The organism is Collinsella sp. wc0529 (assembly GCF_046116875.1).
In the GTDB taxonomy this organism is placed as follows: Bacteria; Actinomycetota; Coriobacteriia; order Coriobacteriales; family Coriobacteriaceae; genus Collinsella.
Map to the genome: position 1 here is coordinate 57,672 of NZ_JBJXBO010000001.1, position 115,343 is coordinate 173,014.

The window sequence follows — 115,343 nt, forward strand, 5'->3', positions numbered from 1 at the left end:
TATTCGTCGTAGTTTGCAGCGCCCTCGGCTTTCAGAAACTCGGAAAAGCTCATGGGGCGCATCTCCATGAACTCGACCTTTCCCACCGGAAAAGCGCTGGTCTCACGGGACAAGCGAACGCCCAACAAAGACCCTGCGCATGCGACGTGATACTCGGGGGCCTCGTCACAGAAGTATTTAAGGGCGCCGACTGCAGAAGGACAATCCTGAATCTCATCAATAATAAGCAGCGTTTCGCCGGGCTCGATAGGCTGTCCAAGTGCCAGGGAAAGATTTGAGATGATCCGTCGAGGATCGCGCGTACCTTCGAAAAACTGAGCGTACTCGCTCTGTACCCCAGGTGACGGCTCCTCGAGCGTCAGATACACAAAATTGATGTACGAGGTTCGGCCGAACTCCTTAAGCGCCCACGTCTTTCCAACCTGGCGCGCCCCCTTAAGGATAAGCGGCTTACGATATTCTGACGCTTTCCAAGCGTTAAGCTTGGCAATGATATCTCGCTGCATGACCGAACCTCCCGCAAAGAAACTTCCGTAAACGTGATATTTCCCACATTTTACCCTAGGTAAAACGTGACATTTATCACATTTACGGAAGTTTTAAGCTCATTTCGCCACACTTTCATCACATTCAAAAGGCGGAGGCGCATTTTGCAACTCCGCCACCATCTTTCCTATCAGCCCGCCTGACCCGAACGGCCGAGTCGTTGCAGAACCTGGGAGCCCCGGCAGGGCGGGTGCTTGCTCAAAATGAGTTCCGCACGCAAAGAAGGCCACTTAATGTGGCCTTCGTCTTGCGCAGGACTGTTTGAAATTTTGAGGAAGCACCCGCCCTGCCGGGGCTCCCGGGTTCCCGTTTACGAGAGCGACGTTCTCAGCAACTCGTTGAAGAGCTTCGGGTTGCCCTTACCGCGGCTCGCCTTCATGCACTGGCCCACCAAAAAGCCGATGACCTTCTGGTTTCCGTCACGATACTGCTGCGCCTGCTCGGCACAGTTTGTCAGCACCTCGTCCACGATCGGCTGCAGCGCGTCGGCATCGCTTACCTGACGCATACCACGCTCGTCGACGATCTTGTTGGGATCGTCGCCGGTCTGGGCCATGGCCTCAAAGACCTCGTGCGCCTGGTTGGAGCTGATGGCATCGGTCGCCAGCAGCCTGGCAAGAGCCGCCACCTGAGCCGGCGCGATGCCGGACTCGGCGAGCGACACGCCCGCGCCCTTAAGGTAGGCGATCATCTCGTTGACCAGCAGATTTGCGACCGTCTGGGCCTCCTTGCCAGCCATACCGGCAGCGGCGGCCTCAAAGAACTCGGCAAACTCGGGGTCGCCGGCAATCTGCTCGGCATCGGCCGCCTTAATTCCAAAGTCGGCCTCAAAACGGGCGCGCTTGGCATCGGGCAGCTCGGGAATCTCGCCACGGCAGCGGTCGATGAATTCGTCGTCCAGGTCGAACGGCGCCAGGTCGGGATCGGGGAACAGGCGGTAGTCGTCGGCCGTCTCCTTGACGCGCATGACCACGGTGCGCTTGCGGCTGGGCTCCCAGTGGCGGGTCTCCTGGTAGATGATGCCGCCCTCCTCGAGCACCTCGGCCTGACGGCAGATCTCGTAGGCAAGGCCGTCGTGCAGGCTCTTAAACGAGTTGAGGTTCTTGAGCTCGGTCTTGGTGCCCAGCTTGGTCTCGCCGCGGCGGCGCAGCGACACGTTGCCGTCGCAGCGCATGGAGCCCTTCTCCATGGAGCAGTCGGAAATGCCCAGCGTCACAAAGATGCGACGGAGCTTCTCCATAAACAGGCGAGCCTCCTCGGGCGTGCGCAGGTCGGGCTCGGTAACGAGCTCGATGAGCGGCGTGCCGCAACGGTTGTAGTCGACGAGCGACTCGGCCGCGGCGGTAATGCGGCCCTCGGCGCCGCCCACGTGCACCATCTTGGCGGCATCCTCCTCCATGTGGATGCGCAGGATGCGAATGGGCACCGTATAGGAACCGTCCTCGCGACGCTCGGGCATCTGCAGGTTGGACGCATCGTAGCTGGCCAGGTGGCCGGCACGCTGATTGCCTTCGCGCATGGTCGACGTCATGGACGTGGACAGGCCCTCGGCGTTGGCCGAAGCGCTCGCCAGGCTCTGGGCCTCGGCCTCGCCAAACGCGCAGTCGGGGCGCTCGGCGGCACCGCGACCGGTCACGTCCAGATCCAGGTGACCGTACATGGCAAAGGCGACCGGGCCCTGCGTGGTCTGAAAGTTCTTGGCCATATCGGGATAGAAGTAGTGCTTGCGGTAGAACATCGAGTGGCGCTGAATCTCGCAGTTGGTGGCGAGACCGGCCTTGACGATGCTCTCGATGGCGCGCTTGTTGGGCACCGGCAGGGCGCCGGGCAGGCCCAGGCACACCGGGCACACGTTGGCGTTGGGCTCGTCATCGTGGCTGAGCTTGCAGTTGCAGAACATCTTGGTATCGAGTGCGGTGAGCTCGGTATGGATCTCCAGGCCGATCACGGCCTCCCAATCCTGCAGGACCTCGGAAAGCTCCTTCATTACAGCTCGCCTCCCTTCCCGGCAAAATCGGGCGCGACGGAAAGCGCGGGCGCACCCGTAGCGGCATCGGCAAAGCCGCGCTCCAGGGCGCGGGCAAACGTGAGCAGCTGACGGTCCTTAAAGGCCGGACCCACCAGCTGGGCAGAAACGGGCAGCTGAGTATCCTCGCCCAGGCCCAGCGGCACCGAGATACCACCGTTGCCGCAGATGTTGAGCGAGATGGTGTACAGGTCCGAAAGGTACATCTGCGTGGGGTCGCTGATCTCGCCAAACTTAAAGGCCGTGCGCGGCGAGGCGGGCATGAGGATGGTGTCCACCTTGGCATACGCGGCGTCGTAGTCCTGCGTGATGAGCGTGCGGGCCTTTTGCGCAGCGTAGTAGTACTTGTCGTACACGCCCGAGCTCAGCAGGTAAGCGCCGAGCATCTGACGGCGCTTGGCCTCGGCGCCAAAGCCATGGGCACGCGAAAGCGAGCTCTGGTCGGACAGGTTGGCGCAGCCCTCCTCCTGGTAGCCGTAGCGAATGCCGTCGAAACGGGCCAGGTTGGAGAACGCCTCGGCCGGGCCGATGACGTAGTAGGCGGCGATGGCGGCGTCCAGGTGCGGCAGGTCGACCTCGACCAGCTCGGCGCCCTGGTTCTGCAGCTCCTGGGCGGCGCGCTGAACAGCGACCTTGACCTCGGGCGTCAGGCCCTCGGCCTCCATAAACGCGGGGATGATGCCCACGCGCTTGCCCTCGATACTGTCGTTGAGATGCTCGGCAAAGTCGACGGCGCAATCCTGGCTGGTGCAGTCGTACGGATCGTGGCCCGCGCCGGTAAGCGCGTTCATGGCCAGCGCGACATCCTCGACCGTGCGGCCAAAGGGGCCCACCTGATCGAGCGACGAGCCAAAGGCAACCACGCCGTAACGGCTCACGGCGCCATACGTGGGCTTAAAGCCCACCACGCCGCACAGCGACGCCGGCTGGCGAATGGAGCCGCCGGTGTCCGAGCCCAACGAGAGCGCGACCTCGCCCGCGGCGACGGCAGCAGCGGAGCCACCCGAGGAGCCGCCGGGCACGCGCTCGGTATCCCAGGGGTTGTTGGTGCGGTGGAACGCCGAGCTCTCGGTGGAGCTGCCAAAGGCAAACTCGTCCATATTTGCCTTGCCCATGGGCAGGCAGCCGGCGTCGAGCATGCGCTGAACGCAGGTGGCGGTGTAGACGCTCTGGTAGTTCTCGAGCATACGGGAAGCGCAGGTGGTGCGCGTACCCACGAGGTTCATGTTGTCCTTAATGGCCAGCGGCACGCCCGCGAGCGGGGGCAGCGGCTTGCCTGCGGCACGGTCGGCATCCACGCGCGCAGCGGCCTCGAGCGCGAGCTCGGGCGCCACCTGTAGGAATGCCTGGACCCCGCCCTCGCGCGCCTCGATGGCGGCAAGGGAGGCCTGGGCCACCTCGGTAGCGGTAAAGTCGCCGGCGGCAACGCCCGCGGCGATCTGGGCGGCGGTAAGGGAATCGAAGCTCTGCGCCATTACTCGCTCTCCCCCTCTCCCAAAATGGACGGCACGCGGAAGTAGCGATCGCGCGCACTGCCGGCGTTTTCGAGCGCAACGTCGAGCGGCAGGTCGCGCTCGGGCTCGCGCAGATCATCGCCCATCACGTTGGACAGGCTTCCGATGGGATGGAACGTGGGCTCCACGTCGGGCAAGTCATATTGCAAGACGGGCTCGAGCATCTGGACGGCGTCGTTCAGGTAGGACGTCATCTGGGTGAGCTCGTCATCGGTCAGTGCGATCTTTGCGTACTCGGCAATGCCGCGCACGTCTTTCTCGCTGAGTGCCATAGGCGCTCCCTTCCGCATAACAGATAAACCGCTCTAGTATACAAGGCAACGCCGCTTGGAGCAGGCGCTTTACCCAAATGCAGCGAAAACGTAACGAGGGCGGCGGGACAGCAGGCGGCGGGCTGTCGGTTCTGCAGCGAAACCGCACCGTCCATAGCGAAAACCGTCTCGCCCACAGCGGAAACCATCACAACATTCGACGCTTTTCGCCAAAATCGCGATTTTCATCGAATGTTGTGATGATTTGAAAGCCCCGGCCACCACAAAGGTGCCTGTCCCCATTGTGGTGGTTCTGAACGATGCCTTATGCCGAGGCCTTGACCTTGCGGCGCTTGCGGACCGCGTGGATCACGATGTCCAGCAGCAACAGCACAATGGCTACGACCACGATGAGCACGGCAAACTCGCGCTTGCCCCAGTGGCGGCCGGCCAGCGACTTTTGCTTGTCGACGTCCTTCTTGTTGTACTTGGTGCGCACGCAGTGCACCAGCAGGCGATGGTCGTTCACGCCGTAGGGCGTGCAGGTAACGAGCGTCACCTTGTCGGCGCCGGGCTCGATGGTCAGCGACTCCATCTCCTCGGGCAGCACCACCTCGGAGTCCACCATCTTGTAGGCGAGCGTCTTGTTCATGGTGTGCAGCAGCACCAGGTCGCCGGACTCCAGCGAATGGATGTCGTCGAACATGCTCAGGTTGCGCATGCCCGAGTGCGCGGTGAGCACGCAATGCGTCGAGGTGCCGCCCACCGGCAGGCTCGTGCCCTCCAGGTGGCCAACGCCCGCCATAAGGACTTCCTCGCTCGTGCCGTGGTAGATGGGCATGCTCACGTCGATGGAGGGAATCTCGACCCAGCTCATCATGGGGTCGCGATCAAAGATGAGCTGCTGGGCATAGGGCTCAATCTGGTCGGCGGGAAGCTCGGTGGCCTCGCCCGCCAGCTGCTCGTTAAAGGAGCGCGCCTGGAGCAGGATGCGCTCGCGCTCCTCGGCAGACAGCGCGTCCACGGTGCTGGACACGGTGCTGATCTGGTTGAACACGCCCGAGGCCTCGAGCCGGTCCAAGATCCACGGCCAGGTCATAAGGCCCACGCCAATAAGGATGATGACGATGGTGATGAGCCGGTCGGCCCAGCGCGGCAGTCGCTTGCGGCGGCGCTTGGGTTTTGGTTGAGGTTTGGGCTGGGGGTTTGAGCCGCCGTTGTCCGCGGCGTTATTGCTCTTCATATGTTTGGCGCCCTGCACCATCGCCGGTCACTCCTCTACAACTCAAGTTGTCTAAACAAATAATAGCCGATTAGCGTGCTTCCGCGCCGGACAACGCAGCTTGGCAGCATTGCGCAGTGCGAGTATGGGCCCGCATTTGAGTTTTCAAAATGTCCCGAATCGGCTGAGCGATTCGGGATACAATGTCAATAGAAAACGACGCACCCCGCGTAAGTGTACGAGAGCGCGGGCGGCCTAGTTTTCAGCTTTTGTTAAATGCCCGGGATCCGACCCCCGGGCATTCTTATTTGCGCTTTCGACGCAAATGCCGTCCACCGTCCGCACCGCGCGTGCGCCTACGGACCTTAAACCGAACCTCATACGAGTCAAGAAACGCGATGACGAACGAGCCCACCGCCGCGAGGGCGGCGAGCGCGTTAAGGAATTTCAGCATATGGTGACCTCCGATCGAGTCGTCGGCCGCCCACGCACGGGATGCGTCGCAAGGGTATTTTACTGCGAGTGTATGCACCCACGCCTGGTAAACGCGATTTTGACAAACATTTGTTCGATAGTTACAAACACGGTTCCCCGTCCAGAGGAGCTTGGCCGCATTGTCCGCGTTTGCCCGACGTGTTTGCGTTTTCAAAATGTCCCGAATCGGCGGGGCGATTCGGGATACAATAACTACAGGAAACGACGCACCCCGCGTAAGTACTTAGGAGCGCGGGCGACCAGTTTCCGACGTTGTTAAATGCCCGGGCTCCGAACCCCGGGCATTCTTATTTGCGCTTGTTGCGGCGCAAATGTCTTCTACCGTCCGCACCGCGCGTGCGCCTACGGACCTTAAACCGAACCTCATACGAGTCTAGAAACGCGATGACGAACGTGCCCACCGCCGCGAGGGCGGCGAGCGCGTTAAGGAATTTCAGCATTTGGGGACCTCCGATCGAGTCGTCGGCCGCCCGCGCACGGAATGCGTCGCAAGGATATTTTACTGCGAGTGTATGCACCCACAGCTGGTAAACGCAATAATTGCAAACATCTGTTCGATATTCATACGCTTGATTCATCGGGCGATGGAGGCTGGCTGCGTTATCCAAAAAAACGGGGCAGACTCCAGTGCGGAATCTGCCCCGAAAAGAGCATGGCAAAGCAAGACCGTGGATGGACGAGAAAAGTGTCCGCAAGTCTCATGGCCATCACATCCCACCTGCCAAAGGGATGGGTGAGCGAGCGTTACTCCTGCTCGGACTCCTCAGCCTGCTTACGGCTGCGGATGAGGTGCGCCACGCCGATGCACAGCACCGCGCCACCAGCGATCCAAGTGAAGGTCACGCCGTTAAGACCGGTCAGCGGGAGGCCGGAGCCCTTCTTGTTCTGGACGGTAAGAGTGACGGTGCCGCTATCAAAGGAGGGGGTGGCGACGAGGTCAGAGCCATTCTTGGATGTGGTCACCTGCAGCGCATTCGCGCCCTCGTTCTGATCAAGACCCGTGGCAGTAATGGTGAACGTGAAATCGGACAGGGTGTTATAGCCGTCGAGCGTATGGGTCTCCTTGACCGTATAGGTGCCAGCATCGAGGCCCTTGACGCTGATTTCGCCCTTATCATCAGTCGTAAACTCATAAGCAGTATCGCCAAAAGAGCCGTCCTCTTGGACATACTGGATGCCAGTACCCTCGTCGGCACCGGTCGCCTGGATGGTGAACTTTACGCCCGAGAGCTTAACGTCGGAATCAGCAGAGTCTTCCTTGACGAGCTTGAGTGCATAGGTGTAGTCGCGCACGGTGTCGGGCACGGATTCGCCCTTGCCATCATGGCCGGGGTTGTTGGAGTAGATGAGCTTGACGGTATTCTCATTGCCCTCGCCACCGACAACGACCTTTTTAGCCTTGGCGGGATCAAGTTTGGCGGTGTAGGTCACAACGATCTTGGAATTCGGCGTGACGGTTGCGCCCGAACTCTTAAGATCATCGAACGTGACAGTCAGAAGGTTATTGCCGTTCTCCTGGTCGTAGGAAACAGCGTACTTGTCAGGATCAATCTTAGCCCCATCGACCTTAACCTCAACAGAAGCCTGATTGGCAGTCAGGCCGGCAGAGAGCTCGTCATGGAACTGATAGTAATACGTATCGAATGTATCGACGTTCTTAGCGACGGTACCGGTAAGCTGGTACTCAACATTCTGGCCCATCTGGGAGTCAGCCTTGTCGGCCCAATTGCTGTTGGACTTGTCGTCCATGACCTTCTTCTCGACCGTGGGGATGTCCGTCTTCTCGGCAACCTCCACAGCACTGCCGCCCACGACGGCGAAAATCGGCGAGGTACCGGTCTGCTTCTTATCGGCGTAATTGTCCTTGGCTCCAATCGATGCGGCGTCGGTCATGAACAGGTAATACCCCTTGTTCGTGGCGGTAAAGGCGGCGCCGGCATCAAAAGCCTCACCGGTCGGGGGCACGGCTTTTTCGACAGCCAGGGCAATCTTATTGAGAAGATTATCCTTCTCCACGACCGTGGTAGCAGTGGTATCCGCAATCGTCTTGGAAAGGTAGTCGGCAACCTCCTGCGCGGTCGAGGCATCGGAGATGCCCGGCACGCTCTCGCCCTTAAGGACCCCCAGGACGGCATCCTCCGCTTCATCGCTCGCCCAGCTGACATTGGACACGACCTTCTTTCCGTCCTTGTCCAAGACATCGGCCTTAAAGATCTGATACGCCTTGAACTTGGTGGCTCCGTTGTTCGCGTTCTGCGTGATGGTGATGGTGTTGTCGCCCTCCGCAGCAAACGCCATGGTCACCGGGGCCATCACACCGCCGAAGCTCAACGCCGCCGTGAGGCCGGCGGTTACTGCCAGGCGTGCGATGTTCTTGCTCAAGCTCATCTTCTTTTCCTCCGTTTTCCGGTTGGTTCTCATTTGATCGGTCATCATCTGTCTGTGTCTTAGCATCTACTTCGCTACGTCTCGCCCCGCTCTCTGTGGGGCTGCCAGCTACTCTTTATGGCTGCCACCTCCCCGCTTGACCAGGAGCGCGACCACGATGAGCGCGACTCCGGCGACCGCTGCGGCGGCCGCGGCGTACATTGCCATATCGCCAGTCGAGGGCATAAAGCCTCCGGTGGTAATGCTAGGGGGTGTGCCGGTGGGCGTGTTGATGAGCGACGCCTCCAGGCTGCCCGTCGACCCGTCCGCGCTGTCGGCGCGCAGGGGCGACTCGGCCGTGATGGTGAGCTTGGGCTTGGCGGCGGCCACCTGGTCGACGTCCAGGCCCTCGGCCTTGACCGTCACGGAGCGCGTGCCCTCGAAGGCGGCGTAGCCCTTGGGCGCCTTGATCTCGCGGACCTCCAGCTTGCCCGAGTCCACGCCCGAGACGGTCACGCGGCCGTCCTCGCCCGTGGTGACGGTGGCCTTGCCCTCCGCATCCCACGTGCCGTCGGCCGCCAGCGTGCGACCGCGGTCGTCGGCGATGCTCAGGACCGCCCCGGCAAGCGGCTTGTCGCCGTCGCTGCCGCGCTTGGTGAGCGCGAGATCCCAGGTGTAGGCGCACGCATCGTCGCTCGGCGTGCGGGTGAAGCCGGCGTCGCCGGACTGGTCGGCAAAGGGAGAGCGCGGGTAGCGCAGGTAGACCTCGTTGGGGTTGCCCTTCGCGATGCCGTGGTTGCATGCGCTGGTGAGCGGCGCATTGTACACGGCGACCACGCGGGCGCCCGCGGTAAAGGCGTCGGCCCCGCCGAGCGCGGCGATGAGGTCGCCGGTGCGCACGGTGAAGGTTTTGCCGTCGGCCGCTACCTTGGTGGCGCACTGGGCCGTGATATCGGTCCAGCCCTTCGCGGGCTCGGTGCCGGCGCGGCCGTCCCTGCCGGCCGAGACGGCGTCAAAGCCTCCGTCCGCACCCGCCGCCACGTACACGCGCATGCTCGCGGCCACCTTGGAGGGGTCGAGCCCCGCGCTCATGGTGTCGACGAACCGCACCGTATAGGTGTCGTAGGCCGCGAGGCCCGCCGGGACCGTGGCCGAGAGGCGCCAGTACAGGTCGTCGGCGACCGTGGCGTCGGCAGCCTTCTGCCAGGCGTCGGTGCTGTCCTCCAGCACATGCTTGGCGACCTTGGGGGTCGCCGCCTTGAGCTTGACGGTAACGGCGCCGCCGCCCACCAGGGCCATGATCGGCGCGGTGCCGGCTTCGCCCTGGGCGAAGGCATTGTCGTCGGCGACGATGAGCCAGTAGCCGCAGGACAGTTCGGCCGCTGTGCCCGCCTTAAGGGCCACGGGCACGGCGCCAGAGCTCTGGAGGGAACGAGCGAGCTGTGCGCTCAGCGCGCTCGTAAGGTGGGAATCGGTGTTGAGCCACTCGGCAGCTTCCTGCGCGGTGGTCTGGGATTTGGGCATGCCAGCGCTGTGCAGCACGGGCAGCGCGGCGTCGCGCACGGCGTCGCTTGCCCAGGCGAGGTCGGTAGCGATCTTGGCGTCGCTGTCGCCGTCGACGACGTTGGCGCTAAAGATCTGGTAGGCATCGTAGCTGCGCGCCACGGTGCCGCTCACCGTGATGGAACCGGTCGAGGTCGGCGCGGCCTGCGCGGAAGCGGGGAACACAACCGCGCAGGTGCCGATCAGGAGGGCAAGCAGCGCAAACAAGATCGGGAAGGAGCAAACTTTCTTATTCACGACGCTCACCTCCCTTCGCATTCGCCTTGCGACGAATGTGCATCCAGGCCGCAGCAGCGCAAAGCACCGCCGCGCCGGCAAGGTACGTCAGAGTGACGCCCGACATACCAGAAAGGGGCAAAGAGGTGGAGTAGGTGTTAGTGAAGGTGGGGTCATCGGTCTTGCGTTCGCCGTTGGCGTCGACCTCGTAGTAGGTCGGCGTGCAGGTCAGATGTCCTTTGTCGTCATCCGTTGCCGTCACCACAACCTTGAAGGTCTTGGTGTCGTTGACGTAGCCTTCGTGCTTGGTGCCATCCTTCTCGTCGGCGTCGCATTCACAGATGTAGTAGGTGACTGTTGCTTTGCCACCAGCGAGATCTTTGATACCAAGCGGGCCAATCGTCTGATTCTCAAACGTCACCGTTGCCTCATTGCCCGTCCCCTTACTAGTGTATTTGGTATCGAGCACCTGCTTGTTGCCACTGGCATCCTTGGTATACAGCTCGAACTTAAACTTCTTCATCTCGCCGCCGTCGACCTTCTTGGTCACCTGAGGTGTCCAAGTGCCTGAGGTCTGGTAGGGCGCAAGTTCGTTCGTAAACGCAGGGCTGGAGTTGTTGCCGATTGTTACGGTCGAAACGACGTCGGTGGCCGAATCCTCAGTCCAGCTATAGAAGTCAGCGCCACAGTTAATGAAGTCCGCCGCGCCCTCCTTTTTTACGGATACTGTGGAAGCGTCCTTATTAACTGCATAACGATTAATATGGATTCCCAAGAGGTCGGTCCAGTTAACTGGTGTCGTACCAACCTTTATATGTATTTTGTAAATGGCCTTATCAAAGGTCGTACCTTCCTCTTTGATAGGGACTTCAACAAGGTAGAGGTCGTAATCGCCCGACTGGTAGTTCGCGCCCGTGTCGATGAGAATCTCTCCGTTTTCATTGACAGGAACCACCGGTTTCGCCTCACATCCGTTTTCGTTAAGTGTGCCGTCATTATTCCAGTATGGTGCCTTGTTTGGATCGGCAGGTGCGCCCAACAGCTTAAACTGATAGTTGTGACCCGAAAGACCTTGCTCTTTGCCGTCCTTCATAAGGACTTTATTTGCCTTGACTTTGATTGCAGGATACACGTTCAGAGCCTTGACCTCGCCAACGACAAGATCGCCGTTGGTCATGATGCCGCCACCGTGGGTGTAGGAGTAGTTACCGCTGATGATGGTCGTAGCCTCTGCCTGCGCCTTATCCTTGGCATAGGGTGTCGGATTAGCCTTAAGGCCGAACATGTACTTAGCCTCGGCACCGCCGTTTGGGTCGATGGTAACCGGATTTCCGTCGCAAGTGCCCTGCCAGCCAGCCGATTCGCCGCCCAGCATCTTGCCAAGAACGACAGCGATTGTCTTATCCGCGCCATTCTTATTACGGACCAAGAAGAAATCCTCATGGCCGGAATTTTGGAAGAAATGAGTAACGTAATTTACTTCATCGCGGTCTTCAGTTTTGTTGTCGCCGCCAGCGGAATAATGATATGCTGGATGTTTATGTTCATTTTGATCAACGTCTGGCAGCTTTTTGCCATCTTGATCAACGTTATCTGTGTTGTCATAAATAGCAGCGCCATTTGAGTGCGAAACGATTGTCTCGCCCGTAGGACAAGCACCAACGCCACCGCCCCAGCCACCGGCGCGATTATTAGTGATCAGCGTCTTGAAAATATTGAGCCTGCCGCCCTTCTGAACAAAGACACCGCCACCGCCCCAGTCGCCGCCACGTTTGCCGCCACTCTCACAATCTACGCCCGTCATAGTCTTGTTATTCGTGATATAAATCTTGCTATTGGGGGTAGCTTCAATTTTCGCCTGCATACCAGGGCTGTTGCCGCCAGCGATACGCAAACCGCCGCCCTCGCCGTTAAGAGATTCGTTGCCCGCAATCGTGCCACCTGTCATGGTAAACTGAATCTTTTTGTCCCAGAAACCGGCATAAATACCGCCGCCTGCTTCTTTGGAGTAGTTAGCTGTAACGGAGCCGCCCTCCATGGTTAGTGTGCCGCCGTCAACAGATGCAATGCCACCGCCGCCAAGCAGGCCCTTGTTATAAATGTTCGAGTCGTTGATATACGAATCAACACTGTTGTTTGTGATGTTGGCCGAACCACTGATGTTAACGTTGGCGCCTTTGGTAAAGACACCGCCGCCATAGCCATTGTTGGGACTCCCGCCTTCGTTATAGACGTTGCCATACGTGGCGTTGCCCGAAATGACTCCACCAGAAAGATTCAGCTTGGCGCCCAGGTTAGCATAGATGCCGCCGCCAGAAGCAGCCTTGTTTGCAGCGATTACGCCGCCGGTCATGTTAAGCGAGGCATTTGCGCCCGTCACGCACAGGCCACCGCCCCATCCGCCATTGTCACAGTTACCACCCGCGATATATCCGCCTGAGATGTTAACGGTGCCTGAAGCTTTGATTACCTGACCGTATTGTTTTAAACTTGCGGCAGTGGTGATCATGCCACCCTTGAGATTGAGCACGCAGCCCTCATTAACGTTAATAACGTTTTCAACAGAACCATTATCTGATGCAGCATCAATCGCACCGAAGCCAGTCAGGACATGCTTGGTTGTAGTTTCGGTAGTACCGAACCCGTTTTCCGTTGGCTCACTCACGGTCTCGAAGTAAGTAAGACTCTTAGGAGTGCCCTTATTAGAGCCGCTTCCCCTTTCCCACTCTATACTCGCAGGCTGACCCGCCGACGTATTGGCCGTATCGACCGGACTTGGTGCATCTTTTGTTGTTTGGCCTAAATCCTCGATAGTAAGCGTGGCGTTGTTCTGAACCACGATGAACGACCCCACCGAACCGGGACCGTGATAGAGCATGTTGCCGTTAAGATCGATGGTGGTGTTTGCGGTGATGGTGATCTGGCTATCTGACCAGGATTTACCACTCAAACGATACTTGCCGCCACCAACGAATGCATTAGCAACATTACCTTCTACCTTTTTATAGTCTTCGGTACTGACGGGAGCGATAGCGTTTTCGTCGCTATTTTCATTATCGGAAGGCTGTGCGTCGAAAGGTTGCTCGGCACCCTTGACTTCCGCGCCATCAGCAGTCGAGTCTGCTGCGACGGTGTCCTCGCTCGCATCATTCCCGGCATCGTCACTATCCTGCTTTTCGGTATCCCCGTTGTTGGTGTTTTCTACATCAGTAGACTCACTTGAAGAATCCCCCGTCACAGTTTCTTCGGTAGAAACCGTCTGGGCATCGTTGGCAATAGCCTGCGAGATCGGGGGCATGACGAGCGACAGTACCAGGCTCAACACGGAGGCTCCGCACAAAACGCCTGCCAGTACACGGCGCGTCGCTTTTTTACTCTGCTTAGTTTTTTCTGAATTCGCTTTCATCGATGTCTCCTCCCCAAGAGACCGCGATCTTGCTCTTTCACTATCAAACGTATCTGCGCAACCTGCAATTGCACACGCTTATAGTACATATTGTAACGATTGTTTAAACATCCGAGCAACAAAACCGATAATTTTGTAGCAAGTTCTCAATTCCCTTGACATTTACTCAGATTTACCTTCGTTTATTCGCTATCTATTTTTTGTTTCTGCTGGTAATTTAGTTGCCTATTATTTTTTAATGGCATTAGATTTATTTGCACAACATTTTGCTCAAGAGCGAACATCCTGTGAACGGTCGAAAATCGACCGTGAACGGTAGGTCATTAACCGGGAGGAATAGCCTACCAAACTGATGAGAAAGATCTTTAACCCATCGGTGGTTAGAAGCATAATGTTCAGACAACCATATCTGAATTTTCGCGCAGATTATAGGCATCAATTCGCCCAAATCGCCTGAGGCCACCACAAAGGTGCCTGTCCCCATTGCGGGGGTTCTCCCCCGGCGCTACAGCAGATGTTCCTCGATAAAGATCGCGATGCCGTCTTCGTCGTTGCTCGCGGTTACAAAATCGGCGGCGGAGCGGGTGGCGTCGCTGCCATTTGCCATGGCCACGCCCACGCCGGCGTCAGCCACCATGCAGGTGTCGTTGTCCGCATCGCCAAACACGCAGATGTCCCGGAGCTCCATGTCGTTGAGCTCCGCCACGCGCACAAGGCCGCGCGTCTTGGACACGCGCGGATCCATAAACTCGTAGAGCCGTTGCGTGGTTTGCAGAGCCGCCGCCTTAACAGTGTCATCGGAAAACGTCGACGCCCGCTCAATCACCTGCGGCATCACCTCGGGCGCCATGGTAAACATCACCTTGGGCTGCGGCTCGCGCAACAACTCGGCAAAATCGACCACCTGGTAGGGCACGCCGTCGACACGCGACAGGTGCTCGACGCACGCGTTGCTCTCGGGCACGTAGAACACGCCGTCTCGGGGGCAGACGGGCGTTGCCGGAAGGTCCGCCATGTGCTTGCAGATGCGCGCGATGGTCTCGCCCGGCAGCGGATAGCTCAGCTCGTTGATGTCGTGCGCGCGGTCGATGACCTCGGCGCCACCGCAGCCCACCATCACGTCCACCAGGCCTTCGATGCCCCAGAGCTCGTACATGGCCTCGGTCGCGTGGGCGTCGCGCCCGGTGCACAGGCCAAAGAGCACGCCGCGCTCGCGCAGGGCGCGGATCGCCGCCACGGTGCGCGGGGACACCGCGTGTTGGCTCGTGAGCAGCGTGCCGTCGATATCGCAGAACACGGCTTTGATGTGACTGAAGGTGGTGTCCATGGGGGCCTTTCTGGGTTGTACGGCGGTGTGGGGCGTATTCGTGAACGGCGTACATGGTATACCAAGGCGCAGGCCGTTGGGACCCGATCACCACAAAGGTGCCTGCCCCCTTGTGGTGGCCGAACCCGAAGGGTGGCCTGGCCCGAGACGCAAAGCATCACAACATTCGACGTTTTTCGGCAAAATCGCGATTTTCATCGAATGTTGTGATGGTTTTTACTGCTTTGCGGCACGGTCCAAGTGCCAGTGGCCAAACAGCAGCAACGCCGCAGGAACTGCCGTCACGACCATGCCCGCACCAACGAGCGTCTGTTGCACGCCAAATGTCGCCGCCAGCCACGGGGCAATCGCCAGCGGGGCCACGCCGGCGAACATGTTGCCAAAGCCCATGACCGAGTTGACGCGGCCGAGCTGCTCGAGCGGAGCCGTCGTTTGCACGATGGTGTTGTGGAGCGGATTGACGACACCCCAGGCAACGCCCAGGGCAATCTGGCCGACAAGGGCTACGCCCACGTACGGCGTCCCCACATAGAGCAAACTTCCCAGGCCCACGGACATGAGCGCCACGAGCAGCGTTTTAAGGTTGACCAGGTGCGGCGGCAAGCGGAGCACGGCCACGGCGCCCAGCACCGCGCCCACACCACTGGCCGACGAGAGCCAGCCCATCCATTCGACACCGACGTGCAGGACATCGCGGTAGAAGAACGACTCCAGCGGGTCGAAGGCACCGTAGCCAAAGTTTGAAAGGAAAATAATGCAGAACAGCAGGGCGAGAACGCTATTGGTAAAGACCGTCTTGATGCTGGTCGCGAAGGTGACGCGGGAGGACGTGCTGGGATTGGAGCTTCGTCCCGCACGCTCCCCTTCCTCTGCCGAATCGGCATCCGCATGCCCGGCGACATGGCTGGTCTGCGGCCTAAAGCCCCAACCGGCAATAAGCGCCAGTACGGTAAAGATCATCATGAGCACGAACACCGCACGCGACGACGCAGCAGCTGCGACAAAGCCGCCCAGCGTGGGGCCAACGATGATACTCACGTTTGAGAACATGGCGATGGCGGAGTTGATGTCTTTGAGCTCGACGGGATCATCGGTGAGATATGCCGGATAGGACGTGGCGATGGGCTGGGCAAACCCCATCACGAAGCCCAGGAGCACCGCGCCGAGCAGGACGATGCCGGTCGCGCTGCCAAAAACGAGGATCGCCGCGCCGGTTGCCAGCGTGCCCACGATGCTCAGCAAGAAATGACGGCGCGGGCCCCAGGCGTCGAGCGCCGCGCCACCCGCAAAGGATCCCAAGATCACGAATACGTTCATAAAAAGGACGGCCAGCGATGTCGCCACGACCGAGGCATCGTCTGCATAGGTGAGCGTTCCGATGACACCGATAAAATAACTAGTCTGAAAGCCGGTATATATGAGGAAGCGCATTGCCACCAGGTGCTTAGCCTGCGCGGACAGCGATGATTGAGGCTTTGAGAAAAGAGAGGCGAGCATGGAGACTCCTTGTTTCATACGAATGCGGACGGCGGGCATTCGCCACCGTCTGTCAAATCAATCTATCCGCATGAAACATTAAGGACGCATCAAGCCCCTTCTCTCCGTTTTTCGCCCGTCATGAACTACTTGGTAGATTGTAAGGCATGTCCCACACATCTACTAAAGCAAAATCCACCACAAAGGTGCCTGGCCCCTTTGTGGTGGAAATGACGTTTGCCCAGATAGAACCTGCCAAAATAAACCTGTCCCTTTTTGGCAGGTTTTAGGCCAGATGGTCTTGGATCAGGTCGCAGATGGCTCGGGCGTCGTTGATGTTGATGGCTCGGGTCGCAAAGCCGGCGTCGAAGGCCTGACGCGCCAGGGCTTCGTTGCAGGCAAGGGCCAGCGTGCGACCGTCGACCAGGTCGAGCGAGCTCTTGCCGCGCAGACGGTCGACACCGGAGCGCGCGACGACGATGTTGTCGAAGCCCTCGGTCTTGTAGCCCTCGATGATCACCACGTCGACATCGTTGTAACGCGACAGCAGCTCGCGCGCGGGCATCTCGTCCTCCTCACGCGTGTCGGCGTACTCCGCCCAGCGCGTGGCGCAGATGAGGCCCACGTGCTTGGATCCGGCCTGGTGATGGCGCCACGTATCCTTAGCGGGCACATCGATATCAAAGCCGTGGTGCCCGTGATGCTTGAGCGAACCCACGCGCAGGCCGCGGCGGGTGAGCTCGGCAATGACCTTCTCGACGAGCGTGGTCTTGCCCGAGTTTTGGTAGCCGATAAACGCGATCGCGGGGACAGCCGGAGTAGGAGCTACGGGCGCGACGGCGACGGGCGCGCTTGTGAGTGTGGCACCGTCAGCGGCCACGGCCTCAACAGCAGCGGCCTGACGCTCGGCACGATCCCACACGCCCGAGCGGCCGCCCTCCTTGTGCAGCAGGCGCACGTCGACGATCTCCATGCCGCGATCGACGGCCTTGCACATGTCGTAGATGGTCAGACACGCGGCACTCGCGCCGGTCAGGGCCTCCATCTCGATACCCGTCTTGCCCGTCACGCCGGCCGTAACCAGTACGTGAAAGCCAACCTGCCCGTCCGCGCGCGCCGGCGCCCAGCCCTCGGGCACGTCCTCGGCCGGCGTCCCCGCCGCAGCGATGGGCGCAATGTCGCACTTGCTCTTGGTAATGAGCAGCGGATGGCACATGGGGATGATGTCGCTCGTGCGCTTGATGGCCATGATGCCCGCCACGCGCGCGCAGGCAAGCACGTCGCCCTTTTTGGCGCGGTCCTGCAGCACCATGGCCTGCGTCTCGGGATGCATGAGGATGGTGCCCTCGGCGATGGCAATGCGATGGGTCTCGGCCTTGTCGGACACGTCGACCATGCGCACCTCGCCCCTGGCGTCCACGTGCGTCAGCTCGTCGCGACGGGCGTCACGGGCGGGCTCGGTGGCAGCGCCGGCAGTCGGCTGCGTGCCTGCAACAGCATCGGTGGCCGCAGCCGTGACTTTGTGGGCAGACATCGCGGCCCTGCGAGCGGCCTTGGTGGCATCGGCGTACCTGCTCTTGGCCATATGATCATCCTCCGATTTGGGACATAAATCGTTGCGTGCCCTCAATTATCGCGTGTTCCTGCGGTTTGTGGGCCACGGCATCGCGCCAAATCGAAAGTACCTGCATATCATCACCACGGCGCAGCGCCTCACGCACCGAACACTCGGCATCGCTGAACAGGCACGGACGCACGTTGCCATCGGCCGTCAGGCGCAGACGGTTGCAATTCGCACAAAAATGGTTGGACATGGCGCTAATAAAGCCGACCGTTCCCGCCGCGCCCGGAAAGTGCCAATAGCGCGCAGGGCCCGCGCCGGCAGGAGCGTCGTTGATGTCGAGCGGCTCGAGCTCGCCCAGTCCCGCCGCGGCGGCCCCGGCATTGATGCGCGCCCGCAGCTCGTCGCTCGGCACGGTATCGCTCGCGTCCCACAGCTCGGGGTTGAGCGCGGGCGCATGCGGGTCCACAGCGCAATGCGAGCTCGTGTGTTCGTCGCCAATGGGCATGTATTCGATAAAGCGCAGATGAATGGGGCGGTCGAACGTGAGCCGCGCGAGGGCCGCCACATCTTGGTTGAGCCGACGTACAACAACGCAGTTGACCTTAACGGGCTCAAAGCCCCAAGCCAGCGCCGCATCGATGCCAGCCATGGTCTGCTCGAGCCGACCCAGGCGCGTGATCTTTCCAAAGAGCGTAGGGTCGAGCGTGTCGAGCGAAATGTTGACGCGGTTAAGCCCGGCATCTTTGAGCTGCGGCGCCAGCTTGGGCAGCAGGGCGCCATTGGTGGTGAGCGAGATGTCCTCGATCTGCGGAATCGCACGGATGTCACGAATAAGCGGGATGATACGGCGGCTGACCAGCGGCTCGCCGCCCGTCAGGCGCACGCGGCGAATGCCCTCCCCCGCCACCAAGCGCACAAAGCGGGCGATTTCCTCGGCGCTGAGCAGCTCGCCGTGTGCACGGGGTGCCACGCCATCGGCCGGCATGCAGTAAATGCAGCGGAAATTGCACTTGTCGGTAACGGCAATGCGCAGGTAGTTGATATCGCGGCCAAAACCGTCATGTTGCACGTGCCCGTCCACGCAGCCCTCCCCTCACGCGGCGTTCTATTCTTCGGAAAACATAATACCCCACGAGAGAATCATGCCGACACCCGTACGACAGGACAGGTCGCTTCGAGCAAGACCGGCTTCCCAAGCCCATCCTCTGCACAAACCATCACAACATTCGATGCTTTTCCCGATTTTGGCAAAAAACGTCGAATGTTGTGATGGTCTGCCTGCCCGCAGCGCCCCGTAGAAGGACCAAAGCGCCCCTAAAGGCCGCCGTCCCAGTGCCGAATCACGAATTCTCGCAGGTCGTTTTGCCGCTTCTGGAACACCTCGCTTCGGTCGCACTTAAGACCCATAGCAAGCGCGATGGCGTTCATCGCCCGGTGCAATTGCAGCTGGTGGGCAAACTGAGTCCCGGTGAGGACGATCATCCTAAAGCCCAGCGCGCTCAGCACGGTCATACGCTCCGCATCCGACGCGCTGCGCTGTTTATCAAGATGGTCCGAGCCGTTGTATTCAATCCCCGTACCGTTCGCAGGCGCATATACGTCGATCTCGAAATACCCGGCCTTTGCGAGATACTTGAACTCGTTGGGAACATCGACCCGATGGTTGAGCTCAACCTTGGCGTATCCCAATCCTCCCTGAGAACGTTTTGCCACGACCATGATTGCGGTGGCCGTCTCCATGGGCGACCGCGCGCCATCGTGCACGCGCCTGAGCACGGCAGCCGCGCGTATAGCCCCCTGACGAGATCGATTCTCATTGCAATAGGCAATCAAATCGGCAACGGTATACCTCTGCCCCATCTCGATATAATCGCCTGTCGACAGATGATTCAAATGGTATCGAGCGCAGATTTCATAGCCATATTCCAGCTGCTCGAGCTCGCTCATCCACGAACCCGCCTGGACAAAGCACATGGCCTCATCAACCACCAGAAGGCCCTCCGCCACCTCGATAAGATGGCCTGGAGGTATCGGCGCCCCAAACACGTGGCACCTAAATCCAGCCGGCGTCGAGCGCTCAAAATCGAAGTTGACGAGCGTGTCGATATGATCGAGCTCTTCTCGTGGAATACCAAGCGAAACCAGATAGTCGGTAACGATCCCAGCTGCCGTTGAAGCCCTCAGACCCTTGGCATCGAGTCCCAATTTGGGCAGGCCCGCAGTCGGCTCCGCCTCGTTAGCAAGCGAGTCCTCATCGTATAGGCTGCTTGCTCGCGAGAGCGGCTCGGACGGACGCGCCACGTTGTGGTACAGCCAGGCAGTCTTATGGGACAGGACGATCGGCAGGTCCATGAGCCCTCCAATGGAGTCGGATAACCAACCTTATTCCCCGGCCCACGGGTCCGCACACCTTCGTGCGCAAGAAAGCGATTCCACCCGGTCGAGTGGCAGAAAAACCATCACAACATTCGATGCTTTTCCCGTTTTTGGCGAAAAGTGTCGAATGTTGTGATGGTTTGAGTCGAGGTGAGGAGCATGGAGGGGTCAAAGCATCGTGCTCGAACGGGTTAATCCAACTCTTTTAAGCCATGCGCCAGCTGCCAGTACTCGCCGTGCTGGGCGAGCAGCTCTTCGTGCGTGCCGCGCTCGATGATGCGGCCGTGTTCGAGGACCATGATGGCGTCGGCGTCGCGGACGGTGGACAGGCGGTGCGCGATCATAAACGTGGTGCGACCGCGCATGATGCGGTCCATACCGCGCTCGATGAGCTTTTCGGTACGCGTGTCAATGGAGCTCGTGGCCTCGTCCAGGATGAGCACCGGCGGATCGGCGACGGCCACGCGCGCGATGGCGAGCAGCTGACGCTGACCCTGCGACAGGTTGGCGCCATCGGCGGTCACGAGCGTGTCATAGCCCTGAGGCAGGCGGCGGATAAACGAATCAGCGCAGGCGGCCTCGGCAGCGGCGCGCACCTCCTCGTCGGTCGCGTCGAGCTTGCCAAAGCGGATGTTCTGCGCAATGGTGCCGCTAAACAGGTGCGTGTCCTGCAGCACAATGCCGAGCGACCCGCGCAGGCTGGCCTTGGCAATGTGCTTGACGTCGATGCCGTCGTACGTGATCTCGCCGTCATCGACCTCGTAGAAGCGGTTGATGAGGTTGGTAATGGTCGTCTTGCCGGCGCCCGTGGAGCCCACAAACGCAATCTTTTGCCCCGGCTTGGCAAACAGGTTGAGGTCCGTGAGCACACGGGCGCCCGGCACGTAGGAAAAGTCCACGGCATGGAAGCGCACGTCGCCGGCAAGCGGGACCAAGCCGCACGTGAGCTCGGTGCCGTCGGCGGCCACCGCGCGGTCCGACTCATCAACGGCTGCCACGTCATGCAGGTGCCCGTAGACGCCCACGCCCTGGCCCTCGGGAATCTTCCACGCCCATGCGGCGTCGCCCGTCTGCACCAGCTCCACGCAGCCCTCGTCCACCTCGGGCTTAAGGTCCATAGCCGCAAACAGGCGCTCGGCACCGGCCAACGCATTGAGCAAGAAGTTGCCCAGCTGCGTAAACTGGTTGATGGGCATGGCGGCCTGGCGCACAAAGACCAGGTAGCTCGCGAGCGCACCTACGTCGGCGAGCCCCTTGATGCAGAGCATGCCGCCCGCCACGGCGACGATGGCATAGTTGACGTAGCCAATCACGACGGTCATGGGCACCATGGAGTTGGCATAGCTCACGGCGGCGGTACCGGTGCGGCGAAGCTCGTCGTTGCGGCAGGTGAAGCCGGCGACATTCGCTGCCTCACGGTTAAAGACCTTGATGACCTTTTGGCCCGAGACCATCTCTTCGATATATCCGTCCAGGTCGCCAAGCGATGCCTGCTGGGCAGCAAAGAAACGCTTAGAGCGCGCGCCTGAGTAGCGCGCATACAGCACAATGGCCGCATCGCACACGAGTGTGATAATCGTGAGCTGCCAGTTAAGGATGATGAGCATAGCCGTGGTGCCCACAACCTGAATGGCGGCCTGAATCACGTTGGCAAAGCTGTTGTTGAGCGCCTCGGAGACGGTGTCGACGTCGTTGGTGAAAAAACTCATGATGTCGCCCGAGCGCGTGCTGTCAAAATAACTGAGCGGCAGCGTCTGGATGTGCGCGAACAGGTCGCGGCGAATATCGGACACCACGTGTTGGGCCGCGCGCACCATAATCTGCGAGTAGCCCAGGGCCGAGAGCACGCCCGCAGCGTAGATGATCGCCGTCAGGATGACCTGCTTGGCGAGCAGTTCCTCCCCGCCCGTGGCCAAACCGTTAACGATGGGGCGCACCATGTAAGTGCCGGCGAGGCTCGCGATGGCGGCAACGGAGGCGAGCACGCCCACCGCGAGCAACGAGAACTTGGCATGCCCCATGTAGGAGAGCAAGCGGCGTACAGTGCGCTTGAGGTCGGCCGGGCGTGCTTGGGCTGCGGTCTTAGGCATGGCGCTCACCCCCTTCCAAGGGTGATCCGCATACGACGGAGGAAAACGGATCATTCGCGCAACCATCGTCGCTGCCGTCGCCGGCGTCCGCGTTCCTCGCAAACTCCATCTGCGAGGCATAAATCTCCTGGTATATGTTGTCGCCCGCTAGCAGTTCCTCGTGCGTGCCCACGCCGTGGACACGACCGTCGTCCAATACCACAATGCGATCGGCATCCATGACACTCGCGATGCGCTGGGCGATGATGAGCACGGTCGTATCGGAAATCCGGGCGATGTGCTCGCGAATCTTAGCGTCGGTCGCCATATCGACCGCGCTGGTGGAGTCATCAAAAATGAGCACGCGCGGATGCTTGAGCAGCGTGCGCGCGATGCACAGACGTTGCTTCTGGCCACCCGAGACACCGGCGCCGCCTTGGCCCAACTCGCCGTCCAGCCCGCCGATGCGATCAAGGAACTCGTCCACGCACGCCGCGCGGCAAGCCGCGAGGAGCTCATCGTCCGACGCCTGCGGATTGCCCCACTGCAGGTTCTCGCGCACGGTGCCCGTGAACAGCACATTCTTTTGCAGCACAATGCCCACGGCGTCGCGTAGGGTCGCGAGGTCGTAGTCACGCACGTCACGTCCGCCCACAAGCACGGCACCCTCGGTAGCGTCGTACAGGCGCGCAATCAGCTGCACAAGCGAGCTCTTGCCCGATCCCGTACCGCCGAGGATGCCCACCGTCAAGCCGCTCTCGATGCGAAGGTCGATATGCTCGAGCACATCCTCGTCTGCATCCGCGCGGTATTTAAAGGAAACGTCGCGAAACTCGATACTGCCGTCCGCTGGTGCCGCAATCGCGAGGTCTCCCGCGGGGTTGGCGATAAAGGGTTCCTCATCGAGCACCTCGGCGATACGGCCCACACTCGTAAGAGCGCGCGTGAGCAGCAAAAACACGTTAGAAATCATCATGAGCGAATTCATGATCAGCAGCACGTAGCTCATAAAGCCCGTGAGAGAGCCTACACCCAACTTGCCGGCGAGAATCATGCGGCCGCCAATCCACAGGATGGAGAGCGCAGCCACGTACATCGACAGCTGAAACACCGGCAGGTTGAGCACCGCGCTGCCAAAGGTCTTTGTCGCAGTGCGCGCGAGCTCGGTATTGACGGTGTCGAACTTGGCCTCCTCGTGCTCGGTACGAACGTAGGCCTTGACGGCACGCACGGCGGTGAGGTCCTCCTGTACCACGCCGTTGAGGTGGTCCATCGAGGTCTGGAGTTGGCGGTAGAGCGGGCTCACGCGATAGGTGATGACGCCCAGTACGATTGCCAGCACAGGCAAGATGATCGCAAAGACGGTGGCGAGCGGGCGCGACAGCATCAGCGCGTAGATAAGGCCGACGATAAGCGTCACCGGGCCGCGCACCATAGGGCGAAAGCCGTTGCCCACAGCATTTTGGATAACGGTGATGTCCGTGGTCATGCGGGTGACGAGCGAGCTGGCGTCGTAGTTGTCCAGGTTGCCAAAGGCGAGCGTTTGAATCTTTTTGTACTCGGCCTCGCGCAGGTTGGCGCCTAGGCCCGAGGCAACGCGGGCGGACGTGCGGGCATAACCCAAGCCCAGTACCAGCGAAAGCGCAGCGCACACCAACATGTACGCACCCTGTAGCAGCATGTAGTTGATATCACCCGCAGGCACGCCCACATCGATGATGTTGGCCATGATGACCGGGATAAACAGCTCGAGCACCGTCTCGACCGACACAAAGAACACGCCGAGGATGGCATCGCGACGGTATGTCCCTAGATAGGAAAACAGTATTTTGAGATTGCGCACGCAGGTTCAACCCCCATCAAACGTTGTTCGCAAACGCACGTATTATTGCGCGCCGAATAATGGTGTCAAGTATTCCGAAATCGTTTTCTGCAAGGTTAGCGCCGGCGGCGAGTTCTCGTGACGTGTGTCCATATTCACTCGGAATAATGGTGCGCGCGACTTATTTCGCCCCACTGCCAACATAAACCTTGACTCTACAATCGTTGTAGGGTTTTCACTACACTGGTAGCTAAACGAACCCAGCCAGAAAGCCCCGCCCATGGAACACGACCTCACACGCGGCAATGTCCTTAAGACCATCGCGGTCTTTGCCCTGCCTTATATGCTCTCGTACTTTTTGCAGATGCTCTACGGCATGGCCGACCTGTACATGATGGGGCAGTTTAGCGGCGCTGCCGGCATCACCGCCGTGGGCAATGGCGCGCAGACGCTCTATATCATTACCGTGACGCTCGTGGGCCTGGCCATGGGAACGACGGTCATCGTCGGCCACGCCGTGGGCTCGCGCCGCTTCGATCGCGCCGAGACCGCCATCGGCAACACCATCACGCTGTTTATGGGCGTCTCGGTGGTACTGGCCGCTGTCCTGCTCGCACTGTGCCCGCAAATCGTGGCACTCATTGGCACGCCAGCCGAGGCGGTCGAAGGAACCGCCGCCTACCTGCGTATCTGCTTCATGGGCATTCCCTTTATCGCCGCGTACAACATCCTCTCGGCCATCTTTCGCGGGCTGGGAGATTCGCGTTCGCCTATGTACGTGATCGGCGTGGCATGCATCATCAACATCGCGCTCGATTATCTGTTTATCGGGCACATGGGGCTCGGCCCCGTGGGCGCGGCGCTCGGCACGGTAACCGCCCAGACGGCCAGCGTCGCCCTCGCACTCGTGTGGCTCAAGAGCCGCCGCACGAACATCCACGTTAAGCGCAGCGACCTGCGCCCCCAGCCCGAGGTGCTCGGCAGCATTCTTAAGATCGGCGTGCCCGTGGCCGTGCAGGACGGCTGCATCCAGGTGGCGTTTATGTTCATCACCGTCATTGCCAACCACCGAGGGCTCGTCGACGCCGCCGCCGTGGGCCTGGTCGAGAAGATGATCAGCTTTTTGTTCATTGTGCCGAGTTCCATGGGTGCCACCGTCAGCGCGCTCACGGCGCAAAACGCCGGCGCGGGCAAGGGCGACCGCGCATGTCAGGTGCTTAAAGACGCCATGACGATCTCGGTGGTGTACGGCTGCCTGATCACGGTGCTGATGTGGCTGGTGGCGCCGGCGTTTATCGGCTTTTTTGCCAAGGACTCTGCGGTGGTCGCGGCCGGCACCGGCTATATGCGCAGCTATATTTTCGACGCGATTTTTGCCGGCATCCACATTTGCTTTAGCGGCTTTTTCGCTGCGTATGGCAAGAGCTACATCGGCTTTGCGCACAACGTGCTGGCCGTGGCGCTCATTCGCGTGCCGGGCGCGTGGCTGCTGTCGAACGCCTATTCCGACACGCTGTTTCCCATGGGCATCGCTTCGCCGTGCGGGTCGATTCTGTCGGCAGTCATCTGTGTTGTCGCGTTTACCGTGCTCAACCGACGCGGGGCTTTTGACAAGTTGGCAGCGTAGCGGGGCAACGCGAAATCGCCCTTATCGACGACATCATCAGCGACGACCCCACAACCTACGTGACGCAGATCACGGTGCCGGTTGCCCCGTCCAAATAAGAACTGCCCAGAAAACGTTCGGCTGAAGGCAGAATCTTGACGTTATAGGCCATATTTTGCCTCAAGGTCATCGAGAGCCTCAAAGGCATCACGCGCCATGCCAGCAGCACGCTCCCGCTCGGCCACAGCTATACGAGCCATCAGACGAGCCTTAGCCTGTTCCTGAACCATGAAGTCATAGTCTTCAGACCGAAGTACAACAAATTTGCTATAGCCGTTTTTTGTAACAGTCACTGGACCAGGAGCCTCCCAACAAGCTCGCCAAACGCCGGGGACAGTCCCCGGTGTGGCGGTTTTACTCCTCCGGAATCGGAAACGCACGGATGAACTCTGCAGGCGAGAAGGTCTTGATGGTCGAGCGCACAAAAGCGGCGCGGTCACGCGTGATAATAAAGTCCACGCCGGCACGCTCGGCCATCGCACGGATACAGCCGTCCTCAAAGTCCGGCTCATCGGAATAGGCGGAGGCAAAACAAGCCTCTTGGTCGAGAGACTCTACCGAGTAGCTCTTAAGGCAGTCGCGCACTACCTCGCGCCCGCGCGCCTCGCCGGCCTGTTTGGTGAGAATGTAATACGCGTCCTTGAGAGAGCAGGCCGAAACAACGCCTTCGATAAGCCCCACGTCGACGAGCCCCTTGATCGTTTGCGCCGCTGCGTGCTCCGGCCGGCCCGGAAGCACGCAATCGAGCAGAAAATTGGTATCGAGAAATGCTCTCATAGGTAGCGCTCCCTCGCGACGCGCTTTTCATCTTCAACCGTCATCGTATCGAGCGGCGTTCCTTTTGGCATTTTGGCTACGATATCGAGATACTCCTGGTAGTCCTCATTCTCCGCGAGCATCTCACGGATCTCCTTCCAGGTGATCTTGGGATGCCACATCGTACCCACGTCGCGCTTGGGCTTGTCCGAGCCGCACGTCGGCTTTGCACCCCCGCGCTCCTGGGCAGCGTCATATTCCACTGCAACCGGGCTTTGATAGTCGAGCGGCACGATCTTGAACAACGGCTTGCTCCGCTTGAAGACCACAACCTCCTCGCCCTCATTGGCAACCTTTTCGGCCACCTGCGTAAGGTTTTGGCGCAGTTCCGAAAACGCGACGGTAACCATAACTGCTCCTCTCAACATATATCTTCACTGCTAAGTATACACGTTAATGTTAATGTTAAAGTGTATAAAACTCATCACAATGGGGCAGCCCCGTTGTGGAACCTCACTGCGGGGCCCCTTTGCTTTGTATGAATCTTCTATCGCTCCGGAACGACACCGCTTCGCAGGGTCACCCTCAGCAACCTACATGACGCAGATCATGCTGCCCGCCACCACGCCCAAATAAAAACCTCCCGGAAAGTATCAACCTTTCCGGGAGGTTTTCTAATTTGATTATCGATGTCCTAAGCCTGGGGCACCTCACCAGTAGCCAAGATCTGCTCGAGTGCATCCTCGTCCAACACGGGTACGCCTAGCTGCTCGGCTTTGGTGAGCTTGGAGCCCGCCTTGGGACCGGCAACCAGATAGCTCGTCTTCTTTGACACACTGCCCGAAACCTTGGCGCCGAGCACCTTGAGCGCCGCGCCCGCCTCGTCGCGCGTGCGGTTGACGAGCGTGCCGGTGAGCACGAAGGTCAGACCCGCGAGTGGCTGTGCATCGGCGAGCTCGCCCGCCACGCCAGCGTCAGCTGCAGCTTGCGCGTGTGCGGCGCCCAAATCGACCTCGAGCGACAGACCCGCCTGGCGCAGGCGTTCCAGCACGGCGAGATTCTCGGGCACGGCCAGGAACTGCTTGACGCTCGCCGCAATCTTGGGACCGATGCCCTCGCACTCGGCAATATCCTCTTCGCTCGCCAAGATAAGCTTGTCGATCGACAGGAATCGCTCGGCGATGACCTCGCCCACACTCTTGCCCACATGGCGGATGCCCAGGGCAAATAGCACGCGACCAAGCGGCTGGCTCTTGGACTTGTTGAGCTCGGCGATGATTTTCTCGGCCGTCTTGAGGCCCACCGGGATAGGGTCGCCCTTCTTGACGCCCTTTTTGCTGTTGGAGCTGGCATAGGTACGCCCCGTGTCTAGCCCGGCGATATCGTCGGCCGTGAGCTGGTAGAAGTCGGCGACGTCGTGGATCAGGCCGGCGGCGATCATCTTGTCGACGATCTCGTCACCCAGGCCGTCAACGTCCATGCAGCCGCGGCTCACCCAGTGGAGCAGACGCTCCTTGAGCTGCGCCGGGCAGTCGATGGACACGCAACGGTAGGCAACCTCGCCGTCCTCGTGGACCACGGGACTGCCGCACACGGGACAGACCTCGGGCATGTGCCAGTCGACCGAATCGGCCGGGCGCTTGTCGAGCACCGGGCCTACGACCTCCGGGATTACGTCGCCTGCCTTGTGCACGATGATGGTGTCGCCCTCGCGCACGTTTTTGCGGCGGATCTCGTCGATGTTGTGCAGCGTGGCGCGCGCGATGGTAGAGCCGGCGACCGTCACCGGGTCGAACTCGGCGACCGGCGTGAGTACACCGGTGCGGCCCACCTGGATGCGAATTTCGCGCAAGACGGTCTGCTTTTCCTCGGGCGGGAACTTAAAGGCAATGGCCCAGCGCGGCGCACGGGCGGTAAAGCCCAGGTCGAGCTGCTGCTGAAAGCTATCGACCTTTACGACCACGCCGTCGATGTCGTAGTCCAGGTCGCCGCGGTGCTCGAGCGCCTGGGCACAGAACTCGTGGACCTCGGCCGGCGTGGCGCAACGAGCCACGTTGGGGTTGACGCTAAAGCCGGCGCTACGCAACCAATCGAGGAACTCGCGCTGGCTGTGGACGTGCAGCGGGTCGGTATCGGCGATGGCGTAGATAAAGGTGGCCAGATCGCGGCGCGCCGTGACCTTGGGGTCTTTTTGGCGCAGGCTGCCGGCGGCGGCGTTGCGCGGGTTGGCGAAGGGGTCGCGGCCCTCGGCATCGGCCTCGTCGTTCAGGCGCACAAAGCTGCCCTTGGGCATGTAGACCTCGCCGCGCACCTCAATGGTGCGCTCGCGGTCGGCGCCCATGTGGACAAGCGCTGGCTCGGACAGGTGCATGGGCACATCCTTGATGGTGCGCACGTTGAGCGACACGTCCTCGCCCGTGGTGCCATCGCCACGTGTGGCCGCACGTACGAAGGTGCCGTTTTGGTAGGTAAGGGCCACGCCCAGGCCGTCGATCTTGAGCTCGCAGGTATAGGTGACGCTACCGGCGCCGAGCGCATCCTCGGTGCGTTGGAGCCACGCGTCGAGCTCATCCAGGTCCATGGCATCGTCCATGGAATACATGCGTGCCATGTGCGTGACCGGCGTAAACTGCTCGCTCACGTAGCCACCTACGCGCTGAGTATAGCTGTCGGGCGTCACCAGGTCGGGGTAGGTCGCCTCGATTTCCTGCAGCTCAACGAGCATTTTGTCAAAGGCGGCGTCCGTGATCTCGGGCGCATCGAGCATGTAGTAGCGATAGGCGTGGTAATCGAGCTCGTGGCGCAACTCGGCCGCACGCGCTGCCGCCTGGGCACGGGCGTCGACCGGTGCGGTGGCATCCGCGCTCGCGGGCGTTTCGGTATCGATGTCCACACCGTCACCAAACAGGCTCGATTGCTCCATAGCGGCACTCCTTCGCTCGATTTCAAACGGATACTAGAGTACCACCGGTCGCAATGAGGCCGAATAGCGGTCTCGAACCGCACCGAATCGGCAGCCGCCAGACTGGAGTGGACAGTTAGTTCAGATACGTATAAATCCTAGAGCTGAATCAGGCACGAACACCCCTGTTTCAACTAATTTGGGCTCCTCGAGACCATGTAAACGTCCCGCTCTCCCTTCCAAACACCCATTCGAGCCCCATCCCAATCAAAAATTGCTCAAAACGCATCCCAAGCTGCCCCAGATTTATACGTATCTGAACTAACTGTCCAGACCATTCCGGACCAGGCCTCTTGTCAGCCCCAAGCGATCCGTTTTCCTCCGTCCCCAACGGATCAATAAGAAAAGAGGGGCTGTCCCACACTTGGCGGGACAGCCCCTCTGGCTTCGGCATATGCGAAACGGCTCGCTAGTAGCCCTGGCCGTAGCCCTGGCCCTGACCCTGCTGGCCCAGCAGCTCCTCCAGGTACTGGCGCAGCTGCTCGTCGGTAATACCGCCGTTGCCGGTGTCGGTCGAGCTGTCGTCCTGCTGCTGGTTCTGCAACTCCTCATCGGAGCCCAGCTCGACCGTGACCTTCTTCTCGTCCTTGCCGCGCATAAGCGTGATCTCGACCTTCTCGCCCACCTCGTGGCTGCGCAGTGCGATGATCAGGCCATCGGCGCTCGTGATCTCGTCGTCGCCCAGCTTGGTGATGACGTCGCCCTCCTGAATTCCGGCCTTAGCAGCAGGACCATCCTCAACGACGCTCGCCACATACGCGCCGCTATCGGTGCTCAGCTTGTTGGTGCGGGCGTTAAGCGCATTGACGCTCGAAAGTGTGGCGCCCAGATACGGATGAACCGGCGTCTTGCCGCCGATGATCTGGTCGGCAATGTTCTTGGCGTAGTTAACGGGAATAGCAAAGCCCACGCCCGAGCTGGAGCCCGAATAGCTCTCGATGAGCGAGTTGATGCCCACCAGCTCACCATTGTCGTTAACGAGCGCGCCACCCGAGTTGCCCGGGTTGATGGCGGCATCGGTCTGGATCATGTTGGCATAGATAGTGTTACCGTTGGTAGAGCTCATGGCCGTGGAGCGATACAGTGCCGACACAATGCCCGTGGAGACAGACTGCTCGTTGCCGAACGGCGAGCCGATGGCCATGACCCACTCGCCCACGTTGAGCTTGGAGGAATCACCGATCTCGATCGGCGTGAGCTTGGAGGCGTCGGCATCCTTGAGCTTGATGACGGCCAGGTCGCTCGAGGCGTCGTTGCCCACGAACTCGGCCTCGTAGGTGGTGCCGTCGTCCATGGTCACCACGTACTGGTCGTAGCCGTCGACCACGTGGTTGTTGGTGAGGATGTGGCCCTCGGTATCGAGCACCACGCCCGAGCCGACGCTGCCCGAGCTGTCCGACTCGTCGGCAGACTGCGAAAGCGAGCCATTCTGGCTACCGCTCGAAGTGGCGGTAATGGAAACCACGGAGGGCAGGGCCTTAGCAGAAACGGCCTCGGCCAGCGTGGTATCCTCGGAGTCAATGGTGATCTTTTGCGTCGACGAACCCGAAGCACCCGCCGTCACGGCATTCTTTCCGCCGCCAATGTTGAGCGTGCCACTCATAATGAGCGCGATGACCAGCAGGGCGCCGCAGGCACAGCCGGCGAGCGCCGTAATAAAGATCGGCAGCTTTTTGGTCTTGGTCTTGACCACTGTGTGCTTGTTTACAACCTGCTGGCCGCCCAGCGGCTGGCCGGTCTGCGTGTCGTAAGCCTGCACGTAGGGAATGTTGCTGCCGGCAGGCGTCGACTCCACCTGCACACGCGGCTGCTGCTGGGTCTCGCCGGCGTTGCCCGCATCCTGGGGACGCTGGGAATCGTACTCGCTCATGGCTGCGATCCTTTCGTCAAATAACCAAAGGCCCGCCAAACATGTGGCGGGCCATCATTGTTCACGTTGAGTTGTACCCCAATATGCGGGCGCAAGTGTATGAGAACGCAATCTTTTAGGAAGGCTTAAGTTCTGCCGCAGACCCGAAAGGAATCCGTGCCTGCGTCAAAACCACCACAAAAGTGCCTGTCCCCTTTGTGGTGGAAATCTAGTCCTTAAACAGATAGCCCACGCCGCGGACGGTGGTGATGTGCGCCGCGATCTGCGGACCCACCTTGGAGCGGATGCGTCGAATGTGCACGTCGACGGTGCGCGTGCCGCCGCAGTACTCAAAGCCCCATACGCGGTGCAGCAGCACCTCGCGGCTGTAGGCGCGGTTGGGGTGCGTCGCCAAAAAGCTCAGCAGCGAGTACTCCATCAGCGTCAGGTCGATGGGCTCGTTATCGAGCGTCACCTGGTAGGTGGCCAAGTTGATCTCGAGGTTATCGATGTTGAGTACATCGTCGGCGGCGACGGTCTCCTCCTCGCCCATCAGGCGCTGCGCACGAGCCTTAAGCTCGTTGGGCGTCGCCGTGGGGCATACAAAGTCGGCATGCGCGTGATTGGGCAGGCGCAGGGTGCCGAGCGCCTCGTCGTCAACGATCACCAGCATGGGGACGCCGCCGCGGTCGTCGAGCCACTTGGCAATCTGATCGATGCGGTCGCTGCGGATGCCGTCGGAGTCGAGAATCAGCAGGTCAAAGTCGTGCGCCGCAGTCGGCGAATCGGGGGTTGCCAGGCTCACCTCGACACCCAGGGTGGTCGTCAAGCTGCAGGCAAACTCGTGGAAGCGCGTCGTACGCGCCATGAACAGGGCACTCTTTTCGGACATATCGGCCTCCAAAGAAATGAGCTCAATCGTACTGGAACAAGCCAGCGCGATTAGGAGTTCGCCAGGTAGTGTTTGATCTCCCACTCGGTGATCGTAGACTCAAACTTATGCCACTCGTCGCGCTTCTTTTTGAGGAAGAAGCTGTGGATGTGCTCGCCGAGGGCATCCTTCATAAACTGCGAGTCCTCAAACACGTCGAGCGCCTCTTTGAGCGAGCGCGGCAGCGGCGTGTAGCCGGCCTCGACCATCTGACGGTCGGTGAGCTTGAGCGTCTCGGCCGTTGCCTCGGGCGGGAGTTCCAGCTTGCGCTCGATGCCGTCCAGACCAGCCGCCAGCGTGACGGCGTTGACCAGATACGGGTTGGCCATGGGATCGGGACTGCGCAGCTCGATGCGCGTGGACAGCTGCTTGCCGGGCTTGTAGACCGGGATGCGGACCATACTCGCGCGGTTGCGCAAGCCCCACGTGGCGTACTGCGGCACGGAGTCGCCACCCGTGGTGATGCGCTTGTACGAGTTGACCGTGGGGTTGGTGATGGCGCTGATCTCGCGCGCGTGCGCCAGAATGCCGGCCATGTAGTGCTTGGCGACGTCGGAGAGATGGTACTTCTCGTCGTCCTCTCCCCAAAAGACGTTGTTGCCGTCGTGGTCGAACAGCGACTGGCACAGGAACATAGCGCTGCCATCCTCGCCCGCCAGCGGCTTGGGCATAAAGGAGGCGTGGCAACCGCTCTCGTAGGCCTGCTGTTTAATGATGAGTTTGGCCGTGGTGATGGCGTCAGACATGCTCAGGGCCTCGGCGTGGCGCAGGCTCATGCCGTGCTGCGAGCGACCGGCGGCGTGGAAGGTGTACTCCACCGGCACGGACATCTTCTCGAGCGTGAGGACCGTGTTGCGGCGCAGGTCGCGAGCGGCATCGCTCACCGAAAGATCGAAGTAGCCCACGTTGTCGAGCGGCTCGGGGGTGTGCTCGTCGGGGAAGTAGTAATACTCCAGCTCGGCGCCCACGTTGAGCAGGTAGCCAGCCTTCTCGGCCTTGCGGAACATGCGGCGCAGGGCATCGCGCGGATCGCCGGCGAAGGGCTTGCGGTCGGGGGTGCACACATCGCAGAACACGCGGGCGACGCCGTTGTGGCTCGGGCGCCACGGCAGAATCTGGAAGGTCGAAGCATCGGGGAATGCGAGCATGTCGGCTTCCTCGGGCGTAGCAAAGCCCTCGATGGCCGAGCCGTCAAAGCCAATACCCTCCTCAAAAGCGACCTCGAGGTCCTCGGGGCTAATGGCAAAGTTCTTGAGGCGGCCGAGAATGTCGACAAACCACAGACGCACAAAGCGGATGTCACGCTGCTCTACGGAGCGGAGTACGTAATCGATGTTCTGCTGGTTCATGTCGCTCCCCTTTCTTTCGGGCGGGTTTCGACTGGTCTATATCGCAGATACTATCGCAGAAAAATGTTTCCGCAGGGTTAAAGCGTATCAAGCGCTCAAAAAACGTGTGCGAACAGGCAGTTGCGAACGAGCGGCTAGCGTTCAGATTCGGAGACAATTTGTCTACAGGCTCGTTCCAGCGTAGGGAACTCCATCGTCACTGCATCCCAAACAACCGAGCGGTCGACATTGCCGTAATCATGCGCAAGATAATTTCTCATGCCGATAATTCCACGCCATTCGATTTCGGGATGAAGCCGCTGCGAGCGTTCCGACAATTTGCCCGCTTCTTCCGTTACCCTAAGCGCACACATCAAAAGGGAGTCCGCCAACGCCCTCGTCCGCACGTCATTCGCATGCAGAAACTGGTCCTCGGTGATATCAAAAACCTTGATGCGCTCGTTCGTTTCAGAAATGGCATCCAAAACCTCTTGGGCGCGAAGGCTGTCTGACTTACGCGCGATCATAAAGGATCACTCCTTCGCGCTCGATTACCGCGGCAAGATCGTCATCAAGATGATCACTAGAGACGAGATCAACCTGCCTCCCGGTTTCTTTGCGCACCGCCTCACCAAATGCCGACAGCGCGAAAAGACCAAAGCCCCGCTCGCGATCGACTTCGAGGCGCAAGTCAATATCACTATCGGCATGCGCCTCGCCACGGGCATACGAACCAAAAAGAATCACGGTTTTGATGGCGGGAATCGAGCTGGCCGCCTCGCGGACGGCGGACTCAATCTGGGCAGTATCCAAAATGCCCGCCGCGGCGCTTTCGCTCGCAGAGCTTTTACCGAGTGAAGGAACAAACGGCAGAGAGCGTTCGCGCAGCATCTGCCTCATAAACATATTGACCGCAACAGACGAAGTCATGCCAAGCTCTTCGCACAGTTCGGCAAATGAGTCTTTAATTGACGAGTCCACTCGCACACTCAGCACAGACGCAGCCATGGATACCTCCTGTATGACATTGTCTATATATTATCACACAGACTAGCGCGAGGTCGAAGCGCGGTGTTCGATGTGGCCGGGAATCTCGATGCGCTTGGGGGCGAGCTTTGCGGCCTCGCCCACGGTGGTGGTAACAACGTCGATGCGCTCGGAGAGGCGCTCGACTACGCGCTCGGCAATGGTAAGGGTGTCTTGCGCGGCCGTGGTCACACCGCCAAAGAGCACATGGTTCCAGGGGTAGTCGTCAAACGTCGCGATCTTGAGCCCCGCCGGCAGCGAGGGTCCCAGCTGCGCTAGCGCCTCGGTCAGACGCAGGAAAACCAAGCCGTTGACGGCAATGAGGCCGAGCTTTTTGCCTGCATAGCCGCGGATGGTCTCGTCCAAGCGGCCGACGCCCGAGGCGGCACCGTCGGCCAGAGTGACGACCTCACCCGCAAGGCCGCGTCGCGAAAGTTCGTCGGCAAAGGCCTCGGCACGCTCGCGACGCACGGGGCTGTCGTCGCTTGCCTCGGTGAGCAGGCACAGGCGCTCGCTGCCAACGGCGGCGAGCTCGTCTACCAAGCCAGCGACCAGCTCACGGTTGTTAGATGTCACCAGATCGACACCGCCGTCGGCAACGTCGCGGTCGAGCAGCACGACGGGCAGACGTCCCGCTGCCGCGGCGATCGCCTCGTCATTGCCTCCGCAGGTGTTGACGACCAGGCCGTCCACGCCGGCATCGATAAGTCTGGTGAGCGACTCCGCTTCCTTAGCGGGGTCGTTGCCGCTAATGGCCGTCATGAGCGAGCAGCCGCGCGCCGCGGCGCTGGCGGAAAGGCCCTCGAGCATGGCGCTCGAGAACGGGTTGGCGATGTCAGCCAGAATCACACCGATGAGGTTCGTACGCGAGCTGCGCAGATTGCGCGCGGCGGCACGTGGGCGATAGCCGGTGCGCTCGATAACCGCCGCGATGCGAGCGCGGGTTTCCTCGGTCATCTGCCCGGGGCGGTTGTTGAGATAGCGCGAGACCGTGGCCGGGCTCACGCCCGCCTCGGCGGCAATGTCCTTGATTCTCATCTGCGCCATGGCGCACCCCGTTTCCCAATTGTCAGCAGTCTGAGCCATTTTAGGCATTTTTTTAAAAATCTCGCTTGCAAAACGCTGTAGGTGAGTATACTACAACTCGAAACGAAACCGATTTCGTAAACCGATTTCGGCAAGCGTTGGCGCGGAGGTGCAAAGATGTACCCTACCGTCTTGGCACCTCCGCGCCAACGCCATATCAAAGGTGTACGCACGAGCAAGAAGGAGCTGCGCGACCATGGGTAAAACGGTTCTTACCTTCGGCGAAATCATGATGAGGCTCTCGCCCAAAGATCATCTGCGCATTGAGCAGGCAACCGAGTTTGACGTCCGCTACGGTGGCGCCGAGGCCAACACCGCTCTTTCCCTGGCCTACCAAGGCGACAAGGCCGCTTACGTATCCGTTGTCCCGGCCAACCGCCTAGGCGAGTGCGCGCTGCGCTCGCTGAAGGCCTACGGCGTCGACACAACGCGCGTCGTGCGTCAGGGCGACCGTCTTGGCTCCTATGTGTTTGAGGTCGGCGCCTCGCAGCGCGGCAACGGCTGCGTCTACGACCGCAAGTTCTCTGCCATCAACATGGCCAAACGCGACGTCTTTGACTGGGGCGAGATCCTCAAGGGCATCGATGTCTTCTATTTCTCCGGCGTGACCCCCGCCGTCTCCGATGAGATGGCCGCCGCCTGCAAGGAGGCACTCGCCGCCTGCCGCGCCAAGGGCATCACCACCGTGTGCGACGTGAACTATCGCGGCAAGATGTGGTCGCCCGAGAAGTCGCAGGCCACCATGAAGGAACTCCTGCCGCTCGTCGACATCTGCATCGCCAACGACGAGGATGCGCCCGCCGGCCTCGGCATGACCTGCGTCTCTGGTTCCCTTGCCCATGGCATCGAGGAGCGCGACACCTACGTCGAGATGGCCCGTCAGATCTGCGCCGAGTACGGCTGCAAAAAGGTCGCCTCGGTCGTCCGCAACATCTCTTGCGTCGAGCGCTCCATCTGGATGGGCATGCTCTTTGACGCCGAGAGCGGCGAGTACTGGTTCTCCCCTGCTCACGATGTGCACGTGCTCGAGGGCGTTGCCGCCGGCGACGCTTTCAACGCCGGCTTCGTCCATGCCCTCATCAACGACTTTGACCCGCAGGACGCCGTCAACTACGCGATTGCAGCCTCGATCCTCAAGCTCACCATCAAGGGCGATTCCAACTTGGTGACCGCAGACGAGATCGCAGCCGTGGCCAACGCCGCCGACGGTGGCACCCGCGTCGCGCGTTAGTCCGTCTCCATTCCGCGGGCCGCAGCTTTCCAATCCCATACCCCTGCGGCCCGCTCCCCGATTCCTCCGGCCGGGCAAAACCACCAGTCCCATTCCGGTTTTGCCTGGCATTCCCTACATGACTGGTCGAGCAGCTGGTTTTGGAATTGCTTGAACCCCAAGCAGTGCCTCCGATAACCAATCCAAAATCGGCTCCTGACCAGCATATTTGGCAATCACGCGCCCATGCGCGCCATACATCGAAAGGAACATTATGTTCGATCAGTTCTACACCACGCTTGAGTCCCTGGGCATCGTGCCGGTCGTCGTGCTCGACAAGGTCGAGGACGCCGCTCCGCTCGCCCACGCCCTTATGGCAGCTGGCATGAAGTCCGCCGAGGTCACCTTCCGCACCGCCTGCGCCGCCGAGTGCATCGCCGCTATGGCCGAGGCCGAGCCCGAGATGTGCGTTGGCGCCGGCACTGTCCTGACCGTCGAGCAGGTTGAGCAGGCCCGCGCAGCCGGTGCCAAGTTCATCGTCTCCCCGGGTTACAACGAGGACGTCGTGAAGCACTGCATCGACATCGACCTGCCCGTCCTTCCCGGCACCGTGACCCCCTCCGAGGTCACCGCAGCCGAGAACCTGGGCCTCAAGGTCACCAAGTTCTTCCCCGCGTCCCAGTATGGCGGCCTGAACACCATCAAGGCCCTCGCCGCTCCGTTTGTCGGTCACCGCTTTATGCCTACCGGCGGCGTGAGCACCGTCAACGTCGAGGAGTACCTGAGCTCCTCCGCCATCATCGCCTGCGGTGGCACCTGGATGGTCAAGCCGGCCCTGTTTGCCGACGGCGACTTCTCCAAGGTCGAGCAGATTGCCCGCGAGGCCATGGACGTCGTCAAGAAGGTCCGCGGCTAGGTTTAGCTCTCTATCGTGAAAGGGGGCGTGCCCTAGACCTCGCCCCCTTTCTTTTAAAGCGGCTCGGAAGCGCGCCGTTTCCGTCACGAACAAGAACCAAAACCGTCTTGTATGCTGATAGAACGTGACGGAAGCGACACGCCCCCGAGCCGCTTTGCCTACTCGGCTGGCAACCGCGCCCAGTTGAGCCACATCGACAAAAACCGAGCCATCAAAACAGCTGCGGCGCCGTCTGGAGGAATGGACCCTTGCTTCCGGTCTTTTCCTCCAAGCGGCGCCGCAGCTTTTTCGTGCCCCGATAGTACCCCGGCAGTTGCGGTGAGATACGGACTGTTTACACCATCAGAGCCGCAAAACAATCCCTATTTCACCGCAACTAATGAAGGGGACGAGTTAGATGGCCGAGTCTTTGGACAGCTCAAAATAGTCGGGATGCAAGGCGATAACCGGGCCCTGCTCCTCGGGCATCAGGTGCAGGTGCGTCTCTGCCAGATAGCTCGCCGTGTCGGTATCGCCCCCCTTAATGGCCTCGAGAATCCGGCGATGCTGCCGACGAATCGGCTCCCAATCCAAATCCTGCGACACCATACGCAACCAGTTATACCGCTCAAAATGCGTATTGACGCTCCTCATCCAATCCCACAACATATGGCGGCCGGCAATCTCAAAGCACGTCTCATGGAACAGGTTATCCAGATCAAAGAAACGACGCGTCTCGCCATGGTCGAGCGACTCGGACTCGGCAAGAATCTGCTCGAGCCGACACTTCTGCTCGGGTGTGGCGGCAGAGCAGCATTTAATGAGCACGCTTCTCTCGAGTTTCTCACGCAAGAAACAGGCGTTCTCGGCGCGCTCCATGCTGATTTTTGAGACATAGGTGCCGCTTTTGGGACGCGTTTCCACCAGCTCCTGCTCACGCAGGCGCACAAAGGACTCGCGAATGGGCGTGCGTCCGATTCCCGTCTCCTTTTCCAGACCAATCGCCGAAAGGCGCGTGCCGGGCTTGAGCTCGGCATAGATGATCTTGGACCGCAATGCGTTGTACGCCTGGTCTTGCAGGCTCTGATAATGCTGCTGTTCCATAAAGCCCTCGGATGAAGCCTCGGTTAATCGAATACCACCATGCAATACTATCGCATCCCCCGCCCCCATAAGTTGCGGTGGAATAGTTCCTGTTCAAAGCCTTCAGCAGCAAAAACAGGAACTATTCCACCGCAACTACAGCCAACGAGTTGTTGCGATTAGGTGAACGTTCACCTTTTTATTGTTTTTCTCTTCGCAAATAAAATCCCGTGCGTATACTTAGGCTCAAACGAAACCGATTTCGTTGAGCGTGGGCAATAGGGTGTTAAGACACACCCTACCATCTTGGCATCTTATCGCCCACGCAATGCCATTTGCTTTCTTCCCGTCTCGTTGGACCTTTAGTCCCATTCCGGCACAGCGAGACACTTCCTAGACGACTGACCGTGGGGCCGGCTTTTCTGCTTTTGCAGCAGTGCCTCCGATAACCCTCTTTTGCCGGCCCGGGTCAGCTTTTTCACACAACCGAAAGGACGGGTAGCAACATGCGACCGCTCATTATCATGCATGGCGAGAACATCGACTGGTGCCATACCGTCATTAGAATGCTGATGTATCTTGTGGGCGTTGCAGTACTGGCACTCGGTATGAGTCTCCAGACGGCATCCGGCCTGGGCGTCGCCGCGCTCACGTGCTTTGCCACAACCCTATCCATGCTCACTGGCAAGACGCTCGGCTTTTGGATCACCGCAACCTACGTCGCCTACATCGTGGCGCAATTAGCCATCTTGCGAAGCGAGTTCCAGCCGCGCATCCTGCTCGAGTTGTTCTTCTCAACGCTGATTGGCGGCTTGACCGACCTCTTCATGGCGGTCAACCCACTGCATCCCACGGCACTCCCCACACAGATTGCGACCATGCTGCTCTCCCTCGCTGTCACCGCATTTGGCGTAAGTCTCGTCGTCAACATGGGCGTTGTCCCCAACGCGCCCGACGGCTTGGTGCAAGTCATTGCCGAAAAGCTTAAACGCCGCTTTGGTGACGTAAAAGTCGTGTTTGACTGCTCACATGTCGCCGCCTCGCTCGCGTTGTCGCTGATCCTTATGTACAACCTGGGCGGCTTTGGCGTCACGACCGCCATCTCGGCACTGTTCCTGGGCCATGTCATCAACGTCGCCAACAAGCTGTTCGCCCAGCGCTTTATCCGCGCGGCATTCGGAAAATAGCACCACCGTAAGAACCCGAGAACAGCGCTATACGTTGCTATATCTCACTATACTTTGCAATATCTTGCTATACTTTGCTATATCTTGCTATATCTTGAGCAAAGGTGGCTCACATGCAAACAAACCCTTTTAAGCCCACAGCAGGTAAAACACCTCCCACGATTATCGGCCGCGAAGATGTACTTGAAGAATTCAGTGAAGGCCTCACCAACGGGCCTGGTGCCCCTGGGCGCCTAATGCGCATAGCCGGCGTCCGTGGAACGGGCAAGACGGTCCTCCTTGACGAGTGCTCACGTTTGGCGCAAAGCCGTGGCTGGACGGTCATAAAAGAGGTCGCAACCGAGGGACTTTGCCAGCGCATTCTCGAACAGCTGCAGCCCAAATTCCAGGCCAAACACGCCAGATTTGAGCCCACCGTAGCTGGCATATCCATCGGCAGCATAGATATTGAGCGAATCGGCCCATCGCTACGCGACGCCATGAGACAGACAATATCCAAGAATGGAAATGGCCTGCTCATCACTCTCGACGAGGTTCAAGACGCAGAGCTCGATGAGGTCCGAACGCTCTCCATTGCGATTCAGCAGGTTATCGGCGAAGACCTTGATATCGCCTTTGTTTTTGCTGGGCTGCCTTCGATGATTGAAAGCATCATCAACGGAAAGACACTTGCGTTTTTGCGCCGCGCCCTCCCCTTTGATCTGAAGGCTGTGGCAGTAACCGAAGTGTCGTACTCCCTCGAGGAAACCATTGAAGCGTCTGGCATGGAGTTGCAGCCAGGTATTGCCGGCCAACTTGCCGAGGCAACGCAGGGCTATCCTTTCATGATCCAACTCGTTGGATACTACGCATGGCAGTTGGCAAGACGCGCACATACAACGATTATTGGAGAAGAAGAAGCCGAGCGTGGCATTGCAACGGCACGCGAACGCTTCTGCGCCATGGTGATTGAGCCCGCGCTGCAGCGCATTCCGCCCACGTGCATCGCTTATCTGCTGAGCATGGCGTCTTTGGGGCAGACGAGCTCGACCAGCATGGTTGCCGATGCCCTAAACAAAACGCCTCAACAGGTGAGTTCCGTCCGCAGCCGCCTGTTAAGAGAATCGATTATCGAGGCTCCCTCGTACGGCAAGGTCTCATTTGCCATCCCCTACATGCGCGACTACCTCTACGAGCACAAAGCCGAACTGGAAGTTGAACTGTAGAAACGGCAACTGCCCTGCAAGACGAAAACCGTTTTCGTACGGATTAAAGCAGACGTAAACGATTTTCGTCTTGATTTGCGTACGGAATTAAGACGTAAATTGCGCTTTCGTACGCTTATTACCAGACGCAAATTGTTTTCGTCCGGCCATGCGTCCCCAATCTAGACGAAAAGAGCCCCGAGCTCGTATTGAACTGCATCCCAATTCTTGGACGGGCGCCGATGCCCTGATCTCTGCCATGTCGAGGTGCGAGATCAAATCCTTGGCGCGCTCGCCGGAGTGGTATGCCTTGTTCGGCGCCACCTTCCTGTAGAGCTTCTTGAGCTTCGTCTTCCCCTTGTTGCCCGGTGGCATCTCCGTCTCAGGTGGCAGCCCTAGGAAGGACAGGACGCCGGGCAGGTCGCACAGCATCACGTCCTCGATGTCGGCCTTGGCCGCCAGGTCGACGACTCTCTGCGCTGTCGGCGAGATGTTCGGGGTGCTGCTACCGCCCGCTGGTTCGGAAGCTGGCGGGCAGTAGCGGGCAGTAGCGGCAGTAGCGGTGTGGCTCGATAGGCCCGAATATCCGTAAGGAAGGTGCTCGCTCTCATATGTGCTGATATGCCTCGCCTCGCGAACCTTGGGATGCTTCCTGAGGTAATCCCTCAATTCGAGCCACTCTTTATGCTCATAACGCTTCGAAATCGTTTCCCCGTCGACAGTTTCCTTCACATAATGGTATGTTCGAACGCCTTCGAACTTGCCGAACCCGTTCTCGACGCTGAAGTTTCTGAACCAGCGCGAAAACCCATTCAGGTCCATGAAGTTGACTTGGGGATGCCTGTCTTTCGTTCGTTCGAATGAGTGGACGAGCGGAGTGCCTTTGACTTGTTCCAGGCCGAAGGCTTCCATTTCGCGGGCCTGCTCCTTTTTCCAGAATTCGAGATACGACGTCAGCGTCTCGCTTATCGAGATCCTCCGCACGCTTTTCTTGCTTTTGGGCGAGCGAACGCTTCGATCGGCCGCGAACTGCTGCTCAATGAGGATGCTTCTGTTCTCGACGGAGGCATCGGACCACGTCATCCCGAGGGCTTCTGCCCTTCTCATGTCGGTGTCGAGCATGAGCATCACGCATGTGATGTGCGCGTCCGGTTCTCGATTGAGTAGGATGTCGAGTAGGCGAGCGGCGTGATGGTTCCTTCGCGGTTGTCGTGGAACTTTTTTGCGTACGAGCCGACGGTGTCCCTCGATTTTTGGACGTAGGTGCCGCTGTTGAGTTCTGCCTTGTAGGCTTCGAGTGCGGCGTCGACCTCTCGGCTTTTGGTGGTATGTATGGTCTGCCACGGCGAATAGCGGTATTTGCCCGTGACCGGATCCTTGCCGAGGCTGTGACGGTAGCGCCACGTGTATTTGTCGCGGCGTTGCTTCGTTCCTTTGCCTATGACGAGAGGTCGGTCGTTCATCGTGTTCCTTGCCTGAAGTGCCTGAGAATCGCGCTCGGTTGCGCGGAATGGCGCAAAGGGCTGGGGCGAGTGGGCATTACCCTTGGTGGTGGGCCCTGCGTGGGGTCACACCCCAAGGGTAATGCTCCGCCTGACCGCTTTCAAGCTCGTTGTGGGTCGAATTTGGGTCGAATTATTCCGCGTACTTTTCTTTCGTAAATCTATGAAAACATCAAATGACCTGGAGTTATATTGACTTCAATTTGGGTCGAAATGTCTGAATGAAACAACGTCGTAGCGACCTCATAACCCGAAGGTCGGTGGTTCAAATCCGCCCCCGCGACCATGAAACTTCAGGTCGGAAGCATAAAAGCTCCCGACCTTTTTCTTTGTCTAGGGGTTTCGGCATCTCTCGTTCTTTGGGTACCTCGAGGCGGGCAATCAGATAGATGCTTACGAGTATCATAGGGTCTTTTTACGTCGCGGTCGTGTCTCGTACTGGTGCGCCGCTCTTTGTGGGACGTGTCACTTTGCCATAGGTTGTCCGGCGGCGGGGCGCAGGTCGTTCCCCGTGGCGTCGCTCCTTTCGACGCTACGCTGCCTGGCTACTCGTTCCACTGGTGCTTTTTCATGTCGACGCAGCCGTTGTCTCGGAAGGCGACTCCTTCCTCCGTCAGTAGTGCTCGCTGGTCGGGGAAGTTTGGCGCGAGGCGTCCCGCGTGGTTGACGACGCGGTGGCAGGGATAATCTCCGTAGCGATCCGCCTCGCTCAGCACCGCTCCGACCAGGCGAGAGTTTTTCTCCCTGCCGATGAGGCGCGCTATCTGACCGTACGAGGCGACGCATCCCGCCGGAATCTCTGCCACGACGGAGAGAATCTCATAAACCAAATCTTCGTCCAGGACTTTTCCCATCGTATCGCTCCCGTGTTCGCTTTTGCCTTCGGGGGCGCGGCACCGATCACCCGTACTGCGATTTTCGCAGCTCCCCTTACCGAAGCATCGAGGGAAAGCGCGTGCGTGTCAAGGTTGTCTAGTCCAGTTGCTGGCTCGATGCCTCGAGATGTTCGCCTCAAGTGCGACCTGCCCCTATTGGAAAAGGATGCCGAAGATGTATTTGGTGATGGCGGAGCGGCGGATGACCCCCACGAGTTTGCCCTCGTCATCAACCACAGGAAGCTTCTTGAACTTCTTCTTCGCCAGCAGCGCGGCGACGCGGGCGATGCTCTGCTCGGGACGGGCACACACTACCTGGCGCGTCGCGAAATCCATGACGCAGCGATCCTTCAGGTCTTCGATGCGCTGCTCAAGGCTCTGATCGTCGAAGTACAGCATGGACGCGTCGCCGCCCGTGAAGATGGTGTGAGCGCGATGCTGCGCGATGGCTCCCATGACATCGCCGTCGGAGATGAACCCGACCACCTGGTTGCGCTCATCGATTACGGGCATGCTGCTCACCTCGTTTTCGGCGAGCATGCGCACCACGTCGGAAATCGTGCAATCCTGCGTGCAGGTGAACGGCTCTTCAATCATGATGCTCGAAACGGGCGTCCCCTCGAGCTCGAGCGGGATGCGCTCGGACAGAATCTCGGACATCGCTTATGCCTCCTTCGTTTTCGGTGCGGTTTTCTTGGTGCGCACGCTGAATATGGCGCAGATAAGGGAAACGAGGCCGATTGCCGCGCACACCTTGTAAGCGACGCCCGCGCCCACGGCGGTGGCTACTTGGATGCTCGCATCGACGCCGGCCGACGCGGTGACGCCTGTCATGACCGTGATGATGAGCGCCGTGCACAAACCGCCGGCGACCTGGCGGCCGGTGTTCGCGATGGCGTTGCCGTGGGCGATCATGTCATTTTTCAAGGCATTGACACCCCATGTGTTCACCGGCATGTTCGCGAGCGACTGGCCGGCGGACTGCAGCATGCAGAACAGCGCAACCACCAAGATGGGCGTGTTTACCGTCGAAAGCGAGAGCAGGAACAGGGCGCCGGTCATGAGGGCCAGGCCGACGATCGAGATGGCACGCGGACCGAACTTGTCGAACACCACGCCGGAGATAGGGCTGATGATGATGCCCACCGCCGCGGCGGGAAGCATGGCCATGCCGGTTTCGAAGGCCGAAGCGCCAAGCGAGGTTTGCAGCAGCAACGGCAACAGCGTGTTGGTGACCAGGCATGCGGCGTTGATGAGCGTGACGATGATGGCGGCCACGCGGAACTCGCGCGTCTTGAGCGTGCCCAGTTGAAGCAGCGGGTCCTCGATTTTGCCCTGGCGTACGACGAACAGCACCAAGCACACGACACCCGCGACGATCGAGCCGAGCACCACGGGGTTGCCCCAACCCATCGACGAGGCGCTCGAGAACCCGTAGAGAAGTCCGCCGAAGGCGATGGTGGAGAGGACGACCGAGGGCAGGTCGAGCTTGGGGTTCTTCAGCTCGCCCACGTTTTTCAGCATGAACACGCCCAGCACCAGCACGAGAATTGCGAGGGGGACGATGGCGCCGATCATGGTGCGCCAGCCGTACGTGTCGATCACCGCGCCGCCTACGACGGGGCCGACCGCGGGACCCGCCGACATGACGATGCCCGCCATGCCCATAGCCGTTCCTCGTTTCTCGACGGGGAACACCAGCATGGGAACCACCGAGACAAGCGGCATGAGCACGCCTGAGCCCGCCGCTTGCAACACGCGACCGATGATGAGGAACAGGAAATCAGGGGCTGCGGCGCACAGCAGCGTGCCCAGCGCGAACACCAGCGTCGCCCCGAAGAATAGCGCGCGGGTGCTGAACTTGTCGATAAGGAACGCCGAAACGGGGACCATGATGCCGCTCACCAGCGGGTATATGGACATGATCCACTGGGCAGTCGAGGCATCGATGGCGAAATCGGACATGATGACCGGCAGCGCAGGCGACATCACCGTTTGGTTCAGTAGCGCCAAGAAGGCACCCAGGACGACGACCGCGACGATGCTGATCTGGGTACCGGTAATGCGCCCATTGGCGGGCGCGACCGTACAATTATCAGACATAAGCTTCCTTCGTATCTATTCGATTCTTCGCCGAAGGCGCGCCGGCCCACGGGCGAAATAACATGCACGTGCTATGCGTGCATCAGATACGACAGGAAGAAAGCGGCTGCTCAGAGCGCACTTGGGGAACAACAGGAGAGGCCCCGTATACCAGGGGCCGCCGAATTGCGATGTATGCTTTGGTCAAATCCTTCATAACGGGGAGGCATTCTAGCAGCCGTCTTCGCCCCTTTCAAGGGATGTAACCCAGACGTTGATTTTCTTCACCGAGGCGCCATCGTTGACGGGTGGCGTGCTTCTCTATCGCCACACCGCGGGGCGAGGGAACGCCGCGGCGAGCTTGTACATCGGCTATGTGTGCAGCTGCGAGCGTGTCGCCGGCGCGCGCTGGGCGCCAGTCCGATCCGGCCGACTCTTGCCGACGGTCGGTCGCCGTCCTCCTCCATCTCCGCCTGCTCTGTTTTTGCTCGGCTCCCTTGTCGTATCATGAACGGACGAGAATTGAGCGAAGGCGGTACGTATGAACATCCAGATATTCGGCACGAAGAAAAGCTTCGATACTAAGAAGGCGCAGCGCTATTTCAAGGAACGTCGTGTGAAGTTCCAGTTCATCGACTTGAAGGAAAAGGGGATGAGCAAAGGCGAGCTCGAAAGCGTGGCGCGCGCCGTCGGCGGGATCGACGCTGTGATCGATCCAAAGGCGAAAGATGCCGACACGGTTGCGCTCGTACAGTATCTTGCTGCCGACCAGAAGTTCGAAAAGGTGCTCGATAACCAGCAGATTCTTCGTGAGCCCATCGTTCGCAACGGCCGCCAGGCAACCGTTGGCTACGAGCCTGACGTGTGGAAGGGCTGGGAATAAAGCGGCTGGGAATAAAGTGAAGCGCCCACGCCCGTGGTTTTATCCACGGACGCGGGCGCTTGCGTAAGACGTCTCTTGTCGTTTGAGTGGAGCGCCCCGGCGGCGCTGAACAACGCGCCCCGGTGACGTGGCTCGGGGCTCTTTGTACCGCGCATCTATGAGAGGAGATATTTGATGCGCATGGGCGCTACTCCATGTAGCCACCCTGAATGGCGGAAACTGCATGCTCGGTAAAGAACTTGAGCGTGCCGGAGGTGTAACGATTAGCCTTGGGCTTCCAAGCGGCTCGGCGCTCGGCCAGGACGGCGTCGACCTCGGCCGGCTCCATCTCCTTGCCGGCGATGCCCACGATGGACAGCGAGCGCTCGGGGATGTTGATTCGGATAAGGTCGCCCTCCTCAATCAGGGCAATCGGACCGCCCACAGCGGCCTCGGGCGAAACGTGACCGATAGCCGGGCCCTTGGAGGCGCCGGAGAAGCGGCCGTCAGTGATCAGGGCAATGCTCGCGCCCAGCTCGGGGTCGCTGGCGATAGCTTCGGTGGTGTAGAACATCTCGGGCATACCGGAACCCTTGGGTCCCTCATAGCGAATGATAACGGCATCGCCGGGCTTGACCTCGTGCGTCAGGACGGCGTGAATGGCGTCCTCCTCGCAGTCGAACGGACGGGCCTTGAGCGTAGCCTGGAACATCTCGCGCGGAACGACGGTGTGCTTGACGACCGCGCCCTCGGGAGCAAGATTGCCGTGGAGGATGGCGATGGAACCGTCGGTGCCGAAGGCCTGGTCAAACGGACGGATGATGTCCTCGCGCTTGAGATTCCACTTCTCAAGGTAACGACCGCACTTCTCGTAGTAACCGTTGTTCTTAAGGTCCTCGAGGTTTTCGCCGAGGGTCTTGCCGGTGACGGTCATGACATCGAGGTGGAGCATCGACTTGATCTCCTCCATGATGCGCGGCACGCCACCCGCATAGTAAAAGAACTGCGCCGGCCACTCGCCTGCGGGACGGACGTTAAGCAGGTAGTGAGCGCCACGGTGCAGACGATCGAAGTCGTCGGCGGACATCTCGATGCCAAACTCGCGGGCAATCGCGGGGATATGCAGCAGCGAGTTGGTGGAGCCCGAAATGGCGCCGTGGACCATGATGAGGTTCTCGAAGGACTCCTTGGTCACGATGTCGCGGGGGCACAGGTTGTGCTCGGAGAGCCACACGGACTGACGGCCGGCCTCGCGGGCGAACTCGCGCAGGTCGGAGCTGGTGGCGGGCAGCAGAGCCGTGCCGGGGAGCATAAGGCCCAGGGCCTCGGCCGTGACCTGCATGGTCGAGGCGGTACCCATAAAGGAGCAGGCGCCGCAGCTGGGGCATGCGTTGTGCTTGGCAAACTCAAGCTCCTCGCGGGAGATCTCGCCGCGCTCGTAGCGGGCAGAAATCGCGCCGAGCTGCTCCAAGGTCAGCAGATCGGGACCGGCATCCATGACGCCGCCGGTAACGACGATGGAGGGGATGTTGATGCGGCCCATGGCCATGAGGTTCGCAGGCAGGCCCTTATCGCAGCTGGCGACAAAGACGCCGGCGTCGAACGGGGTGGCCTTGGCATGGATCTCGATCATGTTGGCGATCATGTCGCGGCTGGGCAGCGAGTAGTTAATGCCGTCGTGTCCCTGGGCCTCGCCGTCGCAGATATCGGTGCAGAAGTAACGGGCACCGTGACCGCCAGCCTCGGCAACGCCGGCACGGACCTCCTCGACCAGCTCGAACAGGCCGGCAGAACCCGGGTGCGAATCGCCAAAGGTCGACTCGATAATGACCTGCGGCTTGTCCAGATCCTCGATAGACCAGCCAGAGCCCAGGCGCAGCGGGTCCATCTCGGGGCTGATGGTGCGAAACTTGCCGGAACGCGGCTGCAGCTTGGCAACCAGGTCGGCTGCCTCCTGCTGAATCTGTGCCTTGGTCTTCTCGTCCATGGTGCTCTCCTCTTTTGGTTTGAACGGTTGTACCAATCGTTGGTTAATGAATCAGGTGTAAATGGGTACCGAGCGATGCACTCGGCAAAAGATGCTTAGCTACGCGAACTAGGCGAAGAACGAAATCACCAGGGCGCAGGCAAGACCCGAAAGGCCGATGAGCGTCTCCATAACGGTCCAGGACTTGAGGGTGGTCTTCTCGTCAATCTCCAGGAACGAGGAGCACATCCAAAAACCGGCATCGTTGACGTGCGAGAGGGCCGTGGCACCGCCGCAGATAGCAAGACAGATAGCGGCACGCATGAGCACTGAGGCTCCGGAAACCGCAGGCATGGCGGCCATAATGCCCGATGCCATGGTCATAGCGACGATGGAGCTGCCGACAGAGGCACGCACCATGACGGCAATCAAAAAGGCAACGACCACCAAAGGCAGCGGTGAGGCCTCGAGCATAGGGCCGATAACCTGGCCCAAGCCGCAGTCCTGCAGCATCCAGCGAATGACGCCGCCACAGGCGATAACCAGCAAGATCATGCCGACGGGCTTAAGAGAGCGGTCGAGCAGGGCCTTGAGCTCGGCGCCGGAGTAGCCGCGGCGCGCGCCCAGCAGATACATCGCGACGAGCGTGGCGAGCGTCAAAGCGACGAACGGCTTGCCCAGGAAGGCGAGAATCGAGGCGAGCTCGGCGGGCATGGGGATATAAGAGGACAACGTGCCCAGCAAAATCAGACAAAGCGGCGTGAGCACGATGGCAAGCACCATGCCAAAGGAGGGAAGCTCTTTTTCATCGCTCGCACCCTCGGCAGAGGTAAAGTGCTCCGGAACATCGGTAAAAATGCGACCGCCCACGTTGCGGCCCCACACGACGCCGGCAATCGCCATAGCGATAAAGGCGGTGGGGATACCGACGAGGATCATGGTGCCCAGGTCGACACCGAGCGTGCCGGCGACCAGAACCGACCCGGCGGATGGCGGCACAAACGCATAGCCAGCGGCAAGTCCCGCGAGCAGCGCGATGCCGTAGTAGAGCGTCGACTTTTTGGTCTGCGATGCCACGCTAAACGCAGGCGGAATCAAAACGACTACGCCCGCCTCAAAGAACACCGTGGTGCCGATGACCAAACCGGTGATGCCCAGCGCCCAGCTGGAGTGGCCCTGGCCAAAGGCGTCAATGAAGGTCTGGGCGATCTTCTTGGCGCCGCCGCTCTCCTCCAAAATCTGGCCAAACATCGATCCCAGGCCAATGAGCAAGGCGATGTTTTGCAGCGTGGTGCCCACGCCCTTGGTGACGGTGTCTGCCACCATATCGAGCGGCATGCCGGCTCCGATACCGATCACGAGCGCCGAGACCATCATCGAAAGCACAGGATGCAGCTTGAACTTAATGATGAGCGCAAGCAGCAGCGCGATGCCCACGATGGCGGCGATGACCAGCCTGGTGGGGTCGGCCATAAACGTTGGGTCTGACATCTTTCCTCCAATTCATCAGACCTTTTGAATTCGGCTTAGACTATAGCGCGTTTTCAATAGGTCTGATGTTTAAAAGGGAAACTTTTTCGAAATACATCTGATGTATTTGCTGAACGATCTGTTTTTGACGGTAAACGGCCACTTACAGTTCTCCATTGTCGGAGCGAACCACCGCGGCTTCTGTTAAATGAGCTAGAATAGCTCTGATGAATTCTTTTGATATGAGGTGAAGCGTGGCACGAGCCGATTCGGGACTCCCCGAGCAGATTTCGGAGAAAATTATTCAACTGATCCTGGATGAGCATCTTGAGCAAGGCGACCGCCTGCCCAAGGAGGCTGTGCTCGTCGAGCGCCTGGGTGCTGGCAGGAGCACCGTACGCGAGGCTATGAAGCTGCTGCAGTCGCGCAACATCGTGCGCATTAAACAGGGCTCGGGCACCTATGTGGCATCAAACCCCGGCGTTGCCGACGATCCGCTGGGCTTTACCTTTATCGATGACAAGAGGCGCCTGGCACGCGACCTGCTCGAAGTGCGCTTTATGATCGAGCCGCAGATGGCCAGCATGGCCGCAGAGCACGCGACCGACGATCAAATCATCTGCATTAAAGAGCTTTGCGATGAGTCCGAGCACTTGGCCGCGCGGGACGAAGACTATTCTGCCGCCGACACCGCGTTTCACATCGCAATTGCCGAAAGCTGCGGCAACCTCGTCGTTCCCCGCCTAATGGGCGTGCTCAAGGCGCCTGTCCCCCTGTTTATTGACGTGACCGGCAAAAAGCTGGTTGAGGAAACCATCCGCACCCACCGTGGCGTGGCCGACGCCATCGCCGCGCGCAATCCCACCGCAGCGCACGACGCGATGTACCTGCATCTGGTGTACAACCGCAACATGATCGCAGAGGGAGCGCAGGAACAGAGCAAATAGACGTCCGCACGGCAAGGGCGAGACTACCGTTCGCCTTTTAAAAGTGAACGTTCACCTGATTTTAGGGAATAAGGGGTGGCTATTACGCTGCTTCACCTATACTGACCTTGTATGAAAAGCAAGACTTATATAGATGAACGTTTCTTTTGAAAGGATCGCTATGTCTGATCTTATGGACAGCTTCCGTCTGGACGGCAAGGTCGCACTGGTGACCGGCGCCACCTACGGCATTGGCATGGCCATTGCCGAGGCGCTCGGAGAGGCCGGCGCCAAGATCGCCTTTAACGCCCGTCACGCCGACAAAGTCGCCGAAGCCGAGAAGCACTACCGTGAGCTGGGCTTTGACGCTCACGGCTATGTTGCCGACGTCACCGACGAGACTGTCGTCGCCGAGCTCATCGCCAAGATCGAGGCCGACTTTGGCACCACGCCCGACATCCTGGTCAACAACGCCGGCGTCATCCAGCGTACCCCGATGCTCGACATGAGCGCCGAGGACTTCCGCCGCGTCGTCGATATCGACCTCAACGCACCGTTTATCGTGTCAAAGGCCTGCCTGCCTGGCATGATCGCCAAGGGCCACGGCAAGATCATCAACATCTGCTCGATGATGAGCGAGCTGGGTCGCGAGACCATCGCCGGCTATGCTGCCGCCAAGGGCGGACTCAAGATGCTCACCAAGAACATCTGCTCGGAGTTTGGCGAGGCCAATATCCAGTGCAACGGCATTGGGCCCGGCTACATCGCCACGCCGCAAACCGCACCGCTGCGCGAGACGCAGCCCGACGGCAGCCGCCACCCGTTTGACCAGTTCATCATTGCCAAGACGCCGGCCGCCCGTTGGGGCACGCCCGAGGACCTGAAGGGCCCCGCCGTGTTCCTGGCTTCCGACGCGTCGAACTTCGTCAACGGCCACATCCTCTACGTCGACGGCGGCATCCTCGCATACATTGGAAAGCAGCCTCAATAAGCGTCACCGCAACTGCCCACATCAGGTTTCATCCACTCGTTTTTCATTTGAGTTGCGGTGAGATAAGGATTGGTTTTGGCTTCTATCAGGCAAAACAGTCCGTATTCCACCGCAAGTTAGAAATAGGAAGGTAATTCGCAATGAAAATCGCTCTGATCAATGAGAACTCTCAGAACTCCAAGAACCCTATGATCGAGGCTGCCCTTAAGAAGGTTGTCGAGCCCATGGGCCACACCGTCTTTAACTATGGCATGTATGCCGACGCCGACTCCAAGCCCCTCACCTATGTGCAGAACGGCATCCTGGCCGCCGTGCTGCTCAACTCCGGCGCTGCCGACTACGTCGTGACCGGCTGCGGCACCGGCGAGGGCGCCATGCTCGCCTGCAACTCCTTCCCCGGCGTGCTGTGCGGCCACGTTGCCGACCCGCTCGACGCCTACACCTTTGCCCAGGTCAACGATGGCAACGCCGTCGCCATGCCCTTCGCCCTCAAGAACGGCTGGGGCCAGGAGCTCAATCTCGAGTACACCTTCGAGAAGCTCTTTGGCTTTGGTTCGGGCAACGGCTATCCTGCCGAGCGTGTTGAGCCCGAGCAGCGCAACAAGAAGATCCTCGACGGCGTCCGCGCTGTGACCATGCGTCCGCTCGTCGACATCCTGGACGAGCTCGACCAGGACCTGGTGAAGGGCGCACTTGCCGGCGAGCACTTCCAGGAGTACTTCTTTGCCAACGCAACCGACGAGGCCATCATCGCCAAGGTCAAGGAGATCCTAGGCCTCTAATCGCACAACTCATTGCAGCTAACGCAAGCGGCGGTCGTCCCACGTACGGGACGACCGCCGCTTTTTACTATCTACCGACTGACGCCGCGGGGACAGGCCCCATGCACCAAGGGATTAACTAGAGCTCGCAGGCAACCTTATAGCCATCGCCGATGGCATCGCGGATGTTGCCACACTTGTTGGCATCGCCCAGCACGTGGGTGGCAACGCCGGCAGCGGCAAGGTCGTCGGCCAACTTGGTATTGGGACGGTAGCCCATCGCCAGCACCAGCGTATCGGCACCGGTGATGGTGTGGACCTCGCCGTCCTTTTCGTAGCTGATGGTGTCCTCGGTGATCTCGGTCACCTTGGCCTCGGTCAGCACGTGGACGCCCTTGGAGAGCATGCGCGTGATGAGCACCGCGCGACCGGCACCGCCCTCGTTGGCAGCGAGCGTCTTGGTCATCTCGATGACGGTGACATCGCGATTGGCCGGCGACAGGTCGTTGACCAGCGGGGCCAGGTAATCTGCTGTCTCGCAACCGACGGTGCCGCCGCCCACGATGACGATCTTCTTGCCCGGGAAAGCCTTGCCACCCAGCAGGTCGTCAGCCGTCATAACCTGCTTAAAGCCCTGCATGAAGGCCGGGGCGATGGGCTCAGCGCCATAAGCCAGGACAACCTCGTAGCCCGCGTAGTCGCGCTGAATGTCCTCGGCCGAGAGCTCGGTACCAAAGACGCACTTCACGCCCGCCTCGGCCAGACGACGATACTGGTACTTGATCACGCGGGTGAGCTCCTGCTTTGCCGGAGGAACGGCCGCGATGCGCATCTCGCCGCCCGGCTCATCCTGCTTATCCACGAGCACCACGTTGTGGCCGCGCTTGGCAGCAATATAGGCTGCCTCCATGCCCGCAGGACCAGCGCCCACAACGAGCACGTTCTTGGCCTCGGCAGCAGGTTCGTAGCCAGCCTCGTCGCGCTCCACGTCCGGGTTGACGGTGCAGGAGATGCGCTTGCCGAACATAATGCCGTTCAGGCAGCGCAGGCAGCCGATGCAGGGGCGGATGTCGTCGGCGTTGCCGGCAGCGGCCTTGTTGCAGAACTCGGCATCGCACAGATTGGCGCGGCCCATCATGCAGATGTCGGCAGCGCCGTCCTCGATCAGCTCCTCGGCGATCCAGGCCTCGTTGATGCGGCCGACGGTGGCGACGGGAATGTTGACGTGCTTCTTAATCTCGCGCGAGCAGGCGGCGTGCGAGGCCTGCTGGGTACCGGCGGCGGGAATCGCGGAGCCGCGCTTGATGGTGGTGCCGCCCGACACATGAATCATGTCGACGCCGGCCTTCTCCAGGCGACGCGAGACATAAATCATATCGTTGAGGGTCAGACCGCCATCGGTGTACTCATCGCCCGAGATGCGGACGTCGATGATAAAGTCCTTGCCGCAGCGCTCGCGAATCTCGGCGATGACCTCGAGCAGGAAGCGCATGCGGGCATCGAGCGAGCCGCCGTACTCGTCGGTACGCTTGTTGTAGAGCGGAGTCAAAAAGCCGCCGAGCATACCGTGGGCGTGCGCTGCGTGGACCTCAACGCCATCGACACCGGCCTTCTGCATACGCACGGCAGCGTCGCCAAACTGATGCGTGAGCTCGTGAATCTCGTCGACCGTGATGGGGCGCGGTGCCTCGCGGGCGTAAGACGGGCCCACAAAGGACGGAGCGATCAAGCGCGGCGTGCCCGGGATGTTAAAGGCCATGTAGGCGGGGTGGAAGAGCTGCGGCATGATCTTGCAGCCGTACTCGTGGACGGCCGCGGCGAGCTTTTCCCAGCCGGGGATAAACGTGTCGTCGTAGCAGCACATGTCACCCGGCAGATAGGTATAGGTGGGCTCGACCGTCACGACCTCGGTGATGATGAGGCCCACGCCGCCCTTGGCACGGGCACGGTAATGATCGACCAAGTCGTCAGTCACATAGCCATGATCGGCCAGGTTGGTGGACACCGGCGGCATAAAGACGCGGTTCTTGACCTCGGTCGTACCGACCTTGATCGGGCTAAAGAGCATCGGGTAGGCGGATGACTCCATACAGGCTTCCTTTCGTTTAAGCCGCTCGGCGGCAGTTGCTAACGTACTTATCGTATCAGCAACCGCCGCGTCCGTACCCGCTCGCACTCCCCCGCCTTTAATCCGATCCCCACAAAAAGTTGCGGTGGAATACGGAGTAGATGAGACTTTTGCCAGCCAAAACAGTCCGTATTTCACCGCAACTGATGGGTGGGATGGAGTTAGAGGCCCAGATAGGTAGTCATGCCTTCGACGGCGAGCTTGGCGCCGGCTACGGCGTGAACAACCGTCAGCGGGCCGTTAACCACGTCGCCGGCGGCAAAGACGCCAGGCACGGTGGTCATACCGTACTCGTCGACCGAAAGAAGGCCGCGATGATCGGTCTCCAGACCGCCCGTCGTAAGCACAAGCTTGTCCTTGGGCACCTGCGAAGCCGCAATCACAACTGTGTCGGCGGACACATGGTCGAGCTCTTCCTCATAGCCCACCACGTTGTTGTCCTCGTCAAAGATAGCCGTCTCGAACACCGGACCGTTATCATCGATGGCGCAGATCGCCTTGCCGCGCACAATCTCGGCACCGTCAAGCTCGGTCAGCTCCACCTCGTCATCGATGGCAGAGATATGGCGCGATCGGGCATACACAGTGACCTTGCGGGCACCCGAGCGCAGGGCCGTGCGGGCAACATCCATGGCCACATTGCCGGCGCCGATAACCGCCACGTTCTGCCCGATTGCCACGCTCGTGGGATCGACCAGATAATCGATACCAAACAGCACGTTGCCGCGCGACTCGCCGGGAATACCCAGCTTTCGAGCTCGCCAGGTACCAGTACCGACAAAGACCGCATCGTAGCCGTCGCGCAGCAGGTCGTCGATATGCAGCGCGCCACCGATGGTGGTCGAGGGGCGCACGCGCACGCCAAGCGAGCACATCACGTGGCGATACTTTTGCACGAGCGCACGGGGCAGGCGGAACTCGGGGATACCGTACTCCAGCACACCGCCGATCTCGGGCCGCTGCTCAAAAACAGTGACGGCGCAACCCAGCTGCGCCATCTTAATTGCCACGGTAATGCCGGCTGGGCCGGAGCCGACCACAGCGACCTGCTTGCCACACGACGGCGCGGGCGTCCACTCCTTACGATCCAAATACGCTGTCGAGATATAGTTCTCGATGCTCGAGAAATGCACCGGCGCGCCCTTGCGGCCCTGGATGCAAGCGCCCTCGCACTGGCCCGAATGATTGCACACCATGGAGCAGACCGCGCTCATGGGATTGTTCTGGAACAATAGCTCGCCCGCCTCTTCTAGACGACGCCGTTTGAACAGGTCGATGACCTGCGGAATAGGCGTCTGAACCGGGCAGCCCTTAATCTGACAGAACGCCCTTTTACAACCTAGGCAACGATTCGCCTCTTCGACAATGTGGATAGCCACGCAACTCCCCTTTTTAATGCAATCCAATGGGGCGACGATAAAGACCCTTCACCGCCGCCCCCATGCAGGTAATCTCAATCTGCCGACACGGCAAAAGCCAATGCTATAGCTCGCGATGCGAAGCCCCGCAGCGAGCGGACATGTGCTCGAGTGTCGCCAGGCAGTCAGCCGCCGTCGCCGGCACGCTGTTCTCGACCACGCAGGGAATCCCAGGACAGGCGGCGGCAGCCCAGGCCACCACGGGCTCAAAGTCATAGCGGCCCGTCTCGCCCACGCCGTGGCACACCAGGCGTGAACCCGTACCGTCGCACCATCCGGCTTCGTCCTCGTTATCAACGACCTCAAAATCCTTGGCGTGCAGCACGCGGATCTTACTGCCGCATAAGTAGAGCATGCACGCGGTGATTTCCTGCGCTTCGTCAACGACACTGGGGTGCAGCAGCGATACCGGGTCGTAGATCACGCCGAGCGACGGGCTCGAGACGCGCTCCAGCACCTCACGGCAGCGATCCGGCGTGTTGACCGTCTCGTTCCAGCCAGGCTCGATCAGTATTTGCCCGCCCACGGCCTCGGCCCGACCGCAGACGCGTGCAAGCCCGTCTGCAAACGTATCGAGTGCCTCGTCGGTCATGCGGTCGTCCGCGACGCGGTTCTGCGCATTGGGGCGACCGGTCTCGGTACCCACCGGGCAGCCGCCGAGCATCTGGGCAAAGTTCAGGCATGCCTCGTACTCGGCAAAGTTATCCATGAGCTGTTGGCGATCGGGCGTCGCCAGATTCTTATAACAGCCGAGCACGGCGACCGAAACGCCCGCCTCGTCGAGCACCGCACGCAAATGGTCGGCAAGCTCGCGGGTCAGGCCGCCTCGATCGATCCCCATCGATGCGTAGAGCACCTTACTCGGCAGCTGAATGCACGAAAAGCCCAGCTCTCCCGCCATGCGAATGCGTTCCTCGACGGTCCCCTGCGGAAGGTCGTGCAAACGTACGCCCGGAGTAATAGCCCCCACGTTATTCGCATCCCTTATGAGCGTTGATGCCCGGGGTGTATCCGCCAAACGGGTCCTCGATGGAGCACACGCCCGAGGGGGCGAGCGGATCGCGCTTACCGGCCAGCTTGTCGTGATGCATGGTCTCGATATAGGCAAGCACCAGCGGCGCCACGCCCTTCGCATCGTTTTTGACGATAGGCTCGCTCATGTAGTAATCAAACGTGCCCTCGCGGTGCGCGGTGTTTCCCAAGCCCGCAACCAGGCAGATGTTGTCGAGCGCCAGCTGGCCATCGTGCTCGGAAAGGCAGGTCTCGCAGATGCCGTCGAAGGCGCGACGGCCGTACTGGTAGTAGCGCTCACCCAACACGCCCAGACGCACGCCCTTCATGATGGCGTTGGCAAAGATCGCGCTGCCCGACTCCTCCAGGTAGTTGGGGGCGATATTGGGCAGGTTGATGACCTGATGCCACATGCCGGTCTTCTCGTCTTGATACGGCAGCATGGCGTCGATCAGGTCGTGGAACATCTTGCGGATCTCGTCCTTCTCGGCCGACATCGAAGGCGGCATAAGCTCCCACGTGTCGATGAGCGCCATGGCAAACCAGCCCTCGGCGCGCAGCCAGAAGTTAGCCGAAAGGCCGGTGACCGGGTCGCACCAGAACTGCTTGCGGCTCGCGTCGTAAGCGTGATAGTACAGACCATTGAGGGGGTTGCGCATCAGGTCATGCACGACCTGGAACATATGGAAGCTGTCCGAGCAGGCACGACGGTTGTGGAAGCTCAGCTCGTACTGCATGTAGAACGGCTGGGCCATATACATGCCATCGAGCCAGATCTGGTTGGGATAGACGGCCTTGTGCCAAAACACGCCTTCTTTGGTGCGCGGCTGGGTCTCGAGCTGGCGGTAGATGGTGTCCATGGCGGCACGGTACTTGGGCTTGCCCACCAGGTCATAGAGCTTGTAGAGGGTCTTGCCCGCATTGACGTTATCGAGGTTGTACTCCTCGGGGTTGTAATGCTTTATGGTACCGTCGTCCTGGACAAAGAAATCGATGTAGTCATCGGCGAAAGTCAGGTAGCGCTGCTCACCCGTGATCTCGTACAGTTCGATGAGCGCCTTGATCATGCAGCCGTCAATATAGTTCCAGGTGTTCTCCTTGCCGGCGCGAATCTTTTCGATATTCCAAGCCGGCGCCTGCGGCGTAGAGGTTTCGATCAACTGCTCGATATAACGGTCCAGGATTTGATTGCAACCCATTGCTGTCCCCTCTGACATAAACGATAGGTGAACGTTACCCCTAGTGTAACGCGAACGGCAGACTTTTAGCGGCAAACGGCGGTGAGACCCGCGGCGATGCGATGCGCCAGGCGCTCATAGCCGGCAGGACTGTAATGCAGACCGTCCGGCATATAGAGCTCGCGGTGCTCCGGCAAAAACGGGCTGATACCGCTTTGCGCATACAGGTCAATCACCGGCACGGAGTAGCGGTCGCAGACCTCGAGCATCGCTCGCACGTAGGCGACCTGCGTCAACCCCAGGTGGTTGAGCTCGTCGCTTGCCGGGATATCCTTCTCGTGCTTACCACTCGTCTTGCACGGCGTCATAAACACGAGCTTTGCCTGAGGTGAGCGCGCCGTGATGGTTCGGATCAGATAGTCGACCGCACCATAGAACTCATGCGCATCGGTGCTGCCCAACTCGCCAAGCGGCACGTTGCGGCTAAAGTCGTTAACGCCGCCAAAGACAACATAGACATCGGCCGCATCGTCGATGCCGTCCAAGCGCTCGACAAATGAATCGGTACGGTCGGCCTTGATGGCGATACGCGAACCCTTGATGCCAAAGTTCTCGACGACTGCACCTCCCAGCAACGCGCCCAGATGCGAAGTCCAAGAGATGTCGTTGCCGCCTGCGCCGCATCCGTTATCCCCCCATGTGGTCGAATCGCCAAAGCAGCAAATGGTCGATTCACTCAAACTCTTCGTTTCCATAATCTTCTCCTCATCCGCCCATCGGCGGTCATACAGGAACGTACCGTTTATTCGCAGCATGCCGAGGGGCTATGCACGGGCGCATTCCGCAACGTGCGAATCGAGCCATTCGATATCCTCGGCAAGATGTGTCACGCCCAGATGGTGTTCACCCGGACATACCTCGTGCCGCAGGCCATCTCTGCGACCCAGCAACTTGTAGGCATCGCGCACGATCTCGAGCTGCTCGTCAACATTTTTCAGCCCGCGCGAACCGTTCAGATGATCCTCTTCGCAGCTTTGCACCAGCAGCGGATGCGGCGCGATGAGCGAGGCAATATCGCCCATGTCGAGTAAGCGCCAAAGTCCGGGTGTGTAGTTGCAGCTGCAATTGCCATTGAGATGCAGCAGCGAATCGTCGACACCGTACAGATAGCCCGAGACAAACGCCTTGCGCACACGCGGGTCGAGTGCGGCCAGGTACAACGTCATGTAGCCGCCACCCGAAAAACCAAAGCAACCCAGGTCATCCATGGCAATGTCGCCGCGCGCCTCCAAGTAATCGATCAAGCGCATGTTGTCCCAGACGTTGAGGCCCGCGACCGTAAGACCCAGTGGCTCGGCCATACGTGCTTGATTCAGACACGTACCGCGCAGGTAGCTGTTCTCGTCATCGCCCTGACCCTTCCAGTCACGACGGTATCCCCAACCGCGCGCATCAGGGCAGACGGTCACGTAACCCATGCGTGCCAAACGCAGACCGTAGTCGTAATTGAACTTACGCACGGCATCATCGACAGCCGGCACGCCCGCAACACCGGCTACGCTTGCAGCACCCGCTCCCTGATGGCCATGCGGGCAGATATAGCAGCGTTTGAGTCCCCGCTCATCAAGCTTAGGACGAGACGGTTCCAACAGGTAGAACGGCATCCAAACATCGCGCTCGACCTGCAACATCGCATGGGTGCGCACGATGCCGCCGGCAACCCGCACGCGGCTGAGCTCACGAATCTCAATCGGGACGCGGTCCATAAGCGAAAGGCCCAAAACATCGTACAGACGAGTCCTGGTCGCAATCTTCCATGCCTCAAAATCCGCAGGAGTCTTGCCCGTAAAAGCAGCCGAACGCCCCTCGCGCTTCAGCCGGGCACGCAGCGCAGGTTCGTCTTCGCAGTACGTCTCGATGTGCACGGTGCGGCCGTTGGCAGACAGTTCAGCCGTCTCAACCGCATCACCGTCGCCGCCCTCGGGATCCCAGCCATCCCCACCGGCAAGCACCTGCTCGCGAGCGTACCCGGCGGCAGCCATCACATCGAGTTCATTCGCCCACGGCACCCAGCCGGTAGTATCACCCGCCGGCCCATGCAGAATCGCGCCAGCATACTGCACGCAGTTGTGTGCCGCCGGCTTATTCCAATCCCACCAGCCTTCGCGCTTGATATGTCGCCCCAGCCAGCAATCGATCAGCACAGTTTGCGCCCATTCGCGCCAAGGACGACCCAGGTAGACCGAATCCGGCGCCACGCCATCCGGAGCTGTAAACGAACAGCCGTGGAACACAAAGCCGTGCGGCTCGCCTTCGGGCGTCGACGCCGCCGTCACGTAGCCGTTCACGTCCATATCGCGGTTGAGCGAGCGAATCTCGCACCCCTCAAAGTAGGCACGCGCGCCGCCAAAGATAAAGTCGACATCGCCCTCGATCCGGCAACGTCGAAAATACTGGCGCCCCACCCGGCGCGGCGCATACTGTTTGGGTCCTATAAACCCGCCCGGTTTGGCCTCATGCGGCGGCAGCGGACCCAAAAACAGCGTGTCTTGGTGTCCCTTAATGCAGCAGGCATCGACAACCAGACGGTCGCCATCAGCATACAGGGCAATCGCTTGACCGACCTCGCGCCCATCGCCCGCATCGTTGACGATCGTAAGGTTCTCGAGCCGCACGTCATCGGCATCGACCAAAACGGTATAGGTCCTAAAGGTGCCGAGCGTGCCGTCGACGCCCGAGCCGTCCCCCGAGGGCATCTTGGCACCCAGGCTGCCCACGATACGCACGCTGTCAGCCGTCTCGCCCACCAGCGTCACATACGGTCGATGAATCTCGACCCGCTCGCGATACTCGCCCGGATCGACGCGAATCATCACCGGTTGCTCGGCATCCGGATAGAGCTGATCGGCTGCCGCCAAGGCATCGGAAATCGTTGAATACGCTCCTGCCGCAGCCCTCGAAACGCGCAGCTTATAGATACTTTCGCTCATCGTCCATCACGCTCCCAGGCAGCGAACTGCTCGGGCCAGCCCTGAACCTGTGGCTGAATATGCTCGGCGCAGACCTTAAATGCCGTTTGGGCCGTGGCGAGCGATGCCCCATGCTTTCCATGCGGAAAGACATGTAGGCTAAAGCCAATCCCGTGGTCGGCAAGAGCCTGCGCAAGAAGGAGGCTATTTTGAACTGGTACCGATGCATCCTCGGCGGTATGCCACAAGAACGTACGGGGGAAGCCCTCGCCCACCATATTCTCGATCGACAACTTTTGAGCCAAAGCGCCATCGGCACCCGTTAGGTGTTCAAACGAACCACGATGAGCATAGGCCCCCGAGCTTACGACCGGATAGCCCAAGCAAAGTGTGTCAGGCCGAATCGACTCAGGCGATGCCGCAATCGACTCTGCAAGCCAGGGTTGGTCCCAAAGCGCCCCGAGCAAGCCAACCAGATGCCCACCGGCCGAAAAACCCATGACCGTAATCCGATCAGGATCGACACAGTACTCTGCCGCATGGCCTCGGACGGTATCGACCGCCCGCGCGAGTTCTTGCAATGCCAGCGGATAGACAGCCGGAGCAACCGAGTAGTTCAGCACAAACGCTTGGTAGCCCATCGCCAACAAACGGAGCGCTACCGGCTCGCCTTCGCGCGGCGAAACGTGATCGTAGCCGCCTCCTGGCACGACCACAACTGCAGGCAGCGGTTTTAAAGCATAAGCATCTTCGGTCGGGGCAAAAACATAAGACGCAATCGTGGCAGACGAGCCATCGACCCCGACAGGAATCGTTTTATTGAGCATGTATTCCCTTTCACCATGATGCGTAGCGCAGCGCACACGGCCGTATCGCATAAGGGCTGCATTGCCGATCTATCCGACAATGCAGCCCTGGTCATCAATCCGGGTTAGGAACGGACGGCTTTGTCGACGTTCTGGAGCTGCAGTTCCTCGCCGTCCTGGCCCTCGATCACCACATTTTGCAGGTCGAGTACCTTGACGTTTTGCGCGATGATGCCCTGGCGCACCATGGGCTCAACGCCGCAGGCCATGGCCGGGACAAAGGGCTCGGCATCCGGCGCGAAGGTCACGTGGACATCCTGGAACGTCAGGCGCGTCACTTTGCTCTCGGGCAGGCCCGTGATGTAAGCAGCGGCCGCGTGGCAGTTAGTAGCCTCGATATCACAAAACGTCGTGGCACCAAAGCCGGGTGTGCGGTCGTCGACGGGCAGCGCCTCGCGAGACTGTACGTAATCGGTCTTGCCGTCCTTGTCGCAGAAGTAGAACGAGTTGACCACGAAGGGCGTGAGCACCTCGTCCATGCGAATGTGCTCAAAGGTAATGCCCTCGTTGACGGCGTCCTTGCCGCGCCCGCGGCGGGTCTTGACGCGCAGGCCGCGGTCGGTGCGTTCAAAGAGGCACTTGCTCACGGTAAGGTCCTTGATGCCGCCGGCAGCCTCGGATCCCAGCACCACGGCACCATGGCCGTCGTGCATGTAGCAGTGAGAAATCAGCACGTCGTGCGTGGCGGGACGAAGCTCGGGCTCAATGCCCAGCTTGCCGCTCTTGATGGCGATGCAGTCGTCGCCCACCGAGAACTGACAACCAAGGATGCGAACAAAACCGCAGCTCTCGGGATCGAAGCCATCGGTGTTGTGGGAGTTCTTGGGGCCCTCGATGGACAGGCAGAGCGCATCGATGTGCTCGCACAGGATGGGGTGGATGTTCCACGCCGGGCTGTTGCGGACGGTGAAGCCGGCCAAGCTCACGTTTTGGCACTCGGACAGGAAAATCATGCGCGGGCGGGCGACCTCGCGGCCCTCCTCAGGACGGAAGATGTTCTTAAAGTCCTTGTTCCACCAGTTGTCCTCGGCAAAATCAGTCTGACCGTCGATCGCGCCGCGACCATAGATGCACACGTCGTGCACGCTCAGACCCGTAAAGGTAGAGCAGTAGGTCGAGAAGCTCTCGCCCTCCCAGCGGCCCAGGGGCAGCATATCGGTGCCAGCATACCCAGCACCCTCGTCGCCCGTGACCGTACCGGGGATGTAGGCAAGCGCCGCACGATCGTGGCGAGCCAGCAGCACCGCTCCCTCGGCGAGCTCGATGTTGATATTGCTCTTAAGGAAGAGGGACTTGATACGATAGCTGCCGGCGGGAATCAGCACGCGCCCGTCCTTGGGACAGGCCATGATGGCAGCCTGGATGTTGGTGGTGTCATCATGCTCGGCATCGCCCTTGGCGCCACAGTCGCGAACGTTGATGGTAAAAGGCTCAGCCGGCGTGGTGACACCTACGCTCAGCTCACGCTCGCCACAAACAAAACGAACCAGGTTGCGCTTGCCGGGGGTCAGGCCGTCGACATAGGTCTCGACCGTATTCGTGGTACCGACGGGCTCATCGTTGACAAAGATCTCCCACGTATCGGCACAGGTAAAGTAGCCACCGTCGTCGAGCTCAATAACGGCCGCGCGGGCGTTGCGCCAGATAACGTTCGTCTCCATGGGTCTCTCCCTCAAATGTAATCAGAAGTTCATACTACTCGTTTTTAAAAAAGGGCCGTGCCTGCCGGCGGAATTCCGGTGGCACGGCCCTGTGATTTGGACGATATGTCGGCCTTACTCGGCGGGGGTTACGCTACCGTCCTGGAAGCCAACGTTGTTGTGGGCAAAGCAGTCCTCGTACTTAAAGCCGGAGAGCTCCTCGCAAAGCGCCTTGACCTCGGGCTTGACGTCGGCCATCTTGCCGCCCTCCTTGACGCGGCGGATCTCGTCGCAAAGGACGTCGCACTGCTCCTTGTCGATCTTGATGCCGCGGGCAAGGACAGCCGCGAGCAGGAAGAAGCCGGCGCAGCCAATGAGCATGTAGCCGCAGATGTACAGAGGCACGGTGGCGGGCTGGGTCACGGCGTCGCTGTTACCGGCGGTCTGAATGAAGCCGGAGGCAGCGAGGACGATAGCCCAGGCGTTTACAGCGATAGCCTGAGCAATCTGCTGGCAGAGCTGCTGAGCGGAGCTGTAGATGCCCTCGCGACGACGCAGGGTGATGAGCTCATCGACATCGGGAATGTAGTTGAGCAGAACATCGGGCAGATACTGAAAGCCAACGTAGAAGAACTTCCAGATAGCGAAGATGATGGGGTAGGCGATCATAGCGATGGCGACCGTGGAGGTGCCGTTAATCTGACCAAAGGCGAAGTAGTTGTAGGCGATGATGCACGCAGCGCAACCGACGTTGGCCAGGTACCAAGACTTGTGGAAGCCCTTCTTGGCCATGAGGGCAACCCAGATGGCGGTGCAGACGATAGCGACGACCTTGCCGGGCATCTCCATCACGGACTCGTAGGACTTAGGAATCTGCAGGCAGTAGACGATGAAGAAGGACAGGCAGGCAGACCAGCAGGCAGCAGCGAGCTTCGTGGAGACCTGTGCGTACAGGACCTTGCGGAAGGACTTGTTGCGGAAGGTGGAGATTACGTCGATGAAGAACTTCTTGATACCCTCGCCGACGCTCTCGATCTTCTCCTGAGCGACCTCCTCGGGGGTGTGCTCCCACGTGGACAGGTACACACAAAGCAGCGAGATTGCCATGACCGAAGCGTTGATCGTAGCGATGATGAAGTAGCTGAACGGGTTGGTCTCGCCGAAGGTGCCAAAGCCGAAGCCCACAAGTGCAGCCATCAGGAAGCCGGCGGCGTTACCAAAGAGATGCTTGTAGCCGGTGAGGTACGTACGCTCCTTGAAGTCGTCGGTCATCTCGATGGTAAGCGGCGACAGGTTGGCGGTGCAGAACGTATACGCGACGTTGTAGATCAGGTACAGCACAAAGTAGTACGGGAAGCCAAACGGCGTAGCCACGAAGATGAGCGGCTCGGCGATCATCATCGGGATGGCCAGCAAGATCCAGAAACGACGACGACCAAAGATGCGGCCAATCTTGGTGGCATAGAAGTTATCGGCCACAAAGCCCATCAGCGGGCAAAGAATAGCGTTGACATAGATGGCAAACGAGCTGATCAGTGCAGCCTCGCCTGCGGACAGGCCACACTCCGTGGACAGGAACAGCACCATGTAGCTGTGCGTAAAGGTCAGGGCACCGGAATTGAGCATACCGCCCATACCAAAGCCCAAGCGCGTCCAGAATGTGATCTTGCGCTTTTTACCGATCTTGTTAGTCATCGAGCTCCCTCTCTTTTCTCGATTGTCTTGGAACAAGACATTGGAGTCCATACCGACGTCTGTCTGCATGCCGTTCAGGGTGAACGTTTAGCTAGATTATGCGCGATTGCTTATAATAGGTGAACGTTCACTTGTATATTATCCTTGAACGGTCGTTTTTTGCCGTTGAACGGACTTGAAAATGAAAAAATCCCTGCATTTTTGATTATTAAGTCGATTCAGCACCACGCAACCACTAGGTGAACGTTCATTGTTCTCTGGAGATGGGGGAGGTGCCGGGCGCCCTTCCCCAAAAAAGCCGTGCACGACAACGCAACGAGAAACGAAAAAACGACCCCGCCGAGAATGTCCTCAGCGGGGTCGTCCGGTCTTTGCAACAGCTTGCCCGATCACGCGCTCAACGTGTCATCGCTACAGGCAGACGCCGTCCTTCCAGATGCTGATCTCGTGACAGCCGCGACGCTCGGCGCTGGTAAGCTTGCCGCTCGCCGTGTCCAGCACCAGCTGATACAGATCGCCGGCAGCCTCATCGAGCGTACGCTCGCCCGTAGCCACCACACCGGCGTTAAAGTCCATCCAGTTGGCCTTGTGGTCGCACAGGCGCTGGTTGGTGAACACCTTGAGCGTAGGCGCCGGCGCACCAAACGGCGTGCCGCGGCCGGTCGAGAACAGGATCACGTGGCAGCCGGCAGCCGTCAGGGCCGTGGTGGATACCATGTCGTTGCCCGGACCGCACAACATGTTCAGACCATGCTTGGTAGCCTGACCGGCGTACGGCAGCACGTCGACGATGGGGGCAGATCCGCCCTTTTGCACGCAGCCGCAGCTCTTGTCCTCGAGCGTGGTAATACCGCCGTCCTTGTTGCCGGGGCTCGGGTTCTCATAGACGACCTCGCCGTGGCTGATAAAGTAGTCCTTAAAGCCGTTGAGCATGTCGGAGGCGGCGTTAAAGACGTCTTGGCTCTCGCAACGATCGAGCAGAATGCTCTCCGCGCCAAACATCTCGGGCACCTCGGTGAGCACCGAAGTGCCACCGCGGGCTACGACCATATCGCTCACGCGACCGATCGTGGGGTTGGCGGTAATGCCCGAAAGGCCGTCGGAGCCGCCGCACTTAAGTCCAATAACCAGCTCGGAGGCCAAAATGGGCTCGCGCTCGGCTTGCTTGGCGAGGTCTGCCAGCTCGGCCAGAATCTTGTGGCCCTCGATCTGCTCGTCGGCTACATCCTGGCAGGTGAGGAAGCGGACGCGCTCGTGATCGAAGTCACCGAGCTCGTCGAGCACCTGCTGGTGTGTGCAGTTCTCGCAACCAAGCGACAGGAACAGCACGCCCGCCGCATTAGGGTGACGCGAGAGCGCCACCAGCAGACGACGCGTCTGGGCATGGTCGGCGCCGGTCTGTGAGCAGCCGAAGGGATGCGGGAAGTAGTAGACGCCCTCGAGCGAGCCCTCGACCAGATCCTGAGCCTGCTCGCACATAGCACGCGCAACCTCGTTGACGCAGCCGACCGTGGGGATGATCCACAGCTCGTTGCGCGTCGCGGCGCGACCGTCGGCGCGGCGGAACCCCATAAAGGTCTCGGGCTCAACCGACTCAACGACCGGATACGTGGGGTTGTAGGTGTACTCGACCTCGCCCGAAAGGTTGGTCTTCACATTGTGCGTGTGGAGCCACTGACCGGGCTGGACATCGCCCGTCACGTGTCCGATAGGAAGGCCGTACTTAATGACGTCCTCGCCGGCGGCAATCGAGCGCACAGCCATCTTGTGGCCTTGCGGAATATCCTCCGCGGCCACGACCTCGCCCACCCCGGGAACCGCGACGGCGGTGCCCTTGGCAAGCGGCGACAGCGCGACGATCACGTTGTCGGCCGGATTGATCTGGATAGTGTTCATTGCAAATGGTCCTAACCCTACAGGTTGAGCAGAAGTCGAGACGCGGGCACGCCGTCCCGCGCCCGCGTCTGCGCCGGAAATTTACGCCTGAGCGTTGGCGAAGGCCTGCTTGGCACCCTCGGTGCGCACGACGGCGAGCGCACTGACGACAAACTCCTCAAGACCGGCGATCTGCGTAAGGTCCTCGCCCCACATCTGCTCGTTGGTGAGCACGTCGTGCACCAGCTGGGCATCGTCGGCGCCGGCATGGGCGGCGTAGAAGTCGAGCACGAAGGCGTCGTCCTGAGCGGTGTACTCGGTGCCGTCGGAGCGACGCAGGTGCAGGCCGTCGCCCTCGCGGGACACGAGCTCCTGCGTGTAGAAGGAGATGAGCGTAGCGAGGCTCGTCGCCAGGCACTTGGGCAGGTTGCCGGTCTCGGCAACGTAGTCCTTGAGCGTGGGCAGGTCGCGAGCGCGCCACTTAGCCGTGGAGTTGAGGCAGATGGAGAGCAGCGCATGATCAATAAACGGGTTGTCGAAGCGGTTTTCGACGGCGGCGGCAAAGGCCTTGCAGTCCTCGACATCCAAGTCGGCGGCAAGCGTCGGAATGACCTCGTCGTAGAGCATGGTGTTCATAAAGCCGCGAACGGTCTCGTCATGCATGCAGTCGCGCACGATATCAAAGCCGGCAACCCAGGAACCCGGAACGAAGGCGGTATGGGCACCGTTGAGGATGCGGACCTTGCGCTTTTTGTACGGGGTGACGTCGGGAGTCACAAAGACACCCGGAAGACCAGCCTTCACAAAGGGAAGCTTCTCGGCAAGCGACTCGTCGCCCTGGATGCCCCACATCTGGAAGGGCTCGCGCACGGCCAGGAAGGGATCCTCGTAGCCCAGACGCTCGGCCACCGCGGCGGCCTCGGATGCGTCGCGGATACGGCCCGGTACGATGGTGTCGACGAGCGTGGTGCAGACGGTGCAGTCGTTGGCCATCCACTGCGCAAACTCGTCCTCCCAGCCCCAGTCGCTCACATACTGGTTCATGATGCGCAGCAACTCCTCGCCGTTGTGATCGATGAGCTCGCAGGCGAGGACGATGACGCCCGGCTTACCGGCAGCCCAGCGGGTGTGGAGCACCTGGGCAAGCTTGGCGGGGAAGCTCGCGGGTGGCATGTCGTCGGCCTTGCAGGACGGGTCGTAGGCGATACCGGCCTCGGTGGTGTTGGAGACGATAATCTCCAGGTCGTCGGAGACGGCGACCTCCATCATGGCGCGGTAGTCGTCCTCGCGGTACGGGTTGATGCAGCGGCTGCAAGCGCTAATCACGCGGGACTCGTCGACCGTGTTGCCGTCCTCCTTGCCGCGCACCAGCACGGTATACAGGTCGTCCTGGGCATTGATACCGTCGGCAAAGCCAAAGGCGCCGCTGATGGGCTGGACCATGACGATCTTGCCATTCCAGCCGGTCGCCTCGTTACCCATGTCAAAGAAGCGGTCGACGAAGGCGCGCAGGAAATTGCCCTCGCCAAACTGCAGAACCTTCTCGGGAGCATCCTTGGGCAACAAATAGCCCTTGTAGCCGATCTTCTCGAGCGCATCGTAGCTGATGTTCTCCATCTATGTGTCTCCTTAGATGTCTGTTAGCGTGCAAGCAAAACGGGGCTCCGCGTGTGGCAACGGCGCCCAGGGTTCGATGTGATTCGATGCGGGCTTAGGCCTCGACGGTGTCCAGGTCAAAGCCAAAGTAGCGGACCGCATTGTTGTAGCTGATGTCGCGCACGATGGTGCCCAGCAGCTCCATGTCGGCCGGGTACTTGCCCTGCTCGACCCACTCGCCGATCACGCTGCACAGCACGCGACGGAAGTACTCGTGGCGCGGATAGGACAGGAAGGAACGGGAGTCGGTGAGCATGCCGACGAAGTTGCCCAGAACGCCCTCGTTGGCAAGGGCGGTGAGCTGCTCGCGCATGCCGACTTCGTTGTCGTTGAACCACCAGGCGGAACCGTTCTGGATCTTGCCGGCGGTCGGGGCCTCCTGGAAACAGCCCATGACGGTATCGATCATGGTGTTGTCGATGGGGTTCAGGCTGTACAGGATGGTCTTGGGCAGACCGCAGGTCTCCTGAATGGAGTTGAGGAAATCAGCGAGCTGGTCGGACGGCGTGTAATTGGAGATGCAGTCGTAGCCGGTATCGGGACCGAGCTTGGCAAACATGGCACGGTTGTTGTCGCGCTTGCAACCAAAGTGCAGCTGCATGGCCCAGCCAAGGCGCACATACTCGCCGGCGACAAACTGCATGAAGGCCGTCTTGTACTTGAGGACCTCGTCCTCGGTAAGCGGCTCGGCGGCAAGGCCCTTGGCAAAGATAGCCTCAATTTCCTCGGCGGTAGCCGGGGCGTACATAACGTAGTCGAGCGCGTGGTCGGAAGCGCGGCAGCCCAGCTCGTGGGCGACATCGTAGCGCTTGGAGATGGCAGCCTTCATGCCCTCAAAGTCGCTGACCTCAACGCCGGCAACCTCGGAAAGGTGCTTGCAGTAGTCGGCAAACTCCTGGCCGCGCTCGATGCGCAAAGCGGCATCGGGGCGCATGGCGGGAACGACCTGAACGTCAAAGCTGTCGTCGGCGGCAATCTTCTTGTGCCACCCAAAGCTGTCGGCGGGGTCGTCGGTAGTGCAGATCATGCGGACGTTGGACTGCTTGATCAGGTTGCGGCAGGTAAAGCTAGCCTCAGCGAGCTTGGCGTTGGCAAGGTCCCAGACCTCCTGGGCAGTCTTGCCGTTGAGGACGCCCTCGTAGCCAAAGTAGCGCTTAAGCTCCAGGTGGCTCCACTCAAAGACGGGGTTGCCAACGCAGCGACCCAGGGTCTCGGCCCACTTTTGGAACTTCTCGCGAGCAGGGGCGTCGCCAGTGATAAAACGCTCGTCGACGCCGTTGGCACGCATCAGGCGCCACTTGTAGTGGTCGCCGCCCAGCCAAACCTCGGTGATGTTCTCGAAACGCTTGTCCTCCCAAATCTCCTTAGGAGAAATGTGGCAGTGATAGTCGACGATGGGCATGCCCTCGGCAAAGTTGTGGAACAGCTCCTCGCCGGTCTTGGTGCTCAGCAGGAAATCCTGATCGTCCATAAAGTTTTTCATCAAACAGCCCCTTTGCTGGCAAGGCGGGCGCACGGCGCGCTCGTTATCCTTTAGGTGAACGTTCACTATACTAATCCATTGCACCTCAAAAGGTGAACGTTCACCTAACCACCACGGGGTGAACGGTAGATTTTGCCCGTTCAACGGTTGCTGGAGATGTGACTTGCATGTATTGCGGACTGGTTGGCGTCCCCGAACACCGAACTTGAGCGCTTTTGCTCAGGTGGGTCATGTCCCGACGTACATTTTTGGGAGTATTCAGCATTGGAGCGCGCCGTGCGCCATCCTCAGCGTCCTATTTGGAACGCAGATAGCGCCCGATCGGCATAAAAAGTGCCCCCGATGGCAAATTACGCCATCGGGGGCACTTAAAACAGTCGTTCTGCACCTCATTCAGGGCATGCCAATGCTGAATACTCCCAAAAATGCACGTCGCAAGAGGGGGTACCTGCTCAATCGGCTAAATACCCGCAAGTTCGCAGTAGCGGTCGACATTGCTGGCAAATACCATCTCGACGGCACCCTTCTGGACGGGCACCGTCGGGGTCCTTCCCCACAGCAGATAATCGCCCAGCGTCTTAGCGCCGCGATACGCCAGGCTCGTCGGGTCCTTATAGACAATATTGGTAAAGATACCGCGGCGCAAGGCCAGAGCACTTTCGGGAAACAGGTCGTTGCCGATCACCATGACCTGACCGGCCTTGCCGGTCGAGACGAGCGCGTCGGCAACCACTTCGGAACCAACGGCAAAAACGCTACAGATAAGTTCGGGGGCGTCCGGCGCACTCAAGCGCTTTTCGAGCTCATGCTCGAGTTGTTTGACTTGCGCATGGGCACCTGCAAGATCCTCAACCTGCCATGGAATATCACGTTCGCGCAGGTAATTGTGGAAGGCGCGGGCGGTTAGATAGTGCGAATCGGTATATGGGTCGCCTGTCAAAAGGAGCACGCGGGCGTCGGCCCCAGAAGCATGGACCAGGTTTGCCGCCTGCTCGGCCATAAGGCTGCCTGCCGTCGAATAATCGGCCAAGCTCGCACCCAAACGATTCAAATGCGGACGGTCGCCGTCGACAAGCTCAATCGTCACGCCCGCCTCGGCGATCTGCCCCAAAAGCTCAGTCGCACGATCGTCGCCCGGCGCATAGGCGAGCAAGCCATCAATCTTCTCGCCCACCTGCAGACGCTCGTCGATTTGCTCGAGTGCATCAGCGTAGCCGCCCACGCCAAATTCAACGCGCTCAACCGTAATGCCCCGGTCGATGACCTCCTGTTCAAAGCGATTGCAGCCTTCCCACAGGTAACGGAAAAAGTACGCTCCCTCGCGCGATGCGCGGGGCAGGCAAAACACCAGATTGATATCCTTGCGGCGCAGGCTTGAGGCACTTGTGTTGCGGTGATAGCCCATGGCCTCGGCCTTAGCGTTCACCTTGGCGCGCACGGATTCGCTCACGCCGGCCTTTCCCGTCAGGGCCTTGTGCACGGTATTGATGGAAACGCCAAGCTCGGCGGCTATGTCCTTCATGGTTACGCGAGCGCTCATGCGGTTACTCCGTTATAGATAAGTTGCCAATTAATAGTCCAGTTAACGATACCCCAAAAATACTCTTCGACTCGCCGTGCTCTCCCTCAAATGCACAAAGCGCCCCGCGAACGGATGCTCGCGAGGCGCTTGGATGTCTAGACCTTATTTGATACCGCGGCCCAAGTCTTCGGCGATTTTGTCTACGCCCTTAAGTGCAGCGCACGTCTTTTTGTTGGAGCAATGCCCCGTGCAAACGCCACCCTGAGCGCAATCGGCGCAGGTGCCCTTGCGGTAGATGCGCACGCACACGGCGACAAACGCAATACCGATAACAGCCAGTACAACAATATCGATAGGTGCCATAGCAAGCCTCCTCTAGTTAACCATCACTTACTTTACCCCATTCTCCACCTACCAAAAAGGGACAAGTTGAATTTGGTCAGTTTTATCTGCGGAAATGCCATATCTCTCCCACCAAAAAGCCCGAGTGTCGCTGGGACACCCGGGCTCGTGGAAAGGGGCTAATCCTTATTCGGACTTAAGCGGAAACTGCGGCGGAAGCAGCGTTGGTCTCGTCCTCGTCGGTCCATGCATGCTTGGGCATGGGACGGAAGATCTGGAAGAGCATCGCAACCAGCAGCACGATGGCCACAACCGTCCAGATACCAAACTGTCCAAGAACAAGCAGGTTGTAGAACTGGTTGATGAACAGGCCGATCACCCAAGCGAAGATGCACTCGTAACCGATGGCAATCGCGAACCACTTGCCGGAATCCATCTGGTTGCGGATGGCACCCATGGCAGCAAAGCACGGAGCGCACAGCAGGTTGAACGCGCCAAAGGCGACGCAAGCGCCCATGGTGGGGAACATGCCGGCAAACGCGGTCCACAGGCTCGGGTCGGTCTCGGCGGCATCAGCCACGGACAGCAGCGAGCCGGCGGTGGCGACGACGTTCTCCTTGGCGACAAGGCCCGAGACGGACAGCGCTGTTGCCTGCCAGGTGTTAAAGCCAAGCGGGGCGAAGATCCAGGAGACCAGGTTGCCGAGCATGGCAAGCACGGAGTAGTCCATGAACTCCTCGGAGATGCCGTCCATCGCGGGCAGGTAGCCAAAGGAACCGTTGTAGCTACCAAAGTTAGACAGGAACCAAACCACGACAGTGGACGCGAAGATGACCGTGCCGGCCTTCTTGATAAAGGCCCAGCAGCGCTCCCACACGTGCAGCGCCCAAGAGCGGATCGCCGGGAAGTGGTAGGCAGGAAGCTCCATAACGAACGGCGTCGGGCGACCGGCGAAGAGCTTGGTCTTTTTGAGCATGAGGCCCGAGGCGATGACGGCAAAGACGCCCAGGAAGTAGAAGAGCGGACTGATCCACGCGGCGGTGGTGGAAGAATCGCCGATGATGGAACCCATGAGCAGGGCGATGATCGGCAGCTTGGCGCCACAGGGGATGAACGTGGTGGTCATGACCGTCATGCGGCGGTCCTTCTCGTTCTCGATGGTCTTGGTGGCCATGACGCCGGGGACGCCGCAGCCCGAGGACACGAGCATGGGGATGAACGACTTACCGGACAGGCCAAAGCGGCGGAACACGCGGTCCATGATAAAGGCGACGCGGGCCATGTAGCCGCAGTCCTCCAGGAAGGACAGCATCACGAACAGCAGGAACATCTGCGGCACAAAGCCGAAGATGGCGCCCAGGCCGCCAACGATACCGTCGCAGACCAGCGAATCGACCAGGCCACCGTCCTCGGTGCCACCCGCCACGAGGGCGTCGTGCACCATGGTGGTGATACCCGGGACATAGGGGCCGTACTGTGCCGGGTCGACCGAGTCGGCGTCGTCACCCGCGGCCTCGACAGCCTCATCGTAAGCATCGCGGCCCTGACCGAGCACATACCAACCGTCGGTGCCAAAGAGCTGATCGTTGGTGAAGTCGGTCACCGTTCCGCCCAGGGTGGAAACGGCGATGTAGTACACGCAGAACATGATGACCACAAAGATCGGCAGGCCCAGGATACGGTTGGTAACCACACGGTCGATCTTCTCGGAGGTGCTCATCTTGGCCGGGGCCTTGGTGAGGCACTCGTCGATGATGTGTGCGATCACGCCGTAGCGCTCACCGGTGATGATGGACTCGGCGTCATCGTCGCAGTCCTGCTCGCACTGGGCGACCAGCTCCTCCACGCGAGCGGCCTTCTCCTTGGTGAGGTTGATGAGTTTGCAGGCGTCTGCATCACGCTCGAACAGCTTGACGGCGTAATAGCGACGCTTGTTGGCGGGAACGCTCGCCGGCAGGTTGTTCTCGATGTGATCCAGAACGTCCTCGATGGAGGAGTCGAACTTGTGCTCCGGCACCTGGCCCTTGGAAGCAGCGGACTTCTTGACCTGCTCGAACAGCTCCTTGATACCCTTGTTCTTAAGGGCCGAGATCATCATGACCGGGCAGCCGAGCTTCTTGGAGAGCTTATCCGTGTCGATCTTGTCGCCGTTCTTCTCGACCAAGTCGGCCATGTTGAGGGCAACGACCACGGGCAGGCCGGTCTCAATAACCTGAAGCGCCAGGTACAGGTTACGCTCGAGGTTGGTGGCATCGACAACCTGGACGACGACATCGGGCTCGCCACTCATGAGGTAATCGCGCGAGCATTGCTCCTCGGGGCTGTAGGGGGAAAGCGAGTAGATGCCAGGGAGGTCCGTGATGGTAACGTTCTTGTCGCTTAGGAGCTTGGCTTCCTTTTTCTCAACCGTGACGCCGGGCCAGTTGCCAACGTAGCCGTTGGCGCCGGTGATCAGGTTGAAAAGCGTGGTCTTGCCGCAGTTGGGGTTACCCGCCAGCGCGACATGGATCTGAGAATCCGCCATTCAATCCTTCTTCCTTGTGTGCCTGCGCTGCTTTCTCCGCGCAAGCTGGATGATGTGCTTCAAAGTTGCAGCATTAAGTTAGAAATACCTAACTTTATCTGCAGAAATACACGTCGCGAGCCCTTACTGGACCTCGACGACGGCCGCCTCCTCCTTGCGGATGGAAAGCTCGTAGCCGCGCACGTTGATCTCGACCGGATCACCGAGCGGTGCAACCTTCACGACCTTGAACGAAGTGCCCTTGATGAGCCCCAGGTCCATAAGGTGGCGGCGAAGCGCACCCTCACCGTGAAGCTTGACGATGGTGGAGCTCTCGCCCACCTTAACGTCACCCAACGTCTTCATTTACTTGTCCCCCTTTCAGTGCGTACAGAAATACCGTCGACTAACCAACGGTCATGATGTGCATGGCAACCTTGGAATCGATACCAAAGCGTGCGCCCAGCACCGTGACGATGATATTGGCGCCACTCGAGCTCACCACGTGAATTTCGCTGCCCTCGACAAAGCCGAGGTCCTTGAGGTGGTGCTTCATATCCTCATTGCCCTTTACACGAGACACGCGCACGGTTTCGCCCGCTTTTACCATCGAAAGCGGCATTGCCGGCATCTGCGGTCCGCAAGACATGAGTGGCTCCTAACGTCAGTTCGTCCTCAACATCGACGCGGTAAAAGTTAACCACGCCTATGTTCGCTTTAGTAAACTAACACGTGGTTAACTTTTTGGAAAGGGTCCCCATTCAGATTTCGAAAAAGTTTCCTATACGAAACAAAACGGCGCGGCAAAGAGCTGTCCTTTGCCGCGCCCTGTCATGCTTAGAGCGAGAGGTTTCTGATCGACGTAACGCAGGAAGCCTCGTCTACGCCCGAAACGCGAAAGATGATGTCCTCGCCGCACTCGCCGTAGAGAGCCATGAGGCCCATAACGTCGCGACCGTCGGTATGGCGGTCGCCGATGCTGACCGACACGTCGCTACGGTGCTTGGCAATGATGTCATAGAGCAGCGCAACCGGGCGGGCGTGTAGTCCCAACGGATCTTTAATCGTCTTTGTAAACTCGACCATGTCCCCTCCCACGACATCACACATTCGGCCGGCAAACCCAGCCACGTGGTAGTTATTGTAGCGTTAGATGCTTATCGAGGGCCCCTCCGGATACCCCATGGTCAAAAAGTGGCAAATATGAGTACTGTCACCAATTTAGTAGCAGCAAAATCGAAAGCTAGTTGCCTACTTTGAGCGATTCGAAGAGGTTGAAAGCCGTCAAACGCCCTTTAAAGGGGGTTTGATAAATTGATTTTGAGCCCATTTTTGCTCAGAACAGGCCGATAGATATGGCACTTATTTTGCAACAGTACTCATATTTGGCATTTTTTGCCCACGGGGTCCAAAGCCATGCCCCAAAACACAAAAGGAGGGGCCTCGTAAGGCCCCTCCTTAGGAAAGGGAATCGATTTGTTCCACAGCCGTAGATTAATCCTAGCCGCTACTCCATCATGTCGAGGACGGAGGGGCGCAGCTCGCTCTCGGCGGCCTCGGGATCGGTCTCGCGCAGACGGTTGATGTAGCGGTTGTACCACATCACGGCAAGGCCCAAGAAGACAACCACGCCGCCAACGTTGTAGACCAGCGTCAGCCACAGAGGCTGATCGAGCGGAATGGTGCCGCAGATAAGCACGAAGCAGAAGACCACAAGCAGGAATGCGGCAACGACCAGGCCAAAGCTGCGCGAACCCATGCGGAAGCCACGGGGAGCTGCGTCAAAGTTCTTGCGCAGCATAAAGTAGGCAAGCAAAATCAGCAGCGGTGGGAGCAGAGCGGTGGCAGCAGTCATGTTGGTGACGATCATGAGCAGGTCGTCGAGGTTACCGGAGCCCAGGGCCGGAATGATCAGGATGGGGACGACGATGGCGAACTGCAGCCAAGCAGCGCGGGCAGGAATGCCATGCTCGTTGAGCTCGACGATCTTGCTACCAAAGACGCCCTTGGGGATCTCGGTGAAGAAAACCTTGATGGGAGCAGAGGTCCACATCATGAGGGAGCCCAGCGTGGCGGCGAGAAGGATCAAGCCGATGGCGCGCGTAGACACTTCCATGGGAATGCCAAAGTGGGCAAAGACAGCGCCGAATACGTCGAAGATACCGGTGGAGATGGCAACGCCGCCCTCGGGGATGAACAGGTTAACCAGCAGCGAAGCGCCTGCATACAGAAGGCCGATGGTCAGGCCGGCGATAACGACGGTGCGCACGAAGGCCTTGACGCCACCCTTAAGGTCGTTAAGGAACACGCCGACAGACTCAGCGCCGCCAACGCCCTGGATGATCCAGGCAAGCGTACCGAAGAAGCCCCACGCAGTTGCGAAGTTGCTCATGTCGGGAGCCATGTTAGCGGGAGTAGGAGCCGTAGCGAACTCAACGCCGCCAAAGGCAGCAGCCAGGGACAGCAGGATGAACACGGCGGTCAGGCCGAGAGCCGCGGTCGAACCGAAGGAGGAAATGGAGCCAATCCACTTAGCGCCCTTGGTCGAAACCCACGTGGCAATAGCAAAGACGACGATCTCAATAATGGTGATCCACAGCTGCGAAAGCTCAGCATTGGCACCAAAGAACACGTAGCTCGCGTAGATGATGACATTGGGCAGGACGGACGCAAAGAAGAACAGGTTGACGAACCAGTAGCTAAACGCCGTCAGGAATGCCCAGCGGCCGCCCATCGAGGTCTTGACCCAGGCGTACACGCCCGACTCGGAGTCCTTGTTGAGGCCGACAAACTCGGCGGTAACCAGGGTATAGGGGACAAAGTACAAAAGCGTGGCGAAGAAGAACGACGGCGCGGCTGCCAAGCCGATAGCCGCGTTGTTGTTGATGATGTTCTTGATACCGAACACGGCGGCGACCGTCATGCCCAGCAGAGCGAACGAACCAATCGTTCCTCGTTTTTCAGAGCTCATAAGCCCTCCCAATCATCTATTAAATGTCATCTAAACCCGTCCGAGCTGCAAGTGCAAACACGGACGGTGCACCTGCTAAGGGGAATGGGGAAAAGGGAGTCAACAAAGCCATCCCCCTTAACGGCGCGAAGCAAACGTCCAGGCGGACGAATACTACTTGTTGGGGAAGGAATATCCTTCAACCGTCACGTGCAGCACCACGACGCGGGGATCCGCGGCATCAGCCACGACACGGTAGGCCTCGTCGATCTCGACGACAGCAACGCCGCCGGCGGGAATCGTCACAGTCTCCCCCGTACCCTCAAAGCGCTCGCGATCATCGATATCGCTGTAGGCGCGGGTGCAGGTGAGGCCTGCCTTGGGGGCAACCTCGACAGTCAGGTCGCCGTCGAGCGGGGCGAGCACGGCATGATAGCGACGGTGACCGACCAGATCGGCGGCAGCGGCCTCGTGGGCGTTCACCCACCAATACACCAACGAGTCGCCGATGGAGTACGCCACATCGTGCTGCAGTTCAGAAACGCCGTCGAGCGCCTGGCCGGTACGCATCCACTTCTTGACGGACTTCATCTGAGCATCGAAGTCGGCACGCGAGTTAAAGACATGCATGGCTTATGCCTCCTTAATGGGTGCCAGCGCCTGAGCCAGATCGGCAGACGTCAGCGGTCGCAGGGACACCTCAAAGCTGAAGCTCTCAAAACGGGTGCGGTAGGAATCGAGCACCTCGGAACCCCAAGAGTTCGAACCAAGGCCGAGCAGCTGGTCGTTGATGTTGACCGTGACCGTGTCGCCCTTGACAAGGTCGTAGACGTGCTTGGCGTTATCGATGGCCTCGCAGCTATAGGGCCATGCCGAGAACGAGAACGGGTTGGAGGCAGCGTCAACCGGACGGGTTACCAGCACGCCGTCACCGTGGCTGGAGCGCAGGGCAACCCAGCGGGTACCCTCGCGGTTGGCGCAGTCCTGAGGCATAACGTAGGGCGTGAACATGTCGTCGACCGTAGTGCGGTAATGACCGACCGGGTTGGCGCGCAGCGAGTCCGGATAGTTCTCGCCTGGGCCGTGGCCATACCACTCGACGGCACGATCGCAACCGGGGACCTCGAAGGAGATGCCGATGCGCGGAATAATGTCCGAGTAATCGCCGTAGGGCTCGCCGGAAACCTTGAGGTCGACACGACCGCTCGGAAGCACGGTGTAGACGAGCTCGACGCGCATGCCGAACGCGCGGACGGGAGGAGCGATACGCTGGCTCACGGTAACGACGACCGCATTGCCATCCTGCTTCCAAGAAACCTTGCGGGTAGACGTCTGCATCACATCGATGAAGTTGTCCTTCCACAGGGAGTCATACTCCTGAGCGTGGTTGTCGACGAGCGGATGCCAAAAACCAACCTGGGGACCAGAGGCCATGACGTCGCGGCCGGATGCCTTCCACTCGCTCACGGTACCGTTGACTTTGCTGAAGGCCAGCTCGCCGTTGAGGGAGTGAATGCGGATCTCCTGCTCGGTCTCCTCGACCGTAAGCTCAGGACGAGCGGGGGCGGCGATGGCCGGCGCCGGATGGTTGGCGATGGCAAACTGGCTAGCACCCAACTGGAACATCGGCTCGCACCAGACGTGAGCGGCCATGGTGTAGGCGCGCACGGTCAGCAGGGTCTCGCCTACCGCGGCCTCGTGAATCACTAGCGGAAGCTGGACGGACTCGCCGGGGGCAACCGCACCGGGCATGAGCGTCTTGCGGCAGACCACGTCGCCGTCCACCAGGGTCTCGGCCGACAGGCACACATCCTCGAGGGTGGTAAACCAACGCCTGTTAGTGACAGTCAGCTCGCCTGCCTCGGCGTCATAAGCCATGCGGACCGGGCAGATGACCTGGCCGTACTCGGTAAGGCCCGGGCTCGGCTGCTGCCAGGGGAACACCATGCCATCGATGCAGAAGTTGCTGTTGTTGGGGTAATCGCCGTTGTCGCCACCATACATATCGTAGGCAACGCCGTCCTCGGTCACAGCAGCCAAACCGTGGTCGCACCATTCCCAGATAAACTGGCCTTGGATGCAATCCCAGCGATCGAAGACCTCCTGGTACTCGGACAGGCCTCCGGGGCCATTGCCCATGGAGTGACCGTACTCGCAGTTGATGCGCGGCTTGGGGAACGGATGCTCGCCAAAGTCGTTCATCTGCGACACACGGGAGTACATGGTGGAAATGACGTCGACGGTATCGGCGTTGCGGTCCTCCTCGTAATGGACCGGGCGACCATCGAGCTCGTGAGCCTTGGCGTACATCGCGCGGATGTTGCAGCCATAGCCGCTCTCGTTGCCCATCGACCACATAATGATGCAGGCGTGGTTGCGCTCCTGCATCACCAGGCGCTCGATGCGGTCGACGTAGGCCGGCTCCCATGCCGGGTCGTCGGTGACCAGGGCGATATTGCCGATATTCTCGAAACCGTGGCTCTCCATGTCGGTCTCGGCGACCAGCATGATGCCATACTCATCGCACAGCTCGTAGAAGCGCGGGTCATTGGCATAGTGAGAGGTGCGCACCGCGTTGATGTTGTGCTGCTTCATGAGCTCCAGGTCGCGGCGCATGCGATCGAGGCCCACGGCGCGGCCCTTGTGATCGTCGTGATCGTGGCGGTTGACGCCATGCATCTTAAAGTAAGTGCCATTGAGGTAGATATGATTGCCCTCGACCGTCACCTCGGCAAGACCCTGGCGATGCGGAACGTACTCGCTGACCTCGTCACCGTCGTAGACCTCAAACGTAAGGTCATAGAGGAAGGGGTCCTCGGGGTTCCAGAAGTGGGCATCGGTCACGCTGCACTCGGCATGGCCGTCGATGCACTCACCCGTAGCCACCACGTTCTCGCCATCGCTGAGCGTATACACGACGCGGGTAGCGCCCTCGGCCACCGTATCGAGCGTAATCAGAGCGGTATCGCCCTCGCGGTGCGTGCGGAACCTAAAGTCGACCAGGTGCGCGGCGGGGCGCTGCATAAGGTACACATCGCGGAAGATGCCCGAGGCCCACCACATATCCTGGTCCTCGATGTAGCTACCATCGCTGTACTGCAGAACCTTGACCGCAAACAGGTTGTCGCCCTCGACGAGCGCATCGGTCACGTCGAACTCGGCGGACAGGCGCGAGCCCTTGGTCATGCCGATAAACTGGCCGTTGACGTACAGCTCGCCATAGCTCTCGATGCCGTCAAAGCGAATGATCTCGCGAGCGCCGGCGGGAACAGCGGGAAGGTTGACGATGCGCTGGTAGACGCCCGTGGGGTCATCGGAGGGAACATACGGCTGATCCACCGGGAACGGGAAGCCCTCGTCGGTATAGGCAAGGTTGCCGTAGCCATCTACCTGCCACAGGTGCGGAACTTCCACGTGATCCCACTCGGGCTCGTACGTGGAGAGCTCCTCGTTGGAGACGGCAGCGGGGCCCTCAAAGAGGCGGAACTGCCACGAGCCGGACAGCTGGACAAACCCGCGCGACAGCTCGCGGCTGTACGTTGCAGCGAGATCGGCGGTCTCGTAACCCATAAAGTACGCATGGGGTGCCAGGCGGTTCCTATGGGTGAGCGCTTGGTTTTCCCAATCGTTAATGGCGTCCATGGTGATGCTCCTTCGTCATCGTAGTGATTATTGTGCAACCGGTTGTCCTTATCTTACGGGCGATGCAAAAAGCTGTGCAACCGGTTGTCCGCTGAACGGTCGATTTGACCGGGTTAACGGTGCAACCGGTTGTACAACCGCGACACTTATGTCACCCTGAGTATCGAAACACAGCACAAGACATCGTTCTTAAGCTCGTAGGCAACCGCCACGCCCGCAGATATCTCCCCCCATACGAGGTGTATTCGATTGCGGCTTGGTTGCAAAACGACGCCGGTCACCGGATATCATGAACGCTGTTCAGACGCACTATAGTAAGCTGTATCCGCACCAGCCCGTATCAGTGACAACATCGACCGCATTTTCCAGGAGACGCCATGACCCAACCAGTTCGCACCGCACCTACGCTTGCCGAGGTTGCCGCAGCTGCCGGCGTGTCGCGCTCCACGGCATCGCGCGCTCTCAACGATTCGCCCCGCATTAGCGAGGAAACCAAAAAGCGCGTCCGCGCGGCGGCCAAGGAAGTCAATTTTGTCCCCAACGCTCGTGGCCGAGCGCTCGCTGTCGGGCGCACGGAAATCATCGCCGTGCTCGTGACCGAGCCCCTGAGTGAACTCTTCAGCGACCCCACCTATAGCGAGTTTTTGAGCGGCATTACCGAGGAACTGTCGGAGTCGTCCTATCTGCCCGTTATCTTGCAGGCGTCTTCTACGCATGAGCGCAACCGCGCACGCGAGCACTTTGAGCGCCGCTCGTTCGACGCCGTGATCGACGTCTCCCCCTACAAGGGCAGCGAGCTGCTCGAGGTGCTGCGTGAGCTGGGCGTACCTACCGTGTTGTGCGGCCAGCTCGAGGGCCACCCCTATCGCGATGTGTTCTCGACGGTCTACTCTGACGACGAAGAGGGCGGACGCTTTGCAGCGCTCGCTATGAAGGAGCGAGGGCGCAAAGATATCGTCGCCGTGTTGGGACCGCAAGACAACCCCGCCGTTGTCGACCGCCTGCGCGGCTACCGCGCCGTCTTGGGCGAAGACCTCCCAGACGCAAACGTTATCTATACCGGCTGGAACAACGGAGACGGCTATCAGGCCATGCACCAGATCCTCGCGCGCGAGATTGCTTTCGATGGCGTGCTCTGCGGATCGGACCGTATCGCGGCTGGCGTCATCACCGCACTCAACGAGGCAGGCCTATCCGTTCCGGCGGATATTTCTGTCGTCGGCTTCGACGATCACGAGATTGCGACGCGCTGCGTCCCCGCGCTCACGACCGTCCGCCAGCCCCTGCGCGAAGAAGGCCACATGGCCGCCAACATTGCGCTCGACATGATCAAGGGTGCCGAGCCCACCACCTCCGTGATGCACATGCAGCTGATCCAGAGAGACTCGCTATAAGAAATTGGGGCAGGCTTTCCGCCAGACAGTTGTTACGGAAAGCCTGCCCCGTTTTGAGTGCTCATTCTGGGGCACAGTTTCCGTTAGACAGTTTAACCGGAAACTGTGCCCCATTATTTTGCCGAATTCTGGGTCGCGCTTTCCCAGAGGACCCCCTTTGGGAAAGCGCGACCCGTTCTGGACCCAGATTCCGGGACGCACTTTCCGCGACGCCCGGTCACCCCATGTCCTCACAATCTCGGCGCATAAAAAACGAGGGAAGGCACACGTCCTTCCCTCGTTGCAAGCAATATGTAGCCGCTTGCCTACATCAGGCGCAGGCTGACGTCCTTGAGCTGGGCGCCGGAAACGGCACTCGGAGCACCCGACATAAGGTCGGAGCCGCTGGCCGTCTTGGGGAACGCCATGACGTCGCGGATGGAGTCGGAACCGGTGAGCAGCATGCACACGCGGTCCAGGCCCAGAGCAAAACCGCCCATCGGGGGCGCACCAAACTTGAGGGCCTCCATGAGGAAGCCGAACTGAGACTCGGCGCGCTCCTCGGTAAAGCCCAGGAGCTTGAGCATGGACATCTGCATCTCGGCGTTGTGGATACGCATACCGCCACCGCCGGCCTCAAAGCCGTCCATGACAAAGTCGTAGGTGCACGAACCGGCTGCCAGGGGATCGGCCTCGATCTTGGCGATGTCGGTCTCGGTCGGCAGGGTAAAGGGCTGGTGCTCGGCAGCATAGGCCTTGCGATCCTCGTCCCAATGGAACAGCGGGAAGTTGACGACCCACAGGAAGTCGTGACCCTCGCGCTTGATCTCAAGCGCATTGGCCATGTGCGAACGCATACCGCCCAGGATCTCATCAGAGAGCAGGCGCGGGCCGGCGGCGAACATCACAAGGTCGCCGGGCTCGACGTCCATGCGCTCGCGCAGAGCGGCCATCTCCTCGTCCGAGAAGAACTTGACGATGGGGCTGTTGATGGAGCCGTCCTCGCGGAAGGCGATCCATGCCAGGCCCTTGGCGCCAAACGTGGAGGCCACACCGGCAAGCTTATCGATCTTGGCACGTGCCCAGGCACCGGCACCCTTGGCGTTGATGGCCTTGACGACAGAGCCCTCCTCGTTTGCGGCGGTCGCAAAGACCTTGAACTTGGAGTTGGCAAAGATGTCGGTCAGGTCGACCAGGTGCATGCCATAGCGGGTATCGGGCTTGTCGGAGCCATAGGTGTCCATGGCCTCCCAGTAGTTCATGCGACGCAGCGGCGTGGGCATCTCGACACCCATGCGACCGAAGGCATCGGCAAGAACCTCCTCGAGCGCGCTCATGACATCGTTCTGGTCCACGAAGGACATCTCGATATCGACCTGGGTGAACTCGGGCTGACGGTCGGCGCGCAGATCCTCGTCGCGGAAGCACTTGGCAACCTGGTAGTAGCGCTCGACGCCACCGACCATGAGCAGCTGCTTCAGGAGTTGCGGGGACTGCGGCAGGGCGTAGAAGTTACCCGGCTGAATACGGCTGGGAACGATGAAGTCGCGAGCGCCCTCGGGCGTGGACTTAAACAGGGAGGGCGTCTCGACCTCCATGAACTCACGGTTGTGCAGCGCCTCGCGAATGGCAAAGGTGAAGTCGGAGCGCAGCTTGAGGTTGGCCATCATCTCGGGACGGCGGAGGTCCAGATAGCGATAGCGCAGGCGAGTGTCCTCGCTGGTCTCGATGCCGTCCTCGATCTGGAACGGCGGGGTGACGGACGTGTTGAGCACCTCGGCGTGGTCGGTCAGGACCTCGATCTCGCCGGTCGCGAGCTTGGTGTTGGTGGTCTCCTCGCCACGGGCGCGCACGACGCCGTGAATCTTGATGGGCCACTCGGGACGCATGGTCTCGGCGATCTTAAAGGCATCGCCATCGGAGTGCTCGGGGTCGAAGGTGAGCTGCGTAATGCCCTCGCGGTCGCGAAGGTCGCAGAAGATAAGGCCGCCGTGGTCGCGGCGACGGCTCACCCAACCGGTGAGGGTGACCTCTTCGCCCACGTTCTCGAAGCGAAGCTCGCCGCAGGTACGGGTGTGCATGGAATGCTCATCGATGGGACGGGTCTGGCTCATACCAGTGATCCTCCTTTATGGATCTGTGCCGCCCCGTGTCGTTCCGGGCGGCGTCGTACAGATTTGCCCAGCCTGCGTAAACCGCGCAGCCAGACATGGCGTTCTATCTTATCGCACCTGTGCCGATGTGCCGCGGAAAAGTAACTCTTGCCCAAAGACTTGACGGAGACGAAACAATTGATGCACCGCGGCACCCGCCCGCGCTCGTCACGTGCGACAATGTGCCCCAATACAACTGCACTCGGAAAGGCCCGCCATGACTGCACGCCTCATCGTTATGGATATCGACTCCACCCTCATCAACCAGGAGGTCATCGACCTGTTGGGCGAGGAGGCAGGCGTGGGCGGGCAAGTTGCGCAGATCACCGAGCGCGCTATGCGCGGCGAGCTGGACTTTAAGCAAGCGCTCGAGGAGCGCGTGGGGCTGCTCGCCGGCCTGGACGAGAGCGTGTTCGAGCGCACCTTTGAGCGTGTGACATTTACCCCCGGCGCGCTGGAGCTTGTGCGCTCGGCGCACAGCAAGGGCTGGAAGGTCGGCGTGGTGAGCGGCGGCTTCCACGAGGTCGCTGACAAGATCGTGGCTGCCGCGGGCATCGATTTTTGCCTGGCCAACCGCCTAGAGGTCGTGGATGGCAAGCTTACCGGTAAGTTGGCTGCCGACATTGTGACCAAGGAGTCCAAGCTCATCCAGCTGCTGGACTGGGCAGTTGAGTGCGACGTCGACATGGCCCACACGGTCGCTATTGGCGACGGGGCAAACGACATCCCCATGATCCAGGCCGCGGGCACGGGCATCGCGTTTTGCGCCAAGCCCAAGACGCGCGAGGCCGCCCCGTTTGCCATCGACGAGCGCAACTTGATGCTCGCCATGGACATCATCCTGCGCGACTAGTCAGTTTGCCTCACAACTTCATCTAATCTGACATGTCAGATTTCCGAACAATTATGCTCTAATGTTCGGAAACAACCCTTCGCGTGCTAAACTTTTCTGCGTCGAAGGGAACTTATATGGACAAACGAGATCTTGAGCAATTGCTAAGTGACGTGGCAGACGGAAGCATTATGCCGGCCGATGCCCTCACGCGCATCCAGACGGCGCCAACCGCCGATCTGGGTTTTGCGCAGCTCGATCTTTCACGCGGGGTACGCCAGGGAGCCGGCGAGGTTGTCTACGGTGCCGGTAAAACCGCCGAGCAGATTGCCGCCATTATCGAGGCGCTGCGCGATGCCGGCCAGGAGCGCATCCTGGTCACGCGCCTGGACAGCGAAAAAGCGGCCCGTACCTCGGAGCTCCTCGACAACGGCATCGACCTGGGATATGTTCCGGACGCACAGCTCGCCCTCGTGGGCGGCAAGCCCTCCCCTACCGGCAACGGACGCATCGTCGTCGCCTGCGCCGGCACAAGCGACCTGCCCGTCGCCGAAGAGGCGGCACTGACGGCCGAGTTCTATGGCAACGAGGTCGACCGCCTCTACGACGTAGGTGTCGCCGGCCTGCACCGCCTGCTCGCACATGCCGAGGAACTTGCCCGGGCGCAGGTGGTCATCGCCATCGCCGGCATGGAGGGCGCGTTGGCGAGCGTTATCGGCGGTCTGGTGAGCTGTCCGGTCATCGCCGTTCCCACCAGCGTGGGCTACGGCGCAAGTTTTGGTGGCGTAGCCGCACTGCTCGCCATGCTCAACTCCTGTGCCAGCGGCGTATCGGTCGTCAATATCGACAACGGCTTTGGCGCCGCCTACCAGGCAAGTCTTATCAATCATCTGAACGCCGGCACACCACGCGCCCGCTAAGGAGCATTCCATGTCCAATCATCAGCACACGCTTATCATCGACGGCACCTCGGGCATCAGCGGCGACATGACTGTCGCGGCCCTGCTCGACCTGGGCGCCAGCGAGGAGCACCTGCGCGAACAGCTCGCCACGCTGCCGGTCGACGGCTTTTCGATCGCCGTGGCGCGCGTAAACAAGCATGGCATCGACGCCTGCGATTTTGACGTCCAGCTTGCAGAGGAGCTCGAGAACCACGATCACGATATGGCCTGGCTCTACGGCAACGAAACAGTTGTCGAGCACACACACGAGCATGAGCACCACCATCATGACCATGACGAGCATGAGCACTGCCACGAGCATGACCATGAGGCCCATGGCCATGGCCACGAGGACCACCATCACGCCCATCACCATCACCACCGTTCTTTGGCGGACGTCACCGCCATCATCGACGGCTCGCAGCTAAGCGATGGCGCCAAGCGTCGCGCCCTTGCCATTTTTTCCGTACTCGCCGCTGCCGAGGCAAAGGCTCACGGCAAAACGCCCGAGACCGTCATGTTCCACGAGGTGGGCGCCGTCGACTCCATCGTCGACGTCTGCTCTGTCGCTATCTGCCTCGATGACCTGGGTATTGAGGACATCGTGGTCGAGTCGCTTTCCGAGGGCCACGGCACCATCCGCTGCGCCCACGGCCTTATGCCCATCCCGGTGCCCGCCGTCATCAACCTATGCCAGGCGGGCAATATCGCCCTCACGCCCGCACCGGTCGCCGGCGAGCTCGTGACGCCCACGGGCGCCGCCATCGTCGCCGCACTGCGCACGTCCGAGCACCTGCCGGCCCGCTACCGCATCAAAGCCGTCGGCTACGGCGCCGGTAAGCGCCCCTACGAGGGTTGCTCCGGTACGCTCCGCTGCCTGCTCGTTCACGCGGACGCATAACCATGGATGCCCGCAAAGAAAAAAGCCGCGCTGCCATCGTTGCGGCGTTCTCCGAGCTGCTACGCGAAGAGGACTACGGCAAGATTACCGTCGGCGACATCATCGCGCGCGCTCACGTAGGCCGCGCGACATTCTACGGCCTCTTCAAGAGCAAAGATGACCTGCTCGCTGAGCTCGTGTGCGATATCTGCACCCATGCCCTCGACGATGACGGTACGCCCCTCGACGACCCACTCGTACAGGTCGAGCATATCCTCAACAACCTCTGGGAGCGCCGCCAGGGCGTTCGAGCCCTCGTAGCCGGCGCCGGCTCACGCGTCTTCGCCGACTGTCTCCGCAAGACCATCATGTCGCGCGCAGCCGAGACCGTCCCCGCCGACCCCACAGGCCCCGCCGGCAGCATGGACCGCAGCTTCTTACTACACCACATAGCCTCAAGCTTCGTAGCCACCGTCCAATGGTGGGCCTGGCACAACTTCCAAGCAAACAAAGCCGACGTAGCCAAAGACTACCTCTCGGCCATAAAGCCTCTCTTCAGATAGACGCCTCCTCCCAAGACGTCATCCCTTCCCAAAGTATCGCCCTCATCTCAACGCCCTCAACAGCAACAAGCCCTTCCCATCCAAATTCAGATATATGTTGGGTTGCTTGTTCCAACGCGACTAAGATTCCGCAGCTGGCCGCATGGGGTAACTTCCCAGCGCATTCCGCAGGACGAAAGAACCCCCGCCGCACGAAGTGCGCAGCGGGGGTTCTTTCATGTCCGAGGACGCGCTGGGAAGTTACCCCATGCGGCCAGCGGACAACTATGTAGCCTTGGACTAGAACATGCCCAAGAAACCATGCACAAACAGTGCAGCCAGAGCGGCACCGATAAACGGAGCAATGCCAGGAACAAGCAGGCCGTACTTCCAGTTGTTGTCGGCCTTGTTCTTAATCGGCAGAACCTGATAGGCCATGCGAGGACCAAGGTCACGAGCCTGGTTCATGGCGAAGCCGGTGATGCCGCCCATGCCCATGCCAACGGCCCAAACGATCAGGCCGACGCAGATAGCGAGCATCAAAACGTTCTCGCCGGCGCGGCTAGCGGCAGCAAGGATGGCGCTGATGAACACAAAGGTGCAGATGGCCTCGCAGAAGAAGTTGCGGGCATAGTTCGTGCCCTCGGTGGTGGGGTTGGTCGAGAAGATGTTGCGCTGAGCAATGGGGTCGACGACGCCCTCGGAAGCCTTGAACTCATCGGCATACATCAGCCAAGCGATTACGGCGCCCACAAAGCCGCCGAGCATATCGGCAATCATGAAGGGGATGCAGCTGCTCCACGGCACCAGGCCTACGATGCACTGGGCAAGCACCATGGCGGGGTTCATGCACACGGCGCCGCCAAAGACAAACAGGCAGACCGAGATGCCAAAAGACCAAGTGGTGATGGCAAACATGTGGCCGGAACCCTGATACTTGGTGCCCTTGAGCACGGTATCGCAGTGCACGCCCACGCCAAAGATGATCATGAGGGCCGTTGCGCCGAATTCGCAGAGGAGTTTGGTAAGCATAAAACCTTATCTTTCTTGTCGGTTATAAACGATTCGTTTGAGCCGCGCACTAGTGCTGAGCGACAACAACGCCCAGGCCATCGGGAATGACGGCCACCTTGGCATCGGCACCCTTCATCTCAAAGGCGAGCTTGAGCGCCTCATCGAGGGTGTTGACCGGCGTCATGTGCATATCCTTGATCATCTGGTGATCGCACAGGTCGGTGACCATGATCACAGGGTGATGCGCCAGGATGCGGGCGAAAATCTGGCTCGTCCACTGGTCGGGCAGGGTCTCGTCCTTAGGACGATCGATGCAAGCGCGCTCAAACTCCGCCGGATCGTTGTCGGCGATGTTGTGATAGAAGCCCTCGCCACCGTGACCGTCGGCACAGCCGGCGACGTCGATGATCACGCCGCCCTCGGGAAGCGTAGCCTCGGCAGAGCACATGCCCTTCACGGCCTGGTAGATGTTCTGGTCGAGCGGGTAGCCACCGTTGGTGGTGATGGCAATCTCGCACTCGACGGGATCAACGCCGGCAAGGCACTTCACGAACTCGCAGCCAGCCTCGTGCGCCTTGTGGATATCGCCGGCAAAGGAGCCGATGACCTCGTGCTTGCCGTTGAGCACCACGTTAAGCACAAAGGCAAGGTGAGCCATCTCGGCGGCGGCAAACATGTCCTCGCTCACGTGGTTGTGGCACAGGTTGCCGGCACGCGAATGAGAATCGTTCACAAACTGGCCGTTGTGGTTGTACATGATGGTCTTGTAGCTGGCGATGCCAGGCAGGACGGACTTGCGGCTACCAGAGAAACCAGCAAAGAAGTGCGGCTCAATAAAGCCCTCGGCAAGCAGCAGATCGCAATCGACGGCAATCTTGTTGATGATGCACTCGCCACCAGAAGGCAGGGTGCCGATCTTTTTCATCATGCTGTCGTCAGTCGCGACATGCATAACGATTTCCTCGTTGGCAACGATTTCCTCGCCGTACTTGTTGACGAGCTCCTCGTGCGTCGACGGACGATGCATACCTGTAGCAACCAGAATACGCACGCGAGCCTCGGGTGCAGCAGAATGGATGTGATGCAGCAGAATCGGCATCGTCACACGCGAGGGAACGGGGCGCGTATGGTCGGAGCTAATGATGACAATATCCTTCTTGCCAGCGCAAAGCTCCTCGAGCGAAGGCGAGCCATAAGGGTTGGTAAGCGACTCCTCTACCAGCTCTTCCTGCGATTTCGTGGTCTTAAACTCGTTTTGATGACCCTCCATCACACCAGCGAAGTTCTTATCCTCGAGCTCTAGATGCAACGTCTTGTGGTCAAACGGTAGTTCACATTCAAACAATGATGAGCGCCCTCTTCCTTTCAACTGACACACTAGATAAACCGTTGGAAGGATACGCCGCTCACCGAAAAACACCACCGTCCACCGACTCATTAACACAACGTTCATATTTGTCCCACAACAAAGCTGCCGCGATCCCAAACGGGACCGCGGCAGCTACAGTCGCAAGGCGAGAAGCGCCACATGCATCTCAATCCCGATCGATAAGACGCGAGGCGCGAAGCGCGCCGTTCTTCTCCTCAACTTTAATCCCCGAAGACCGAGGACGAAGGGACCCGATGGGTTTCCCTCTGAATGCATTCCGCAGCACGAAGCCCCCTTATCCGCAGCTCCGAAGGAGCAGGATAAGGGGGCTTCAAGTGCGAGGACGCATTCAGAGGGAAACCCATCGGGCCCCGGTGAGAGCCACAGGGCTATCGATTACCCCGTGTTCTGCAGTCCTGCCGAGACGCCGGTCACAGTCGAAAGAATCAGGCTCATGTACTCGGCCTTCTTCTCCTCGGCCATCTCGTCCTGGTTCATACGCACCTCGCGAAGGGCGCGGACCTGGGCGATGGACAGGGCGTCGACGTAGGGGTTACGCACGCGAACAGCACAGCCGAGCACGCGACGGCGCTGCAACGGCCACTCGTCACCGACGATGGCAAGGACCCACTTACGAGTGAGCTGCATCTCGGTAAAGACCTTCTCGGACAGATCCTGGCGATCGCCCAGGTGCAGATACATCTTGGCGATGCGCTGATCGGTCTTAGCGATTGACATCTCGATGTTGTCGATAAAGGTGCGGAAGAACGGCCACTCCTGGTAGGCAGCCTTGAGCTGGTCAAGATCGCCAAGCTGCTCGCAGGCGGTGCCCAGACCGTACCAAGCGGCCAGGTTAATGCGTGCCTGGCTCCAGCTGAAGATCCACGGAATGGTACGCAGGTCGTCGAGCGACTTGGCACCCAGGCCGCGCTTGGCGGGACGCGAGCCGATCGGCAGCAGACCGACCTCGGTCAGCGGCGTCACGGTCGAGAACCACGGTGTAAAGTCCTCGGTGTTCAGCAGGTCCAGATAACGCTCGTGGCTTGCGGTGTTGAGCTTCTCGGCCATATCCCAGAACTTCTGAGTGGTCTCGGTGTTGGTCTTCTCGACACTCGGGGCCGACTGCAAAAGCGTTGCGGCGGCAACGGACTCAACATGACGCTGAGCCAGCGTGCGGTTGCCGTAACGGGCAAAGATGACCTCGCCCTGCTCGGTGAGCTTAAAGAAGCAGTTGACCGAACCCTTGGGCTGCGCCAGCACGGCCTTGTTGGCCGGGCCGCCGCCACGGCCCACGGCACCGCCGCGGCCGTGCATGAGCACCAGGTCGATATCGTTCTTCTCGGCCCACTTGGCGATGCGCTCCTGCGCGGAGTGCAGCGCGAGCATGGCCGTGGTAGGACCGGCATCCTTGGAGGAGTCGGAATAGCCCAGCATGACCTCCATGCGGCGGTTGGTCTGGGCAAGGCGCTTCTGCACCACGGGCAGCGTAAGCATCTGGTCGAGCACGTCAACGCAGCCCTCGAGGTCCTCGAGCTGCTCGAACAGCGGGATCACGTCGAGCTCGGGGACATCCTCCTCGTGTGCGAAGGACAGGTGGGCCAGCTCAAAGACGTCGGCCACATGCTGGGCGCTCTTGGTGAACGAGATGATGTAGCGGTGCGCCATCTTCTTGCCGTAGCGCTTTTGGATGGAGCCGATAGCGCGGAAGGTATCGATGACCTCGCGCGTCATGGGCTGCAGATCGCCATGGATACCGTTCTCGTGGATATCCTTGAGGGCGCGGGCGTGCACCACGGAGTGCTGACGGAACTCCATCTCGACCATATGGAAGCCGAAGGACTCGACCTGCCAGATGATGGTCTGGACCGGACCGTAGGCAGCACGGACGGCACCGCAGGCAGCCAGCGAGCGCTGGACGACGCGCAGGTCATCCAGGAACTCGTCGGCGCTGTGGTACATGGTGTCGGTGATACGGCGCACGGTGGCGTTCAGACGGTCGGCCATGACGAGCATGACGGCGCGATGCGGCTCGTGCTCGGAAATCAGCTCGGCGCGGGCCGTGTACTGGGTACTCATCTCGACCTGATGGTTCCACAGGTTGATGAGCTCGGCAGACGGCTTGCTGTAGGTGGCCTCGAGCGTCAGGTTGCGGCCGATGCGGCGGCACTTGTCCTCGAGCTTGAGCACCATGTGGGTAAAGTACTTGGCGGCGACCTCACGGCTCACCTTGGCGGTGACGTTGGGGTTACCGTCGCGGTCGGAACCGATCCAGCTGCCGGGATGGAAGAACGCCGGGCACAGCGGCGGCACGGTACCGGCCTTGTCGCCCAGCACCCAGTCGTCAAAACGACGATAGATGACGGGGATAACGTCGAACAGCGTGTTATCGAAGATGTCGATGATGGTATCGGCTTCCTCGACCGGCGTGGGCTTCTTGAGCGCGATGGGGCTCGTACGCACCAGGGCGTCGATCTCCTGCAGCATATGGCGCTCGTTCTCCACCAGGTCGGAGCCGCCCAGACGCGGACGCTCCTCCAGCAGGTTGGAGATACGGCGAATCTTGCCCTCGACGGCCTTACGACGGGCCTCAGTGGGATGCGCGGTAAAGACGGGATGGAACTCAAGCTTGCCGAGCAGCTCGTTGGCACCCTCGACGCCCATCTCGTTTACCAACTGGTGATAGGCGACGGTGAGCTCGTTGGCGGGATCGACCTCGGTATCGGTCGATGCGCCGGCCTCGCGCTCGCGCAGCTGCGCCACACGGTAGTTCTCCTCCGACAGATTTGCCAGATGGAAGAAGCTCGTAAAGGCGCGGACAATGACCTGCTGCTTATCGAGCGGCAGGCTGTCGATCAGATCGACGACCTCACGAAATGCCACGGCAGTGGGCTCGTCGGCGGTGGGCACGCCCTGCTCGTCGACGGCCTCGTCGGCAGCGCGGGTACCGGGGTTACCGGCATTGGCCACAATCTCGGCCGACAGGATCTTGTCGAACAGGTCCGCGATCTCAGGATCATACTCGCTAAGCACACGACGCTCCAGGCGCAGGAACAACGCCAGATTGTCGCGCAGCTCCTCGGGGATCTCGATCTCGGCGAGACGCTCCCTGGACTCGGCATTCGAGCCGATTCGGTTAACGAGGCGGTTGACCGCGGCAGCGACGCGCGCCGCGGCTTCGGGTACAGACTGGTTGCTTAGGTTCTCAGCCACGTTTCCTCCCATTCCTCCTTCTATGCACGTAACATGCGGTATTCATTATAGGCGCTTGAGAAATACTTTCGACACTGATTGCGCTTTACCACACAAAAGTATTTTCTGCATTGCAAGGGTTTTTGCCCTAAATGGTCGTATTTCTCGGTGGGCGGCATACGTAAACGGGGGCATTCCGCATAAAAGCGAAACACCCCCGTAACAATCGCTCTCCATGAGCAGGGCACGTTAGCAGGCCCGCAGCTCAAAAATCATGCGCTACAGGCGCTCGCGAACCGCCTCGACGACGTTGGCCAAATCGACCAGCACCTCGTCATGGCTCTCCATGTCGCGCACCTTGACCTTGCCGGCGGCAAGCTCGTCGCCACCCAGGACCAGGATGAGCTTGGCGCCTACCTTATCGGCCTGCTTAAACTGGGCCTTGAGCGAACGGCCCTGATAGTCGGCCTCGGTCACGATACCTGCGGCGCGAAGCTCCTGCGTAATGGCGAAGACGTTCTGGCGCAACTCCTTGCCGGCGTTGGCAACGTAGACGCACGGGACCTCCTCGGCACCCAGGTCGCTGCCAAAGGCCTGCAGGGCCAGCAGGGCGCGCTCAAAACCGACAGCGAAGCCGACGCCTGCCGTGGGCTTGCCGCCCTCGAGCTCAACGAGGCCATCGTAGCGGCCGCCGCCACCGATGGAGCCGACGCCGGCGCCAGGGGCCTCGACCTCAAAGACAGTACGGGTGTAGTAGTCCAGGCCGCGCACCAAGGTGGGATCCTCGACATACTCGATACCGGCGGCATCCAGATAGCGCTTGACCTGCTCGTAGTGCTCGCGGCACTCGTCGCACAGATTGTCACCCATCAGCGGGGCCTCGGCCATGATCTCGCGGCAATGGTCGTTCTTGCAGTCGAAGGCGCGCAGCGGGTTGAGCTCGGCGCGCTCGCGGCACTCGTCGCACATCTCGTCTGCGTGATCGAGGATGAACTGCTTAACCTGCTCGCGGTAAGCCGGACGGCACTGGGCGTCACCCATCGAGTTAATAAGCAGGCGAAGCTTGGAAAGGTCGAAGCCCAGGCGCTTGTAGAACTCCATGAGCATGATGATGCACTCGGCGTCTGCCGCCGGATCGGGAGCGCCGAGCCACTCGATACCCACCTGGTGGAACTGGCGCAGGCGGCCCTTCTGGGGACGCTCGCCGCGGAACATGGCCTCGGCGTAGTAGGCCTTAAACGGCGTGGAGCCCTGAGGCACCAGGTTGTTCTCCACGACGGCGCGCACCACACCGGCCGTGCCCTCGGGGCGAAGCGCCAAGCGCTGCTTGGGCTTGAGCTTGGTATCGGTACCCTCGGTAAAGACGCGCTCCAGGTTGGCGCCGCTAAAGACGCGGAACATCTCCTTGCGCACGACGTCGGTCGACTGGCCGATACCGTGGACAAAGACGTCCACCTGCTCGATCGCGGGCGTCTCGATAGGCTTAAAGCCAAACGGCTCGAATACGCCGGCAGCGATCTGCTGCATCTTTTGCCAGGCGCGCATCTCGGCGCCGATAAGGTCGCGGGTTCCCTCCGCCTTCTGTGCCTGCATGGGCAAACACCTTTCTTTTGTATCGCGTCATAGGTAGTGGTCATTATACGGCACAAAGCAGCAACGCGGCGGCGCGCCTGACCGAACGAGGGTATGGGGACTCGTTCGGCCAGACGCGCCGTCGCTGTTTGTGATCCGTTTTCCTCCGTCCCCTTCGGATCACGTGATCTGTTAGGGACGGAGGAAAAGGGATCATTTCGTAGGCCCGTGGCCGCCTTGGAAACCGAATGATGGTACGAGCATCCATTCGGCTTCCAAGGCGGCCACGGACAGAACGGGGCGAACAGAAAAGAGCGACGGACGTCTACTCCCCCGCCACGCACGCGCGCAGCTTGGCGGCGATGGGCTCGGATGCCAACAGGAACACGAGCATGACCACGGAGCACGCCAGGCAAACGATCCAGGTGCTCGCAAAGGAGCCCGTGGCATCGAACAGCACGCCCGAGACAATGGCGCCTACGGTGCCACCGACCATCTCGAGCGAGGTAATGGTGCCCGTGACCTTACCGAGGTCGGCCATGCCAAACTGCTTGGAAGCCGCGATCGTGGGCGTAATGGTGCCCATGCACGTTCCGATACCAAAGCTCACAGCGGCGACAATAGGACCGAGGTCCGTCGTCGGGAAGCACAGCGCCACGCAGGCGATAATGCACGCAACGGAGCCAAGGATATTGCCAAAGCGCAGACCAAAGCGGTCGTAGATCGCACCGAGCGAAATCTTGGCAATAACGACGGTAACCATATAGACTGAAAGCACGGTACCCGCCCACATGGGATCGTGGCCGCCCGTGACGATCTTGGCACCGTTGACGGTAACACTCGTCATGTTGGTAACCTGGTTGGGCAGGATGGCGCCATTGACCAAGCCCATAAAGAGGAAGACAACGACGAGCAGCCAAAACGCCGGGCTCTTCTTGATACGAGACCAGCCGACGCTAACCTCGGGCGCCGTGTGCTCGTCCTTGTCGCCAGCCGTCGAGACGAACGGATCGCCTGGGTTCTCGCCGAGCGGCTTAAGGCCGATCTCGGAAGGCTTGGTGCGGAAGGAATAGGCCGTGATGGGCAGCGCCGCCACCATGCAGATAGCCGCGAGCACCAGGAAGGCAGAACGCCAGCCAACGCTCACGATAAGCGAGCTCACGATGGGAGACAGAATAGCGCCGCCAAAGCCCGAGCCCGAAAGTGCGATGGAAATGGCAAGGCCGCGTTTGGCGGTAAACCAGTTGGCGGTCACCAGGCTAATGAGCAGACGGGTCGAGGCCACAGCGAAGCAGCCCGAAACGGCAAAGAGCACGTAGACCTGCCACAGCTCACCGACAAAGCTCATGCCGGCAAGCACCGCCGAGGTAGCGATAACGGTGAGCGAGCCCAATACGCGGCCACTCACCTTATCGGCAACATGGCCGATAACGAGCGAACCCACGACGCTCACTACGGTGGAGATGGCATTGGAGATGTTGTACTGCGCAAGGGAAATGCCCAGGTCGCTGACGATCAGCGGCTGGAACAGGCTCATGCAGTTGACGAAAATCGTGTAGCACGTGGCCATGATCACGAAGCCGGAGGCCACCACGAGCCAGCCGGGGAAGAACTTACGCTGCTGGGGCATACTGCTCCTTATTTAACAAACGAATAGCCGGCGCCGGGCGCCGGTAGTGCCCAAGATTGCCTTGAAAGACAAGGGCATAGGCCTTACGGCCATGCCCGCAGGCTTGAAAGACAAGGCTGGGTGCTACCGGTGGTCGGCGATATAGCCCAAAGCGACGGCGGTATAGGCCGCGGCGCCGAGGGGAAGCTCGGCATCGTTAAAGCGCGCCTTGGGATGATGCTGGGCAAAGTGTTCGTCCGTGTCGGCTACGGCCGCGCCCACGGTAAAGTACGCACTCGGAATCTCGCTCGAGATAAGCGCGAAGTCTTCACTCGCCATGGCATGGAAAAGCGGCAAGAAAGCCGCCTTGGGCAGCACTGCGCCCACGTAGCCAAGCGACGCCTGGGTCATATCGCTGTCGAGTACAAGCGGCGGAACATCCGAAAGCGTCTCGATGGTCGGCGGCGTACGATATGTTGCGGCAACGCCGTTAACGACCTCGGCGATGCGGGTCTTGAGGTGAGCCATGAGCTCAACATCAAAGCCGCGCAGCGTTCCCTCGAGCACGCAGGTGTCGGGGATGACGTTGGCCGCCAGGCCGCCAGCAAACTTACCGACGGTAAGTGCGACCTCCTTGGCCGCCGGCACTTCGCGAGCGATGAGCTCCTGAAGCGCCAGATGCACATGGACGCCGGCCGTGATGGGGTCGATGCAAATCTCGGGGCTCGAGCCATGGCCGCCCTTGCCCTGAAGCGTGATGCGAAAACCGTACACGCCCGAAAGCGCCGGGCTCCCATAGAGCACCAGGCCGAGCGGCGATTGGCTGTTGACGTGCATGGCAAAGGCAGCCTGGGGGCGCGGGTTCTGCAGCAGGCCATCGGCGATGGCAGCGCGGGCACCCTCAAAGGTTTCCTCGCCCGGCTGGAACAGCAACTTGACCGTAGCGTTGGCATCAACAAGCTCTGCCTCGCGCGCTTTGAGCATACGAGCCGCACCAAGCAGCGCCGTCGCGTGCATATCGTGACCGCAAGCGTGCATGCAGCCGTTGGTGGATGCAAAGGGCTCGCCGGATTCCTCGGCAACGGGAAGGGCATCCATATCGCCTCGGAGCATGACGACCGTTCCGGCCTGCTCGTCCTTGCACGTGCCATTGCCCTGAGCGGCCGCACCGGCACCGATCAGGCCAACGACGCAGGAACCGTCGACTAGCGTGGTATGGGGGATGTCCATCTCGTCCAGACGTGCCTGGATATAGGCAGACGTCTGCGGAAGATTGTTACCCAGCTCGGGCATCTGGTGTAGATCGTGTCGCCATGCAGCGAGCTCGTCTGCAAAAGCCTGAGCTTCTGCGACAAGACCGTCACCGATAGCGGCCTGCGCCGCCGCGGTGGCCTGGGGCGCTGGTTGCGGTTGAAAATCGGACAGAGCTGATGCCATAGAAGCCCTCCAGTAACGTTTTTGCAGCACGCACTTTGATAGCGTAAAGTGCAAGGTACAACTGTAAGGGCATGACATAAAAATGCCGCCCTGGGAGGGCGGCGCAACAAGTTGTTTACAATTGCGGGTGTGATTTTCGGCGCAAGAAATCGAAATGCGTCTCGCTCAAGATAATCGAAAGAAAGATGAGCGCGAAGCCGGCGAGCAGGCGCGAGGTGAGCGCCTCCCCCATCAGCAGCACCGAGAACAGCACGCCCGAAGGCGACTCCATCGAAAGGAGCAGTGAGCCCGTCGAGGCCGAGACATGCGCCAAGCCGACGTTTTGGATGAGCAGAGCCGCGCATGTGCAACCAACCGAGAGAAACGCCATCGCGCTGATAAAGCTCGGCGTCCACACGGACAGAGGCGCTTGGGTCTCGAATAACAGCGACGAGATCAGGCTCAGCACGCCGTTGCCCACAAACATCCAAAACGTGATGACGTTGATGTCCATTTTGCGACCGTACTTGGCAGTCACCGCCATCTGGATGGCGAAAAAGACCGCACCCGCCAGCGTAATGACATCACCGATGTTGAATTCAACGCTATCGAGCGCCACCAAGCCAATGCCCGCCAAGCACAGCAGCGCCGCGCCCAGGTTATAGCGGGTGAGTTTTTCGCCGCTCAGAAAATAGCTCGCGAACGGCACAACGATGCAATACGTGCCCGTCAAAAAAGCATTCTTGCCCGCCGTGGTGTGCGCCAGACCGACTGTCTGCAGGGCGTAGGCGGCCCACATAAGTGCGCCCATGCCAAGTCCGACGATAAGGTTGCGGGCGTTGAGGTGCGCGATGATGCGCTTGTGGAAGATGAAAAACATGACCAACGCCGCAGGCAGAAAGCGCACGTAGAGCAGTTCGAACACCGGAATGGTGTCGAGCGCGTCCTTCATGGTCGTAAAGGAGTAGCCCCAGACGACTGCCACCGAAAGCAGCAGGACTTTCCAGAACAGCGGCGAGCGAGCGCCGGCGCCGCGGGAGGTGCCGCCCGCGCCCAGGTCCTCGCGAGCAACAGGGCTATCGGGCATCATTTCGATATTGTCAGTGGCATGCTGGGCCATAGGGCATCCTCGCGCTCAATCTGGGCGTGGTGTCCGCACGCGCATGGCTGCGTGCCGCCTCATGGTCAAATAAAAGCAGGGCGCACCGGACCCCCGGCACGCCCCGCTACTGTAGCAACAACCAAGCAGCCCGTGCAATTCACTACGCTAAAGCATCGGGTTGGAAGATCTCGATGTTCCGACGGCGTTTACGTTGCTGAACTAAATCAATTTGGTTGACTCCAGTTTTTCGATGATCCAGTCGTTGGCTTTGATGACCGGGCGGCGGAAGACGACGCCCAGTGCCAGCGACGGAATCAGATAGCTCGCCAGAATGCCTAGCTCAATCCAGTACTCCATGTGGTACGCACCGGCCATGGCGGCATGCATGGCGTTGATGCCGTGGGTGAACGGCAGGAACGGATAGATCGCCTGGAACACGGGGCCGGTCATCTCGATGGGGAACGTGCCGCCCGAACCGCCGACCTGCATGACCAGCAGCACGACGGCGAGCGCCTTGCCGATATCGCCAAACGAAACCGTAAGCGTGTAGACGATATTGGAGAACACGAGACTCGCGACCCAGCCCGCCAGCACAAACTGCAGCGGGTCGTCGCACTGGATGCCAAAGAACAGGATGTCGCCCGCACACACGAGCGTTGCCTGCAGCAGGGCCAGACCGCCAAAGAACAGGTAGCGGCCCAGGTAGATCTCGTGCAGGCGCACGGGGATGAGCTCGTTGATAAGCTCATCGTCAACCGAGACCTTCATCATGGCCGCCAGCACAATCGAGCCCACCCAGAGCGACAGAATCGTGTAGAACGGTGCCATGGCCGAACCGTAGTTGCGGATCGGATAGACCGGCTTGCGATCGAGCGCGACGGGGCCGGAAAGCGACACGGCCAGACCCTCGGGATCATTGCCGATCATCGTCTTGATCGTAGCGAGGTCATCCGACATCAAGGCGCCGTCGAGCTCGTCCTTAAACGCACTGATCTTGTCCGACGCCTCGCCCAGCTGATCAGAAGCCTTGTTGACCAGCTTTGCAGCCTTGGAGAGGCCCTTTGCCAGCGAACCGGATGCGTCGGTCAGGCCAGCAACAGCACTATCCAGATCGTTCGAAATACCGTTCAGCGAATCCAAAACGCCCGAGATGGTCTTCTTGAGCTCCTTTGCCTTGGCCGAAAACGTAGAGTCGTAGTCAGTCTTGGCGCCCGAGATACCAGCCTTGGCATCCGCGATTGCCTGATCGACCTCGGCACGCGACTTATTAACCTCTGCCATGCTGTCAGAGAGAGACTTCGCGGTGGCCGTCAAGTCCTTGGCGTTGTTGCGATACTCCACAGCAATCCTGCTCAGCGATGTTGCCACAGACTTGAGGCTGTCCTGGAGTTTTTCGTCAGTCACCTGATCGGCAAAGCTGCGGAGCTGGTCGGCCGTGGCGTCGATATCGTCGGCACGCGTGTTGAGCGCCGCCGCGGCATCGTTGAGCTGGGACACTGTAAGGTCGACATGTTGATTCGCGGCATCAAATGCCTTCGCAAGCTCGGCGGACACGTTGTCAAACGAGCCCGCGCTTCCGTCAATCGCGGCATTGATGGCGTCGTTGGCGTCCTTCAGCGCTTCCTTGGAATCGCTAATACCGCTCTTGACATGCTCCATCAGCTGCTTCGTTGACTCATCGACCGTGCCCGTCTGCTTGAGCATGCCGCTCGCCGACGTCAGCGAATCGGACGTGGAGCTCAAAATGCCCGCCAGCGACGAAGCATTTGCCCGAACGTCTCGCAGGTCCTCAATCGAATCGCCGAGCGTCGAGGACAGGTTGGCGATAAAGTTACCCACCTGGTCGGTGCTCATGTAATCGAGCAGGCTGGACACCGTCTTAAGACCGATCGTCGTAATGGTCTCGGTAAAAGTTTTGTTAACCTGGCTCTGGACGGCGCTCGAACCCTTCTCGGTCACGATCTGCGCAATGGCGTTGGCCTTCTGATTCTCGTAGAACTCGATATCGGCATGCTTCACGTCGGTCGAGAAAAGCGTCATCATGTCAGTGCTAAACGTTTTGGGGATAACGACGGCAGCATAGTACGCGCCCGACTTAACGCCCTCGATAGCCTTTTCGCGATTGTTGAGCACAACCCAATCGAAGCTCTCGTTGCCGCGTAGGGTGGCGGTCACGTTTTCGCCCACGTTAACCTCGACGGGGATCAAATCGCTCTCGTAACCCTCATCGGTGTTGACCACGGCGATCTTAAGATTGCCGGTGTTGCCGTACGGATCCCAGCTGCCGGCGATGTTAAACCACGCGTACAGACACGGTACGATAATGAGGCCCATCACGACAACCAAGCCGATCACGGAGCGAGACACATTTTGGACATCGCGCTTAAACAGATGCAGGATGTTCTCCATTTATGCCTCACCTCCTTTGGAGTGCTTGCCAAGCGCGGTGGTATCTCCATCATTTGTGGCTGTGCTGTCGCTGCCCTGAGATTTATGGTGCGAGCCGATATGCGGCAAGCGGCCCGTGGACTGATCGCCGCCCTTGGCACCACGCTCGCTGGCGTTGAGGCCAAACATGTGGCGGGCGGCAGGAATGGCGGCCGTGTGTTCGCGCATCTCGCGACGCAGGTCCTCATCCGAAAGCGCCGAGATGCGCATCTGGGTATTGAGGCTCGCTCGGATATATTCGATATTGATAAGCCAGCCGCAGATGGCAATAACCGAGATGATCCAAATGACCAGCAGGATGATCTTGCCGTTATTGTCGATATCGAGAACCGTCGACAGGACAAAGAGCAGGACCTGAACGCCCACCACGGCGGCAAAACCGCCCTTGATGTAGTACGGGTAGCGATGTTCAAAGGCGACCGCATGATCGAGCAGTTCGCGACGGTACGAATCGGAATCGAGCATGACGCGCATGGCCGTGCGCAGCGAGTAGCGCTGGCGCGGCAGGTCGTTGGACTCGCAAATCATCATACCGGTCGTGGAGAGCTGTTTATCAAAGAGCAGGTTAAGGTTGAGCAGCAGCGGACGCAGCTGCAGGCCGATAAAGAGCGCCACGATCAAGAACACGCCCAGAATGCACAGGTTAAACAGGTAGTTGAACGAATACATGCCGCCGACCGTCTCGCGCAGCAGATTGATGCCGTAGGTAAAGGGCAGCAGCGGGTGCAGCCACTGGAAGAAGCCGGGCATCATCTCGATGGGGTACATGCCCGACGAACCCGGGATCTGCACGATGACGAGAATGACGCCGATAGCCTTGCCGATATGCTTAAACGTGGTGGACAGCGCATAGATGATATTGACGTAGGTGAACGAAATGGCGATGCCGCCCAGCACGAACAGCAGCGGGCTGACGCACTGCACGCCAATCACCAGATCGCCTACCGTAACGATGATGGCCTGCAACGCGCCCAGGATCACCATGAGCAACCAGCGGCCAAAGTAGCCTTGGCGCGCCGTAAAGCTGCCAACACCTTCACGGTCGACCTCGAGCTTGTAAATGGCGATGAGCACATAGCCGCCCACCCAAAGCGCCAGATTGGTGTAGAAGGGAGCGATGCCCGAGCCAAAGCTCTTGACCGGATAGATTGACTTGGACGTCAACTCAACCGGAGACGCCATGAAATCTGCCACGTCATTGACATCGACGCCCATCAGATCGGCCAGCTCGCCCATGGACTCGGAGGTCTGCAGCGCCGCGATGTCATTGGCGGCGGTTGCAAGCTTGTCCTGGACCTTGGCAAGCGAGGAATCGGTCTGGGACAGCGTGGTCTTGGCCTGGCCGAGCGTAGCGCTAAGCTGCGCCAACGTGCCGCGCGCATTTGCAAGTGTAGGTGTCATACCCGAGACGATACCGGTCAGGTCGCCCGAAACGGCAGCAAAAGAGTCGAGCGCGCTCGAGGCCTTCGGCAGCGCGTTTTGGCCCAAGTCCGTCTGGGCTTGGCCAAGGTTGGTCGCACCGGTATGAATTGCGTTATTGATAGCGTCACTGGCACCCGAAACAGCCGCTGCGTCATTCGCCATGGCGCTCGACTGCGCGGACAGACCGTCCTTGATGCTCTGAAGCTTTTCATTCTGCTCTCGAAGCAAATCGATGGTCGATACAATGCGCGCGTCAATTTCCTCGGAACCTGTCGACGTGTCATTGGCGAGAATCTCCAAGTGCCCGATAACGGCCTTATTGTGGTCGATCGTCGCTTGAAGAGACTCGAGCGAGTTGTCGATACGGGTGGTCGTAGATGTGACCGCGCCCGTCAGCTTGCCGATGGCAGCGTTCGCAGAGGCCGACGTCTTGGTGAGCGCAAGGCTGCCTTCCGAGAGCGCCTTGGAGAGCGAGGCGATAGAGTTGCCCGCCGTGGTGCGAGCTTCGCTCAGCAGGTCGTTGCCCTGGGAGATCGCCTGCGTCAGCGACGGTGCCTGGCCTTGCAAGCCGGCAAGTGCCGCATCAGCCGAGGCGATAGCGCCACTCGTCTTATCGATGGCGGCATTCATATCGCCAATCGAATCGCGCACCTCGCCCAAGGTGTCGGACGCCTCGGACACCGAACTTGCCAGCGAGTCCTGAGTCTGGGTTGCCTTGTCCTTTAAATCGACACCGGCATCCTTGGCGATACCGGCAACAGTCTTGCCTACCGTAGAGACAAATTCCGAGTTGATCTGCTCCTCGATGGTGTTTGCACCGGTATCGGTAACCTTGGGCGCAATGGCGCTCTTCTTCTCATTGACGTAGTACGTGAGCTTGGGCTGATGGTAGTTGCCGTCGAGCATCGAAACCAGGTTATCCGAGAAGTTCTTGGGAATCACGATAGCGGCATAGTACTCGCCGCTCTCGACGCCCTCCTTGGCATCGGCCGTCGAGTCGACGAACGTCCAGCCCAACTGATGATTCTCCTTGAGCTGGTCGACCACTTTGTCGCCAGCGTTGAGCTCACCCACCAAGTCGTTTTGGGTGCCTCGATCGTTGTTGGCGATAGCAATCTTGATGCCTTGGGTGTTTCCATACGGATCCCAGTTTGCCACGATGTTATACCAGGCATACAGCGAGGGAATAACGCACACGCCTAGGGTAACCACCAGGGCGACGGGGTTCACAAGCAGTCGCTTAATGTCGCGCTTAAATATCGCAAAGGACACCTTTGCATTGGATAGTTTGCTGCCGAGACTCACGCTTGGACCATCCATCCTGTCGTTAAATCGAATCGTACTATCGACAACCATTGTAGTAGGCGCTTTAACGTCTCAAAGCACAATGGTGTTGAGTTTTGCGGGTAGCAATATACTACGAAGATGAGTTAACGTACAGTTGTACAGTATCTTAAATTTCAGCAGGTCACAAAACCACAACCCGCACAAATAAATGATCCCTTGGGGACGGAGGGATCATTCAAAAGGAAACGAGAGTGGAAAATCTCTCACTTCAAGCCCGCATTCGAGCCAAAAGTGGGAGATTATCCACTCTCGTTCTAATCTAGTTACGGTGCCGTATCCCCGAACTACATCAAGTTGCAAACAGCCGCCGCGAAGGCTACGGGATCCTCGGGGAGGATGCCCTCGACCAGCAGGGCCTGGTCATAGAGCAAACCGGAGTACTGCTTGATCTTGTCGGCGTCGCCCGCCTTCTGAGCGGCGACGAGCTTGGAAAAGACCGGGTGCTTGGCGTTGAGCTCGAGCACGCGCTGGCTCTTGGGCATACCGTCGGGCGCGCCCTCGGGACCCTTCTGGAGCACCTTCTCCATCTCGAGCGAAAGCGGGCCCTCGGTGGTGATGCAAGCGGGGGCATCGGTCAGGCGCGCGGAGACGGCAACTTTCTCGACCTTGTCACCGAGTGCCTCCTTCATAGCGCTGAAGAGGTCCTCGTTCTCCTTGGTGGCGTCCTCGGCCTCCTTTTTCTCGTCCTCGGTCGCCAGGTCAAGATCACCGGTTGCGACGTTCTTGAGCTCCAGGTGACGATCCTCAACCTCGGGCTCGGCACCATCGGCCACGGCCTTCTCGGCAGCCTCGCGGGCGGCATCGTCCTCGTAGATCTTGGGCATATCGGCGGCAACGTACTCACGCATAGCCTGGAAGGTGAACTCATCCACGTCCTGCGTCAGCAGCAGCACGTCATAGCCGCGGTCGAGCACGCCCTTTACCACGGGCATCTTGGCCAAGCGCTCACGCGAGTCGCCGGCGGCGTAGTAGATGGCCTTCTGATCCTCGGGCATGCCCTTGGCATACTCGGCCAGGGTAATCATCTTCTGTTCCTTGGCAGACCAGAACAGCAACAGATCGGCGAGCTCATCGGCCTTCATGCCATAGCTCGAGTAGATGCCGTACTTAAGACCGCGGCCAAAGTTCTCAAAGAACTTCTCGTAGGCCTCGCGGTCGTTGTCACGCATATCCTCAAGGTCGGCGGTGATCTTCTTTTCCACACGCTTGGCGATGGCCTTGAGCTGACGGTTCTGCTGCAGCGTCTCACGCGAGATGTTGAGCGACACATCGGCGGAATCCACGACGCCGCGGACAAAGTTGTAGTAGTCGGGCAGCAGGTCGTCGCACTTCTCCATGATCAGGACGTTGGAGCTGTAGAGTGCCAGACCCTTCTCGTAATCCTTGCTGTACAGATCGAACGGCGCGCGGCCCGGCACAAACAGCAGGGCATCGTACTCGAGCGTGCCCTCGGCATGGAAGCTGATGGTGCGCGCAGGATCGTCAAAGTCGTGGAACGTGGACTTGTAGAACTCGTCGTAGTCCTTCTGCTCGACATCGGAGCTGCGCTTCTTCCAGATCGGTGTCATGGAATTGACGGTCTCGAGCTCCTGGTAGTCCTCGTACTCGGGCTTGTAATCGTCGCCGGCGTCCTCGGGCTTGGGTTTCTGGCGGCTCTTGGACACCATCATCTGAATCGGGTAGCGCACATAGTTGCTGTACTGCTGAATCAGGCTCTTGAGACCCCACTCGGTCAGGAAGCGATCGTAGGTCTCGGCCTCGCCGTCGGCATCGAGCTTCTCGTTCTCGCGCAGCGTCAGGATGACATCGGTACCGTGCTCGGCGCGCTCACCGTCCTCGATGGTGTAGCCCTCAAGACCGTCGGATTCCCACACATGGGCGACATCCTCGCCATAGGCGCGGCTGACGACCTTCACATGGCTGGCAACCATAAAGGCAGAGTAGAAGCCCACGCCAAACTGGCCGATGATGTCGACATCGGAGCCCTGCTGCTCGGCGTTCTCGGTCTTAAACTCCTCGGAGCCGGAATGGGCGATGGTGCCCAGATTGCGCTCGAGCTCCTCGGCGGTCATGCCAATGCCGTTATCCGAGATGGTAATGGTGCGGGCGTCTTTATCAAAGGAGACGCGAATGGCCAGGTCGCCCTGGTTGATCTTGACGCTCGGATCCTGCAGGCTCTTAAAGTTGAGCTTGTCGACGGCGTCGCTCGCGTTAGAGATAAGCTCGCGCAGGAAGATTTCCTTATTGGTGTAGATGGAGTTGATCATGAGGTCGAGCAGTTTTTTGCTCTCGGTCTTAAATTGACGCATGTGCAGTCCTTTCGCGCTACCCCCGTCCGCAAAAACGGCCCGGTTGCCCGAGCCGCATCGCAGACCTGCTATGTTCAGACTTAGATTTTATAACCCAATAGCGCGCATATATACATACGGAATCGAAAAACTGTATGTCCGAGCGCTCCAATGCGTCAATTGCCGAGGAGTGTCCCCAGCTGCCGGCAGAAAAGGAACGTCCCTATCTGCCATCTACGCGCTTGGCCATCCAGACATGGGGCTGGCCCTCGTCTTCGTAATCTACCGGGGCAATTTGCGTGTAGCCCGCCTTTACATAGAGCGGCAGCACGTATTCCTGCGCATGCAGCTTAATAAGCTTGGCGCCGGCATCGCGTGCACACGAAGCACTGGTCTCCACGATCGCACTCGCCAGTCCGCGACGACGCATAGCCGGCAGCACGGCGACGCGCCCCATAATGTAGGTCTCCCCCGCCGCAACGCCTTCGTCCATGTCGCATGCCGGCAACACCGGGGCCTCTGCGTCAGCCACGCGCTCAAGCTCTTCGGGAAACACGCGCGAGCAACCGGCAAGCTCGCCGTCTACATAGAGCGTCACATGAATGCAGTTTGGATCCTCGTCGATAGCGTCGAACTCATTCTCGTAGCCCTGCTCGTCCATAAAAACGACGCGGCGCACCAACGCCGCGTCATCAAAGCATCCCGTCTTAAGTTGGATATCCATGGCTGCCCTTTCATTCAATGCGAACGTTAGGGACAGATTTTAGCGAAAATGAGCTCCGCGCACACTAAACTTCGCGCGAGCCTTCGCCAGGCAGTCGTAATGACCCACGTTATGGGCATCGCTCGCGATGAAGCTGTACAGGTTCTGATCGAACAGGCGCTGTGCCGGCTTTTTCTCGCGACCAAAGCGACCGCCGGCAATAAAGTCCGCCGAAGCCTGCAGCTTGCAGCCCATATCGACCAGACGCTCCGCCACGCTTACATCCTTTTGAACCGCACGATAGCGCTCAGGATGAGCGATGATCACCTGGTAGCCACGGCACTGCAAATCGTAAATCGTGTTCTCGTACTCTCTAAACGCATACGCATCGGCATGCGTCGAAAGTTCGAGCAGAAACTCGTTGGTCCCATCGAAATGCAAGTGCTCCGCGGCATCGATACCAAGCTCAACGAGCTTTCGATGGTTGACCTCGAAGCCCATCTGGAGCGGAAAACCGTCAGCGTTATCACGCAGCAGCTCAAAGGCATCCCACATCTTGTCGTAATCAAAATAGGGATCACGGCAGTGAGGAGTGCAAACGATTCTGGTTACACCGGCCCGCTTGGCAGCCTCGAGCATCGCCAAGCTCTCATCGAGATCGGCGGCGCCGTCGTCTACACCCGGCAAGATATGGCAATGAATGTCACGCATAGGTCAGCCTTAATCAACTAAACGTTTGCTCGGTTGGTGAAGATGCCCTTTTTGGAAGTCCCCTGATCGTCGGAGCCCTTCTTAACCTTCTTACCGTCCTTGGTGTAGTAGGAGTAGTAGTACTCGCTGGTCTCGGTCTCGCAGTAGTTCATAACGGTACCGATGAGCTTGACCTTCTCGGACTTCTTAAGCTGACCGATGGCGTTGAGCGCCTCCTCGCGCTTGGTGAAGTCCTCGCGCACCACGAACAGCGTGCCGTCGGTCAGGCTGGCAATCTCGGCAGCATCGATGAAGGTGCCGACCGGGGGAGCGTCGAAGATGACGTACTGGAACTTAGCAGACAGTGCCTTTACCAGCTTGGCAAAGCGGTGAGAGACGATGATGTCGGCAGGATTGGGAATATGCGGCTCGGCATCAAGGAAGTAGAAGTTCTTCTGACCCGTCTCGACAATTGCCTGGTCAATGGAGATCTGCTCGGAAAGAACCGCATAGAGTCCGCCGCGCGAACGAACGCCGAGCATATCGGAAAGGGACCTGCGGCGCATATCGGCCTCAACCAGGAGCACGGACTTGCCACTCGTGGCAATTGCCTGAGCAAGGTTAATGGAAACCGTAGACTTGCCCTCGTTGGGAATCGAGGAGGTAACGGTGATGGTGCGAATGGGGTCGTCCACGCTCGCAAAGCGGATGTTGGCCAGAAGGGTCTTGGCGGCATTCTGTACAACGAGCTTATCGGTGTTCTTTGCCTTAGCCATGCCTATTTACCACCTTTCATAGCCGGAATTCGGCCAACAACGGGAATGCCCAGGAGCTCTTCTGCCTCTTCGGCACCGCGGATGCGAGTATTGAGCATGTCTGCCAAAACGACATAGGCAACTGCGATAAAGATACCGGCGAGGAACGCGACAGCAACGTACAGCGTGCGCTTGGGGCCGCTGGGGACTTCGGGAGTCTTAGCCTCGTCGATAACGTTGATGCTCTGGGCAGCGCCGACGTTCTGAGCGACCGTACTCACCGAGCTGGCCATGGCCTTTGCGACCTTAGCCGTCTCCTTGGCATCGGTGCCGGTAACCGAAAGCGTAATGACACGCGTGGTGGTCTCGGAGGAAACAGACACCTTGTAGTCATCCAGGTCAGCAAGGCCCAGCTCATTGGCAGCACCGCTCTTAACGCTATCGCTATCCAGCAGCGTGGCGATATCGTTGGAAAGCATCTGGCTCGCCGAGAGATCGTTGTAGCTCATCTGACCGCTATCGTCGGTTTTGGCGAGAATGTACATGCTCGTCGTCGCGGTGTAGGTGTTGTCCATCGCAACGAAGGACACGATGCCCATGGCGATCGCACAGACCACCGGAAGGGTGATGACCAGCTTGAGGTGCTTTTTGAGCAGCTGGAACAGTTCGAGAAGGGTCATGCAGCTTGCCTTTCATTTCCCCAGTTCGGATTGACAAAACTGTCCGTATGTTATCGCATCTTTTTACCGAGACCAAACTCTATACATAAGAAACAGGCTCTCCTGTAAAAATGTCGGAAGCAATCGTAAAATTGCACAACAACGCCGCACCCGAAAGTCAAATGCGGCGTCTACATCAATACCTATGTTGTATCGCTATGCGAATGGCTCGTCCTGCTGTATGGGAAACGTCACCGTAATGGTGGTTCCCACGCCCAACTCGCTCGACAGATCGAGCGTGGCGTGATGATACAGGACCGCATGCTTGACAATGGCAAGCCCCAGACCGGTTCCGCCGCGCGCCTTGGACCTACTCTTGTCCACGCGATAGAACCGCTCAAATACCTTGCCCTGTTCTTCAGGCGCGATACCGATTCCCGTGTCGGCGACCGCAAGGAACGGATGGCCTTCGTCGTTGGTGCCGCACTGCAGCGTAACCGTACCGCCGGGTCGATTGTAGCGGATGGCGTTGCTTGCCAGATTATAGATGAGCTCGTCAATCAAGCGCGACACGCCCTCGATGACCACAGGCTTGGTCTCATGACTTATCGTCACATTCGCCTGACGGGCAACCTGTTCAAGACGCTGCTCAACCGCGTAGATGGCGCGCGAGAGCTCAATAGGCTCCGTGGACCCAATGGGCACCGCCTCGCCCTCAGTTGCACGCTCGGCCTCATCCAAGTTAGACAGCGTAAGGATGTCGTTGACAAGCGCTGCCAAGCGGCCCGCCTCACGATAGATGCGACCGCCAAAGTTGCGCAGGTCGTCCTCGCCCTCGACCATGCCGTTTGCGATGAGCTCGGCATAGCCCGAAATCGCCGTAAGCGGCGTCTTGAGCTCGTGGGTGATATTCGCCGTGAACTCGCGGCGCATACGGTCGTTGTCCGCTAGCACCGCCATTTGGCGCTTGAGTTCCTGGCGCTGCGACTCGATACGCTCAAGCATGGGGACCATCTCGGCATAGGCGTGCTCATAGCTACGGCGTGGGTGGTCCAAATCCACCTCTTGCAACGGCGCGATGATGGCACGGGACTCGCGGCGCGCCATAAAAAACGAGAGTACCGCGCCCGCTGCTGCGATAAGCAGCATCGGCGCCACCATCGACAGCAAAATCGCTGCAACGCCAGGCTGGGCCTGCGCCAAGCGGACGACCTGGCCGTTATCAAGGGCGACGGCGCGATACAGCATAATCTCGTCGAGCGTAGAGCTTGCGCGCTCCGCGGAACCCGAACCATTCTCAAAGGCCTCGATGACCTCGGGGCGATCGCCGTGGTTGGGCAGTGTGGAAGGCGACGCCTCGTTGTCGTAGGCAACCGATCCATCCTTGTTAATCAGCGTGATGCGCAAGTCCTCACGATCGAGGCTACGCAAGAACGGGATGGGCTCCTGCTGCTCGTCGAGGGCGGCAGCAATGAGCTCGGTTTCTTGCGCCAGGTTGGCACTCGTGGCATCCGCCAAGGTGTTTTGCACAAAGAACGCACCCAGCACCGTAAACGCCACGATAACCGCCATGGCGCAGACAAAGATCGTCACAAAAACGCGGTGCGACAGCGTATGTTTTCCCTGGGGGGCGAAGACCACGGGTTACTCCTCCGATGCGGTGGCCGCGGTGTCGTCACCTTCGGCACCATCACCGGCAGAAGGCTCGGCCAAGCGGTAGCCCACGCCGCGCACGGTCTCGATGGCGCTGGCATGCTCGCCCAGTTTTTGGCGAAGCGTCTGCACGTGCACGTCAACGGTGCGCGAACCGCCGTCGAAGTCCCAGCCCCACACGCTCTGCAGCAACGACTCGCGGGTAAAGACCACGCCGGGCTTGCGCATGAGGTACTCGAGCAGGTCGAACTCGCGCAGGGTGAGCTTAAGCGACTCGCCGGCAACAGTCACCTCACGATGGCTGGGCGAGAGCACGATGTCGCCCACGCTGAGCACATCGCTTGCCTGTTTGACCATGCCGCCGCGACGCAGCAGTGCGCGGCAGCGGCTGGCGAGCTCCATGAGCGAAAACGGCTTAGTCAGGTAATCGTCGGCACCGCCATCGAGCGCCATCACCTTGTCGAGCTCGGTATCCTTGGCGGTAAGCATCATGATGGGCACCGTCGCCGTCAGGCGATCGGCACGCAGTCGACGCATAATCGCCAAGCCATCGGTATCGGGCAGCATGATGTCGAGCAGGACGGCATCGGGTACCCGTCGCGCCACGGCAGCCTTAAACTCACCGTCGCACGAAAAGCCTTCGGCCTCAATCCCCTGCTTGCGCAGCGCATAGACCGTCAAATCCCTGATGTTGTCATCGTCCTCGACGTAATAGATCATGTTGAACCCCTTTGCGGCCGGCATGACCGCATCTTAACCCTAAAGGTACCTTTACTAGATGGTATCAGCCAAAACGCCCCGTCAAATAATCCGCCGTGCGCGGATCGGTCGGATTCTTGAAGAGTTGCGCGGTGGGCGCGTGCTCCACCAGCTCACCCAGCAAAAAGAATGCGACCGAATCGGAGATACGCGCCGCCTGCTGCATATTGTGCGTAACGACCACGAGCGTGCAGGTCTCTTTGAGCTCGCAGGCCAGCTGCTCCACCACCAGCGTCGACACAGGATCGAGTGCCGAGGTCGGCTCGTCCATCAGCAGAATGTCGGGCTGCACGGCAAGTGCGCGGGCGATGCACAGACGCTGCTGCTGGCCGCCCGAAAGACCCAGACCCGACTCTTTGAGCTTGTCCTTGGCCTCGTCCCACAGGGCGGCGCGTCGCAGGGAGTCTTCGACCAGCTCGTCGAGCACGACGCGATCGCGCACTCCCATTCCGCGAGGACCGTAGGCGACGTTGTCGTAGATGCTCATGGGAAACGGGTTGGGGCGCTGGAACACCATGCCCACGCGCTGGCGAAGGCGGCAGATGTCGTAGTCGCCCAGGATATCTTGACCATCGAGCGCAATCTTGCCATCGATTCGGCAGTCCTTGATGCCGTCGTTCATGCGGTTAAAACAGCGCAGCAACGTGGACTTTCCGCAGCCCGAAGGCCCGATGAACGAGGTGATCTGCTTGTCGCGGATCTTGATATTCACGTCCTTGAGCGCATGATGGTCGCCATAGAACAGGTCGAGGCCCTCGACGTCGATGCGCGTCGGCGAGGCGGCAAGATCCTCTGCCGTGGGGCGAGTCGCATCCCCGACCTCGCGCTCGTGCGCGGCCTCGGCCTGCGCTTCCATGAGTTCTTCAAGCTCCGTGGGCTCCGCAGCCGCAGCAGCCGTCATACCGCATACCTCCATATCGATATCAATTCAGCAGTATCGATAGTAGGAATCGCGGCTCATATGCACGTGAGCGCATTGTCAAGTGTTTGTAAGGGAACGCTGGCTATGCGGCGGGCAGCTCGATGGTGAATATCGTGTGTTCGGGCGTCGATTCACATGCAACGGTACCGCCGTGTGCCGCGATGATCTCCTTGGCAATAGCAAGGCCCAGACCGGCACCACCGCGATTGGTCGCACGCGCCGCATCCAGGCGATAGAACTTCTCAAAGATCACCTTGAGCTTTGCCTCAGGGATGGGATCGCCCTGATTGATAAAGCACACGCGCACGCCACCGTCGTCCCGGCGTCTGGCCTCGATCGTGATGGTCGAGCCCTCATAGCTATAGGCAATAGCGTTTTTCATGATGTTGTTGAACACGCGAGCCGTCTTGTCGCCATCCACGAGCACCGTCAGGTCCTCGCGAATATCAACTTGGACTTCCTTATGCTGCTCGTTGAGGATGGGATAGAACTCGTCAGTCACCTGAACCAGCAGCAACCCCAGATCAACATAGCCGCGCGTGAGCACGATATCGTGGAAGTCAAAGCGCGTGATATCGAAGAACTCTTCGATGAGTGCATCGAGCCGGTGCGCCTTGTCGAGAGCCACGCCCGTAAAGTGCGCACGTTGCTCAACCGGCAGCTCAGGAGCCTCTTGCAGCAGCGAAAGATAGCCCACCACACTGGCAAGCGGGGTGCGTAGGTCATGTGCCAAGTACGTGACCAAATCGTCCTTGCGATGCGACTCGTCACGCAGAGCTTGCTGCACCTTGCGCTCACGGTCACGCACGCGGTTAAGGGCGCCCTCGACCTCCAAGAAGTCGCCGTCAATGTTGTCCCAGGTGTCGGGGTGATCGATCAGGCGATCTTGAATACGAGCGGCCAGCACACAATCGGCATGCTGCTCGCCCTGCTCGTAGCCCTGGTAGTACAGGGCGCGGCCACACAAGAACAGCACGCACGCGGCAAGCGCCAGCACAAAGCCAAGCATGTTGAATACAAAGCCGGCATCGAACAGCACCGGCCCTTCGATGCCGCCGAGCGCCATGGCGCCAATCGCCAACGTCATGGCCCACGCGGCGCCGCCAATCACCACGCAGCGGCACACGATCTCAAATCGATCGATCAGCAAAAAGCCGACAAGCAGCACCGCCAAGATTCCGACGATGTTGTCGATGCCAATCAGCAGCAGACTCAGCAAAAAGAGCAGCACCGTTGCAAGCGCGCGGTTGTCGACGACCGACCTCACGTATTCAAAGAGCCGATCGGGCACCTCGAACGCTTGCCTATCGTCTTTTGTCATATCAAGATCCTCACAAGCGAAAAACGTTATTCGATGATGTAGCCGACGCCCCAGACGTTTTTGATAAAGCGTGGCTTTTGTGCGTCGTCGCCGATCTTTTCGCGCAAGTGGCGAATATGCACCATCACCGTATTGTTGGAGCCGGGCATAAAATCCTCGCTCCACACCGCGCGGAACAGGTCCTCCACGGCCACCACGCTGCCGCGATGCTCGACCAGATACAGCAAGATTGAATACTCGGTGGGTGTGAGGCGTACCGGTGAACCGTCCACTGTCACGGAACGAGCATCGCGGTTGATCTCCAAGCCGTCGAGCTGAATGGTCGGCGACTCGGCCGCCTGTGCACGGCTACCGTAGCTGGTGTAGCGGCGAAGCTGAGCGTGCACGCGCGCGATGAGCTCCAGCGGACGGAACGGCTTAACCACGTAATCGTCCGCGCCAAGCGAAAGGCCCCCGATCTTGTCTTGCTGGGCATCGCGCGCCGTCAGCATGATCACGGGATAGGTATGGCTGGAACGAATCGTACGCAGCAGCTCAAAGCCATCGATATCGGGCAGCATGACATCCAGCAGCGCCAGATCGAACTCCTGCTCCAAGATTGCCTTGGCGGCATCGGCCCCGCTATAGGCAATCTGGACGTCAAAGCCTTCTTTTGTAAGGTAGATGCC

Annotated in this window: 88 protein-coding genes (2 of these 88 cut by a window edge); 14 read left to right on the forward strand and 74 right to left on the reverse strand. The window is 59.9% G+C overall.

The genetic code is table 11. The features are described from left to right. The 15 genes from ACKUTP_RS00255 to ACKUTP_RS00325 all read right to left on the reverse strand — a co-directional run. Positions 1–506, reverse strand: partial view of an ATP-binding protein gene (locus tag ACKUTP_RS00255; RefSeq protein WP_409063253.1) — the beginning only. The gene continues 859 nt to the left of window position 1, outside the view; 506 of the gene's 1,365 nt are visible here — the first part of the coding sequence; the start codon lies at positions 504–506; the stop codon falls past the left edge of the window. 350 nt (positions 507–856) lie between these two features. Then, a complete protein-coding gene (gene gatB / locus ACKUTP_RS00260) occupies positions 857–2,533 on the reverse strand; it encodes an Asp-tRNA(Asn)/Glu-tRNA(Gln) amidotransferase subunit GatB (protein ID WP_409063254.1) in 1,677 nt (558 codons plus the stop codon). After that, entirely contained in the window at positions 2,533–4,047 is a 1,515-nt protein-coding gene (gatA, locus tag ACKUTP_RS00265; protein ID WP_409063255.1) for an Asp-tRNA(Asn)/Glu-tRNA(Gln) amidotransferase subunit GatA, read from the reverse strand. Before gatA ends, gatB begins: the two co-directional genes overlap by 1 nt. Continuing rightward, entirely contained in the window at positions 4,047–4,358 is a 312-nt protein-coding gene (gene gatC, locus ACKUTP_RS00270; protein WP_055287082.1) for an Asp-tRNA(Asn)/Glu-tRNA(Gln) amidotransferase subunit GatC, read from the reverse strand. The genes gatA and gatC overlap by 1 nt, the downstream gene beginning before the upstream one ends. 304 nt (positions 4,359–4,662) lie before the next feature. Continuing rightward, positions 4,663–5,580, reverse strand: coding sequence for a class C sortase (locus ACKUTP_RS00275; RefSeq protein WP_409063256.1), 918 nt, complete (start codon positions 5,578–5,580; stop codon positions 4,663–4,665). 1,218 nt (positions 5,581–6,798) lie between these two features. Further along, entirely contained in the window at positions 6,799–8,442 is a 1,644-nt protein-coding gene (locus ACKUTP_RS00280) for an isopeptide-forming domain-containing fimbrial protein (protein ID WP_409063257.1), read from the reverse strand. Positions 8,443–8,550: 108 nt separating this feature from the next. Further along, positions 8,551–10,221 (reverse strand): SpaA isopeptide-forming pilin-related protein, encoded by a 1,671-nt coding sequence (locus tag ACKUTP_RS00285; protein WP_409063258.1) that lies wholly within the window; start codon positions 10,219–10,221, stop codon positions 8,551–8,553. Then, positions 10,214–13,606, reverse strand: coding sequence for a Spy0128 family protein (locus ACKUTP_RS00290; RefSeq protein WP_409063259.1), 3,393 nt, complete (start codon positions 13,604–13,606; stop codon positions 10,214–10,216). Before ACKUTP_RS00290 ends, ACKUTP_RS00285 begins: the two co-directional genes overlap by 8 nt. A gap of 505 nt (positions 13,607–14,111) precedes the next feature. Next, positions 14,112–14,933, reverse strand: coding sequence for an HAD family hydrolase (locus ACKUTP_RS00295; RefSeq protein ID WP_409063260.1), 822 nt, complete (start codon positions 14,931–14,933; stop codon positions 14,112–14,114). Positions 14,934–15,149: 216 nt separating this feature from the next. Then, positions 15,150–16,430 carry an MFS transporter gene (locus tag ACKUTP_RS00300; protein WP_409063261.1) on the reverse strand — a complete coding sequence of 427 codons (1,281 nt, stop codon included), beginning with the start codon at positions 16,428–16,430 and terminating at the stop codon, positions 15,150–15,152. Between the two features lie 265 nt (positions 16,431–16,695). Continuing rightward, positions 16,696–17,994, reverse strand: coding sequence for a molybdopterin-guanine dinucleotide biosynthesis protein B (gene mobB / locus ACKUTP_RS00305; protein ID WP_409063262.1), 1,299 nt, complete (start codon positions 17,992–17,994; stop codon positions 16,696–16,698). A 4-nt stretch (positions 17,995–17,998) separates the two neighbouring features. Further along, the gene (moaA, locus tag ACKUTP_RS00310; RefSeq protein WP_409063263.1) at positions 17,999–19,054 is read right to left on the reverse strand and encodes a GTP 3',8-cyclase MoaA; all 1,056 of its coding nucleotides are present in this window, start codon (positions 19,052–19,054) and stop codon (positions 17,999–18,001) included. Positions 19,055–19,287: 233 nt separating this feature from the next. After that, a complete protein-coding gene (locus ACKUTP_RS00315) occupies positions 19,288–20,325 on the reverse strand; it encodes a hypothetical protein (RefSeq protein ID WP_409063264.1) in 1,038 nt (345 codons plus the stop codon). A gap of 215 nt (positions 20,326–20,540) precedes the next feature. Next, a complete protein-coding gene (locus ACKUTP_RS00320; RefSeq protein WP_409063265.1) occupies positions 20,541–22,439 on the reverse strand; it encodes an ABC transporter ATP-binding protein in 1,899 nt (632 codons plus the stop codon). Then, positions 22,432–24,261, reverse strand: coding sequence for an ABC transporter ATP-binding protein (locus ACKUTP_RS00325; protein WP_409063266.1), 1,830 nt, complete (start codon positions 24,259–24,261; stop codon positions 22,432–22,434). Before ACKUTP_RS00325 ends, ACKUTP_RS00320 begins: the two co-directional genes overlap by 8 nt. Before the next feature lie 259 nt (positions 24,262–24,520). Here ACKUTP_RS00325 and ACKUTP_RS00330 point away from each other — a divergent pair, with 259 nt between their 5' ends. Next, positions 24,521–25,867 (forward strand): MATE family efflux transporter, encoded by a 1,347-nt coding sequence (locus tag ACKUTP_RS00330; protein ID WP_409063267.1) that lies wholly within the window; start codon positions 24,521–24,523, stop codon positions 25,865–25,867. 140 nt (positions 25,868–26,007) lie between these two features. On the opposite strand, the gene ACKUTP_RS00335 is transcribed toward ACKUTP_RS00330, so the two are convergent. The 10 genes from ACKUTP_RS00335 to ACKUTP_RS00380 all read right to left on the reverse strand — a co-directional run bounded on the left by ACKUTP_RS00335 (position 26,008) and on the right by ACKUTP_RS00380 (position 35,805). Further along, positions 26,008–26,136, reverse strand: coding sequence for a hypothetical protein (locus ACKUTP_RS00335; protein ID WP_271730328.1), 129 nt, complete (start codon positions 26,134–26,136; stop codon positions 26,008–26,010). Between the two features lie 124 nt (positions 26,137–26,260). Next, a complete protein-coding gene (locus tag ACKUTP_RS00340; protein WP_195246043.1) occupies positions 26,261–26,683 on the reverse strand; it encodes a PIN domain-containing protein in 423 nt (140 codons plus the stop codon). Further along, positions 26,680–27,072, reverse strand: a complete 393-nt coding sequence (locus ACKUTP_RS00345; protein WP_195246044.1) for a type II toxin-antitoxin system Phd/YefM family antitoxin — start codon at positions 27,070–27,072, stop codon at positions 26,680–26,682. The genes ACKUTP_RS00340 and ACKUTP_RS00345 overlap by 4 nt, the downstream gene beginning before the upstream one ends. A 284-nt stretch (positions 27,073–27,356) precedes the next feature. Further along, positions 27,357–29,585 carry an NAD-dependent DNA ligase LigA gene (gene ligA, locus ACKUTP_RS00350; protein ID WP_409063268.1) on the reverse strand — a complete coding sequence of 743 codons (2,229 nt, stop codon included), beginning with the start codon at positions 29,583–29,585 and terminating at the stop codon, positions 27,357–27,359. 448 nt (positions 29,586–30,033) lie between these two features. Then, positions 30,034–31,494, reverse strand: coding sequence for a S1C family serine protease (locus ACKUTP_RS00355; RefSeq protein ID WP_409063269.1), 1,461 nt, complete (start codon positions 31,492–31,494; stop codon positions 30,034–30,036). A gap of 208 nt (positions 31,495–31,702) precedes the next feature. Beyond that, positions 31,703–32,365, reverse strand: a complete 663-nt coding sequence (locus tag ACKUTP_RS00360; protein WP_409063270.1) for a DNA-binding response regulator — start codon at positions 32,363–32,365, stop codon at positions 31,703–31,705. Positions 32,366–32,415: 50 nt separating this feature from the next. Continuing rightward, a complete protein-coding gene (locus tag ACKUTP_RS00365; RefSeq protein WP_035136873.1) occupies positions 32,416–33,753 on the reverse strand; it encodes a glutamine synthetase family protein in 1,338 nt (445 codons plus the stop codon). Between the two features lie 134 nt (positions 33,754–33,887). Continuing rightward, the gene (locus ACKUTP_RS00370) at positions 33,888–34,259 is read right to left on the reverse strand and encodes a DUF86 domain-containing protein (RefSeq protein ID WP_117770061.1); all 372 of its coding nucleotides are present in this window, start codon (positions 34,257–34,259) and stop codon (positions 33,888–33,890) included. After that, positions 34,246–34,740 (reverse strand): type II toxin-antitoxin system RelB/DinJ family antitoxin, encoded by a 495-nt coding sequence (locus ACKUTP_RS00375; protein WP_117770062.1) that lies wholly within the window; start codon positions 34,738–34,740, stop codon positions 34,246–34,248. The genes ACKUTP_RS00370 and ACKUTP_RS00375 overlap by 14 nt, the downstream gene beginning before the upstream one ends. A gap of 42 nt (positions 34,741–34,782) precedes the next feature. Beyond that, entirely contained in the window at positions 34,783–35,805 is a 1,023-nt protein-coding gene (locus ACKUTP_RS00380) for a LacI family DNA-binding transcriptional regulator (protein WP_409063271.1), read from the reverse strand. Between the two features lie 235 nt (positions 35,806–36,040). Between ACKUTP_RS00380 and ACKUTP_RS00385 the strand changes: the two genes are divergently transcribed. Both ACKUTP_RS00385 and eda read left to right on the forward strand, forming a co-directional pair. Continuing rightward, positions 36,041–37,075: a sugar kinase gene (locus tag ACKUTP_RS00385; protein WP_195520931.1), complete on the forward strand. Its 1,035-nt coding sequence runs from the start codon at positions 36,041–36,043 to the stop codon at positions 37,073–37,075. A gap of 253 nt (positions 37,076–37,328) precedes the next feature. Continuing rightward, positions 37,329–37,970 carry a bifunctional 4-hydroxy-2-oxoglutarate aldolase/2-dehydro-3-deoxy-phosphogluconate aldolase gene (eda, locus tag ACKUTP_RS00390; RefSeq protein WP_195520932.1) on the forward strand — a complete coding sequence of 214 codons (642 nt, stop codon included), beginning with the start codon at positions 37,329–37,331 and terminating at the stop codon, positions 37,968–37,970. 393 nt (positions 37,971–38,363) lie between these two features. Here the strand turns inward: eda and ACKUTP_RS00395 are convergent, their stop codons facing one another. Then, a complete protein-coding gene (locus tag ACKUTP_RS00395) occupies positions 38,364–39,053 on the reverse strand; it encodes a GntR family transcriptional regulator (protein ID WP_409063272.1) in 690 nt (229 codons plus the stop codon). A gap of 485 nt (positions 39,054–39,538) precedes the next feature. Here ACKUTP_RS00395 and ACKUTP_RS00400 point away from each other — a divergent pair, with 485 nt between their 5' ends. Together ACKUTP_RS00400 and ACKUTP_RS00405 are read left to right on the forward strand one after the other, a co-directional pair. Further along, positions 39,539–40,219 (forward strand): YitT family protein, encoded by a 681-nt coding sequence (locus ACKUTP_RS00400; protein WP_195543858.1) that lies wholly within the window; start codon positions 39,539–39,541, stop codon positions 40,217–40,219. A 113-nt stretch (positions 40,220–40,332) separates the two neighbouring features. Further along, the gene (locus ACKUTP_RS00405; RefSeq protein ID WP_196022691.1) at positions 40,333–41,424 is read left to right on the forward strand and encodes an ATP-binding protein; all 1,092 of its coding nucleotides are present in this window, start codon (positions 40,333–40,335) and stop codon (positions 41,422–41,424) included. A gap of 87 nt (positions 41,425–41,511) precedes the next feature. Here the strand turns inward: ACKUTP_RS00405 and ACKUTP_RS00410 are convergent, their stop codons facing one another. From ACKUTP_RS00410 to ACKUTP_RS00430, 5 genes are all read right to left on the reverse strand, one after another. Next, entirely contained in the window at positions 41,512–42,525 is a 1,014-nt protein-coding gene (locus ACKUTP_RS00410; protein ID WP_409063273.1) for a hypothetical protein, read from the reverse strand. Positions 42,526–42,530: 5 nt separating this feature from the next. Beyond that, a complete protein-coding gene (locus tag ACKUTP_RS00415; protein WP_006234743.1) occupies positions 42,531–42,866 on the reverse strand; it encodes a hypothetical protein in 336 nt (111 codons plus the stop codon). Positions 42,867–43,450: 584 nt separating this feature from the next. Beyond that, complete coding sequence (locus tag ACKUTP_RS00420) at positions 43,451–43,759, reverse strand: MGMT family protein (RefSeq protein ID WP_006234744.1); 309 nt, start codon at positions 43,757–43,759, stop codon at positions 43,451–43,453. 174 nt (positions 43,760–43,933) lie between these two features. Continuing rightward, entirely contained in the window at positions 43,934–44,440 is a 507-nt protein-coding gene (locus ACKUTP_RS00425) for an HPP family protein (RefSeq protein ID WP_006234745.1), read from the reverse strand. 3 nt (positions 44,441–44,443) lie between these two features. Further along, positions 44,444–45,883, reverse strand: a complete 1,440-nt coding sequence (locus ACKUTP_RS00430) for an MDR family MFS transporter (protein ID WP_225093210.1) — start codon at positions 45,881–45,883, stop codon at positions 44,444–44,446. Between the two features lie 520 nt (positions 45,884–46,403). On the opposite strand from ACKUTP_RS00430, the gene ACKUTP_RS00435 reads away from it, so the two are divergent. Continuing rightward, a complete protein-coding gene (locus tag ACKUTP_RS00435) occupies positions 46,404–46,745 on the forward strand; it encodes an arsenate reductase family protein (RefSeq protein ID WP_006234747.1) in 342 nt (113 codons plus the stop codon). A gap of 187 nt (positions 46,746–46,932) precedes the next feature. On the opposite strand, the gene ilvD is transcribed toward ACKUTP_RS00435, so the two are convergent. Together ilvD and ACKUTP_RS00445 are read right to left on the reverse strand one after the other, a co-directional pair. Continuing rightward, positions 46,933–48,711: a dihydroxy-acid dehydratase gene (gene ilvD / locus ACKUTP_RS00440; RefSeq protein WP_409063274.1), complete on the reverse strand. Its 1,779-nt coding sequence runs from the start codon at positions 48,709–48,711 to the stop codon at positions 46,933–46,935. A gap of 108 nt (positions 48,712–48,819) precedes the next feature. Beyond that, on the reverse strand, positions 48,820–50,181 hold the full coding sequence (locus ACKUTP_RS00445; protein ID WP_225093208.1) for a GntP family permease: 1,362 nt from the start codon (positions 50,179–50,181) through the stop codon (positions 48,820–48,822). A gap of 233 nt (positions 50,182–50,414) precedes the next feature. Here ACKUTP_RS00445 and ACKUTP_RS00450 point away from each other — a divergent pair, with 233 nt between their 5' ends. From ACKUTP_RS00450 to ACKUTP_RS00460, 3 genes are all read left to right on the forward strand, one after another. Beyond that, a complete protein-coding gene (locus ACKUTP_RS00450; protein WP_409063275.1) occupies positions 50,415–51,107 on the forward strand; it encodes a FadR/GntR family transcriptional regulator in 693 nt (230 codons plus the stop codon). A 160-nt stretch (positions 51,108–51,267) separates the two neighbouring features. Next, on the forward strand, positions 51,268–52,077 hold the full coding sequence (locus ACKUTP_RS00455) for a gluconate 5-dehydrogenase (RefSeq protein WP_117797090.1): 810 nt from the start codon (positions 51,268–51,270) through the stop codon (positions 52,075–52,077). Between the two features lie 140 nt (positions 52,078–52,217). Further along, positions 52,218–52,859: an RpiB/LacA/LacB family sugar-phosphate isomerase gene (locus ACKUTP_RS00460; RefSeq protein ID WP_055285999.1), complete on the forward strand. Its 642-nt coding sequence runs from the start codon at positions 52,218–52,220 to the stop codon at positions 52,857–52,859. 118 nt (positions 52,860–52,977) lie between these two features. On the opposite strand, the gene ACKUTP_RS00465 is transcribed toward ACKUTP_RS00460, so the two are convergent. From ACKUTP_RS00465 to ACKUTP_RS00565, 21 genes are all read right to left on the reverse strand, one after another. Next, the gene (locus ACKUTP_RS00465; RefSeq protein WP_409063276.1) at positions 52,978–54,927 is read right to left on the reverse strand and encodes an FAD-dependent oxidoreductase; all 1,950 of its coding nucleotides are present in this window, start codon (positions 54,925–54,927) and stop codon (positions 52,978–52,980) included. 200 nt (positions 54,928–55,127) lie between these two features. Continuing rightward, complete coding sequence (locus ACKUTP_RS00470) at positions 55,128–56,345, reverse strand: FAD-dependent oxidoreductase (RefSeq protein WP_409063277.1); 1,218 nt, start codon at positions 56,343–56,345, stop codon at positions 55,128–55,130. A gap of 103 nt (positions 56,346–56,448) precedes the next feature. Next, positions 56,449–57,354 (reverse strand): sugar phosphate isomerase/epimerase family protein, encoded by a 906-nt coding sequence (locus ACKUTP_RS00475; RefSeq protein ID WP_409063278.1) that lies wholly within the window; start codon positions 57,352–57,354, stop codon positions 56,449–56,451. A gap of 1 nt (position 57,355) precedes the next feature. After that, on the reverse strand, positions 57,356–58,594 hold the full coding sequence (locus ACKUTP_RS00480; protein WP_409063279.1) for a glycoside hydrolase family 105 protein: 1,239 nt from the start codon (positions 58,592–58,594) through the stop codon (positions 57,356–57,358). A 65-nt stretch (positions 58,595–58,659) separates the two neighbouring features. After that, complete coding sequence (locus ACKUTP_RS00485; RefSeq protein WP_409063280.1) at positions 58,660–59,328, reverse strand: SGNH/GDSL hydrolase family protein; 669 nt, start codon at positions 59,326–59,328, stop codon at positions 58,660–58,662. 69 nt (positions 59,329–59,397) lie between these two features. Beyond that, on the reverse strand, positions 59,398–61,563 hold the full coding sequence (locus tag ACKUTP_RS00490) for a pectinesterase family protein (RefSeq protein ID WP_409063281.1): 2,166 nt from the start codon (positions 61,561–61,563) through the stop codon (positions 59,398–59,400). Further along, complete coding sequence (locus tag ACKUTP_RS00495; protein WP_409063282.1) at positions 61,560–62,369, reverse strand: alpha/beta hydrolase; 810 nt, start codon at positions 62,367–62,369, stop codon at positions 61,560–61,562. The genes ACKUTP_RS00490 and ACKUTP_RS00495 overlap by 4 nt, the downstream gene beginning before the upstream one ends. Before the next feature lie 104 nt (positions 62,370–62,473). Further along, complete coding sequence (locus ACKUTP_RS00500; RefSeq protein ID WP_409063283.1) at positions 62,474–64,069, reverse strand: glycoside hydrolase family 28 protein; 1,596 nt, start codon at positions 64,067–64,069, stop codon at positions 62,474–62,476. Positions 64,070–64,183: 114 nt separating this feature from the next. Continuing rightward, entirely contained in the window at positions 64,184–65,743 is a 1,560-nt protein-coding gene (locus tag ACKUTP_RS00505; protein ID WP_215693149.1) for an MFS transporter, read from the reverse strand. Between the two features lie 411 nt (positions 65,744–66,154). Beyond that, entirely contained in the window at positions 66,155–67,639 is a 1,485-nt protein-coding gene (locus ACKUTP_RS00510; RefSeq protein WP_409063284.1) for a UxaA family hydrolase, read from the reverse strand. Between the two features lie 81 nt (positions 67,640–67,720). Further along, the gene (locus ACKUTP_RS00515) at positions 67,721–69,235 is read right to left on the reverse strand and encodes a tagaturonate reductase (protein WP_409063285.1); all 1,515 of its coding nucleotides are present in this window, start codon (positions 69,233–69,235) and stop codon (positions 67,721–67,723) included. A 94-nt stretch (positions 69,236–69,329) separates the two neighbouring features. Next, on the reverse strand, positions 69,330–70,757 hold the full coding sequence (uxaC, locus tag ACKUTP_RS00520; RefSeq protein WP_409063286.1) for a glucuronate isomerase: 1,428 nt from the start codon (positions 70,755–70,757) through the stop codon (positions 69,330–69,332). A gap of 460 nt (positions 70,758–71,217) precedes the next feature. Next, complete coding sequence (locus ACKUTP_RS00525; protein ID WP_055309672.1) at positions 71,218–72,297, reverse strand: substrate-binding domain-containing protein; 1,080 nt, start codon at positions 72,295–72,297, stop codon at positions 71,218–71,220. 144 nt (positions 72,298–72,441) lie between these two features. Further along, positions 72,442–72,642: a hypothetical protein gene (locus ACKUTP_RS00530; protein ID WP_035136858.1), complete on the reverse strand. Its 201-nt coding sequence runs from the start codon at positions 72,640–72,642 to the stop codon at positions 72,442–72,444. A gap of 175 nt (positions 72,643–72,817) precedes the next feature. After that, positions 72,818–75,145 carry a ferrous iron transporter B gene (locus ACKUTP_RS00535; protein ID WP_409063287.1) on the reverse strand — a complete coding sequence of 776 codons (2,328 nt, stop codon included), beginning with the start codon at positions 75,143–75,145 and terminating at the stop codon, positions 72,818–72,820. A 123-nt stretch (positions 75,146–75,268) separates the two neighbouring features. Further along, positions 75,269–75,490 carry a FeoA family protein gene (locus tag ACKUTP_RS00540; RefSeq protein WP_006234774.1) on the reverse strand — a complete coding sequence of 74 codons (222 nt, stop codon included), beginning with the start codon at positions 75,488–75,490 and terminating at the stop codon, positions 75,269–75,271. A 40-nt stretch (positions 75,491–75,530) separates the two neighbouring features. After that, positions 75,531–75,773 carry a FeoA family protein gene (locus ACKUTP_RS00545; RefSeq protein ID WP_040358815.1) on the reverse strand — a complete coding sequence of 81 codons (243 nt, stop codon included), beginning with the start codon at positions 75,771–75,773 and terminating at the stop codon, positions 75,531–75,533. A 188-nt stretch (positions 75,774–75,961) separates the two neighbouring features. Beyond that, positions 75,962–76,210: an HPr family phosphocarrier protein gene (locus ACKUTP_RS00550; protein WP_022094361.1), complete on the reverse strand. Its 249-nt coding sequence runs from the start codon at positions 76,208–76,210 to the stop codon at positions 75,962–75,964. 421 nt (positions 76,211–76,631) lie between these two features. Then, positions 76,632–78,095, reverse strand: a complete 1,464-nt coding sequence (locus ACKUTP_RS00555; RefSeq protein WP_238022490.1) for an amino acid permease — start codon at positions 78,093–78,095, stop codon at positions 76,632–76,634. Between the two features lie 153 nt (positions 78,096–78,248). After that, positions 78,249–78,704, reverse strand: coding sequence for a hypothetical protein (locus ACKUTP_RS00560; RefSeq protein WP_409063288.1), 456 nt, complete (start codon positions 78,702–78,704; stop codon positions 78,249–78,251). Positions 78,705–78,707: 3 nt separating this feature from the next. After that, entirely contained in the window at positions 78,708–81,716 is a 3,009-nt protein-coding gene (locus tag ACKUTP_RS00565; RefSeq protein WP_409063289.1) for a glycoside hydrolase family 2 TIM barrel-domain containing protein, read from the reverse strand. Between the two features lie 377 nt (positions 81,717–82,093). On the opposite strand from ACKUTP_RS00565, the gene ACKUTP_RS00570 reads away from it, so the two are divergent. Then, positions 82,094–83,110 (forward strand): LacI family DNA-binding transcriptional regulator, encoded by a 1,017-nt coding sequence (locus ACKUTP_RS00570; protein WP_409063290.1) that lies wholly within the window; start codon positions 82,094–82,096, stop codon positions 83,108–83,110. Between the two features lie 305 nt (positions 83,111–83,415). Here the strand turns inward: ACKUTP_RS00570 and aspS are convergent, their stop codons facing one another. Beyond that, positions 83,416–85,203 carry an aspartate--tRNA ligase gene (aspS, locus tag ACKUTP_RS00575; protein WP_117583379.1) on the reverse strand — a complete coding sequence of 596 codons (1,788 nt, stop codon included), beginning with the start codon at positions 85,201–85,203 and terminating at the stop codon, positions 83,416–83,418. Positions 85,204–85,459: 256 nt separating this feature from the next. On the opposite strand from aspS, the gene serB reads away from it, so the two are divergent. The 4 genes from serB to ACKUTP_RS00595 all read left to right on the forward strand — a co-directional run bounded on the left by serB (position 85,460) and on the right by ACKUTP_RS00595 (position 88,458). After that, positions 85,460–86,095, forward strand: a complete 636-nt coding sequence (gene serB / locus ACKUTP_RS00580) for a phosphoserine phosphatase SerB (protein WP_409063291.1) — start codon at positions 85,460–85,462, stop codon at positions 86,093–86,095. Between the two features lie 116 nt (positions 86,096–86,211). Further along, entirely contained in the window at positions 86,212–86,994 is a 783-nt protein-coding gene (gene larB / locus ACKUTP_RS00585; protein WP_409063292.1) for a nickel pincer cofactor biosynthesis protein LarB, read from the forward strand. A gap of 10 nt (positions 86,995–87,004) precedes the next feature. Continuing rightward, entirely contained in the window at positions 87,005–87,916 is a 912-nt protein-coding gene (locus ACKUTP_RS00590) for a LarC family nickel insertion protein (protein WP_409063293.1), read from the forward strand. Between the two features lie 2 nt (positions 87,917–87,918). After that, entirely contained in the window at positions 87,919–88,458 is a 540-nt protein-coding gene (locus tag ACKUTP_RS00595) for a TetR/AcrR family transcriptional regulator (protein WP_409063294.1), read from the forward strand. Between the two features lie 279 nt (positions 88,459–88,737). On the opposite strand, the gene larD is transcribed toward ACKUTP_RS00595, so the two are convergent. The 19 genes from larD to ACKUTP_RS00690 form a co-directional block, all read right to left on the reverse strand. Beyond that, a complete protein-coding gene (gene larD, locus ACKUTP_RS00600; RefSeq protein WP_117640038.1) occupies positions 88,738–89,469 on the reverse strand; it encodes a D/L-lactic acid transporter LarD in 732 nt (243 codons plus the stop codon). Positions 89,470–89,518: 49 nt separating this feature from the next. Then, positions 89,519–90,796 carry a nickel-dependent lactate racemase gene (gene larA / locus ACKUTP_RS00605; protein WP_409063295.1) on the reverse strand — a complete coding sequence of 426 codons (1,278 nt, stop codon included), beginning with the start codon at positions 90,794–90,796 and terminating at the stop codon, positions 89,519–89,521. A gap of 420 nt (positions 90,797–91,216) precedes the next feature. Then, a complete protein-coding gene (locus ACKUTP_RS00610) occupies positions 91,217–93,949 on the reverse strand; it encodes a phosphoenolpyruvate carboxylase (protein WP_409063867.1) in 2,733 nt (910 codons plus the stop codon). Positions 93,950–94,288: 339 nt separating this feature from the next. Then, a complete protein-coding gene (hisS, locus tag ACKUTP_RS00615) occupies positions 94,289–95,602 on the reverse strand; it encodes a histidine--tRNA ligase (protein WP_409063296.1) in 1,314 nt (437 codons plus the stop codon). A gap of 304 nt (positions 95,603–95,906) precedes the next feature. Then, complete coding sequence (locus ACKUTP_RS00620) at positions 95,907–97,211, reverse strand: MFS transporter (protein ID WP_409063297.1); 1,305 nt, start codon at positions 97,209–97,211, stop codon at positions 95,907–95,909. Between the two features lie 123 nt (positions 97,212–97,334). Continuing rightward, entirely contained in the window at positions 97,335–98,627 is a 1,293-nt protein-coding gene (locus ACKUTP_RS00625) for a M20 family metallopeptidase (RefSeq protein ID WP_409063298.1), read from the reverse strand. A 115-nt stretch (positions 98,628–98,742) separates the two neighbouring features. Next, complete coding sequence (locus ACKUTP_RS00630) at positions 98,743–99,726, reverse strand: DMT family transporter (protein WP_409063299.1); 984 nt, start codon at positions 99,724–99,726, stop codon at positions 98,743–98,745. A gap of 201 nt (positions 99,727–99,927) precedes the next feature. Then, a complete protein-coding gene (locus ACKUTP_RS00635) occupies positions 99,928–102,117 on the reverse strand; it encodes a YhgE/Pip family protein (protein ID WP_409063300.1) in 2,190 nt (729 codons plus the stop codon). Continuing rightward, positions 102,118–104,883 carry a YhgE/Pip family protein gene (locus ACKUTP_RS00640; protein WP_409063301.1) on the reverse strand — a complete coding sequence of 922 codons (2,766 nt, stop codon included), beginning with the start codon at positions 104,881–104,883 and terminating at the stop codon, positions 102,118–102,120. 326 nt (positions 104,884–105,209) lie between these two features. Continuing rightward, entirely contained in the window at positions 105,210–107,234 is a 2,025-nt protein-coding gene (htpG, locus tag ACKUTP_RS00645; protein WP_225094224.1) for a molecular chaperone HtpG, read from the reverse strand. 202 nt (positions 107,235–107,436) lie between these two features. Continuing rightward, positions 107,437–107,937: a GNAT family N-acetyltransferase gene (locus tag ACKUTP_RS00650; RefSeq protein ID WP_117786114.1), complete on the reverse strand. Its 501-nt coding sequence runs from the start codon at positions 107,935–107,937 to the stop codon at positions 107,437–107,439. Positions 107,938–107,976: 39 nt separating this feature from the next. Next, positions 107,977–108,627, reverse strand: a complete 651-nt coding sequence (locus tag ACKUTP_RS00655) for a tyrosine-protein phosphatase (protein WP_022094060.1) — start codon at positions 108,625–108,627, stop codon at positions 107,977–107,979. A gap of 17 nt (positions 108,628–108,644) precedes the next feature. Continuing rightward, positions 108,645–109,382: a CpsD/CapB family tyrosine-protein kinase gene (locus ACKUTP_RS00660; protein ID WP_055309657.1), complete on the reverse strand. Its 738-nt coding sequence runs from the start codon at positions 109,380–109,382 to the stop codon at positions 108,645–108,647. A 2-nt stretch (positions 109,383–109,384) separates the two neighbouring features. Further along, complete coding sequence (locus ACKUTP_RS00665; protein WP_349091124.1) at positions 109,385–110,041, reverse strand: Wzz/FepE/Etk N-terminal domain-containing protein; 657 nt, start codon at positions 110,039–110,041, stop codon at positions 109,385–109,387. A 195-nt stretch (positions 110,042–110,236) separates the two neighbouring features. Continuing rightward, positions 110,237–111,661 (reverse strand): sensor histidine kinase, encoded by a 1,425-nt coding sequence (locus ACKUTP_RS00670; RefSeq protein ID WP_409063302.1) that lies wholly within the window; start codon positions 111,659–111,661, stop codon positions 110,237–110,239. Between the two features lie 3 nt (positions 111,662–111,664). Continuing rightward, on the reverse strand, positions 111,665–112,393 hold the full coding sequence (locus tag ACKUTP_RS00675) for a response regulator transcription factor (RefSeq protein ID WP_050766101.1): 729 nt from the start codon (positions 112,391–112,393) through the stop codon (positions 111,665–111,667). 64 nt (positions 112,394–112,457) lie between these two features. Then, positions 112,458–113,333 (reverse strand): phosphate ABC transporter ATP-binding protein PstB, encoded by an 876-nt coding sequence (gene pstB, locus ACKUTP_RS00680; protein ID WP_409063303.1) that lies wholly within the window; start codon positions 113,331–113,333, stop codon positions 112,458–112,460. A 103-nt stretch (positions 113,334–113,436) separates the two neighbouring features. Continuing rightward, positions 113,437–114,675: a sensor histidine kinase gene (locus ACKUTP_RS00685; RefSeq protein WP_409063304.1), complete on the reverse strand. Its 1,239-nt coding sequence runs from the start codon at positions 114,673–114,675 to the stop codon at positions 113,437–113,439. Between the two features lie 26 nt (positions 114,676–114,701). Then, positions 114,702–115,343: the 3' portion of a response regulator transcription factor gene (locus ACKUTP_RS00690; RefSeq protein WP_195503860.1), read on the reverse strand. 54 nt of this gene lie beyond the right edge of the window; only the last 642 of its 696 coding nucleotides appear in the window; its start codon lies beyond the right edge, outside the window; it ends in the stop codon at positions 114,702–114,704.

Excerpts from the sequence above, each read along its gene's own strand:
- gatB (WP_409063254.1), bottom strand. The coding sequence starts at position 2,533 with ATGAAGGAGCTTTCCGAGGTCCTGCAGGATTGGGAGGCCGTGATCGGC.
- gatA (WP_409063255.1), bottom strand. The coding sequence starts at position 4,047 with ATGGCGCAGAGCTTCGATTCCCTTACCGCCGCCCAGATCGCCGCGGGC.
- gatC (WP_055287082.1), bottom strand. The coding sequence starts at position 4,358 with ATGGCACTCAGCGAGAAAGACGTGCGCGGCATTGCCGAGTACGCAAAG.
- ACKUTP_RS00275 (WP_409063256.1), bottom strand. The coding sequence starts at position 5,580 with ATGAAGAGCAATAACGCCGCGGACAACGGCGGCTCAAACCCCCAGCCC.
- ACKUTP_RS00280 (WP_409063257.1), bottom strand. The coding sequence starts at position 8,442 with ATGAGCTTGAGCAAGAACATCGCACGCCTGGCAGTAACCGCCGGCCTC.
- ACKUTP_RS00290 (WP_409063259.1), bottom strand. The coding sequence starts at position 13,606 with ATGAAAGCGAATTCAGAAAAAACTAAGCAGAGTAAAAAAGCGACGCGC.
- ACKUTP_RS00295 (WP_409063260.1), bottom strand. The coding sequence starts at position 14,933 with ATGGACACCACCTTCAGTCACATCAAAGCCGTGTTCTGCGATATCGAC.
- ACKUTP_RS00300 (WP_409063261.1), bottom strand. The coding sequence starts at position 16,430 with ATGCTCGCCTCTCTTTTCTCAAAGCCTCAATCATCGCTGTCCGCGCAG.
- mobB (WP_409063262.1), bottom strand. The coding sequence starts at position 17,994 with ATGGCCAAGAGCAGGTACGCCGATGCCACCAAGGCCGCTCGCAGGGCC.
- ACKUTP_RS00315 (WP_409063264.1), bottom strand. The coding sequence starts at position 20,325 with ATGGACCTGCCGATCGTCCTGTCCCATAAGACTGCCTGGCTGTACCAC.
- ACKUTP_RS00320 (WP_409063265.1), bottom strand. The coding sequence starts at position 22,439 with ATGCCTAAGACCGCAGCCCAAGCACGCCCGGCCGACCTCAAGCGCACT.
- ACKUTP_RS00330 (WP_409063267.1), top strand. The coding sequence starts at position 24,521 with ATGGAACACGACCTCACACGCGGCAATGTCCTTAAGACCATCGCGGTC.
- ACKUTP_RS00335 (WP_271730328.1), bottom strand. The coding sequence starts at position 26,136 with ATGGTTCAGGAACAGGCTAAGGCTCGTCTGATGGCTCGTATAGCTGTG.
- ACKUTP_RS00340 (WP_195246043.1), bottom strand. The coding sequence starts at position 26,683 with ATGAGAGCATTTCTCGATACCAATTTTCTGCTCGATTGCGTGCTTCCG.
- ACKUTP_RS00345 (WP_195246044.1), bottom strand. The coding sequence starts at position 27,072 with ATGGTTACCGTCGCGTTTTCGGAACTGCGCCAAAACCTTACGCAGGTG.
- ligA (WP_409063268.1), bottom strand. The coding sequence starts at position 29,585 with ATGGAGCAATCGAGCCTGTTTGGTGACGGTGTGGACATCGATACCGAA.
- ACKUTP_RS00355 (WP_409063269.1), bottom strand. The coding sequence starts at position 31,494 with ATGAGCGAGTACGATTCCCAGCGTCCCCAGGATGCGGGCAACGCCGGC.
- ACKUTP_RS00360 (WP_409063270.1), bottom strand. The coding sequence starts at position 32,365 with ATGTCCGAAAAGAGTGCCCTGTTCATGGCGCGTACGACGCGCTTCCAC.
- ACKUTP_RS00365 (WP_035136873.1), bottom strand. The coding sequence starts at position 33,753 with ATGAACCAGCAGAACATCGATTACGTACTCCGCTCCGTAGAGCAGCGT.
- ACKUTP_RS00370 (WP_117770061.1), bottom strand. The coding sequence starts at position 34,259 with ATGATCGCGCGTAAGTCAGACAGCCTTCGCGCCCAAGAGGTTTTGGAT.
- ACKUTP_RS00375 (WP_117770062.1), bottom strand. The coding sequence starts at position 34,740 with ATGGCTGCGTCTGTGCTGAGTGTGCGAGTGGACTCGTCAATTAAAGAC.
- ACKUTP_RS00380 (WP_409063271.1), bottom strand. The coding sequence starts at position 35,805 with ATGGCGCAGATGAGAATCAAGGACATTGCCGCCGAGGCGGGCGTGAGC.
- ACKUTP_RS00385 (WP_195520931.1), top strand. The coding sequence starts at position 36,041 with ATGGGTAAAACGGTTCTTACCTTCGGCGAAATCATGATGAGGCTCTCG.
- eda (WP_195520932.1), top strand. The coding sequence starts at position 37,329 with ATGTTCGATCAGTTCTACACCACGCTTGAGTCCCTGGGCATCGTGCCG.
- ACKUTP_RS00395 (WP_409063272.1), bottom strand. The coding sequence starts at position 39,053 with ATGGAACAGCAGCATTATCAGAGCCTGCAAGACCAGGCGTACAACGCA.
- ACKUTP_RS00400 (WP_195543858.1), top strand. The coding sequence starts at position 39,539 with ATGCGACCGCTCATTATCATGCATGGCGAGAACATCGACTGGTGCCAT.
- ACKUTP_RS00405 (WP_196022691.1), top strand. The coding sequence starts at position 40,333 with ATGCAAACAAACCCTTTTAAGCCCACAGCAGGTAAAACACCTCCCACG.
- ACKUTP_RS00410 (WP_409063273.1), bottom strand. The coding sequence starts at position 42,525 with ATGCTCGACACCGACATGAGAAGGGCAGAAGCCCTCGGGATGACGTGG.
- ACKUTP_RS00415 (WP_006234743.1), bottom strand. The coding sequence starts at position 42,866 with ATGAACGACCGACCTCTCGTCATAGGCAAAGGAACGAAGCAACGCCGC.
- ACKUTP_RS00420 (WP_006234744.1), bottom strand. The coding sequence starts at position 43,759 with ATGGGAAAAGTCCTGGACGAAGATTTGGTTTATGAGATTCTCTCCGTC.
- ACKUTP_RS00425 (WP_006234745.1), bottom strand. The coding sequence starts at position 44,440 with ATGTCCGAGATTCTGTCCGAGCGCATCCCGCTCGAGCTCGAGGGGACG.
- ACKUTP_RS00430 (WP_225093210.1), bottom strand. The coding sequence starts at position 45,883 with ATGTCTGATAATTGTACGGTCGCGCCCGCCAATGGGCGCATTACCGGT.
- ACKUTP_RS00435 (WP_006234747.1), top strand. The coding sequence starts at position 46,404 with ATGAACATCCAGATATTCGGCACGAAGAAAAGCTTCGATACTAAGAAG.
- ilvD (WP_409063274.1), bottom strand. The coding sequence starts at position 48,711 with ATGGACGAGAAGACCAAGGCACAGATTCAGCAGGAGGCAGCCGACCTG.
- ACKUTP_RS00445 (WP_225093208.1), bottom strand. The coding sequence starts at position 50,181 with ATGTCAGACCCAACGTTTATGGCCGACCCCACCAGGCTGGTCATCGCC.
- ACKUTP_RS00455 (WP_117797090.1), top strand. The coding sequence starts at position 51,268 with ATGTCTGATCTTATGGACAGCTTCCGTCTGGACGGCAAGGTCGCACTG.
- ACKUTP_RS00460 (WP_055285999.1), top strand. The coding sequence starts at position 52,218 with ATGAAAATCGCTCTGATCAATGAGAACTCTCAGAACTCCAAGAACCCT.
- ACKUTP_RS00465 (WP_409063276.1), bottom strand. The coding sequence starts at position 54,927 with ATGGAGTCATCCGCCTACCCGATGCTCTTTAGCCCGATCAAGGTCGGT.
- ACKUTP_RS00480 (WP_409063279.1), bottom strand. The coding sequence starts at position 58,594 with ATGGGTTGCAATCAAATCCTGGACCGTTATATCGAGCAGTTGATCGAA.
- ACKUTP_RS00485 (WP_409063280.1), bottom strand. The coding sequence starts at position 59,328 with ATGGAAACGAAGAGTTTGAGTGAATCGACCATTTGCTGCTTTGGCGAT.
- ACKUTP_RS00490 (WP_409063281.1), bottom strand. The coding sequence starts at position 61,563 with ATGAGCGAAAGTATCTATAAGCTGCGCGTTTCGAGGGCTGCGGCAGGA.
- ACKUTP_RS00495 (WP_409063282.1), bottom strand. The coding sequence starts at position 62,369 with ATGCTCAATAAAACGATTCCTGTCGGGGTCGATGGCTCGTCTGCCACG.
- ACKUTP_RS00500 (WP_409063283.1), bottom strand. The coding sequence starts at position 64,069 with ATGGAGACGAACGTTATCTGGCGCAACGCCCGCGCGGCCGTTATTGAG.
- ACKUTP_RS00505 (WP_215693149.1), bottom strand. The coding sequence starts at position 65,743 with ATGACTAACAAGATCGGTAAAAAGCGCAAGATCACATTCTGGACGCGC.
- ACKUTP_RS00510 (WP_409063284.1), bottom strand. The coding sequence starts at position 67,639 with ATGAACACTATCCAGATCAATCCGGCCGACAACGTGATCGTCGCGCTG.
- ACKUTP_RS00515 (WP_409063285.1), bottom strand. The coding sequence starts at position 69,235 with ATGGAGAACATCAGCTACGATGCGCTCGAGAAGATCGGCTACAAGGGC.
- uxaC (WP_409063286.1), bottom strand. The coding sequence starts at position 70,757 with ATGAAAAACTTTATGGACGATCAGGATTTCCTGCTGAGCACCAAGACC.
- ACKUTP_RS00525 (WP_055309672.1), bottom strand. The coding sequence starts at position 72,297 with ATGAGCGCTCGCGTAACCATGAAGGACATAGCCGCCGAGCTTGGCGTT.
- ACKUTP_RS00530 (WP_035136858.1), bottom strand. The coding sequence starts at position 72,642 with ATGGCACCTATCGATATTGTTGTACTGGCTGTTATCGGTATTGCGTTT.
- ACKUTP_RS00535 (WP_409063287.1), bottom strand. The coding sequence starts at position 75,145 with ATGGCGGATTCTCAGATCCATGTCGCGCTGGCGGGTAACCCCAACTGC.
- ACKUTP_RS00540 (WP_006234774.1), bottom strand. The coding sequence starts at position 75,490 with ATGAAGACGTTGGGTGACGTTAAGGTGGGCGAGAGCTCCACCATCGTC.
- ACKUTP_RS00545 (WP_040358815.1), bottom strand. The coding sequence starts at position 75,773 with ATGTCTTGCGGACCGCAGATGCCGGCAATGCCGCTTTCGATGGTAAAA.
- ACKUTP_RS00550 (WP_022094361.1), bottom strand. The coding sequence starts at position 76,210 with ATGGTCGAGTTTACAAAGACGATTAAAGATCCGTTGGGACTACACGCC.
- ACKUTP_RS00555 (WP_238022490.1), bottom strand. The coding sequence starts at position 78,095 with ATGAGCTCTGAAAAACGAGGAACGATTGGTTCGTTCGCTCTGCTGGGC.
- ACKUTP_RS00560 (WP_409063288.1), bottom strand. The coding sequence starts at position 78,704 with ATGCATGTCTTTAACTCGCGTGCCGACTTCGATGCTCAGATGAAGTCC.
- ACKUTP_RS00565 (WP_409063289.1), bottom strand. The coding sequence starts at position 81,716 with ATGGACGCCATTAACGATTGGGAAAACCAAGCGCTCACCCATAGGAAC.
- ACKUTP_RS00570 (WP_409063290.1), top strand. The coding sequence starts at position 82,094 with ATGACCCAACCAGTTCGCACCGCACCTACGCTTGCCGAGGTTGCCGCA.
- aspS (WP_117583379.1), bottom strand. The coding sequence starts at position 85,203 with ATGAGCCAGACCCGTCCCATCGATGAGCATTCCATGCACACCCGTACC.
- serB (WP_409063291.1), top strand. The coding sequence starts at position 85,460 with ATGACTGCACGCCTCATCGTTATGGATATCGACTCCACCCTCATCAAC.
- larB (WP_409063292.1), top strand. The coding sequence starts at position 86,212 with ATGGACAAACGAGATCTTGAGCAATTGCTAAGTGACGTGGCAGACGGA.
- ACKUTP_RS00590 (WP_409063293.1), top strand. The coding sequence starts at position 87,005 with ATGTCCAATCATCAGCACACGCTTATCATCGACGGCACCTCGGGCATC.
- ACKUTP_RS00595 (WP_409063294.1), top strand. The coding sequence starts at position 87,919 with ATGGATGCCCGCAAAGAAAAAAGCCGCGCTGCCATCGTTGCGGCGTTC.
- larD (WP_117640038.1), bottom strand. The coding sequence starts at position 89,469 with ATGCTTACCAAACTCCTCTGCGAATTCGGCGCAACGGCCCTCATGATC.
- hisS (WP_409063296.1), bottom strand. The coding sequence starts at position 95,602 with ATGCAGGCACAGAAGGCGGAGGGAACCCGCGACCTTATCGGCGCCGAG.
- ACKUTP_RS00620 (WP_409063297.1), bottom strand. The coding sequence starts at position 97,211 with ATGCCCCAGCAGCGTAAGTTCTTCCCCGGCTGGCTCGTGGTGGCCTCC.
- ACKUTP_RS00625 (WP_409063298.1), bottom strand. The coding sequence starts at position 98,627 with ATGGCATCAGCTCTGTCCGATTTTCAACCGCAACCAGCGCCCCAGGCC.
- ACKUTP_RS00630 (WP_409063299.1), bottom strand. The coding sequence starts at position 99,726 with ATGGCCCAGCATGCCACTGACAATATCGAAATGATGCCCGATAGCCCT.
- ACKUTP_RS00635 (WP_409063300.1), bottom strand. The coding sequence starts at position 102,117 with ATGGAGAACATCCTGCATCTGTTTAAGCGCGATGTCCAAAATGTGTCT.
- htpG (WP_225094224.1), bottom strand. The coding sequence starts at position 107,234 with ATGCGTCAATTTAAGACCGAGAGCAAAAAACTGCTCGACCTCATGATC.
- ACKUTP_RS00650 (WP_117786114.1), bottom strand. The coding sequence starts at position 107,937 with ATGGATATCCAACTTAAGACGGGATGCTTTGATGACGCGGCGTTGGTG.
- ACKUTP_RS00655 (WP_022094060.1), bottom strand. The coding sequence starts at position 108,627 with ATGCGTGACATTCATTGCCATATCTTGCCGGGTGTAGACGACGGCGCC.
- ACKUTP_RS00660 (WP_055309657.1), bottom strand. The coding sequence starts at position 109,382 with ATGGCTAAGGCAAAGAACACCGATAAGCTCGTTGTACAGAATGCCGCC.
- ACKUTP_RS00665 (WP_349091124.1), bottom strand. The coding sequence starts at position 110,041 with ATGACCCTTCTCGAACTGTTCCAGCTGCTCAAAAAGCACCTCAAGCTG.
- ACKUTP_RS00675 (WP_050766101.1), bottom strand. The coding sequence starts at position 112,393 with ATGATCTATTACGTCGAGGACGATGACAACATCAGGGATTTGACGGTC.
- pstB (WP_409063303.1), bottom strand. The coding sequence starts at position 113,333 with ATGACGGCTGCTGCGGCTGCGGAGCCCACGGAGCTTGAAGAACTCATG.
- ACKUTP_RS00685 (WP_409063304.1), bottom strand. The coding sequence starts at position 114,675 with ATGACAAAAGACGATAGGCAAGCGTTCGAGGTGCCCGATCGGCTCTTT.